Here is a 115,343-nt window from a genome sequence, read left to right on the forward strand (position 1 = left end):
GCCCTACTGGATATGCCTTTCCGCAAACCTCGGCTGTTCCTGGCTGACAAGGGATACGATGGCGATGCAGTGCGCCAAAGCCTGCTGCTGGCTGGCATCAGCCCTGTCATTCCGCCAAAGTCAAACCGCAGGGAACCGATACCTTGCGACTTCCGGGCCTACAAGGACAGGAACCGGATCGAGCGCATGTTCAACAAGGTCAAACAGTTCCGCAGGATCGCTACACGATACGATAAAACCAAAGCGTCCTTCGAAGCTTTCCTCAATCTCGCGGCTGCACGTCTCTGGCTACGAAACTTTGTCAACAGAGCCTAGGGTGATACTGTCGGGGAACTCGCCAAAGGCAACCAGTCCGGCCAATATGGCCCATACCAAACTGGAGTAGTTGAACGGAGAAATTTTTGACGCATCCCCAAACGAGAAGGCTTTGATAACCGCATAGTGACCGAGTCCTGACAAGGTGCCGATGAGCAAGATTAACAGCCAACCTCAAGGTTGGGCGCCTTCCAAAAGAACGGTACGATGAGCGATGAGAGCACGCCTCCGACGAGCGCGGTGCAGTACAGCACCGTGGAGGGCTCATCATAACGGTTGGCGTAGCGGGCAGCGATATGTCCGAGAGAGTAGATGACGGTTGTAGCTAGGGCAATAAGTGAGCCCAGCTGCAACACGCCAAAACCTGGTTTGACGATCAAAACAGCGCCTACACACGCTAAAGAAATTGCAGCCCATTGGGTTCTGTTCACACTCTCCCCTAGCAGGGGTACAGAAAAAGCCGTGACCAACATCGGGCCCAATAGGCCGATGGCGTGCATATTTGCCACAGGTATCAACTGCAGCGTTGCCACGCTACCGATGCTGGTTAGAAACACGATAATTGCACGCAGATACGTTGCTTTCGGGTTTTTCGGGCGCACGAATTTCGGTACCTTCGGGGGGAGCACCAAAGTCATGAGAACCAGATGAATAAACAGTCGTGCCCAGACAACTTGGAGCACCGGGTAAGTTTGAGTTAGGTGACGTGCAACAGTGTCAGTGCAGACAAACAAGAGCATGCCGCAGACCAACCAAACAATTCCATAGCGGACCCGATTTTCAGGGGCGCCTTCCGTAGCGACAGCACTCATAGTGAAGTTTCCCAAGAAGCAAGCAAGGGGCGACTGTTGCCCCTTGCCATTGGTTGAAATGACGAAATTCGCTCTAGTCGTCTTCATCCTCGATGGTCATACCTATGAGATCGAAATCCTCAAAGCTCACAACCACCTCATAGTCATCGATGATGTTTGGATACTTGATCTTCACAGCGGAGGTTGTCGCATCATAGATCCAGCCGGTGTCAGCGTCTGCCCACTTCTTACGATCCAAGAACTGTTGGATGCGGTTGCCATTGACGGTGACCCAGAAAGCACCCTTTTCTTCGTTGATTACTTCAAGGACAATTTCTTTGATGGCGCTCTGGTAGGTCCCTTCCTTTCGGAAATTGAGGATGGTCTGGTCCCCTGCTGTCAGTTCCACATGTGTCTTTAGGTAAGTGCCGGACTTAAACTCGTTGGTCTTTCCGTCATCTTCATAGAGCGTGGAGGTGTTGTCCCTGCGTGGCGCAATGATGAGATTGAGATGTTCTATCTCTTCCTTGGCGATGGAGAACAGCCCGGTAGTGGTAGGGACGATTGCATTGTCGCGCAGGAACATGGGAATGGAGTTCATATCGACGTCCAGCTCAATTTCTTGCCCGCCCTTGTAGCGCTTGCGCGTGGACCAGTCGTACCAGTCAGAGCCCTCTGGCAAATAAACCTTGTGTCGATTTACGCCCTTTTCGACCACGTTGGCCACCATGATGGATGGTCCAAACATGAATTGCACACCCTCATTGTCGATTGTGCCATCCTGTTGGAATTCATAGACAAGAGGACGCATGATTGGCGAGCCAACATCATGAGCTTCATACATGAGAGAGTACAGGTAAGGCACCAACTGATAGCGCAATTGAATGGCTTCCCTGATGGTGCCTGTATATTGCTCGTACATCCACGGCTCTGTCACCGTATTGTTGGTGTTGCAGGAGTGGATTGAAAAGCGCGGCATGAAGATGCCGTTTTGTACCCATCGCACGAGCAGTTCTGCTTCAGGGGATGGTCCCTGAAAGCCGCCAACGTCTGAGCCTTGGTTCGCAACACCGGATAGACCCATGCCAAGGATAGTGGCGATGTTGTATTTTAAAGTCTTCCATTGCGACGGGTTGTCGCCAGCCCATGTCTGCGCGTAACGCTGGATACCCGGACCACCTGACCGGCAAATAACATAGGGACGCTCATTTGGTGTTGTTTCGGCAACGGCGACGTGGCTCATCCTGGACATGAGGTTTGGCAGGATTGCCTTAACTTCACCAACTGGTCGGGGCTTTCCGTCCCCATCAACCTGCGCGAGATGATCGGACAGATCGTATTCGCAGTTGTCATTCCAGATCGACGAGGTGCCATAGCAGGTCAGATTTTTCACGATCATCTGTTTCCAGATTTCTCGACCTTTCTCATTGGTGAAATCTAAAAATGACCCTGGGCCACCCCACCACCGGTCTACATAGGTATCCGACCCATCCTGGGTTTTTATAAAGGCATCGCCGTTCTTGAACTCATCGTAATACGGATGGGTGCATAGTATTCCCGGTTTGATGTTGGGCGACACCATGACCCCTTTCTCCTTCATGCGTGCAAAGAAGCCTGCAGGGTCCGGAAAGCGTTTGGTGTTCCAAGTGAAAAAGTAGCGCAGGCCGTCTGCCCCGACAGTGTAGCCTGATGAGAGCTGGAACCCGTCAACTGGGATACCTTCTTCGAAATTCTTGTCGATGAAGCCGATGATTTCATCGTCGCAGTTCTCAGGCAGCTCGGAGTAATACATTGTCGAGCCAAGATATCCTAGTGAGTACTTCGGTGGCATGACTGTTTTGCCGGTCAAGTCGGTGTAACGTTTCACCACTGATGCCAGGTCCGGGCCATTAATGAAGAAGAGATCGATGTCTCCACCGTCAGCGGTCCAATAGCTATAGTGGTGCCAATAGTTGGAGTGCTCTCCGCCCATGTCGAACTCAGATTGCCACAGATTGTGGTAGAACAGGCCTACAGCCTGTCGGTTCGCACCTTTCAGCTTGATGTAAAACGGGATGTGTTTGTAGAGACAGTTTTGACTTTCCGCGTCGTATCCAAGTGCATCCTTTGGAGCCATGCGCACTCGTCGGCCATGCTTGTCGAGGCAGCCAGAAGTCTCGACAAAACCATAGTATCGGTCATCGATCTCCCGTTCCACGTAGTGGTAAACTCGTCCCAAGTGATCCTTGGCGAAGGACTTCTCCTTGAGGTCCTTATGTAGAAGGTTTCCCTCTTTATCGGTAATTTCAATGCCGAACGGATCTTTGGTGATCGACATATTCACTGTGCCCGTGGAGAAGATGTAACGCTTCTTTCTTTCCTCCACATTAGGCGTAATCGGCGTCACTCGTGTCCGCTCGTCTTTCAAAAAATCATCCAGATGATCGTCCCAGGCAGTCATTGTCAGGACATAAGATGCTTCTTCGAAGGTGCCATCAAACGAGGCCCGAATACGAATGATATCATCGGTCAAGAATACCAGTCGAACTGTTGGCCCATCCGTGATGAGGTCAACGTGTTCTGGCGCCCTTTTCACATCAAGAAGTTTTTTCGCCGTGATCATTTCAAATCTCCCGTTGCGTGCGGAGGAGCCGATAGCCGGCCCATGCCTTGTTTGTTTGCGTTAGAGTAGTCCCAAAAGCTTCGGTAGGCCGGTAGTGATTGCAGGCACATAAGTGACTAGCATCAGCGCTGCGATGAGGACTGCAAAGAATGGAAGCAGAGGCTTGAAAACTTGTTCGATTGTCACGCCGCCCACGCTACAGCCAACGAACAGTACCGCGCCAACGGGTGGTGTCATGTTTCCGATGCCGAGGTTGAAAATCATCATCAGGCCAAAATGCACGGGATCCATTCCAAGCTCAGTGGCAATTGGCAGGAAGATCGGAGTAAAAATCAACACGGCCGGTGTCAGGTCCATAAAGGTGCCAACGAGCAGTAGACAGACATTCATGATGAGAAAAATCACGATGGGGCTGTCGAATTGCATAAGGCTCTCTGCGATTACATCCGGAATACTTGTGATGGCCATGACATAGGACATAATGCCGGACGCTGCGATCAGAAACAGGATTGACGCGCTCATGACGACGGTAGATCGCAGAACCTCAACATATTCCTCCCAGGATGCCATGCGATAAACTAGCGACAGCAGGAAGGAATACACCGCAGCGACCGCTGCACCTTCAGTTGCGGTGAATACGCCTGCCACAATACCGCCTATCACGATGACGACCATCATCAAGCTGGGCAACGCATCTAGTGCGATTTTTACGCCCTCAGAGAAGCTTGACCGTGGCGCTAGTGGATACCCTGCCCTCTTGGCGATGACAAAGGCCACAATCATGATGGACAGACCCATCAAGATGCCGGGACCGTAGCCACCTATGAACAGCGCGGAGATGGAGGTGCCCCCTGACACAAGTGAGAACAGAATAAGCGGACCACTTGGTGGGATAAGAATGCCACAAGGGGCACTGGCAATATTGACCGCTGCAGAGAAAGATGGATCGTAACCTTCTTTTTCTTGCAAGGGGGCCATTGTACCGCCTACGGCTGCAGCTGCAGCAATTCCCGACCCAGAGATGGAACCAAACAGCATGTTTGCGATGACGTTGGTGTGCGCCAAAGACCCTGGAAGACGGCCGCTGACCAGCTTTGACAGATTGACCAGACGGATGGCGATGCCGCCCTTGTTCATGAGGTTGCCAGAGAGAATGAAGAAGGGAATTGCCAACAATGTAAAGCTGTCAATGCCTGCAAACATCTTCTGTGTTGCGACAAAGTAAGCCGTGTCAGCGGGCATGAAGAACAAGGCCGTGAGGATTGAGGAGACGGCGATGCCGACAGAGATTGGTACGCCGGTGATGAGGAAAGCGAAGAACAGTCCAAACAGAGACAGAGCTGCGAACAGTGCTTCGTCCATAAAGCTGAAGATAATGTCCATGATCGATGCTCGCTCAGCGCTCGCCTGCTTCGAATTCGCGGTCTTTGCCGGTGAACTCGAGAATGGCGTTTATTCCCTGAAGGATGAAAACCAGTACCGCGGTAATTGGAAGGATCAGATAGACCTGTCCCATGGCTAGCCGCATGATTGGCGAGAACTGCGTCATGGTTGAATCCACGGCTCGCATGCCGCCCAGAAAGAGGATGAAGTAGGCAAAAAACAGGACTACCAGATTGTTGAAGAGGACTATCGCCTTTCGGCGCCACCCTGTCAGGGCATCACGAAAATACGTTAGAGCAAGATGTTGTTTGATGCCGAAGGCGTAGGCCGAGCCGAGAAGAGCCATCCAAATCATGGAAAAGCGAAGAAGCTCTTCTGTGAAAAGCGCAGGTTGCTGGAGCACGTAGCGGGTGAAGACTTGCCAGACCGCCAAACCAACAAGGATGACCAGCATGACAGAGGTTATTACCGCGAGCGCCCTTTCGAGAGTTCTTTTTATCGTGAAAAGCATAGTCGACCTCCCTAGTCGGCCGAAGACAACTCATTGCTTGGACTTTTGCTCAAAGCGCTGAGATATCTTCCTAATGCTTATTGCTCTAGATGGAAAAAAGGGCGGCACCAGATAGCACCTGAAGCCGCCCATTTTGAATGATACGCCGGTTTATTGTGCCGCCAGGATTTCACCGACCAGAGTGTCGATCGCCGGGTCCTTACGGTATTCATCGTAAAGTGGCATGACCGCTTTGCGGAAGGCATCCTTTTCGGGATAGGAAATCTGAACGTTCAGCTTTTCTTCTGCCTCTACAACAGCCTTGGCGACAGCCGCCTGCCATACTTCCTTGTGAAACGCGGTGGCATTGCGGGCTGCTTCGCGAACAATTGCTTCCTGCTCGTCACTGAGCTTTTCCAGGCTCTTGTTGGAGATGACCAGAAAGTCAGGGATGCGCCCGTGTTCGTCAAAGGAGTAATATTTGACCACTTCACCGTGACGCCCAAGCGTCAACGCGGTTGGATTGTTTTCGGCGCCGTCAATAACGCCTTGCTGCAGTGCAGTGTAGATCTCGCCATAAGCCAGAGGCGTGGGTGTGCCGCCCATTAGCTCAACCATGCGAATTGAGGTATGGCTGTTCATGACGCGGATCTTTTGTCCCTTCAAATCATCCGGGTGATTGATGGGCTTTTCTTTGGTGTAGAAACTGCGTGCGCCCCCATCAAAGAACGTCAGGCCTACAAAGCCGCTATCTGCGGATGCTTGATAAATTTTATCGGCGACCGGTCCCTCCATGACCTGGTAGAATGCTTCTTCGCTTTCAAACAGGTACGGAAGCGTGAAGGCTTGGTAGACGGGATTGAAGTTTTCCAGCGAGGACGCCCCCACGCGTGTCATGTCAACCGCCCCATTCTGGAGCTGTTCCAATACCTCACGTTCCGAGCCAAGAACGCCGTTCAAAAACAGTTTGATTTTGACTTCGCCATCAGTCTTTTCCGCTACTTCTTCTGCGAAATGCTGCAGCGCCTGACTTGTGGGATGATCTGCGGCCAGATTATGCGCCAATTTCATGCGAATAGTTGCATTCGCATTGCCGGCGACCATCGCCATTGTGGCTGCTGCAGCCAAAGTGCAAAGCGTTCTTTTCATGATTTTTCTCCCAATGCGGCATCCCGGATAGGTTGTGTCTTTGCTTGATCTCCCCGAGGGGTTTTAAAGCTCACGCCGTCCACGGTTTACCGGTAGCTCCAAATGATTGCCAGTTCACGGTATCAAAACGTTTAGATTCTTCAAGTACGTAATGAGGCGTATAAGATCGCCGGTGTATATCACTAATAAGCGCAGATATCGGCTATTTATTGAGGCGTAAGTGTTTTTCTTTATTGCTTGTACGGCTTATTTCAAACTAAGTGTATTGAAACGTTTAGATTGAATTTCGTCGATTGAGTGGAATGTGGTAGGTCTGTGCCAATTCATTCAATCAAAGGAAGGTACGTACGATGGCCACCATGCGCGACGTTGCAAAAGCCGCTGGCGTTTCAATTGCAACAGTCTCTGCTGTCATTAACAAAACCACGAAGGTGAGCGCTGAGCTCACTCAGCGGGTTAATGATGCCATCAAAGAGGTCGGGTATCGGCCGAATGGCGTTGCGCGCAGTTTGAAGATGGGTGCGACTCCAACTATCGCCTGCATTCTGCCGGGTATTACAAACCCGGTTTTTGCAGAGATGGCACAGACAATAGAAAGCGAAGCCAACAAAAAAGGTTATGCCGTATTTGTTTGCAACGCTCTGGAAGATAACGCTCTTCAAGACAAGTATCTACAATTCGCAAGTTCAATGCGGCCAGTGGGCGGAATTATAATTCCGGCGGCCGGATCAGAAATCGATGTTGAGGCCATTCAACGAGAAATTGGTGTTCCCTTTGTGGTGCTTGACCGTGCTGCACCGGATACCAAAGCCGATAGCATTGTAGTCGACAACTATGACGCCGCATTCAATGCTGTTAACTATCTGATTTCATTAGGACACAAGCGAATTGGCGCGATAGCGTCGTTTCCGTACAGCTTTACCTCTCGAGACCGAATTCGTGGTTATCGAAGTGCCATGGAGCAATCAGGGCTCGATACCACCGGATTGGTAAGAGAAAACTGCTCAACAGTCGAACGGGCCCAATCTGCGGTCTTTGAGTTGATGTCGTCGCAGAACCCACCAACCGCGTTGTTCGCGACTTTCGATCACGCAGGTTTGGGAATTGTGAAAGCGCTCAATCGGCTTGATTTGCGCATGCCCGATGAAGTCTCCGTAATAACCTTCGACGGCGGCGCATGGGCAGAGGCAATCAATCCAAACGTTACATCAGTTCGTCAGCCGGCCACGCAAATGGGTTCAGAAGCGGTTCGCCTCCTTTTGGAGCGAATTGATGCAACTGAACCCATGTCACACCGCCGGCTGATGCTGCCAACCGAGTTTATTGTTCGAGGGTCCTGCGCACCTCTTTTCAGCTAAGCCGTTAGGATAGCTACAGCCTGCGCCGGTCCCCTGTCTTTGGGAGTTTAAAATGAGAAGAAAAGTCGCGATCTACTGGCCGGGTGAATATGTCAGTGCCCCAAACGAGCTGGCGCGGCCGCAGGTTGAAGAATCTACCCGGCAAATGGAAAAGGCCCTAAAAACACTGGGCATGAACCCATATCGTGTTGGCGATTTTATTGACCGCCCGCACAAGGGCATCGAAATGTTGGGTAACATTGATGACCCGATGATTGGCATTCATTGCCACTGGGTTTGGGGGTCTCATGTTGTTGACGGGGTTGTTGGCAAGGATAACCCCTTGCTGCTGGCCAGTAACTTTAATCGAAAGTGGCCAGGGCTCGTTGGTATGCTCAATACCTGCGCTTGTCTGGAAAGTGTTGATCGGCCCTACAGCCGTATCTGGACTGATGCAGCGGATTGGTCGGAAAATGATGAATTCATGGCGCGTCTGGAAGAATGGGCGACTACAGGGCGTATTCACTACCCTGAAGACGACTTGTCCTTTAGTGCGCCGATCAGTCCCGCCGCGCATGAGATCGCGCTCAAAACTGCCGAGGACATTCGTCGGCGTCGCATCATGATGATGATGCTGGGTGATACTTCGCAGGGTATGGTCAACTCCTATTTCGGCACTCGTCTCCTCACCAAATATGGCTTTACAGAAAACAAAGTGGATCAGGCCTGGGTGATCGAATGGGGCAAGAACGTCTCGGAAGCGCGTATCGATGCGGCCCTGCAGTTCGTCAAAGACAAGGGTGTGACATTCCACTGGGAAGAAGAAGAGCTTGACGGCGGTGACTTCAGGGAAGAGCACACCCGTGAGCAACTGCGCGACTATCTTGCTGTTTTGGATATGGCGAATGAGTTTAAGGCCGATTGCATGGGGTGGCAGTTCCAGATTGGCCTTCTTGGCCTGCGTCCGGCCTCTGATTTTGCTGAGGGACTTTTGAACTCTCAATGCCGACCAGAAGGCAATGGTGATACCATCGTGTGTGCCACTGAGGCAGACCAAGGCAATGCCATGCCTGCTGAACTATTAAAGCGTTTATTGAAGGGCAAAGGCCTAAACCAGTCTGTTTTCATGCACGACACCCGTTGGGCTGGCGAGCACGATGGTCGCACCGTATGGATGTTGTGCAACTCCGGCAACGGAGGCGCGTACGCCTATAATCATAATCCGGACAGTCTTGAAGGGGTGCACTCTTATCGTCAGGTCCGTCGCAAGTTTAAAATCCCTGGCGGTACCTTTGCAGGCTATGCGCTTCCAGGCGAAATTACCTGGGCGCGTACGTTCTTGAAGAATGGCGAGTTATGGATGGATATTGGCCGTGGTGAAGTTGTCGACATCCCGGAAGACAAGCGTCAGGAATGGTGGAATGGCGCAACCCCGCAATGGCCGCTCATTACCGCTTATTTAGGTGTCGAGCGTGATACCATCATGGCACATTACATGAGTAACCACATCGCCCTTTGTTACGGCGATGTCTTTGAGGAAATGGTAGCTTTGAGCCAGGAACTTGGCTTTAAAGTTCGCATTTTCGGTCAGAACGCTTAAGGCAGGAGAGACTGAAATGCGCAATCCAATCGGAACCCATATTCAGGTCTGGAGTGCAACGTGGTCGGCGGACGATGTCCGCCGTACTGCCGAGAAAGCATCCGACTGTGGCTATGATTATCTCGAGCTTCCTGTTCGCGATCCACATTCTCTGGAAATTGAGGGTATCGCAAAGGCTTTGCAGGACAATAATATGTTCTGCTGTACACCATTTCTGCACACCAAAGAAACAGACATCGGGAGTGAAGACAAGAGCATTGCGGCCAAGGGCGAGGCTTTGATGCTCGATGCACTAAGCGCGGCCCGAGACATGGGTTCAAAACACATCACCGGCCCCTCCCACACTTGTCTTGCCAAGCACGACGTCATGCGTAGCGATGCCGGTCGACGCAACGCTATTGAGGTGTTGCAACGGGTTGCTGAACGCGCAAGTGAGATGGGGCTCTCTCTGAACTTTGAGTGTCTGAACAGATATGAGAGTAACTTCTCTACGACTTGTGCAGAAGCATTGGAGATGATTGAAGCTATAGGCCGGGATAATTGCTTTGTGCATCTGGATACCTTTCATATGAATATCGAGGAGCCAGATCCCGTTGCAGCCATCAAGCGCGCCGGCGATCGCTTGGGCTACTTCCATTTGGCGGATAACTATCGCGGCTATCTGGGCACCGGGTCAATCGACTTCCAGTCCATCTTTCGTGCACTGCGTGATGTGAACTACGAGGGGCCGATTGCGCTGGAAGTATTCTCGTCTGCTATCACAAATCCGGTGCACTCCGCACGGCTGGCAATCTGGCGCGATACCTGGTCCGACAGCATCGACATGGCGCAACACGCCATGCAGTTCATTCGATGCCAGATGGATACCGCGGATCGCCGTATCGATGCGGCCCTTCAAACTGAAGTAGCGAGGTAAGGAGGTGCTGGTTGCGGAACACAGCCCCCTTTCATGCCCGTCATCTGTATTCATGGGGGATCAGATGACGGGCCTCCTGCTTCTAATCTCTTTTTGAAGACTAGTGTGATGTTGAAAACCGTCAGCCCAGTTCTGTCACCTGAAATCCTTTATGTATTCGCTCGCATGGGTCATGGTGACGAAGTTGTCATTTCTGATGCGAACTTTCCTGCTGCTTCGCGCGGAATTGAGTGCATCGAGGCTCCCGGTATTACGGTATCGGACCTCTTGCACGCATCATTACCCTTGTTTCCTCTGGATTACCGCTTCAAATGTCCTGCTTTCAGCATGTCGTCTAAAGAGGACACATTGGAGCTGTCTGAGGCAGCATGGGACTATAAGAAAATTATTCAGAAACATGAAGGAGATGGTGTCGGTGTCGCGCCCCTGCTCCGCCAAGATTTCTATGATCGCGCCTTGAACGCGTTCTGCGTGATCCGTACGGGAGATCGTCGCCGATTTGCCAACATTATCCTACGTAAAGGCGTGGTCTAGTGCCCTTCATGGCGGGCGAAGCGCGCGGCTTCGTCTATGTCGACCGCTTGTTTTTCAAAATGGCGGTTGACCTGCGACTGACATTTCTATAGTTCATGAAATAAAGAAATAATAACGCAGTTGGGTTGTGCCTAAACGCGTGAGCCCCATCAGTTCAACTTTGGCGTCGTGTCGAGGCGTTTTTTTGTTTTGTGCGCTACCCGTCGGCGAATTCGTTTTGAAAGATGTCCTTTTGTTCGTTTCAACGAAAAGACGCGGAGGCTTCCGACGAAGTGAAATAGTACCAATGGCGGAATGTTCACGGCTGCTTTCCCAACACACGACACAGAGGAGACCACGGTTGGCGGATCCCAGACCCGATTGTTTCAAAACAATTGATGAAAATGAGCTGTTCCCAAGTTCGCGCGCGCGTCATGCGCCGCGTATCCTTATTCTTTATGGTTCTTTGCGAAAGCGAAGCTATTCAAGATTTGCCGCGGAAGAGGCCGGACGCATCCTGACCTCCCTAGGCGCGGAGGTGAGGTTCTTTCACCCCAACGACCTGCCTTTGCCGGATTCTGTGAGTGATGAACATCCAAAGGTGCAGGAGTTACGGGAGTTGGTGATGTGGAGCGAGGGTATGGTGTGGTGCAGCCCTGAGCGACACGGAGCAATGACCGCGATCATGAAAGCTCAGATAGATTGGATTCCTCTATCCCTTGGCAGCGTAAGACCGACGCAGGGCAAAACACTGGCTGTTATGCAGGTATGTGGGGGAAGTCAGAGCTTCAATGCGGTCAATCAGCTTCGAATACTGGGACGCTGGATGCGCTTGCTCACCATTCCGAACCAGTCCTCTGTGCCCAGAGCATGGGATGAGTTTGATCAGGACGGTCGCATGAAGCCTTCTGCTTACTACAACCGGATTGTGGATGTGATGGAGGAACTGGTCAAGTTTACTCTCCTGACCCGGGACAGTCACGCGTACTTGGTGAACCGGTACTCAGAGCGCGTGGAAAGTCATGCCGAGTTGTCGGCACGGGTAAATCAGAGCTCCGCTACGTGACAGGCTAGCCCCAGCCACATGGTGCCGGGGCTTGGCGTTCAGCATGGACGGCGATCATTGAAACGAGGCTTTATTGGGCCGTTAGCCAACCTTCGAGCTTGGCGACCTCTGGCAAGCCTCCGGTATGAACAAGGTTGCCGTCAATCTCGATGCCCGGTGTGGACATGACACCGGCCATGGCGATTGATTTCGCGTCAGTAATCTTTTCGATTGTAACCTCGACACCAAGCTGACTTGCTGTGTCGTGGACCATCTGTTCAGCGGTCTCGCAACGTTTACAGCCGGGACCATAGACTTTGACATTCTTCATGCAATGTTCCTTCAGATTATTAAGTTGAACAGAAAACCAGTGGCAAGAATGCCTGCCGACACAACAGCTATGAAGATTGCGATCAGTCGGTAGGTAAGCACTTGCTTTAGAATTATCATCTCGGGTAGTGAAAGCGCGATCACGCTCATCATGAATGCGAGCGTAGTGCCGAGTGCAGCCCCTTTGCCGAGCAGTGCCTCAACGATCGGTATAACGCCTGCTGCGTTCGTGTACATTGGCACTCCCACCCCGACTGCAGCAGGGACAGACCACCACGTTTCCCCGCCCATGATCTGCAGCATCAGTGTTTCGGGGACATAGCCGTGGATTAAAGCGCCAATCAAGATACCAACAACGACCCATAACCAGACCTTGCCGACGATCTCTTGCACCTGAGTTGCCCCGATCTTAAGGCGGTCTGCGAAAGTGAGCCTAGCGTCAGGTACGTCTCCAACTGGAGCTGTGTTTAGCTCGCGTACCCAGTCTTGCAGGTAGCGCTCCAAGTTCATTTTGCCCAGAACAAAGCCAGCCACAGTGGCAATGGAAAAGCCGAACACGAGATAAATTGTGGCAATCTTCCAGCCCACCAGACCGTAAAGCAGCCCAAGTCCTACCGGTCCTACCATGGGGCCGGCGATAAGAAAGGAAAAGGTTACACCAAGCGGGATGCCCGCTGAGACGAAACCTATAAACAGAGGAACCGACGAGCACGAGCAAAATGGCGTCAGCACACCAAGCGCGGCGGCCAGTGGATACCCCCATACTTGACGCTTGCCAGCAAGGATAGCCCGCGTCTTCTCGGGACTGAACCAACTGCGGAGCACGCCAGTGACGAACACGATTGCGATGAGAAGCATAAGTACTTTGGGAACGTCATATACAAAGAATGCTATAGCTTCACCAGCGTGGCTGTCCCGTTCAACCGGGAAGAGCTTTGTCACCCATTCAGAAAAAATAACCAGCTGTCCATAAAGAATAAACCAGATCAATGCGCCGACGGGAAGGCTGGAATACCACGCCCATACTGGCATCCCTCGTGGAACTTGCTGTCCCCTTGTGTTGGTAGTCATGCAGTTTTCCTTTGGGTGGCCTTTTCTGCTGCCAAAACCGCGTCGATCACCGCTGCAAGTTCAGGTGCCAATTCCGGATTCCGTCGATAACGCACCCATTGTGCGTCCCGGCGGTCAATCACGAGACCGGCTTCACGTAATGCTTTCATGTGCCTGGACATACGGCTCTGGCTGGCTTCCAGCCGCGCCATCAGCTCACAGACACAATGCTCACCACCATCCCAAATGATGGCAAGGGCGTCACGGCGGATTGGTTCAGATATTGCGTTCAGTATCTCTTGCATGTTGATAGGAATATGCATCAAACCGCATATGCGCCTTGACGCATATCAAGTGCTGTAGAAATATCTGGCCGATTGTTTGTGGAGTTCATCGCCTGGAAACATGCAGATAGGCCTGTGGATTTACGAGGCCCAAAAAAACGCGTCGTACATCCAACGGCATGAAGTTGTGCCACCTTGCTTGTTTGCATGAAAAGTGACGGGAGCGAACGGTCGTTGGCAGTGATTTTTTGAAAGCACTCACAATGCGCATTCGCACATGCTGTTGAACCGCTGATTATCGCAACGCTTCAAAAGGCGGCGTCCACTCTACGTAAATGCGGAGCTGTACATTGCTGTCGCACCGCATCCAAAATGACGATTAATGGAAAACGTTAATGCTATTCTGCGGCCACATGGGCGGCAGGGGCGATTTCTTGTGCGGCATTGAGGAGGATTTGAAGGCCTTCGTGAATTTGGGTATCTGGTGTTGTCAGTGGGGCCAGCACTTTAACCACTTCATCGTGTGCGCCTGACGTCTCAATAATTAGCCCATCCTTGAAGGCTCGGCGACATATTGCTGAAGCTATATTTCCTGAACCAACGTCTAAGCCAAGCATCATGCCTTTGCCTTTTAGACGTGCGCCAGGGATGGTCTCAGCAATTCGCTTCAATCCGGTCGTCACGATTTGGGAACGTCGGTTGATGTCGTGTTGAAAGCTGTCGTTGCTCCAGAATTTCTCTATCGCGATGCGAGCTGTAACAAATGCGTGGGTGTTACCGCGAAACGTGCCATTGTGCTCTGCGGGCCCCAGAATGTCATGTTTTGGCCTCACCAACACGAGCCCCATGGGTAACCCAAATCCTGAGATCGATTTGGCAAGGGTAACAATGTCAGGAGATACGCCCATCTCCTCAAAAGAGAAGAAAGGGCCTGTGCGCCCACAGCCGGCTTGAACATCATCAATAACGAGAAGCGCTCCGTGCGTTCGAGCAAGTTCAGCGACCCCTCGCAACCAGTGATCGCTGGCTACATTCAACCCGCCTTCTCCCTGCACAGTCTCGAGCAGGATCGCTGCGGGTGCATCAAGCCCGGATGACGGGTCTTGGAGCAGTCGTTCAAGTAACTCCAGAGATGCAGCGCCGTTAACGTAACCGTCAAATGGTAACCGTGAAATGCCACTCAGGGTGGCTCCCGCACCCGCGCGATGGTAACTGTTTCCAGTCGCGGCCAGTGCACCCAGCGTCATGCCGTGAAAGCCGTTGGTAAAGGCAATCACATTGCTGCGCCCAGTAACCTTGCGGGCGATTTTTAAAGCTGCTTCTACAGCGTTTGAGCCTGTAGGCCCTGTAAACATGACCTTGTGATCGAGATTCCGAGATTTTAAGATACAATTTTCAAATGCTGTAATGAAGTCAGCCTTAGCCTGAGTATGCAGGTCAAGACCATGGGTGATCCCATTCCCGCTAATGTGCTCGATCAGAGCAGCCTTCATGTCCGGGTCATTGTGTCCATAGTTCAGAGCTGAACACCCAGCAAGAAAATCAATAAAACGCTGCCCTTTTGTGTCCCATAACTCTGAGCCTTGAGCAGTCGTGAAGATGGCATCAAATGTGCGACAGTAGCTTCGCACTTTAGATTCTCGACGCGAGAAAATGGTTTCAATTTCGGTCGTCTTGGACATAACTCAGTTCCTGTGTTGAATTAGATCGTGGGGCCACAGGATATGTCTTATATTTGGGGCGCCTGTTTCAGGACGTGCTTTGATCATCCATTTAGAAAATTAGATAATATTACAGGAGATCTTGAGCATCTGTACTCGTGTCTAATATGTTGACACCGTTTCTCACCCAATTATTGTCAAGACTATCAGTCTTTTTTTCTTGCAGTTTCATAGCTTCAGCACTCGAAACTACTGTGCTGCAACCTTCGCCGGTGGGTAAGCTCCGTCTTCGTCGTGGTCCTCTCGTCCGGTCACTGGTGGATTGAATACGCAAATGGCACGAAAGGTTGTGAGCGGACGAAGCGTGTGGCGATCGTGCTTGTCGAGTAGATACATATCTCCTGGGCGGATCATATGTACTTCGCCTGTGTCTCTGTTTGTGAGCTCACACTCACCTTCAACACACAATACAGCTTCAAAATGGTGCTTGTACCAAAGATCTGTCACCGTTCCCGGGTAAACTGTGGTCTCATGGAGCGAAAAACCTACCTTGTCGTCTTCAAGTATAAGGCGCTTACTACGCCAGGTGCCCAGTGCTCCCTTGATATCTCTATCTGTATCGGTGATCCCCTCTAAAGATCTTATGATCATTTTCTTCTCCCAGTTTTGTTGAGTTTTGCATATTCGTCTCAAGCAGCGTCTTTTACGGATACCAAGAAGCTCGAGTATCCACCCACTGTCTCGAAATCCTTGATGTCGAGTTCTTCCGGATCCACATGGAAGCCCAGCATGTCTTCCAATTCCATGAGGGTTTCAAGCATGCTCATGGAATCGAGATGAAACTCACTGAAGAGGTTCATTTCATCGGATAATGGTGGGATCTGCTCTTCAAGAACTGAAGCTAGAGCTTTTCGGAGTTGCTCTCTTGCCTCCTGCTGCGTCAAGGGCTTGTCAAGCATAGGTTTCTATCCCCTCTGTAGTGGTCTTTTTCGCCCTTTCAGCCTCCATCAGGCTGATTAGTGCTTTTCGGTCGTATTTGTTATTTGCAGTCCTCGGCATGTCGTCGATGAACCGCACTTTCTCGGGTAGCTTGTGGCGTTCGAGCCGGTTTGCGAGAAATGGCAGAAGGTCAAACTCTCCACTTGGAGCGCATACAAACAGCGTCGCGGCACGGTTTTTCGCGGGAGGCACCATGACAGCGTGATGGACTTCTGGTGCTTCAGTTGCAGCGGCTTCGATTTCTGAGCAGCTGACACGAAAGCCTCTTATTTTGAAGATATCATCCCGGCGACCTTGGCAATAAAGGTAACCTTCTTCGTCCATCCATCCGTAATCACCGCTGTGAAGGCGTGGTAGCGTTGCGTGTTGCTTTCGGTATGTTTGCTGAGTCAGGTCGTCGTCTTTCCAGTACCCGGCCATCATGTTGGCGCCATACACCACGAACTCACCTACCTCACCTGCTGGCAAAGGAGTGCCGGTGTCGTCTACAACTTCGACACGCGTGCCTCGCAGTGGCTTTCCGCAGGTTCCCGGCCTTTGCAAGTCACCGTCTACCGGCGTAATGCTGACGCGCTTGCATTCGGTAAGCCCGTACATGAGTTGGAAACCCAGGTTCGGAAGCGCAGTGCGTAGAGTCTTGATTGACTCTGGTGAGGGTGCCCCGCCGGTATTCGTTATGAGCCGCAATTTTGGTAGACCACTTGGCTTGCGTTTGGACATCACGGCCAACGCATCTATCATCGGAGGAACCGCAGGCAGGACGTGCGCTTCACTATTCTTAAGCGCTTTGAAAAGCCCGAGGCCACCGACTTCCGGATCATCCAGCCAAAGTGATGCGCCGCTCTCAATCGCGAGAAAGACCTGATAGAGGCCGTAGTCGAACGACAATGGCAATGCACAAAAAATCCGGTCTCCGACTCTGTAGTCAAGTGCTTCAGCGATCGCGCCGATGGAGAATGTCATTTGCCTATGCAGGCAGGTTACGCCTTTGGGACGACCGGTGGAACCTGAGGTGTAGATCATGCAGGCGAGATCTTCAGAAACGATATCAGGATCAAACTTTGTCAGCTGCGTCTGAACTACCTTAGACGGACGGTGCTCCAAGGGGTTCGGGAGATTTTGTCGTTTGTTGCCATCGCGGGCAATCCATTTCCCGGCGACGTGAGAGATTACCAAACGTGCCTCGGAATTTCCTTCGATATAGGCCAGTTGTTCTGGAGGTGTAGAAGGATGAACTGGTACAAAACACCCACCCACCGCGCTAATGGCATAGATGAGTACGACCGAAATGGGATCGTTTTTGGCTTGAATGATTATTCGGTCCCCGCGCTCAACACCTTGTTCGGATAACCAGATAGCCATTGCGTGGGCGCGCTCGGCCAACTCGGACAAGGATAGCGACACGCTATCGGTTTCGATGGCGATGCGTTCTGGCTCTGTAGTTGCGGCACGATCAAGACGTTCATGTAGTAAAGCCATAGTCACACCCCAACTTTCTTGCTGCGGTTCGGCATAGGCACGACGATCAGACCACGTGCGGTTGCTACCCGTTCCGGGGGATGAACGGCTTCAACAGATGATGACCCCGAGTTTGTGGACCTTACAGTGCGCAAAGCCTCTACTTCTACGAAACGACGTAGCCTTTTTTGTCGGGTCACGCGCGCTCGGACAGTGATGAAATCGCCTGGCCGTGTTGGCCGAAGAAACTCGACGCTTTCCCAGTTTTGCAAAAGGCTTTCATCTCCATCTTGCACGGCGGCCAAACCGGTTACTGCATCTCCAAATAGTTTCAGGATGTGAGCTCCATCCACAATGCCGCCACCATAATGCGCATCTGAGGCTGAAAGCCGGACTGAGATTGTGAACTCCTTGTTTTGCGGAGGAAGGGGTAAGTCCCCAGGAAGTCTGTAGGCGGCGATAATATCGTTTACCTCGTCACCAGCACGCACGAGGTGCAGATCTCCACCATCAAGAAGAACTTCATTTGGATAGCCATGGCTTAGAAATCCTGTCGGTGAGGCGCTGGGGCCATATGCTCCTGAGCAAATGATCGCCAGCACATCACCTTCTTTAACGTCGCCTATGCTGGTTTTCCGAGCAATGGTGTCGCTGGGTGTGCAAAGAGGGCCTGTCAAAGTTGTTTTTTGCGATGTTTCTGAAGCATCCCGACTAAGATTCACAATAGGGAATGAACGTTTTGCAAATCCACCTACGCCTACAGCAGCCATGTGGAGGTTCGTACCTCCGTCGGCTATAGCAAAGTGCTCCCCACGCGAAACCTTGGTGTATCGCACTGTTGTCAGAAGAGCACCGCACCCGGCCGACAAGTAACGCCCAAGTTCTATTATGATGCGCGTGGACGGATTGTTGCGTTTGAAACTTGCAACTGCAGAATTTATACCGTTGGCTAATTTTTGTATGTCGAGAGGGGATTCATTGTCGAAGTATGGCACACCAAATCCACCTCCAACATCTACAACCTCTATCGGAGTGCCGAGTGTCTTGGACAGGCGCTCCGACATATCCAATATCTTCTCTGTATTCTCGATGATTGGCTCGGCTTCCAGATATCGTGTGCCCATGTAAACATGGAAACCCATAACCCGGACGAGTGGAAGCGCGCTCAAGGTGTCCCGCAGATCAGGTACCTGTTCTATATCAATCCCGAACTGACGTGGTTTCCCGCTCATTGTCAGTCCTGATCCGCCGGTTTTAAAATCCGGATTGATCCGAAGCATGACATTAATAGGATGTCGTGCGCTCAGTTCCCCCGCTTGCTCATTGATGATTTCCAGCTCTCGGCTGGATTCTGCAACAATCGCAAATATACCAAACCTGATGCAGTCGGAGATTTCCTCGGTGCTTTTTGCCGGCCCTACAAAAATGATGTCATTTGGATTGATGCCAACACGAATTGCCGTATGAAGTTCGGCCAGCGATGAAACCTCTGCGCCAGCTCCGCAAGACCTAAGGCAGTCCACAATCGCTGCGTTAGGGTTCGCCTTCAACGAGTAAAGCAGGTCAACAGATGAATCTATTTTGCCACGCAGGTCATTGAAGTTTTGTCGAATGTAGTCAGCGCTGTATACGAAGGCTGGCGTGCCGTATTTCTCTACTATATCCTTGGCTACTTGCTCACCAGGTACCCAGCCGCCGTTTTGATCATGGAGGTTGAAGGTCATGCCATGGCCTCCTTGCGAGATGCAGCAATTGAAAGCCGCGGCGCACGTTCTATTCTTGCGTCCTGCGGCAGACAAATACGCATGAGCATTTCATCGTGATGTTGATCATCTTCAGTCGATAACAAACTGCCTGGATACAATAATTCTTCTTCAACCCGTCCGTTCAGGCGTTTTGCCAAGGATTTCATCAGAACGCGTATTGGTTTGTTGTCATTGTCAACCGAGGCTTCGATCTTGGTGGCACCGTTGTCGATTTCTCTCCGAACCGCAAAATCAATCATGTCGACGCCCAGCCCAGCTACACCATGTCGATGTTTGGTTGCTGTCTGCCAAAGAAAGTATGTATCAGGATGAGTTGGGGATCTGAATCCAGTTAGAAAGCCAATGACTTCTTCGTCACGGATCGCGACGACGGAATGGGGCGCAAAGTGTGAACACCATAACGCATAGGCATACTTGCTGTTTCGATCCAGCCGCGGAGTGCTGTCAACAAGACGAATGATGTCTTTAGCATGAGACAGACTAGGACTTTTGAACTGAATATTACTCAAGGAACTTCCCTTTCCTGAATTACATCTATCTAAGTTTTCTCCAGTTATTGGTGTTTAGCTTTGGGCCTGAACTTGGGTCTTTGGGGCGTAGGAACTGGTAAACACGACGACACAGGCCATCAGACACAGAACTCCGGAGACGTACCAAAGCGGATCGTAGTTCCCGAACACCAGCCAGATCATGCTGCCCGACATTGCCATCAGGCCGGCCCCCAACTGATGGAAAGCGTTGATCCAACCGAATATTGATGGGCCGTCATAGCCATAGACGCGATTACAGATGGCGATAATTGGAGGCACAGTTGCCACATCCATGACACCGAAGATGATGGCGAAGGTTACAATTCGGGTGTCGAATACCCCCACGAGAATGGAGGGCAACCAAAGAAGGGTTAGCGCGCGAACCAAAAAGGCGACGGTGAGTATCGTGCGCACATCGATGCGATCTGTCAGCCAACCTGAAAGCGTCGTGCCAAAGACATTGAAAATGCCGATCAACAGCAACACGGAGGAAGCTGCCGTGACGGTCAAACCGCATATGGTTGCCGCCATTGTGAAATGGCTCCACATGATGCCGTTTGTTGTCGCGCCACAAATCAAGAACAGAACAACCAAACTCCAGAATATGCGGGTACGCATTGCGGTGAGCAGGCTTTTGAAAACTTCTTGGTAGAGGTGCGTCTTTCCAGTGGGTGCTGCGCGGTCTGGCTGATCGACGTCTTCAGGTTCGCGCAGGAACAATGCATTGATCCCTATGGCACATGCCGCAATCAGCGCGGACCCGATGAGAGGAGCCCGCCAGCCATAGAGCTGCATGACTTCAGACCAAAATGGCAAGAGGGCGAACTGGCCGAAGACGCTAGAGGCCACAAGAAAACCGGCAATTGTTCCTTGTCGGTTCGGGAACCAGGTTTTTACGATGAGGCCGCCGTAGGCCATGGTCAGGCACCCGGTTCCAATCCCGATAATGAACCCCCACACCAAATTGAAAACAACCGGTTGTGGGAACAGGACGACAAGGGACCCAGTAACAAGCATAGCAAGTGCAATGTTTGCAACCCGGGCTATACCATAGCGCCGCATGACATATATCGAGAACGGTGCTGTCAGCCCGTAAAACAGCATATTGATTCCAATGCCGGGGCCGACTGTATCGACGCCCCAACCGATTTCCGCAACAAATTCGGTCGTTAGTAGCCCTGCAAGCGTGGTGTAAGAGCCGGCGGCGATGATACTCGTCATACAGGCGATGAGAGCACCGCGCTGAGGTGCCGAAAGTGAACCCGCACGGCTTATTTTTGCAGTTGGCATAGTGTCCCCGTTCAATCAAGCAACTCACGACTCAGTGGATTTACGCAGATGAAATGACCGAGTCCCTTGACACCACTGCGTAAAGGAACGTACTCGAACAGGACAAACTATGGTTTCTTTCGCGTGGAGTAGTTTTACTATTGAGTTGGCACAAAAGGTCGCCAGGAAGTATGCCACCACTCAACTGGATGCGAGCATTTGAGGCAGCCGCCCGCCATTCCAGCTTTAAACTTGCCGCAGATGAATTAAACGTCACACCGGCAGCAATCAGCCAACAGGTTCGCTCCCTCGAAGGCTTTTATGACGTTAAGCTGTTTGTTCGCCAGACCAGAGCCTTGGAGTTGACCCGGATTGGCAAGCTCGCTGCACCTTTGATGTCGGAAGCATTGGATAACTTCGCCGAAGCCTGCTTTGTCATAAAGAACGATATCCAGCGTGATTGGCTTACTCTCACTGCGCCGTTCACCTTCAGTATGAAGTGGCTCATGCCTCAACTGGAAAGGTTCAACGAAGAATATCCGCAAATCGAGATCCGGATAAATGCCACCGATGACCTCATCGATCTGGCGCATGGCGAGGCCGATATCGGCATCCGGTATGGCGATGGCAACTACCCTGATCTGGATGTGCAGAAGCTTATGGACGGGGCTTATCACGTAGTGGCAAGCCCGGACTTTCTTCAAAAGCATGGAGGCTTGAAGAGGCCGGCCGAGTTGTTGAACCACACCTTGTTGCATACGGACTGGCGCGGCAGCCCGGATTTTGTACCTAATTGGGAGATGTTGTTGAAGAGTGCGGGTGTGCCGGTTTCTGACTTGGCGGCGAGCAAGGCGCACAAATTCTCAAATGAAATGATGTCTATCGATGCGGCTGTTACAGGTTTGGGCATTGCCTTGGTCAGCCATGCAAATGTCAAAGACGAATTGAAGTCGGGGCGCTTGGTTAAGGTCTTTGAAGACTCGGCTCTCAACGCAAAGAAATTTGACTATTACATCGTTCGTGCAAAAGATGCGGCGGGATCCAAAAGCGCTGCTATTCTACATTCTTGGCTTTGCGAGCATGCGACGAATAGTTTGGAATAATCCATTTCTCAGCGTGTATTACGGTTGTGCTGGTTCATGTTTTTCTTACATCAGTGGGGCTTACTTTTGTTTCAGGCAAGTCATCTGTTGTCGCCGCAGCTCCCCGCGCGACTTCAGGATTGGTATCCGGGTCTGGCGCACCATCCCTGCCAAATCGTACGCTGAATGCCGGTGTCTTGTGCACCAGCCAGTATGAAATACTTGCTGTAAAGACCAGCGCAGCCAGCCCGAACAACTCAAGATACCCGGTTTTATCCATGTCGAGAATGATGACTTTTCGGGCGACAGCCATCAGCGCTGTTGCGATAACTATCTTCACATGGATCACATCCTCGCGAAGGTAGATTGTGATGTTGATGAAGATCTCAATCGCGATGAGAACGGCCATGAAGGCGCCGAATGTCGCCAAGATATCGGGGATTGTCAGTATGAATGCGGGTGGTTCCAATACCCGCTGATATAGTGTCCACGCAACATCGACGACCCCCATGAGAATAACGGCGACCATCATGATGGCGAGCAATCTCACTGCCCAGTGAATGACGCGTTGAAGCGCGATGATCAGAGGTTCTTTATCCGGGCCGTGATCATGCATTGGTGCTTTCCATGTGCTCCTTCAGGCGGGCGACTGCTTGGTGTGCCGCGTCATAGAATGGCAAAAGTATCAAGGTCGCCCCTTTCTCCCGCAGTATGTCTTGATCGTGGGCATGCTGTGTTGAGATCGCAATGCCTCCAGCATAATTCTGTTGCTTCAAGCCTTCTATAAGGGACAGGCGGGGATCTTCATGAGTTACGCCGATATCATGCTGCGGCATTGCTGACACGATCCACTTCACACCTTTCAGTGGCAGGCCAGCCACAAATGCCGGATCGCACGCATCACCGTAAATCGCTGCAGCGCCTTTATTGCGCCATTGCTTGACAACCTCCGGATTGAAATCAACGACAAGAAGCTTGAAGCCCTCCTCCTGAAGGTAATGCGCGATCGCCTTCCCATAACGCCCCAAGCCGAATACAAGAACGTCATACTGCCCTGCCGGTATGGCTTGTTTTTCCAGCTTCAACTCACGGAAGGGGTTGCGGCGCTCAAAGACACCGAGCAGAGGCTCGAGCTTCGCGTAAAGGCTGTGGGAGTAGGTAATCATGTAAACCGAAAGAGAGATTGTTATAAGCCCCACCAACGTGACCAGGCCGAGGGATTCAGCTGATACGTGGCGGAGTGTAAGCCCCATCGCCATAAAGATGAGCGAAAACTCGCTGATCTGAGCAACTGTTAGGCCGGCCAGAAAGCCGGTTCGTTTTCGATATCCCATCAAGCCCATTATGACCATTACGATGAGCGGATTCCCGATCAGGACAAAGAGAGAGAAAACGACTGCTGGGACAATTTGAGCGCCCAACAAGCTCAGATCCAACTGAGAGCCTAATGCAATGAAGAAAAACAGAAGCAAGAAATCTCTCAGGCTGGACAGGCGCGCAACAATTGCTTCCCTGAATGGTGTAGAGGCCAGAGATATGCCGGCCAACAAACCACCCAACTCCTTGCTGAAGCCCAATTGGCTGCCAATTGCCGCCAACAATGCTGCCCATGCGATAGCGAAGGTAATCAGCAACTCCTGTGAATGGGCAATGCGGCTCACCAGTGGCGTTGCAATGAAACGGATGAACAGCAAAACAAAGCCGAGCATCAAAAGACCATAAAGCATGACCGTGGCGATGTGCCCAAGTGCTGTGCCTTCAGCCCCCTCCTCCACCCCAACGCCCAAGGCGGACAGGGCCATCATGGCAAGTACCACGACCACATCCTGAACAATCAGGAATCCGATCGCGATGCGACCATGAAGGGAGTCCACTTCCCGTTTGTCTGACAAAAGTTTGACGATGATAATCGTGCTGGAGAAGGTAAGAGCTATGGCCACATAGACCGAAGTTATAACTGACAAGCCCAATGCCAGACCGATGATAAACCCTAAAACAGATGTGAAGGTTACCTGCCCCAAACCTGTAGCCAAAGCGACTGGTCCAAGGGTTCTGATCAGCTTCAGGTCCAGTTTCAAACCAACAAGGAACAACAGGACAGCGATACCCAACTCGGCCAGAAGTTGAATGTGTTCATGTGTTTGAACGATACCAAGCGCAGATGGCCCTGCCAGTACACCAACGGCAATGAAGCTGACGATCATGGGTTGCCGTAGCACCATGCCGACCAAGCCTACCGCTGCAGCCAAGGTAAGAAGTGCGGTCACTTCGTAAAACGGAGAGGTGTGGATCAGATTGCTGACGATGTTCATAGCGCCTCACTCCGTGATCGAACAAAGTACTTTTCGGTCTCCAGCACCAGAAGAACGGCTATGCCGAATGCAACAACCTGAAGGCCCTGTGGTATTGTCAGTGGGCTGGCAGAAAAGAAGATCTGCATGAACGGAGAATAAGTGAAGAGGAACTGAAGTGCTGTAACTATGGAGATGGCCCAAAGAACGGCTTTGGTACCCAGCACTCCGCGCAATGTTAGAGAGGTTCTGTGAATGTACCGTACGCTGAACAGATAAAAGATCTCCATCACGACGAGGGTGTTCACAGTCATGGTTCGCGCCGCCTCCAGACCTACTCCTTGCGCACGCGCGAGAAAGAACTGACCGAAAACACCTGCCGAAAAGATCAGCGAGACGAAGAGGATCCGCCAGACCAGAAACCCCGAGAGCATGGGTTTGTTTACGGGCCTCGGAGGTCGTTTCATAACCTGTGGCTCAGAAGGCTCGAATGCCAACGCCATGGCAAGCGCCACCGAACTGACCATATTGATCCAGAGAATTTGTACGGGTGTTATTGGCAGAGTCATTCCGGCCAAAATGGCAATGATGAGGCTCAAGGACTCGCCGCCGTTGACCGGAAGCAGAAACGAGATGACCTTGGTCAGGTTGTCATAGACAGTCCGCCCCTCTTTCACCGCGGCGGCAATTGATGCAAAATTGTCATCAGCCAGCACCAGTTCAGCTGCTTCCTTGGCAGCCTCACTTCCTTTTTGCCCCATTGCAATGCCAGCATCAGCACGTTTCAGCGCCGGTGCATCGTTCACGCCATCACCCGTCATGGCAACGGTCATGCCATGTGATTGCAAGGCCATGACGAGCCGGAGCTTGTGCTCAGGACTGGTTCGAGCAAAGACGTCAGTCTCCATTACAACCGATTTCAGTTGAGCATCATCAAGCGCATCTATCTCGACACCCGTGAGAACCCGCCGGGTCTTGTGGAGACCTATTTGCTTGCCGATCGCTAAGGCAGTTGCGGCGTGGTCGCCCGTGATCATTTTCACGGTGATGCCAGCCTGATGACACTCATTTACCGCGGTGATGGCCTCATGTCGTGGCGGGTCTATCATGCCGACCATGCCTACAAGTGTGAGACCCTGCTCCACATCTGCATATTCCAGGACAGTATGGGCTGGTTCGACCGGTTTGATCGCAAAGGCGAGAACCCGCTGCCCCTTGGCTGCAATGGTTTCTGCCTGATCTGTCCAGTAAGCGCTGTTGACAGCCTCGGTGTGGATACCATCACTCCACTGCCCCGAACACATCTCAAGTATTCGTTCAGGCGCTCCCTTGACGAAAATGAAGGCCTTTCCTTCGTGGTCGTGATTGAGCGTTGCCATAAACCGGTGTTTTGAATCGAACGGTATCCGATCAGTTTGCGTCCAGTGTTTCCTTGTGGTGTCGCTGGAACTTCCCAGTTTTTCGGCAAAAGCCAGCAGCGCGCCTTCCATTGGGTCGCCTTCGACCTGCCAAATTCCCTCACGCTCATGAAGAAACGCATCGTTGCACAGAACGGCCGCTTGAGCCAATCGCGCCAGCACCGGATGATCCGCCCCGCTGATGGGCTGATCATCAAGGTTGACAGGACCGTCAGGTTCGTAACCACTTCCGTCGACAGTGAACACATATTTTGGGGACAGGGCAGAGGCCACCATCATCTCGTTGCGTGTCAACGTACCTGTCTTGTCGGTACATATGACCGAAACCGACCCGAGCGTCTCGATTGCTGGCAGCCTTCGGACAATGGCGTTGCGTTTTGCCATCGCCTGAACCCCAATGGCAAGTGTTATGGTCAGTACTGCGGGCAAGCCTTCCGGAATTGCGGCAACGGAAAGACCAACAACGGCCATGAAGACGTCGTTGAAAGGGTGCCCTTGAACGAAATACCCCAGTGCTAAAATGACCGCTGACAACGATAGAACAAACGCTGTCAACCACTTGGCGAAAATGCCCATTTGGCGAACCAACGGCGTCGTGAGGTTTTCGACTTGAGACAGCATGCCGCTGATCCGGCCAATTTCAGTTTCGCCCGCTGTTGCCACAACAACGCCCATGCCCTGACCCGCTGTGACCAGCGTTCCGGAAAAAGCAAGGCCCAAACGGTCCCCCAAGGCGGCGTCTTCCGCAGTTACGGCTGTGGTCTTGTCGCTCGGCACAGATTCACCAGTCAGCAATGCCTCTTGGATTTGCAAGCCGTGGCTATCGAAGAGCCGCAAGTCAGCCGGAACTTTATCGCCAGCTTCCAGAAGTACCACGTCACCGGGAACAAGCTCCTCCCCCGCGATGCTAAGGCGGCGGCTGTCTCGCAGCACATGCGCGCGTGGCGCCAGCATGGTGCGTATGGCCTCCATGGCTCTTTCGGCCTTGCCTTCCTGCAAAAAACCAATCACGGCATTCACGATGACGACGGCGAGAATGACGGAACTGTCAATGAAATGTCCAAGCAGCAGAGTAATGGCCGCTGCGGAAAGCAGTACATAGATGAGAATATTGTGAAACTGCAGAAGGAAGCGCTTCGCGCCACTGCGTTTTGGCGGTTCTGGTAGGCGATTGGGCCCGATCTCTTGCAGCCGCCGGTGCGCCTCCTGTGCTGTTAGACCGTCAGCAGTTGTCTTCAGATGCTTCAGCGTACCTGGTGCAGACAGGCTATGCCATGGTTGCCGTTCCATTTATGCCCCACCCCGTCAGAACGCCTTGACCGGCGATACAAAACCTTGGGGCTTGAGTGCCATCAGCGAACAACTGAGTTGTTGGACAATGTTTTCTGCCGTGTTGCCAAACATGAAACCGGGAATGCCGGTTCGGGCCACCGTTCCCATGACGAGGATATTTACTTTGTGATCTCGGACAAACCTCGGAATTTGGTCAGAAGGATCACCTCGAAGATGATGAACGCGGTGGGGGCCGTGAATGCCCGACGTATTGATAAGATTCAGCAGCGCAGCGCGATGGTCCGTTTTTGCTTTCAGAACGGTTTCTTCAATTTTGGTATCTGGCGTTTTCACCCAGACATTCTTGCGAAGATACCCTTCGAATTCATAGTCCCAACAGGAAATGATGTGCAGATCACCGCTACAGCTATCTGCAAGAGAGCGTGAGAGCTCCAACATCCGTTTGGACAATTGTTCTGTAACGGGTTCCTGAGTTTCGGGGTCAATGGCCACCGCAACCTTGATGTGTTGGCGCGAGTGACTGATAGGCTTGCAAAGCCAGACCGGCACTGGACATTTACGCAGCAGCTCCATGTCGATTGCCTTGAAACCACCCCTTTTATCGCGAGGTTCAGCTTCTTTGATAACCAGATCATGTCCGTGTTGAATTACTTCTTGTATGACTTTTATTGCTGGCGTTCTGTCGGCAACCAAGGTCAATCTGATATCCACTGCATCATGCGGAAGCTCAAGCGCGGCTTTTGTCGTGTCAATAGATTGTTCAACTTGCTCTAACAGCAAGGTCTCATAGTTTTTCTGATAATTCGGGAATTCTCTAGGAAACTCCGGTCCCACAACCATGACCTTCAGCGGTGCTGCGTTGTTGCGGGCCAAGCTTAATGCTTGCTTCAAGCCTTCCGTATCATCTGCGGTGCCATGGCTAACGTAGAGCAAATTATGAAAATGACGCACTTAGAGGCCCCGCAACTAGTAATATTATGGGTTCTTATAAGTAATATATGTTTATTCCCCGCGGCTATTAGCATTACGGATGATGGCGCAGGATGCAATTTGCCACATTTCGGGGTCTGGCATTACTTTTGATGTATTGCGTTTAATGGTGAAATAATTATTTGATTTATATTTATGATATCCTGCAAAAACGTATATTATAACAAATTTATAATAGGATGAGTATTGCGATATCTTATTAAATCAAGATGTCGTAATAATTTTATTTGCTTCCGGCTCTGCTTTGGTCGTTTTTGGCCCTGTATGACTTGGGAAGTTAGTTATTATTCAGCCTTGGCGGGTCACTTTTTCGCGCTCACGCAACACCCCCTATGGCATACCATAGGGGGTGAATTGTTGCTCAAGCCTTGTCGGCAACGATTTGCACGATCCGCCGTGTCACATCATATGATTTCTGGAAAGCTGAAAGCGGCAGAAATTCAAAGCATGAGTGGAAGTTGTGGGCACCCGTGAAATAGTTTGGCACGACCAAGCCCATTTGTGACAAGGCCGAACCATCAGTGCCACCACGCATGGCAATTGTTTTGGCCTCCACACCTTCTGCCTTCATGGCCTCGTAGATCTGCCCGATTGAACGGTGGTCCTTGTCTACCGAGTTGGAGATGTTGCTGTAAACGTCTTCTATCGTGAATTCGATCTTCGCTTTTGGGTGAAGACTGCGGATTTTTTCGACAACTTCACCAACCTTTGCCTTGCGCGCTTCATACGAAGCCAGGTCATGGTCGCGGATCAGCATTGTCATATCACAGGTGTTCTGATTACCTTCAATGCCGCTGAACCACCAATATCCATCGCGACCTCTCGTGCACTCCGGCGTTTGAGTGCGGTCAAACTCGCCAATGATGTCCTGAGCCACGAGAATTGGATTGACCAGTACACCATAGGCCGACATCGGGTGGGCAGTCACGCCTTGGATTGAAAAGGAGACTGTTGCGGCGTTGAAAGTCTCGTAGACCACTTCTCCCAGTTCGCAGCTATCAATAGTGTATGCGTAATCGACAGGAAATCGGCTGAGATCAAGGCGCTTGGATCCAACAAGCCCGATTTCTTCATCAGGAACAAAGGCCACGTAGATATCGCCATGATCATCACCGCTTGCAACCAACTGCTCAACCAGTGTCATGATCACAGTGACCGACGCTTTATTGTCGGCGCCCAACACACTTGTGCCATCGCTGAAAATGATATCTTCACCCACGTAGCGCTGTATTTCCGGGTTGTTTTCAGCGCGTAGCCAGATGTCCTTTTCAGTGTTAAGGCACAAGTCCTCGCCTTCGTAGCGCAGGATTTGCGGCTTGATATCGGGGGACAGGCTGACATCGACCGTATCAAGGTGGGCGACGAAACCAATTTTGTCGACGCCTGAGACCGTACCTGGAAGATGGGCGGTTAGAATGCCATTGTCATCGATGTAGATGGACTTGAGTCCGAGTGCCTTCAGCTCATCAGCCAACAAGCGAGCCAGTTCAAGTTGCCCTTCGCTCGATGGAACCTGACCGGTGCCCGCCTTGCTCTGGCTGGAAATCGAGACATAACGGAAAAATTTTTCGGTCAATACCGATGTGATCGGGTTGCCCATGCTACAGAACCTCAAGTCTTTTTCTGAAATGAATGAGGGCGGCTGATGCCGCCCTGTTGTCTTTTAGTGGCTTCAAGCCGGGGTATAGACGTACCCGCTATCAAAGCCGAGGGGAATACCCAAAGCCCAGAACAGATAAAGCGTCACAGTCATCGCAATCAACAACCCGACGGTGTAGGGCAGCATCATGGAGACCAAGGTCCCCACCCCGGTTTTGGAGCAGTATCGCTGACAGTACATGATGATCAGCGGATAGAACGCAAACAGCGGTGTAGAAACGTTGATCGCACTATCAGAGATACGGAACGAGGCCTGCGTCAACTCTGGTGAGATGCCGACTGCCATCAGCATTGGCACGAATACTGGAGCCAAGATTGCCCATTTTGACGATGCAGAAGTGATCAGGATGTTGAGACAAGCCGTCAGGAACACGATGCCAAGTATGGTGATCTGCGAAGGCAGATTGATGGAGCGCAGGAAGTCTGCACCCGCCATGGCGATCAGGGCGCCGATCTGCGACTGGCCGAACACGTAAAGGAATTGGGCGCAGAAGAAGCAGAACACCATGAAGCCAATCAGAGTGAACGTAACCGACTCCATTGATTTGGTGATTTCGGAGGTATCCTTGAAGCTTCCTGCTACCTTGCCGAATACAATACCGGGCACGGCGAAAAAGATGAACAGCAGTGGCACGATGATCTGCATGATCGGTGCCTGCGGTGATGTCATGGAACCATTCGGCGCCCGCAGCATGGAATCTTCTGGGTACAACAGCACCAAAAGGCCCACCATCATTGCCAGCATGAAAAAATTCGCAATACGAAAAGCTCTGGCCTCGACCGGGGTCACGCTTTCATGAACTGCCTTGTCTTCTTCCTCCGGCTGCGTGTCCACGGGCATGTATTTTTGCAGTCTCGGCTCGACAATCTTTTCCGTTATGTACCAGCAGACGCCGATCACCCCAAAAGTGGACCCAAACGAGATGAAATAGTTGCAAAGCACATTGACTGAATAGGTTGGATCGATGATCCGAGCCGCGCTCTGCGTAAAGCCCTGCATGATTGGGTCGATCATGGAGGGTGTGAAACTTGCAGCAAAGCCCCCTGCAAGCCCCGCAAACGCTGCGGCAATGCCAGCCAGCGGATGTTTGCCAGAGGCATAGAACATGAAGGCCGCGATTGGCATCAAGAACACGTAGGCACTATCGGATGCAATGTGACTTACAACACCCACGAAAATTACCGAGGGGGTTACAAAGCGCTGCGGCGTGATGGAGAGCAATTGCTTCAACAACGTGCGCAGATAGCCGGACCCTTCTGCAATGCCAATACCCAAGGTCGCAACGATGACGATGCCGAGTGGTGGGAAGTTAATGAAATTTTTGACCAGATTCTGCGAAAGGCCCAAAAGTTCTGCGGGCGCCAGCATGTTTTTGATCTGGATGGCTTCGCCACTCACAGGATGGATGTAACCAAAGCTGATATAGGACAGAAGCCAAGATGCGATTGCGGCGATGCAAAGCGCATAGAAGAACAAGATGGTGATGTTGGGCAGGCTGTTGCCCAGTCGCTCAATAGCGCCGAGAACACCGGTTGATTGGCCAGCCTCCGGGTTTGCCGATTGTATGGACATAAGAATGTTTCCCCTCGGGCGCCGGTTGAGGAGGAACCGGCGCCGGATCCTTTTCGTAACTCTACGGTGCTAATAACTCTTGAGGCGAAACTATGGCAACGCAGGGTTAATACGGATTTTTGCTAAACCTACGCGGGTGTAACCCCTGAGAGGATTTCAGCGAAGGGCTTGCTGTCGATATTGGATCCGGTCAAAATGACACCCGCACGACCACCTGAAAGGCGGCTTTTTTCCTTCATTAATCCCGCTAAAGCGGCTCCGCCGGCCCCCTCCGCGATATTGTGTGTGTCCTTATAATAAATCCGAATGGCCTCTGAGATTTCCTCCTCAGTTAGTTGAATAATTCGCGCAGCACCGGCCCGGATGATATCCAGTGGCTCGGGTTGCGGATCCCTGCAAGCCATTCCGTCCGCGAAAGTTTTTGCGCTCGGGGTTCCAACTGGGCGCCCCGCTTCATAGGACAACGCGAATGCCGGAGCATTCTGGGCCACTACGCCCACGATCTCGGTTTTCAATCCCAGCAGATCACGCATTGTTATCAACCCGCATATCCCAGAACCCATGCCGATTGGTGCATAGACCACATCCAGATCGGCAACATCGGAGAACAGCTCATGGGCGTAGGTTGCAACACCCAAAACGAGCGCAGGATGGAACGGCGGCACGATATGGTAGGCCCGTTGCTCGGCAATACGTGCAGCAATGGCACGGCTTTCGTCAAAGTCGCGCCCGGCGCAAATCAACTCGGCACCCAGGCCTTCCATTGCAGCGTTCTTTTCCAATGAGTTGCCTTGCGGTACGACTATGACCGCCGGGATCCCGAAGTGCTGTGCGGCCATGGCAATAGACTGTCCGTGATTGCCGCGAGTTGCGGTTACTAATCCTTTTGGTAGGGCGCCAGCACGGTCCAAAGCATCAAGATAAACCAATCCGCCTCGAACCTTGAATGCACCAACTGGCGTATGGTTTTCGTGTTTCACGAAGACCTTTACTCCGCTCCGTTTTTCCAACAGTGGCCACGCATAGGTTGGTGTTGGTGGAACAAACGGGTGAATCAAATCCGATGCTCGAGATACTTCTTCAAGTGAAAATAACGTCATTTCTCCGACCTATTGGGTTGCAAGAGGCCGAAACATGCGGGCAGAGTAGCTGCGGGTCTTTCAAAAATCTGATGTAAAAGACTGGCCAGACCAAAGGGCCTTGGAAACTAGGTTGATGACTGTAGCGATGCCAATTCAACAGCGCCCCCGCTCGGCGCGGCGTATGGACGTGCCGGGAGCCAGCCTGCAACTGCTTCCGGGCGCTTCTTACGCTGTTCGCGTTACTCCTTCGCGGCCCAGGATCGGCTTCGCATTTGAAACCCAGCGCGGGTTGCACGCGTTCGGGTCCGACCGGTTGAAGGCGTTTCAGGCAAGTGCCAACAGCATGGCATATACTCCTTCCGGGTGTGATATCGTCTCTCACTCTGAAACCGGTGGTGAGTATTTGGTCGTTGAGTTTACCGACCCCTTGGCGCAATCGGGCTCAGAGCAATTTACTGGAAGAGTGATCCCGCAATCAATTGATATAGCGCGCCTACTTCGGTGCTGGTTGCTGCAAATGGATCCGGTTGATCCTCTGGAGACGGAGTACGCCTTGGAACGCTTGAAAGCGAGTGTTTTCGGGTGCGAAAATGCAACAGACGGCACAATCGAGCCAGGGCGTTGGATGACCACGCGTCGCTTGAAAATCATTGAAGATGAAGTGGAAGCGCGGCTGAACACGCAGGTATCTGTTGAGACGCTGGCGTGTGCTCTGGGTCTGTCCTCGGGCTTTTTCAGCAGAGCGTTCAAAGAGGCCACGGGCAAGCCCCCGCATGACTACATCATCGAGCGTCGTTTGGCTCGGGCTAGGCTTCTGATCTCGACGGGTGAGCAAAGCCTGGCAGAAATCGCGAGCGCTTGCGGGTACGCATCCCAAGCGCATTTGACCAGCCAGATGCGACAGCGTTTGGGTCTGACGCCAGGAGCACTGCGCGAACGTAGTTGAAGCGAGTGACATCTGGATTTCACTTGCCCCGCGTTCTCAAGCACGTTGCTTCCCCTTTCCACCATTAGGCAAGTACCGTGAGGGCCCCGGGGTGAACCTTGAAAGAAATCTCGGAGGTCAGCTCGCATTCTTCACCGTCTATCAAAGCTGTCAGGTTCTCATCGCCGTTGGACATGGCTACGTTGACTTGTTTCAATGCTTTCACAAGAACGCACTCATTGTCTTCAGCTCGACCAATCAGCGCATCAACCACCAAACGCAATGTTTGTGCGGTTGAGCCGGTCGTCGCGGCATATATTCCCAAGACCCCGCCTGCGGGATTGTCGGCAAATGGCGGCATGGCGGGGGTGAAGAGGTTGTTGGATATGGACAGGCTTTGAAATTCTCCGGAAATTTGCCAGTTTTCGGGGCCCGTCAATCTCGCATGTAGAATTGGCGGGGATGCGACGGTTTCGGCTATTCCTTGGGCTCCAGCCAGAATTTTACCGATGCGCGTTTCATAACCAAGCTCTTCACGGGTCTTAACGGCCTCATGATGTAAGCCGATGGAAAACTGATGGACGAACGGGCGGTTGCCAGCAGTAGCTATGTCGACGGATCGTGGAGAAGCCTGGGCCAATTTGTCGACGGCTTGGTCCAAATCAAGCGGCATGCGCAGTGCTCTCGCGAACAGATTCATTGTTCCGCCTGGCAGAACACCCAGTGCCTTGTCGTGTTGCCATGCAAGCCCTGCTGCAGCGGAGATTGTTCCATCGCCTCCGGCCACGATCAAGCCGTCTGCGCTCTCGTCTTGTGCGGCGCGTTCAAGCACATCTTGTAGCTCGTCAGAGTGGACGCCCATAACCTCAACGGTATGGCCATGATCAACGAAGCGTTTCTTCAACCCATCTTCGAAGTCGTCGCGGTCGATATTTCGAAGCGATCCGCTTTGAAAATTCAAAACAGCCGTGAGGCGCATTGGCCTGCCTTCCTTTAAATGGGTGCCTGCTAAATGGGTGCCTGCGCGGTTGCGATGCCTGTGATCTCGCTCTCCGGACCGAACTCTGCACCATTTCCAACCTGCATCAAGTCGCAGAGGCGACTTCTTGCCCGGTTGACGCGGCTCTTCAAGGTACCCAACGCACAGCCACAGATTTCCGCTGCTTCTTCGTAGGACATGCCCAATGCACCGACAAGCACGATGGCTTCGCGTTGGTCCTCAGGCAATTGCTTGAGAGCCGCTCGAAGGTCTTTCAGATCAAGTGAGGAGGGTTGCTCCGGCAGAACCGCAAGTCCGTCCGCATAAGATGGATCGCCGGAGGACTGCTCACGCCCCTGCTTTCTTGCTTGCGTCAGAAATTCATTTCGTAGGATGGTAAACAGCCATGCTCGCAGGTTGGTGCCGGGCTCAAACGAACTTTGTTTGGACCACGCCTTCATGAGTGTGTCTTGGACAAGGTCATCTGCCCTGTCCGCACTTCCGGAAAGGGAACGCGCAAATGCGCGCAAACTTGGCAGATGGCCGAGCAACTGAGATTTGAAAGATGGAGCTTCCTCATTCATGGTGATCTCAGTCCTTTGCCTGCTGTTTCGACTTTTGCTCCGCCTTCTCCAGTTGGTCGAGAAGGTCGATAAACCGTTCAGGAATGGGTTCTTGTTCCTCAGACTTGAACAAGTCCTTCAGCTTTTGCGAGATGGATGCGAGCGCAAGGTTCTGGTCAGGTGTTCCGTCATTTGAAACCTGTCCATTCGCGCCAGCAAGTTGCCCGTTTTCTGCGCTTTTGTCTGTCATGGATGATGCCGCCATAATCGCTAGTGTTCGGTATCGAAACGTGAGGGATGGCAAAAAGTTCCAATACGAGGGAACTTTTTCTTCTGTTCAGCGTTTGTGTCTATGTCGTCCAAAGAGGGACAGTTTGAGGTAAAAAGCATGACACTATCCGTTCGCGTCGCAACGCACCTTCCCTACTTGCGGCGCTACGCGCGCGCCGTAACTGGCACTCAAACGGCTGGTGACGCCTACGTCACAGCTATTCTTGAGGCGCTTATTGCCGATATCTCCGCCTTTCCTGACTGCCAAAATGACAAAGTAGCTCTCTTCAAACTCTTTTCCGATTTCTATCAGTCTTCAAGCGTCGATGCGCCTCAGCCAACGTCTCCATGGAAGTGGGAGCAGAAAATGGCTTCACGGTTGCAATACACTCACCCGCAGGCACGACAAGCATTGCTGTTACGCTTGATTGAAGAGTTCACAGTGCGGGAGATAGCTGAAATTCTCTCCGTCTCTGAAGAGAAGGCGCAAACGCTTCTGGAGATAGCAGAACAGGAAGTTGCCAAGGAAACCGAAGCGGATATCCTGATCATTGAAGATGAACCGCTCATCGCGATGGATATTGAGCGCCTCGTCTCAGATCTGGGCCACAAGGTGGTTGGCGTCGCACGCACAAAAGATGATGCCGTGGCTCTATGGTCAAAAGAGCGTCCATCCATGGTGCTCGCGGACATCCAGCTTGCAGATGGGTCCTCAGGCATTGATGCAGTAAATGACATCCTATCGGAAACGGACATACCGGTAATTTTCATAACCGCGTTTCCAAAGCGTCTGCTTACCGGTGAGCGGCCAGAGCCTGCCTTTCTCGTGACCAAGCCTTTTAGGGCAGATGCGGTCAAGGTGTTGATCAGCCAAGCTCTTATGTTTGGAACCGATATACCCTCCTAACAGTGTTGTTCTGTTTATTGAGCACGAAGCAGCGGCCCGTTGGTCGCTGCTTTTTTATCTGCGCCCGCGTGCTATCTGCGCAATGGTTGAGATGACGAACAACACGATCGCGACGAAGAAAACCAATTTAGCGATGGAAACGGCCGTACCGGCGATACCGCCAAATCCGAGGATCGCCGCGATTAGTGCGATGATCAGAAAGAAAATTGCCCAGGAAAACATATAGGCCTCCGTGTTTGCTCTATGTGTGACCAACTCATCGGATAAATTTTTGTTCCTTCATTCTGATTTCAGATCAATAAAAAAAATTTGGAACCAAATCCATATCCAGTGAGTTTAACAGTTGAAACCGACAGCGGAGGTTGAACTCATGGAATATGGAATAATAGGAATAATAATTCTTATTCTTGATATTTACGCGGTCGTCCAAGTCATCTCGAGCTCCGCTTCAGGAGGTTCAAAAATACTTTGGATTTTAGGAATCCTCATCTTCCCGGTTCTTGGCTTTATCGTTTGGGCCTTCGCCGGACCAAGAGGTGGCCGCGCCGCCATATAGGCAGAGCGCCGCTGGCCATTCTTACCTCGAAAACAAACGAAACACAGTAAGGAGGACGTAATGATCCGTACGATTTTGACATCCACCGCACTCGTAGCTCTTGTTGCATCGCCTGTCATGGCGGCTGATACGCCGAAACCGGCAGCAAAAACCGAAGCGCCGATGGAGCAAAGCGTCGGAAACACAAATCACAGCGAAGTCTATTTGCTGGAGGTTATGTCTCTCAAGAATGAACAGAAAATGGGCTTTCTTGCATCCAACTTGATGGGTGAAAATGTCTTCACGGCGGGCGCCAATGGCGATGAGAGCATTGGTGAAGTTAGTGACCTGATTTTGGACCAGAACGGCGAAGCAACCATGTCCATCATCGGAGTTGGCGGCTTTCTTGGCATTGCCGAGAAGGACGTGGCAGTTGACTTCGATCGGCTGCAGATGAAATCGACCGATAAAAATCAGTTCCGCATTACCACGGATTTGACCCGCTCGGAGCTAGAGAATGCCGAGGCGTTCCAACGCCCAGACTATCTGCCCCGGTGGATGTCTGAGGCCTACATTGCCGATAAGTTCACTGCTGCCAAGCAATCAACCTCAGAAAGTTTTGAGCAGGTTGGCGACACGATTGCCGACATGGGGTCGGAAACGATGAAGTCTGACTGGCTGACGGACAAGACGCTTGTTGCTTCCGATAGTCTTACCGCTGATCGAGTTCTAGGAGCCCCCGTGTTTGGGCGCACATTTGAAACGATGGGCGAAGTCGGTGACGTAGAGGTGTCGACAGATGGCAAGGTGGATGCAGTCGTCGTTAATGTCGGAGGCTTCTTGGGTCTGGGTGAGAAGCCGGTTGCACTGCCCTTCAAGGATCTGTCTCTTTACGAGGATGAGAGTGGCGCCCTGGTTGTGATGGTGCCCCACAGTCAGAAAGAACTGGAAAATGCACCAACGTATGAGCCGGCCAAATATAAGGCTGATCCATCCAGTGTGCTTGTTAAGTAATCACATTTCTTGAATACGGAACGGATGCCCCGCTTGTTACAAGCGGGGTATTTTCTGTTCGGTGTTATAGGTGCTTTTGGCATTTGCCAGAGAGTGTAATAGGGTCCCGAACCCGATCAATTTTCAGTCGCAAATGACTGCAGTTTTCCGAAAGCCAATGACAGAAATGCATTTTGACCTTAGTGAACCCTTTCCGTTCCTGCCGCCTGCATGGAAGCCCGCCTTTGGGGTTCTGCATGGCATGTCGGATGCATTGCTTGCTCTTGCATTTTTTCTCATTCCAATAGCGATTTTCCGCTTTATCCGGTTGCGGCCAGACTTGGGGCGGGGCACTCATCGCGTGGCAAATTTGCTGATCGCTTTTACGGTGGGTTGCGGGATTACGAAGGTTATAGCTTTGGCTTCGTTGTGGTGGCCACTTCAAATCATCGAAGGCGTTGCCTCAACATTGACTGCGCTTGTTGCCATTGCTGCGGCTATTTTGATCTGGCCAATGATGCCCAAGCTGTTGTCGCTTCCCTCGCACAGACAGTTGCAGGCTGTGAATGCGGAGTTGCACCTTCTCAATGAAGAGTTGAACACGATTGTTGCCATGAGAACCGCTGAAGTGGAGGACGCCAATAGGCGCCTTTCTCTTGCGTTGAAAGGTGCCAATGTCACTGCTTTCACTCAAAACAAGAACCTTGAATATACTTGGGTGCAAAACCCAAAGGTGAGAGCAACAGAAGCCGAGATATTGGGTTTGACAGATGATCAACTTATGCCGGAGGACGTGGCTGAGATTACGCGCCCGTTGAAAAAGGAAGTGTTGGCGACGGGAGAAAGCCGTTCCACCTTCTTGGCGCTTCCGACCGAGGAGTTCGGTACCGTTTATTTGCATTTGGTCGTACATGCGTTGAGAAATTCTGAAAACGAAATAACGGGCCTTCTTGGAACGGCGACAGACATCACCGAGAAGAACCTCTATGAGATCCGCCTCGCCGCGTTGACAAGCCAGTTGGCAACGGCAAACAAACGTTTTGAAACAGCCATTCGAGAGTCCCTGATTACTGTCTTCGAACAAGATGCTGAACTGACATACAACTACATTGCCAATCCTCCTGCGGAGAGCAGCCAGGAAGATTACATCGGTCGCACCGATGAAGAGGTTTGGTCACTGGAAGATCGCTTCAGTATCATTCCGCTCAAGAAACAGGTTCTGGAAACGGGCGAAGCCTGTTCTGCTGAGGTGGATGTTGTGATTGGCGGGCAACAAAAGAGCTATGATCTCAGTCTGGAGCCCATATTGGATGCAGACAAGAGGGTGACCGGCCTGATTGGCACAGCGGTTGATCTCACTCACAAACGAGAGCAAGAAAACCACATGAGGTTGATCATGCGGGAGTTGTCGCACCGCTCTAAAAACCTTCTGGCGGTCATTCAGGCGATGGCAAGTCAAACCGCCGCGAGCGCCCGCTCAAAAGATGAGTTTTTTGAAAGTTTCTCGGCCCGTTTGCAGGCCATGGCAGCCTCCCACGATCTGCTCGTTAATCATTCTTGGTATGGCGCTACTTTGGAAGAGTTGGTTCGCACACAGGTAAGCCAACAACTGGCACCAGGGGGAGATCAACTCGTTGTGTCGGGACCTCCGGTGGAACTGAACAACGAGGCAGTTCAGAACATGGGATTGGCGCTACATGAGCTGGTAACTAACGCTGCCAAATACGGCGCGCTCTCTGTTCCTGACGGGCGCGTTGAAGTGCGTTGGGAGGCAGTTGAAGATGGCGTGCGTTTCATCTGGCAAGAAAGGGACGGCCCCGTCGTTTCCCAACCGCAACACAAGGGGTTTGGTACGACCTTGCTGGAAAAGGTTGTTGGCCCGGCTTTGGGCGCTGAGACCACACTGTCCTACGACGCGGAAGGCCTCCGCTGTTCTTTCACAATAGCCCCTGCCATGTTGCGGCGGGGTGGTTCCAATGCGACGCCTTGACCAATTTCGGGGCGGTTCAGGATGAACTGCCCATATCGGACAGGGCTTGATCAATCTCTGCCATCAGATCTTCACCTTGCGTTCGCGAGATAATGCTAGACCGCGTTTGCCGTCTGAGCTGAGCCCTCCACGCTTTCAAAGCTGATTTCTTCTGGTCTGTGGTGAGTATATCATCACGAACGAGATCCAGAGGTCGGCCAAATCCTGCGAAATTTCGTCCAAATGTGTTGCTCAAGATGTCCTCAATTGAGGCTTGGGGTGTTCACTGTAAGATCTACCTCTTTGACAGGCGATGCATGTTCTCACAAAGACAACGCAGAACCTGAAGAATGGTTCCACGTTTTTGCCCCAACTTTGAACGAATTTGTCCAAAATTGCGATTTTTGGATGTATGTTACCTGCGCTGCTCGCGTTTCACACGAGGAGCATGAGCCTGTCCGGTGGGGACATCCCCGCCTTACAGGAGCAGAATTGTGGCAGTGGATGCTGCTGCTGAACCGATAAAGCCCAGTAAAACAATCAAGCCATCACGTGTTGCCAATCCCAAGGAGAGCAACATAATGGCGCCTCCTGGAAGAGCTGCTGCGAAAGGGATCAAACCTGCGGGGATCACTAGCAGGGCAAGCACTACGCAAATCAAGGCAATAATGCGGGGCATAGGGTCTTGGATGGCCCAGTTCATTCGATCACCCACAAACCGGTCAATACCGGAGGCATAAGGCGAGAGCTTGTCCAGGGCCTCGTGCAGCTTGTCAGGCGGTATGGGTCTTTTGGTAATCACGGTTGGAAGCCACAGGCTTTGTGTCCCCCAAATCATTTGCATGGAAAGTATGATGATCAATGCCGCCATCAACAAGGGCACACCTGGAATTGCGCCGATAGGCGATATCAGGATCAACGCGCTCACAAATAGCAACGGCCCAATGGCACGATAGCCGATGGCGGACAAGACTGTGCCAATGGTGATGTGTTCGGTCTCCGCCGCCTCCTTCAGGTGATCAAGGATTCCACTCAAGCTCGTGGTTGATGTAGAGCTCATTCTGTTGCCCCTTTACGATCAGGGAGGGGGGCCGTGCTGCCTATCAGGTGGACATCAAATGCGGCGGCCTTGGCCTCCTCAGTCGTGATGGCAGGCAGTTGTCTGTTCTTGAACAAAACGGTCTGGTTCGGGTGATGCTTGCCTGTGTGCACTGAATGGCCCCATTGTGTTTTCAACGCGTAGAACGTTCCGGGTTCCGCTTGTATGCGAATTTCACGCACATGAGCGAGTTCACCAAGTTCACGACTAGTTACTGCGGTACGAAATTGCTCCTCCGGCTTTAGGGTGCTCTGCGAAGCTCCGGAGGCAAAGGCCATTTCTTCAAAAGAAAAAATTACGATAGCTGTGCTGAGTATGCCAGCCTTCAAATAATCAACGAGCATGATCAATCTCCTATATTCAAAATAGAAACGTTCCAATGGTGATATAGTTCCAAGGACATAATATTGAGCGTGACGTATGCTGATAAAAAATTCACGTAGCGATGGAACCTAATTTGTGCTGTTGCATTATTCAGGTGTAACAAGCAGAAAAGGAGTTACGCCATGTCTAGTACATTGAATAGAAGCAGCGAACACAACTCCACACAACAAGACCTTCAGAAACAGATCGACACCATTAATGAGAGCTTGCAACAAATCTCGAACGCCATGTTGCAGGATCAAGGATCTCCTCAACCACAATGGTCGGAGCGCGCCAAGCAAGCGGCAAATCATGTAGCTGCCAAATCACACGAAGCTGCTGCGGTTATTGGGGAGCAGGCTCACACGCTGGATGACGCGGTTGTTAATCAACTGCGCAGCAAGCCGTATCTGTCGCTTGGCATTGCAGCGGGCGTCGGTTTTGTTCTCGCACAGCTATCACGGAAGTAATCATGTTCGGGTTACTCTCACCTTTCATCGACCTGGCAAGAGCTGAGGTGAGACGAGCGCAGAGGCAGCTTTTGAAAGCTTGCCTTTGCGCGCTCGGCTTGGGCCTGCTGGCTTTGACCAGCTATGGATTCATCATATCAGCGGCGTTCATGGCATTGAGCGAAGTTTACGGACCGGTTGCCTCATGTCTGATCCTTGGTGCACTTACCCTTATTGCGGCCCTCTCAGCTCTGTGTGTTGTCTTGATCCGCGGGAAATCTAATAGCGGTTACCCAGCAAGCAGATCGCCGGCCCGAAGCGCTCAGCCGTCCTCCAATGTGGTTGGAACTGGCCAAAGTCCATCACCTCTCGGCGCCCCCGCTCTCTTGGCCTTGACCGCTCTGAGTGCGTTTGTTCTGAGCCGGAAGTAAGCTGACAGTTCGTAGCATCAGCGACGACAGGGGATGACCCGCGACCTTTACTCAAGCGCGCTTGGTTTTTTGACAAGGTACTCCGGCAAGTAACAACTGAGGTAAGCGACGGCAGCCCTCTGTCCCTCTTCGGCCATTGTATCCGTGATGTTCCCGTGCTCTTGGTGTGAGATGGAATAGATCTTGTCCGCGATTTGTAATGCGATCGCAAATATGTTGCGATCTGCAGGTAGCGGAGGAAGAACAAACAAACGTTCGTGAAAACCGAAGATACGTTTTCCGAGAACATCGTCATGCAAATAATCTGCATGACTAATCGTACTGATCAGGTGTTGCCCAAGTATCAAGTCACGTGCGTATTTCTTCCGTCTGTAGTAATCAACAAAACGCTTTTCTACTTCGATCGTGATATCGCGCCAGTTGTTTATTTCAGCGTAGTTCAACGGCTCATCGAGGGTTTTATCGAAGTCCTCGAATATTTCCTCCGCAAGTTCAGAAAGAAGCGCATTTATTTTCGGAAAGAAATGATAGACTGACGATGGTGGAATACCTGCCAGATCCGCTACCTGATAAAGCGATAGGTCGCCAACCGGGGTCGTCTCGAGGAGCTCTGATGCTGCGTCGAGAATAATGCGTTTTCGTTCAACACTGCGAGCCTGAGTTCTCCGCTTTGGCCTTCCGGTTTTTTTTGAAGCACGAGTGTTGGTCATTTTTACCCTAACGTTCAAGCTGGATCTCACGACGTGCGAGACCCAGCCTCTCAATTGTAATGTGTTAAACGCATATGATCATGCGGAACACATAAGTGTCAGACAGCGGGCACCTGTTGTGTGATACAATGAATGTTTCCACCACCAAGCAGTATTTCCCGTGCCTCGACCCCGACGACCTTATGATCCGGGAAAATGCCCTCAAGTGTCTGTTTTGCCTTATCGTCCCATGCAGGGTCAAGCAACGGCATGACTATGCGTCCATTGGTGATAAGGAAGTTGACGTACGATCCCGCAAGTCGTTCGCCAGCCTCGCGCTCCATGCCATCACTCGGATCGATACCGGCCGCCTCTTCAGCCGTCATGTGAAGGGGGCCCGGAACGTGGAGTTTATGTATCTTGAGCTGGCGTCCTTTTGCATCCGTCGCAGATGAAAGCACCTCAAAAGCTTCTCTCGAAATCTCATATTGCGGATCTTTGGGGTCCTCACACCAGGAGAGAATGACTTCTCCGGGCTTGGCAAGGTGTATCAGATTATCAACGTGACCATTCGTTTCGTCGTTGTATAAGCCGCGTGGAATCCAGATGATCTTTTCCAGATTAAGATAGTCTTTTAATACACCCTCCAATTCCGACTTGCTCAGGCTTGGATTGCGACTTGGGTGGAGAAGGCACTCTTCGGTTACATAAAGCGTTCCTTCTCCGTCCACGTGAATGGATCCGCCTTCCAGAATGATTGGCGCCCTGTAGTGATCGTCCCCATGAAACTCGCAGATTTTCTGTGCTACCTGATCATCCAGATCCCAAGGGAAGTACAGCCCATCCACGAGGCCGCCCCAAGCATTGAAACCCCAGTCCACGCCGCGACGCTGCCCTTTGCCATCTACAACATAAGATGGTCCAAAGTCGCGCACCCAGGAGTCATTTGTAGATATTTCGACAACTCTGATGTGTGCTGGGAGGCGTGTGCGGGCATTTGCAAACTGCGCTGCGCTAACACCAACGAAAACGGGTGTTTCCTCGGCAATGGCCTTCGCAACTTCAACAAAAGCTCTTTGAGCCGGTTTCGCACCGTCGCGCCAATTGTCGGGGCGTTCAGGCCAAGTAATCCAAACAGCAGCCTGCGGTTCAAATTCACCTGGCATTCTGAAGCCATCTTCGCGTGGCGTTGAAGTATGTGTGACAGTCATTTTTCGCTCCATAGTGAGCCGGACAGTATGGCTCTCCGGCTTTGAACTTGATCATCAGTTCTTGACTTCCGCGCCTTTTTCGATCTTTTGCCGTTTGATCGCACCGTTCAAAATCCATTCCCCAATGCCGATGGTGATGATCACGCCAATGGAAACCGGTGCGCTGTAAGACCAGTCGATGCTACCGATGGGCAGGTCCGGGAAAACGAACAGGACGACCGCCTGCGCAATGAAGAAAAGACAGACCGCAACGATCACAACCTGAACGCCAAAACTTCCTGGCACTCGATATGGCCGCTCAACGTCGGGTTGGGATGCGCGCAGCTTCAAATGCGCTGGGAACATGAAAATGTACGGCAGCAGGAAGATGCAGGAAGAGAATGCGAAAATTGACCAGAACAACTCGTCGCTTTCGCCTGCAAACAGACCATAGATCAGAATGACAGCAGAGGAGACAAGACCGGTAATGACGTTCGCGCCGATCGGTGTGCGATGTACAGGGTGCTCTTTTGCGACGGGTGCTGGCAATTCCCCTGCCTGAGCGGCCTCCATGGCAGCGCGGGTCGCGCCCATGGTCCAAGTAACCATATTGGCCAGGAAAGTGCACAATGTCAGAATGCCGATTGCATAAACCATGAACTGGCCAAAAGACCCCTGCCCAAACAGCAGTTTCAATGTTTGGACAATCCCGGCAACCAGTCCAATTTCAGCAACTGGAAGCGCCATCAAAATGCCAATGGTACCAAAGACATAAAGGCCGGTAACCAAAGCTGCTGCGATCAGTATGGATTTCGGGACATCTTTGCGTGGATCGCGGATTTCCTTGCCCATTGTGGCGATCAGCTCAAACCCGAGAAGGTTAAAGACAATAACGGGTAGAAAACCCAGGCCTGAATCGACTGAGGGGGCCATGGTCTTCCAGGAAAACTCGTTGGCAATGCCATTTCTTGCAGCAAACCAGACGCCGCCTATTCCCAGAACCAGAATAACGAGAACCTTGAAGAGTGCGCCCAGGTTGACAACCCAAACACCCGTATCAACGGAGACATTGCAAATCCAAACGGTTAGCCAGGTCAACGCGAGACAAATAACGATCTGGAGCCACAGGTTCATTCCGGGGAAGAACAGTTCGGCAAACATGCCAGCAAACATTATGTAGACCGCGGGCATCCACAGTGCCACGTTGATCCAATAGTACCAGGTTGTTCGGACTGCCCATTTGTAGCCAAAGGCTCGTTTTACCCAATCGTAGATACCTCCTTCATCCGGGTAGGTTGTGCCCAGTTCCGACGAGATTAAACCGTAGGGTATTACGAACAAAATCAGCGTGATCAGCCACCAGGTAATGGACGACGGCCCAATCGACGCTGATGCCGTCAATCCATCAACTACCAAAACCGCACAGACACTGAATAGCGTTAAACTGGGTAAGCCCATTCTTTTCTCAGAGCCAGAAGTACTCATCTTTCGTCTCCTTATGACGAGTGTTCAAAAGGACGCCGGTGTCTGTGCATGCCCATGAGCTCATTACTAACCGGTAGACGATAGCGGCGGACACCTCATCCTCAAAAGGATGATATACGACCGATAAAAATCGCCTTTGAGAAATGTCAAATACCGACATAAATCTATCTATAATTCATCAATGCGCAGTCTAATTTGCATTATAGCGACGATAATTTGAAAAAATATAAAGAATATCTGCAATTCCAAGGCGCTAAAAAGATATTTATCGAGTTATTGATTATTATCAATGTCGATAAATATCGATTCGGTGTAGCTGTGATATAGCACGGTGTCGCCGAGATTGGGGCGCCCCATGCTTCTGATATTGATGGTCCGGTGAATGCCGGCACTACTAGGAGCAACAAAATGAAAGAGCCAAGTTCCAGCGCCACAAACCTGCAAAAAAGTAATCTCCGCCACTTTTTGACCACCCAGGATTTCACAAGAAAAGAACTGGAGGACATACTCGACTTGATGAGGCTGCTGAAGGATGCGCGCCGTGAAAACGCCGTGCCGCAGCTTTTCAAAGGCAAGTCTGTGGCGATGATTTTCGAACAGCCTTCGACCAGGACTCGCGTTTCTTTCGAAACTGCCGCAACTATTCTTGGCGGACATGGTCTTTTCCTGTCGCCAAAGGACATTCACCTAGGCTCCAAAGAGAGTTTGGCTGACACCGGACGCGTTTTGTCGCGGATGGTGGATGTCATAATGGCCAGAGTGGATGACCATAAAACAGTTGCAGATCTTGCTAAGTATTCGACAGTCCCAGTGATCAACGGACTTTGTGACTGGCTGCATCCGACCCAAATCATGGCAGATCTTTTCACGATGCAAGAACACTTGCCCAAAGGAAAGAATTTGAGCGATCTGACCGTTGCGTTTGTGGGTGACGCAACCAACGTTTGCTCATCACTGATGTTTGCCTGCACAAAATTTGGAATGCACTTCAAGCATATCGGTCCAGAGAAATACCAGGCACCAACCAAATGGCGCGAAATCGCACTGGAAAATATCAACGAATCCGGAGGTCAACTCACAATAACTGACGACGTCGCGGCGGTTGAGGGGTGCGATATTATTGTTGCTGACAGCTTCTACTGGTTCGGTCAGGAAGATGAAAAAGAAGAGCGTTTAGCAGCGTTTATGCCGAAATATGTCGTTACTGAAGATATGATGGCTGCTGCGGGACCGGATGCAATTTTCATGCATTGCCTCCCGGCCAACGATCAGCGGGAAGTTACGCGTGAGGTCATGGATGGACCTCGTTCGGTCATATTCGATGAGGCGGAAAACCGACTGTCCGCACAAATGGCGCTCTTGGTCTACTTCTCCCACAAGGACGTGAAGGAACCGACGCAGGAGCGTGTTCAGGAATTCGAAACTCGCATCAAGAGCTTTCTTGAAAAACTCTGAAACCTAGTGTGGTGGCGATCATCCGCATCGTCACCCTTTCAGGAAGGTTGACATGAGAATTGTTGTAGCACTGGGTGGCAACGCCATCCTTCAACGCGGCGAACCTCTCGAGTGCGATGTCCAGCGTCGCAATATCCAGGAGGCCGCTCGCTCAATCGCGCGACTGGCAGAGCATCATCAAGTGGTCCTTAATCATGGGAATGGCCCCCAAGTTGGGCTTCTAGCTTTGATGAGTGAGGCTTACAAGGATGTGAAGGCCTATCCTTTGGACGCGCTTGGTGCCCAAACCCAAGGATTGATTGGCTTCATGTTCGAGCAAGAGCTGCGTAATGCGATGCCCGGTCGTGAAGTCTGCACGTTATCCACGCAAACTGTTGTCGATCCCAATGACCCGGCCTTTGAAAATCCAAGTAAATATGTTGGCCCTATCTATCGTGAAGAAATGCGGGCGGCTGTCGAGGCGGAGCATCCTGATTGGGTATTGCGGCGAGATGGCAACTATTGGCGCCGTGTTGTGCCATCCCCCAAGCCTATCGAGATATTGGAGTTGGCTTCTCTACGGAATCTGATCGACAAGACTGATGCCACGGTGATTTGCGGTGGCGGTGGTGGGGTTCCGGTTACACGCGGTTCAGATGGGGTTTTGCATGGTGTAGAAGCGGTTATTGACAAGGATAGAGCTTCCCGGCTGCTGGCCGAAGGAATTTATGCAGACGCATTCCTTATCCTTAGCGATGTGAAAGCCGTTGCAACAGACTTCGGTCGTCCGGGCTCGCGGGATATTCATTTTGCTACACCGGACGCATTGGAGCGGTTCGACTTTCCGCCTGGATCTATGGGGCCAAAAGTTGAGGCGGTATGCCAGTTCGTCCGTCAAACCGGTAAAATAGCGGCAATTGGTGCTCTCAACCAAGCGGCGGAAATTCTCGAGGGCAAGGCCGGGACAATTGTCAAACCGGATGTGCCAAACGACCTGATTTACTACGAGGACGTCCTCCCCAGCGTTGCATAAAAACTCAATTCAACGCGTGGTCCTCCGACTGCCAGGCCTAATCCCTCAGGGCCTGGCTTTTTCCTGCCAAAATCAAAGCCGGCTTTTATTTCGCTGTTGGTCACTGCAGCATCTCCATAAGGAAGTCGCGATCGGGAAACTCGATGGCTTCAATGCCACAGTTATCCAAGAGGTTCTTGGCATTCCAGATGAGGCCCAGGAAGGGTGTTGCCATTACATTGCGGTAGCCGTTGAATAGTGCCTCACATTCATGGGCAACTGCTACTGGATCGCGGACACTCATACGGGTTGCCAGCCCGCTCAGGAGGGAAAAGCCGGTTACATGGGCGTCATTCTGGTCTTCTTGAGCCTGGAATATCCGTCGCAGATAATGCAGCATCGCCAGTTCGGGATGGCTTTGAAAGACTGCCTTGAGGCATTCTCCAGTGTGGTACTCTGCAAACCCCTCATTCAGCACCGGTGAGTGAATCCAGGCCAATGCGCCCTCTGCGCTATGTTGCATCGCGGGTGCGTTTACCAGATGATATAGGTCGTGCGTGGCTTCGTGGCAGAGAATTTCCGCAATTGCGAGAAGCGGAATACCAACGTCCAGCGTTATGGTGGGCTCTTTCCGAAAAAAGGGCAAGTCGGGAAGCATGTTCCACGAAACCAACCGGCAAGCCGGGTCTTGGTGGTTTCCAAGAACGCAATCCACGGTGCAATCTAAGTCTTGCAAAGCCGAAAGGTCAGGCCTTTGCAGCTCGGGTGTGGTGGCCGGCAGCGTTTGAAAAAGGCCCTGCCCCCAGTCGAACCAGGAGGGTTCATAGAAAGCATCGGGAAAGCCCAGAGGACGCTGTGTAATGGCAACGTCGCTGACAGGCGCTGGGGCACGCAAATAGCGGGCCCAATAGCGGGCAATGACATCGCTCAGGCTTTGCCCCTCATGCCACGGCCGGCCATAGAGGAACTTCGCCAGCCTTAGATGCTTGTCCTTGAATGTTTCTACTCGGTTTTTGAGTCTTCGGTGGAACTGAGGATCGCTGGAGGCCAGTGCCTCATCTATTTCTGGGGCCCCCTGATACAAGGCGTAAGCCAGTGTACCGGCGCGATCGGGCGCCGCAGTAAAACCGCTTTCCCGCTCAATTGCGGCAAAGCTTGGCAAAAATCCTGAACATATGGCCTGAAACTCCGCCTTGAGGGGAACGGGAAGGTCTTTGGCAATCTTCTCCAGAAACACACCAGTCAGGTCTTCCATAGCCTGTGGAGGGGCAAGGGAAAGTTGACGCAGTGCTGCATAACCCCTGCTCTCTTGGTGCGAGACGTTGATGCCGAGGTCACGAAGTGCTGGCGGTAGATCAAGAGACAGGTATCGGTCACGATCATGACGCGCCTCATACATGTTGGCTTCTGAGAGCGGTTTGAGAGCCCTTTCCGCAATAATGAATGGTTTCACGCCAATTCGAGAGGATGTCGCCGGGCTGCTTTTCAGGATTGGGTTCGTGATCCCTATGGTCATGGTGAACCTCGCGCGACTTGAGGCAGGAATGGCAGATCGGGTCAAGCGTCGAGGGGATCTGCCATCCTTGTGTTTTTCTGAAGGAGCCCCTTACTTCGGGGCGCCCGTTCAAGTAGCCATGGCCGCTCATTCGGCCTTTGCCGCTAGAGCTGTTTTCCGTGGCAATAGCTGCCTTTCGGCGCGCAGTCCTGCGCAACTTGGCAGTTGACCGCGCACAGATGCCTCCGGTGGCAATATCTGACCGTGCACATATCAATCTTGCTCTTGCAGCGGTCCGCACCACAGCTGGCTTGCGGAGCGCAGTTGCCTCTGATGGTTTCGCCGGGGTCCACTTCCGGATCTCTGACCCAGATGAAGTCATTCAGGCCTGCGTCGCGAAGCTTTTCATCGATTTCGTTTTCGAATGTATCGAGAAAATCACTGAGTTCCTTGGAGAGTTTTGCGTCTGTCATGTCCCGTCTCCTTTGCTTGCCCTGCACCTCACACGGAGGCACCTCCTTCGCTTTGGAGTCTGTGCCGGAGATCGCTGACATATTTCAACTTTACGATTTCCTCCAGATTCCAGCGAAACTCTGTACACTTATGGCTTGCGTCGCCATGGGCTATCTCCTCATAAGAACAGCCAGCGATGCATAGGGGCAGATAGGGGCAAGCCCGACATTCTTCGCTTTCAAAGCGATCAAATGCCTCCCATTGTGCAAGTTGAGGGCGATACGTTTCCCCCTGCTCACTGAGCTGCCCGACACAAGCATCTCGTTCGCCCACATCGTTCCAGCATTTGTACAGGTATCCATCAGGGTCGATCACAAATGCATTTGAGCAAATGGCCCCGCACCCGTTCCCAAGTCTGGGAAAGGTTTCAATATCCTGGCCCCTGGTCAGCGCCTCCATGCCTCTTTGCACTTCGTATTCTGCAAACTCCCGGCGCGTGTAACAGTTCTCGGCATAGGCTCGAGACGCGTCAGTTACGGCATCAACCTTTCCCGGATACACGTAGACTTTGTCTGACAAGCCATCGCTGGCCACCATGTCGCGGATGATATCGAGATCCTCAGGGTTGGTCTTGTCGATGTTGACCCGCAGGCTGATGCGCTCGAAGTATTGACTGGCGGTCTTCAGGTTTTCATAGATGCGATCAAACGTCCCTCGGCCATTCTTCAGTTTACGCCGCTTGTTGTGAGATGGAGCGGCCCCATCAAGTGTAATCTGAACAAAGGATACGCCTGTGTTGCTGAGTGTGCGTGCAAGTTCCTCTTCCAGCAAATATCCATTGGTAATCATGGAGCTGCCGAAGTTCACGTTGGCTTCCTTGCAGGCTTCAAAGAAGTAGCGTTGCAGGTCCAAAACCCGGTCTTTCACCAGGAGTGGTTCGCCGCCGTACCAAGACACGGAAAAGTCGCTCAGATAGCGAAGTTGCTTGCCCACAAAAGATTTGATGCGCTCCGTTACTTCCGCGTTCATGTGCCGAGATTTGTGGTCCTGATAGCAATAGGGGCAACGGAAGTTGCAGGCCAAGGTTGGGGCGATTGTGAGCGCAAGCCTGGCACTCCCAAAACGGGCGTTCTGGTCCATGGCCTTCAACAGTCGCCGTTCATCGAGGCTGGCATCAACAACAAAACCACCGGAATTAAGTGCTTCCACAAGATCGGCGTGCAGCCTTTTGGTGAGGGCCTCCATCGTAATTGGCGAAGCGTCCAGAGCATTGTCCAGCTGCGCCGCGAGCTGTTTTGAGATGCGAAGGACAGCATTTGTTCTGGAATTGTAAAGCAAACACGCGCCAGATACTTCTCCAAGACTAAATCTAAAGTTGTAGATGGATGCTTGCAGACCAGTAACAGGTGGCGCGTTTTTATCTTGATGAATCTGAAGTCTGGGCTTCGTCAACATGGGTAACCTCCCGATCAATAAGAATCGGATTCGTATTCCCCTAGGATAAGTCGACGATAATCATTTTTATTGACATGCGTCAATTTGAAAGACGCAATTATTTCATCGAAAATGGGTTATGAATATGCTTGTTTTATATTTGTTAAATAGTGTTTCAGATCGATTTATATTTTGAAAAAATCTGGAACAACCACAGGCGGAAACATGCCGAGCGCATTTCTTACGCTGTTGAGCATCCTGGGAATTCCCAGTAAAGCGCGGCGTGCTCTCTGTTCTACTCAGGTCTATGTTTTGTCTTCATTTATATACTTAGCTTGCTGAAAGAAAACGGGATCACAACAGTATGAGATCCAACTTTATGCTTATCCAGCGCTCATTGAATGCTACCAGAAGTTGGACTAGCCTCTCTCGCCGAGGGGGCCATTTATGCATTTTCCAGAAGCTGTTTCGTGCGTCGAAGGACGTGCACCCAATCATCGCCTTGTACCAATCGATTGTCATGAAATTCACGTCACCGAATGGGGTAAGCCCGGCAATCCGCCACTTATTATGTGGCATGGTCTTGCCCGCACAGGACGTGATTTCGATGAACTGGCCGCTGCTTTGTCGCAGGACTGGTTCGTCTTGTGTCCAGACACGATCGGACGGGGCCTTTCAACCTGGGCCCGTGAACCTGCGACCCAGTATACGATCACTCATTATGCCGATATTGCTGTTCAACTGATTAAATCCTACGGGTTCCAGCGTGTCGGTTGGTTGGGAACCTCCATGGGCGGGCTCATCGGCATGCGCATTGCGTCCATGAGTGGGCAGAATTGTCTTTCCTGGTTGATCATCAACGATATCGGCCCCGAGATTCCGACAGAGGCAATAGAGCGAATTCTCAGCTACTCCAAAACGCCACCGGCGTTCTCTTCGGTAAGTGAGTTGGAACAGGCGCTGCGGACGGTTTATGCGCCTTTCGGGCCGGCATCTGATGTGTTTTGGCGCCGTATGGCGTTTACCTCTGCCCGACGTTTGCCGGATGGCACGCTTACCACTCATTTTGATCCTGCCATTGTTCAAATGATGGAAGACAACGACGCGGAACTGGTGAGTTGGGACCGTTGGGAAACGCTGTCACTACCGGTGCATGTGCTGGGTGGGCGGACCTCTGACATCCTGCTTACGGCGATAGCAGAGCGCATGCGTACCACCGGGCCCCAGCCGAAGGTGACATGGTGGGAGGACTGCGGCCATGCCCCAACGCTTAGTCGGACGGAAGATATCCAGATTGTACGCGACATCATAAGTGCGCTGGAGGTGCAAAGGGAGGCGTTGGCGATAGCCGAGAACTGAGGTCAAGCAATTGGCCTGATGACAGAAACAACCGGAAAAATACGGGAGGGTTCCGGAAATGAAACGCATTATTACCGCACTGGCCTGCGCAGTGGCCTTGACTGGCTCAGCTGCTGCGGAAATCCGCATCGGTCATGTATACGGCAAGACTGGCCCGCTTGAGGCGTATGCGGCCCAAAGCCATACCGGTCTGAAGCTGGGACTTGAATACGCGACGGATGGCACCATGGAAATCAATGGTGAGCCCATCAAGTTGATGGAATACGACACCCAGCTGGATCCTGCACGCGGACGCTCATTGTTGGCCGAGGCTTATGGCGATGACGATGTGCACATTGCCGTTGGTCCGGTCAGTTCCGGTGTGGCTTTGGCAATGCTACCTGTCGCAGAGGAATATGAACGCTTGCTGCTGGTTGAGCCTGCTGTTGCCGACTCCATTACTGGTTCCAACTGGAACCGTTACATTTTCCGGACCGGGCGAAACTCGTCTCAAGATGCCATTGCAAACGCTGTCGCGCTTGGCGGGGAAGGCACCGTGGTGGCGACCCTTGCTCAAGACTACGCCTTTGGCCGGGATGGTGTTGCCGCGTTTCGTGAGGCTCTGTCCGAGACTGGTGCGAACGTTGCCCATGAAGAGTATGTACCTACCGACACGACAGACTTTACCGCAGCAGCAGAACGCATCTTCACAGCGATGAATGATGTTGAGGCAGAGCGTAAGTTGCTCTTCATCATCTGGGCAGGTGGGGGTAATCCCATGAGCCAGTTGAACGCGATGGACCCTTCCCGCTTCGGGATTGAAATCGCAACCGGAGGCAACATCCTGCCTGCGCTTACCGCCTACAAGGAACTGCCGGGGCTTGAAGGCGCGACCTATTACTACTACGAGATCCCCGAAAATCCCATCAACGATTGGCTTGTCAAAACCCACTACGAGCGCTTTGGAACACCGCCGGATTTCTTTACTGCAGGTGGAATGGCTGCTGGTCTGGCTCTGGTGGAAGCGATCCAGCAAGCCGGCGGGTCTGATGATACCGAAGCGCTTATCGAAGCCATGGAAGGCATGCGCTGGGAAACCCCAAAAGGGACGATGATGTTCCGGCCGGAAGATCATCAAGCACTTCAGTCCATGTATCACTTCCGCACGGAGGTGCAGGAAGACAAGGATTACGGTGTGCCCATCTTGGTGCGCGAAATCACCATGGATGAAATGTCCGTGCCTGTTCGCACCGAATAAACCTGAAAAGCCTGCCTCGTTAGTGGTTGCAGATGCTGTAGCCACTGACGGCGCAGGCAAAGGGACAAAGCCGACATGACACAAACCCTTTTGGAAACCGAGGGCCTTTCTGTGCGCTTTGGCGGGCATTTGGCTGTAAATGACGTGAGTTGCCAATTTCACGCAGGCGAACTTACAGCCATTGTAGGCCCGAATGGTGCCGGAAAAACCACATACTTCAATCTGATTTCGGGTCAAATCCGCCCTACCGCTGGCAGCGTTCGGTTGCTGGGTGAGGATGTGACACGCGTCAGCGTTGCAGATCGCTGTCAGCGCGGTTTGGGCCGTGCGTTTCAGCTGACCAATCTGTTCCCGCAGTTAACGGTCTTGGAGAATGTGGCGCTTGTAATGCAGGCGCGCCAGCGCAAGGGATTCAGTTTGTTCTCCATGGCCAGCGCTCATGTTGAAGTGACCCGTGCAGCCATGGCCGTTCTGGAGCGAGTACGCATGGATACCTTGCGAGATCAAAAGGTGAGCGAGTTAAGCCACGGAAACCAGCGCAAGTTGGAAGTTGCCATGCTTATTGCGTTGGATCCGCTTGTTTACATGTTTGATGAACCAACCGCGGGCATGAGCATGGATGAGGCGCCCGTGGTGCTGGATCTGATCAGCGAGCTCAAACATGACAGCGATCGGACCATCCTGCTGGTCGAACACAAGATGGATGTAATCCGCACTCTCGCGGATCGGATTATTGTCCTGCACAACGGGGAATTGGCCGCAGACGGCCCGCCAGCGGAAGTAATGGCCTCGGACATCGTGCAGGAAGCCTACATGGGCAAGGAGCTTGAACATGTCTGATGCCCTGTTGTCCCTTGAAAATATCAGGACGGACATAGCGCAATATCACATCTTGAAGGGCGTTAGCTTTTCGGTGCCCCGCGGTCAGGTCACCATGCTTTTAGGGCGCAACGGTGTTGGAAAAACCACGAGCCTGCGCACAATCATGGGACTTTGGCAGGCCAAGGAGGGCACGCTGACGTTCGATGGTGCAGATATCACAGGTGCCCCGATTTCTGCGCGCGCCCGCGCCGGAATAGGATTTGTACCGGAGGATATGGGCATTTTCGGCGATCTGAGTGTTGAAGAGAACATGGTGTTGGCCGCAACCAACGGCATGCCGGATCCTGCCCGCCTTGAATGGCTGTTCTCCGCGTTTCCCGCGCTGAGAACATTCTGGAAGTCTCAGGCGGGGGCGCTTTCCGGCGGGCAAAAACAAATGTTGTCCATCGCCCGTGCCATGATTGAGGACCGAAAACTTTACCTGATTGATGAGCCCACAAAAGGTCTGGCACCTGCCATTATTTCCACCATGGTTGGTGCGCTGCGTACATTGAAGCAGCAAGGCGCCACGGTATTGATGGTGGAGCAGAATTTTTCGGTGGCCAAAGCGCTGGGAGATCAGGCAGTGGTCATGGATGACGGTGTGGTGGTCTGGACCGGTGCCATGGCGGAACTGGCCGAAAGCAGCGCGCTTCAAGAGCGACTGATGGGCTTGAGCATGGAGGCGCACTGACGATGACCATTGCACCTGAACATAATCCCGTTTTTGCGCGTTTGGGGTGGCGTGATCGGTTGGGACAAAGTGCCCCCTATCTGCTGGTCCCCGTGTTGATTGCTGCAGGCTTTGCTGCCATTGGGGCGCCGTCCAGTTGGTTGACACTAACCGTCTCTGGCCTTGCCATGGGCATGATGATTTTCATAATGGCTTCAGGTCTTACGCTCGTGTTCGGTCTGATGGATGTCATCAACTTTGGCCATGGCGCGTTCATTTCCCTCGGGGCGTACATGGGGGTGAGTGTTCTGTTCTGGCTCAGCGGCTGGACGGAAGCGGCCTCGCTGGCGCTCAATGTAGGGGCCATTGGCCTGGCCATCCTGGCGGCAATGCTGTTTGCGGGGGCCGTGTCCTGGGCATTTGAACGCACGATTGTGCGTCCTGTTTACGGCTCACACCTCAAGCAAATTCTGATCACCGTTGGCGCGTTGATTGTCCTTGAGCAGTTGATCCATGTGATTTGGGGGGCTGAGGAGATTTTCCTGTTGCGGCCGGAGTCACTGCGCGGCGCTGTCACCTTCTTTGGCGCGGCTTTGGAAAAGTACCGAATTCTCGCGGTGGTGATTGGCCTTGGCATTTTCATCGCTATGCGTCTCGTGCTGCGGCACACGAAGATTGGCCTGATCGTTCGGGCCGGGGTGCAAAACGGAGAAATGGTGGAGGCCCTGGGCTACCGGTTGAGACTGGTTTTTGTCGGTGTCTTCATTGCCGGCTCGGCCTTGGCAGGTCTGGGCGGTGTCATGTGGGCGCTTTATGAGCAGGTCATCACGGCCGGAATGGGCGAAAACATGATGATCCTCATCTTCATCGTAGTCATCATTGGTGGTTTGGGATCAGTGGAAGGTGCCTTTATTGGCGCTTTGCTGGTCGGTCTGCTGCAAAACTATGTTGCGTTTCTGGAACCCAAGCTGGCTCTTGTTTCAAACATCGCTTTGATGACCGCCATTCTCATGTGGCGACCGCAGGGCATGATGCCAGTTGTGAAGGCGAAATGATATGTTGACGCGTTTGATCTCTGGCGACACGCCTCGTTCCCCGGTTTTGGCTGCGCTCCTTGGCGCTATACTGGTTGCGTTGATGTTCGCTCCGTTTCTTTTTCCGGGGGTGCGCGCTCTGGATACTGCGGCCACAATCTGCATTTTCATCTTGCTGGTAGCTTCCTATGACCTGCTTCTGGGGTATACGGGTATCGTGAGCTTTGCCCATACCATGTTCTTTGGCATGGGAGCGTATGGCGTTGCTCTTGCCTCCATTCATATGGGACGCAGCTATGAGGCCTTGATAACCGGCACGGTACTTGGCGCGGCTGCGGCGGCGTTGTTCGCTCTGGTTATTGCCCTGTTTTCCTTGCGTGTGCGGGCAATCTTTTTTGCCATGATCACCCTGGCTGTTGCGTCAGCCATGGCTGTTCTGGTCAGCCAGCTCTTTCAGATTACTGGCGGTGAAGACGGCTTGACCTATCGTATTCCACGGGAGCTGACACCTGCTTTCCGGCTGGGCGAAATCTTCGATACGCGTATTAATGGACGTATCCTCAATTACTATCTGGTGTTTTTCAGCTGCCTGATGTTGTTCCTGCTGCTGCTTCGGGTGGTGAACTCGCCGTTTGGCAGGGTGTTGCAGGCCATTCGTGAAAACGAATTTCGTGCGCAAGCAATTGGGTACAAGGTGGTTCTCTATCGCACCACTGCCACCTGCCTATCGGCAGCCATGGCTGCATTGGCAGGCAGTCTTTATGCCATTTGGTTGCGGTATGTGGGGCCGGATACCACGCTCAGTTTCGAGATCATGCTGGATGTGTTGTTGATGGTGGTGATCGGCGGCATGGGGACCCTTTACGGTGCCGTTTTGGGATCCGTAATTTTTGTACTGGCCCACAACTACCTCCAGAACCTGATGGGCGCCGGGGCCGAAATGTTCCAGAACATCCCGATCCTGCCAGACCTGATTAATCCTGATCGATGGTTGCTTTGGCTCGGCGTGCTGTTCGTTCTGTCGGTGTACTTCTTCCCGACCGGGATTGTGGGTCGGCTGCGCGCAAACCGATGATCTGATGAAACTTGCTGTCTCGAGCTGGCACCCCGCAGGTTCTGCGGGGTGCAATTGTTCCGAGCGCTGAAGTCCCAAGCATGCAATGCATTGCTGGATTGGATCTACGGCACGGCTTTCATTAGACCGATTGGCAGGCTCTGGGTGGCGTGGTGTTTGTTGTCCCCCCAAATTGCACTTATGCGCTGATCGCAATAAACATATTTTATGCCCTAATACGCATAAAATAGAAATATGCGATGAATACGATATTGCGACAATATGAAAATTGGCGCATAAAAGGGGCTAGGAGATTGACATGAGCGACCTAGCCCGAACCCCAAAGCAGCTTGGGACACTGATCCGCCGTGCCCGTAAGCAACAAGGGTTCAGCCAAGCACAATTGGGCGAAAAATCCGGCCTCAGGCAGGAAACCATATCCTTGATCGAAACCGGCAATCCGGCAACCCGTATCGAGACGATTCTGGTTGTGTTGGCTGCGCTAGATCTCGAGATCAAGGTCGGCCCCCGCGCCAAGGTCACCGCAGCCAACATTGAGGACATATTCTGATGGGGCGTCGTCGTACTCACGTGCCCTTAAGCGTATTGTTGAACAACCGCCGGATTGGCACCTTGATCAAGGAACCGAGCGGAGCCGTCGTTTTCCAATATGATGAGACGTGGCTTGCTTGGGATTACGCCCTGCCCGTCTCGCTGTCACTGCCACTGCGCGAGGAGGCCTATCGGGGGGCGCCGGTCGTGGCCGTCTTCGAGAATCTGTTGCCAGATGCGGATGCGTTGCGACGTCGGGTAGCGGAACGCGTCGGCGCGGCCGGAACCGATGCCTACAGCTTGTTGGCGGCCATCGGTCACGACTGTGTGGGGGCCTTGCAATTCGCCGCAGGAGACGCTCCGGTGGACGACGCCAGCGCGATCAACGGAGCTGTGGTTGATGAAGTGGCCATCGAAGCGATGCTGAAGGGCTTGGCTCAGGCGCCGCTCGGCCTGTCCCGAGAGGATCCGTTTCGGATTTCTGTGGCCGGGGCACAGGAAAAAACTGCGCTTCTCTACCATGAAGGGCAGTGGCTCAAACCTCATGGCACAACGCCCACAACACATATCTTCAAAACCCAGATTGGCCGCCTGCCCAACGGCATTGACCTGTCTGACAGCGTGGAGAATGAATACTACTGCCTGCGTTTTGCTGCTGCTTGTGGTCTTCCAGTTACTTCTGCTGCCATGCATACATTCGGAGAAACGAAGGCCCTGGTGATTGAGCGATTTGACCGCCGGTGGACCAGAGATGGCCGCCTGCTGCGCCTACCGCAAGAAGATTGTTGTCAGGCTCTGTCGGTACCACCAACCCGCAAATATCAAAACGAGGGTGGTCCCGGTCTTGTGGACCTGCTCCAGCTCATGAAAGGCAGTGATGATCCCGCTGCAGATCAGGCAACGCTTTTGAAAGCCCAAATGCTGTTCTGGTTGATTGGGGCGACGGATGGGCATGCCAAAAACTTCAGCGTGTTTCTTGGGCCGGGTGGCAGCTTCCAGCTGACGCCGCTCTATGACATTTTGACCGCCCAGCCAAGCCTGATGAGCCGCCAAATTGATAGGAAGCAGATGAAACTGGCGTTATCCGTCGGCCGCAACAATCATTACCGCCTCGACCAGATCCATGGTCGGCATTTCCTTCAGACCGCAGAGCAGGCCCGCCTGCCTAAAGGCCTCGTACACAACGCCCTTTCGGAAATTGCGGAGGCCGCACTCAAGGCTGTGGAGGTGATGGAACAAGAGCTTCCACCCAACTTCCCATCCATTATTCATGACAGTGTTGCCGCTGTTGTGAGGGAACGTGCTCGCCAGCTCGGAAGTTCAACAGTGTAAATCCGGTTGCGAATTCTCGGAATTTGAGGGTGCCTTGAGAAACATTTGCAAAGGCCCATTGAAATCCAAGACTTGAGGATTGGGTAGAACACTGTCACGTTCACCTTAGGTGAGAATGGAATTCTCGTTCCTGATTGCGATGCGAAGCGCTCATAGCGACAAGGGCTTTCTCAATGAATGGCAACCACGCGCATTCTCGGTTGGCGGGGGCCCGACCTCCACTCGGGTTTTCTACTCTCGGCGCGATGTTTATATCCGGTTTTTTCGCAACCATCGCTTTTGACTTCTGGGGGCAAATCGTTAGCCCGGGTCTTGGTTTCGCAAACCTGTCGCCCCATGGGTTGGCGCGTAGTTTGTTAAGCACACTAGCTCTTCCGAGCGGCGATTTCGCAGGGTACTTCGTGCATTTTTACCTTGTTGGTCTGATCGGTTATCCCGTTGGATGGATGTATATTTTCGCGCCTGTCTGGCGCATGATTTTTGGCGATACAAATTGGCTTCTGCCCTCAGTCATGTATGGCTTTGGACTGTGGCTATTCGCCATCGGTGGCATCACGTTCGTGGCTGGATTGCCATTTTTCCTTAATTTTACCGGTATTACTTGGGTCGCGCTCGTTGGTCACGTGCTTTACGGCGTCGTTATGGTTGCTGTCTTGGCCATCATGGACAGGAAGCGTGGCGGCCAGTGATATTGAGAGGCGGCTGAGAGACCGCCCGTAGCTCCTCAATCAAACGCTCGAGACTACCCACAGGAAGATCCTCTTTCCCTTTATTTATGAAGGTATAATCAAGACGAGGCACGGTTTACTCTCCAGTGAAAACAGGAGAGCCCGCGATGCTTCCGACGGACATACTCGTCATTGTCTTTCTTGTCTCTCAGGTCCTGTTTCTCATTGCGGCGTATGTCTTTGCCTTTTCCGGCATAGATGACCTGATTGTGGACGCCTTGTATTATGGCGGCATTGCATGGCGCTCCGGTCCCTGGGCGGGGCTGAGGCAACAGGATCTGGAACGGGCACATCCCGATGCCTCGTGTCGCCCCCTGGCGATCATGTTGCCAGCATGGGATGAGGCGGAGATCATTTATCCCGCTGTCAGCCGAATGATCCGCCAGCTGGATTATCCCGCCTACGACATTTTTATCGGTGTCTATCCAAATGATCCGAAAACCATAGCGAGCGCACGGCGTTTGGAGCAGGAGCATTCCAATGTGTTTGTTGCGGTCAACCCTCTGGACGGCCCTACCTGCAAGGCGGATTGCCTGAACACCATCCTTGCGGCGATAGCGCAAACGGCCGCCACCAAAGAGCTGACCTATGCAGGCGTGATCATGCAGGATGCAGAGGATGTCATGAACGCTCAGGCATTGAGGATCTTCAATCTTGCCCTGTTGGATCATGACGTTATCCAGCTTCCGGTGCTGTCGTTGCGGCGATCTGCAAGGCTCTTCACGGCTGGCCATTACATGGATGAGTTTGCCGAATTTCACTCAAAGGAAGTTCTGGTGCGGCAAACACTGACGGGGACCGTTCCTGGAGCCGGCGTCGGCACGTGCTATTCGAACCGCGCGTTGAAAATTGCTGCCGCAGAAGGCGATGTATTCAGTGTGCAGACGCTGACTGAAGACTATGATTTTTCCATGCGGCTGCACTCCAATAACCTCGGCCATCATATCTTGTGGGTCCGATCTCAAGTAGCAGGTGTAGAGACCCCTTTCGCGGTGACGCAGGAGTACTTTCCTTCACGATTTTGGGCCAGCGTTCGGCAGAAAACGCGTTGGACGGTTGGCATCTGTTTTCAGGGCTGGGCGCTGGTGGGTTGGAAGGGAACGTGGTTGGACCGCTATTTCATGTGGCGGGACAGAAAAATGATCTTCTTCAGTCACGGCATATTTGTCGGCTACATCGCAATCCTGCTCTATGCCGGACTATGGCTATATCAAGTCCTGTATCCATTTGCCTACCGTCTGCCACCGCTGGTGGAGTTGGATAGTCCGCTTTGGAGCGTCATCTGGTTCAACGTCTTGTTATTTGTGCACCGCGTTGTTCAGCGTCATATTTTCAGCGGATATCACTATGGCTGGCGGGCTCTTCCCCTGGTCATCCCGCGCTACTTCACTGCCATCTTGATCAACTATCTAGCGATGGTGCGTGCCATACGTCAATGGCGGCGACACAAGCGAACCGGCGAGCCGATTGGATGGGACAAGACGCAGCACGAGTTTCTTGATGATCCAAGAGCAGCAAAAGGAGGGGCCCCATGACAGGCAAAGGGCTTCGGCTCGTTGGTGTATTTTGTCTGTTGTTGCTCCACTCCCTCCCTCTTCCCGCTCAGCCTGCAAACGAGACTTCGCCTTCTTTCCAGGACCGAGATCGGTACTATCAAGACTTGTTGCAGCAGCTTGGGCCAGAGCAAGGATTTCTTGCCAGCAAGTGGCGGGAATATCGAAACTACCCTCTTTTGGATCGTGCCTATCGGCTTTTGGCGGCCGGACAGGCAAGCAGCGCACTGGCGGAATTGAACAAAATCCTTGCGGTTGAACCGGGTAACATGAGCGTCTTGTGGCAAAAGGCGAACATACTGATCACTCTGGGCAGGACAGCAGATGCCAAGAACATTCTAGCCCGGATTTTTACGGCGCGCCCCGGTTTTGGGCCGGCCTATCTCAGCCTTGCAGAAATTTTCAAGACAGAGGATCGGGATCGCACAGCGGCCAGTTTGTTTCTGGATGCACTGGACACCGGCATTTTGTTGCCAAATGACAGGCAAGAGGCCATTCGGGAAACCTTGAGCATAGCGCGCCGGTCCATGAGCCGTGAGTTTGTTGCCTATATCGTGAATCGCTTGAACGCCATTGAACAGCTAACCCCGCCCGAAGCCTTGCAGGTCGCCCGCCTTCTGAACCAATGGCGTTTAGATGATGAGGGTGATCGCCTGTATCGAGAGATCATGGAGGCTGGCCAAAGTGATCAGGTCAAGCGGTTGGCCATTCTGGAACACGCGGAGTTCATGCTGGGTCAAGGCCAACTTGAGCGGGCCATGAAGGACCTGGAACGCGGTGAAAACATGCAATTGTTTGCAACAGGCAAGCCAGTGGAGGACGGCGAGCGCGCAGCCTACCAGTATCTGTGGGCCAAGACCTTGATCGCACTTTCAGATCACGCAAACTTGCGAGAGCGCCTGTCAGACGATTTCTTCGTAAACCTTTCGCTCTTTCGCCGCGTTGAACTGTCCTACAAACTGGCGCAGCGCGACCAAAAAGCGCTCGCCCTTGCCATGCTCTCGAACCCGGATGGATCCTTTTTGGATACGGCCAGCGCAAGTCAGGAGACCGTCAACGAGTACTATCTGGCGGTGTATCAGTTGGCATCGGATCTCAACCGAATTTCGACAGAGCAATCGGCAAGACGCGCGCTTTTGATGTTGAACGTTTCGCCACAAACGGTCTTGCGCCTGAGCAATATTGCGTTGGACTCGGGTTGGTTGAGCGGTGCATTGCAAATTCTGGAGGATGTCAAAGCACGCACCTCTCCGGCACAGCTGCAACAACACCCCATGATATGGGCAGAGTATATGCGCAACCTCAGTCACCTCGCATTGGAGGCGGGCGATAGGGCGAGAGCGGTAACCGCGTTGAACGAAGCCATCAGGCTTGATCCGCGTTGGCAGTCTGTCGTGGCTCTGGGGCGCTTGTTGATTGAAAAAGACAGGATGCAAGAAGGTGCGACCTTGCTTGAAAACGGCGTCTCTCGTGCCGGACCGGTTCCGCCCGGCTCGCCAGATGCCGAGCTGCTAGCAGGTGCTTATGTTGATCTTGCTCGAGCAAAAATCGTAACAGCGCCAGCTGCGACCGTGTTTCCATTGATCCGCACCGCTTGGGATCTGGCTCCCTCAGAGAGCATTCTTACGGCTGTAGATCAGGAGATCATGACAACACGCGATGGTCTGACCCTGTTGCCTCGCTGGCTGGATCTGATTGGTGACGAGGGGCCAGACGATCAAACCAAGGCGGCAGCGCTGTTGGTGTTGGCCCGGACGCTTAAAGAGGAGAAAGATCTGGAAGCGTCACTCACTGTTTACCTGCGATCTATCGACCTGCATCCCGTCAAGGCAGCGGTGCTGGAAGCTGCGTATCTGGCGCTTGATCTTGATCAGCCCCGTCGTGCCCTCGCTTTGGCGGCGAAGTTGAACGATGGTGAAGATGCCCCGGCTATTACCGCAATAAAGTGTCAGGCAGCAAGCCAACTGGCTGATAAGGAACAGCAGCTTGTTTGCCTGATGCGTTCTGCTGAAGACCAACCACAAAGCGTTAATGCGCAACTCAACGCCGCTTATGCTGCCTTGGCCCTTCAAAGAACCGAACAGGCGCTCGCGCTTTTTAAATCCGCATATGCTCTCCAACCCAGTGCGGCGCTAGCACTGGAGATCGGCGTCATTGAAGATCAAGCGGGGCGCAGCTCCAAAGCCCTGCAATGGTATGAGACGGCGTTTCGCCAGTTTGATAGTGCGCTTGCCGGTCTTTATGTCGTCAACACCTTGCTCAAGCTGGGCCAGATCAAGCGAGCCTTTGCAGTCATTGAAACAATCGATCCGTACCTTCTCTCTTCAGAGGACGCTAGCCGGTATTTTGAAGCTCGTGCCCGTCTGCGGCTTCGTGTGCTTGCACAAAACGCAGAAACTTTGTCAGCTTCGCTGGCGGACATGCGCCGTGCCGGGGCGCTCAGGTCTACGTTTGATATTCGCTTTTCGATCGTGAACCTCTTGTTCCAATCTGGAGAAATTGAGGAAGCTGAAACTGCCTATACGGCTTTGCCCAGTTCTGACCGGGCCCAAGCTCAGGTGCTTGCGCTTGGTGGATACATTGCCCGAGCCAATGGCCAGCCTGAAACAGCAGCACAGCGCTTTGCTGCCTCGCTGGAGATCAATCCTGCACAGCCGTTGCTGAAAGAGGATCTCGCTTATACCTATCTTCAGATTTACGAAAATGCCCAGGCTGCCGAACTGTTTCGGGAACGGTTGGTGGACATGCAATCCGCGCAGCTCAGCTTGGCGGATCAAGAAAAGAAAGCCCGGTTTCAACGCCAACTTCGGATCCTCGAAATACCCCTCTCCTTCACGGCGTTCAGTGGTCTGAGCCCTTCGCCACAAACAACGGTATTTTCCGGCGGCGCGCTTGGCATTCCGAGCAGTAGTCCTTTTGGCTCTGTGGAAGTTGCCTGGTGTCCACCGATAATCGGCTATGCGAATGGGCGCAGTTTTGAAGTGGTAGGCAGAACGCAATGGGCCAACGAGCGTGGGAGCTTTCGGCCGGATGACGAGACAGTTCAAGCCGTGGTAGGCGTGCGTTTTAAGCCATTGCGCACACAGAACCTGAAATTCGGTCTGGAACGATTTTTCAAGATAGGCGATCAGACCGAGGACAACTGGTTGGCGCGTGTCCTGTGGTCGTATACGCAGGGCAATGACTTCCTCCCCTTTGTGGATCCTGAAACAGGCACGGCTCTCGATGGGATGCCTTACTACAGCGCATACCTGGAAATGGGGCGCTTTTTGCAAGGGGAAAAGACGACGTTGTTTTACGGAGACGGCCGAGTTGGTTACACTTTTCATGTTAATCGTAATCTAATCTTTTCGCCCTTTGTCTATGCCATTGGAAGCGGGAACTGGTCATCGACACTCGATGCCTTTGCCGCAGAAGCGGGCGCAGGCATAAGCTTGAAGCTCAAGACATGGGATACAAAACTGTACGGCGACTTAGTCACGCTGGAAGTTTTTGGCCGATTAGGTGGAGAGTTTTACACCAATGAAGGCTCGCGCAGCGATCGCATACTTCTGGGTTTGCAGGCTTCTTTCTAGGGCGCTGCCTTTGGCGCTTGCCTTTGTTTTGCTGTTGCCATCACAGATAGCCCCACAGGGGCACGCCGCTGATGCGGCAAGCAGCGAGTGCTACGAAATTCGCTATTCTTTCCTTCAGCCCTGGGGTGATCAATACTTCACCGATCCTGAGGAATGGGCTGCTGAATTCCGGCAGTTGCGCGGCCATGGCGTTGAACATGCCATCTTGCAGTGGACCTTGTGGGGCAAGGAAATCTCCTCCAACCCGACGTTGCCGGAGTGGTTGCCGGCTGCACTGGAAGCCGCCCACGATACCGGTACCCAGCTTTGGGTGGGGCTGCGCTATGACCCGGAGCTGCTGGAAAACATCAAAGGATATCGGGCTGAGGACTACATGGAATGGCGGTTGGCCGAAGCGGAGGATGCTGCAGCGCTCCTTGGTGCATATCTGCAAGACCATCCGACAGTGAGGCAAGCCGTTGCCGGCTGGTACATCGCCGACGAGGTGGACAATACCTTGCTTGCGCAAGGAGCGGCGAACGAACTGCTTACTCGGTTCCTGTCTGCCCAAAGGCAGGTCATGACCACGGCGGTTGACATGCCGGTTGCCGTAACCAGCTACGCTTCCGGTGATCTTCCGCGCAACAAGCTTGCGCAGCATCTCGCAGACTTCATGGATCATACGGGCGCCTCGATATTGTTCATGCAGGACAGTCTTGGTGTGGCCCTTCAATCCAGAAAACAGGCCAAAACCCAGTTCACCGCGCTTCGCGAACTGGCTCGGGAGCGGTCATGGAAGGTGGTGCCGGTTGTTGAGATCTTCGACATCAATCAAAAAAACAAGTCATTCTCCAGCCTGAGCGTTGAAGCCACCACGGCGCTCGAGCGGATGAAGTTGGCGAGCCAGACTGTACAAGAGCCACTGGCCTTGTTTTCCGTATCGATCCATGTGCTGCATGACACCAGCTCCAATGGGAAAGAACTTTCATCTCTTCTCAGGAAAAACAGGTTAGGATGTCCCTTAGAACAATAAGAAGAGGGACATATGAATTCCTCCAGTCTGCCGAAGGTGACGTGCCTTGTCGGTACGCGTCCGGAGGCCATCAAGATGGCGCCCGTAATTCTCGCAGTTCGCCAATGTGGAAAGGTCCACTGTGAGGTCCTGCTTTCTGGACAACATCAGGCCATGGCCGCCGAAGCATTGGGGTTGTTTGGCATCCATGACGTGGTTTGGTTGGAAACGGATCTGGCTTCTTTTTCCCTTGCGGATCAAGCGGCAGCCTATCTCGAGGGATTGGGGCGCTATCTTAGCCACACTTCCTGCGCTTACATGCTGGTTCATGGCGATACAACCACGGGACTGATTGGTGCTCTGGCCGCTTTTTATGCCCATGTACCTGTCGGCCATGTAGAGGCGGGCCTTCGCAGTGGCGATATGCAAAATCCGTTTCCGGAAGAGGCCAATCGTGTTCTCATCGACCGCTTGTGCGATCACTTGTTTGCACCCACCGAAGGGGCTGCGGCCAACCTGAGACAAGAAGGTTGTGCAACTGAGCGTATAGAGGTAACAGGCAACACCGTTGTGGATGCCGTCCGCCTGATTGCAGCCCGTGCGCCGCGGGCCTGCACCCTGTCAGACCTGTCTCGTTTGTCGATGACCGGTAGCACGGAACTTGTTCTGCTGACGGCGCACCGCCGCGAAAATTGGGGAACACCCCTGCGCGATATCTGCCGTGCTGCCCGCGATTTGGTCCGTGCACGGGAAAATCTTTGGGTTGTCATGCCAGTACATCCAAATCCAGCCGTCAAGTTGATCGTTTTTGAGGAACTGGGGGATGTTGAACAGGTCATCCTTACGGACCCGCTGGACTATGACAGCTTGATTGCGCTGGAGCGTGATGCCGATCTCATCCTCACCGATAGCGGTGGCATTCAAGAAGAAGCGCCAGAGTTTGGCACGCCGGTTCTTGTCCTGCGCGAGACGACCGAACGTCCGGAAGCTGTTCTTGCCGGTTTCGCATGGGTCATTGGTAGGAAGCCAGAGGATATTGTTTCTGCTGCAGTCAAGGCACTGGATGCCGGGCGGCTGACCGGCGGCACCAATCCGTTTGGTGACGGCAAAGCGGCCGAACGTATTTGTGCCCGCGTTTTGCAGGCCTTGAAGATAACCTGACAAGGTTGATCGCCTGAGAGCTGCACCTTTGAGGTTACCTAAACGAAAACCCGTATAATTTGTGCATATCCCGTCAAACTACGGCTTTCTCTTCATACTATTGTTGCCGGATCAACTGTAGGCTCAGTTGTTTCGTGGTCTTGTGCCCTTCGAATCCGTATTGATCCGTTTTCACATGCGGCTAACCTGTTCCGTGATAAGGTTTTGACCCAGAACAGCCAGTGTGATGTATTAAGCTGTTGTTACAGTGATGAGCGGTTCGCAGGTGTTACAAACCCGGCCTTTTGCCAAGAAAAGAGAAAAACAGGCCGTCAGAGGAAGTATAAATACGCCTTTAAGAAGTAATAAAACATAATGGCGGCGTGTTATGAAATTTCCCTTCAGATGTCATGAAAACGAAATATAGGTTTCGGTTTGTAACAAAACGTAACAACGCGTAACGATAGGCAGAATGCGTATTGTTGTGCGCGGTCCTGCGGATCAATCATCTCCCTAACTAGTCAAGAGACCCGCCCTGTTTTCGCGATCAAACACCGGGCCTCAATAATCTAGGCGACACCTAGAAACCGGGAGAATAACGGTGAGGGACCAAACCAATACTTTTTCCATTCTGCTGCCGCTGAAAGGCATTGTTCAGCCGATTACTGAACTGCCGGACCCGGTGTTTGCAGAAAAGATGATGGGCGATGGCGTTGCGATCGACCCGCTGGATACGGTGCTTTATGCGCCGTTCGCGGGCAAGATCACGCAGATCCACCCCTCCCATCACGCTGTTACCTTGCAAAATGGCGATGTTGAAGTGCTCATGCACATCGGCCTTGATACTGTTGCCCTCAAGGGACGTGGGTTTGAGATCAAGACTGAAGAAGGCGACATGGTAGAGGCCGGGCAGCCACTCTTGTCGTTTGACCCCGACATCATCGCCCGCGAGTGTGTCTCCGTTCAGTCCGCTATCGTGATCACCAGCGGCCAAGAGGCCAATGTGGCCGTGCCATTTGGTAGCGCACAGGACGATCTGGCCCAGACGCTTTTCACCGTTCCCAGCGGGAATGACCCTTCCGAGGCACCGGCTCCATCGACCACACAGCCCGCCTCAACCGACGCACCAGCAACACCAAGCGGACCACGGACGAGTGGCTCCGTGCAGATCCCGAATGCAACCGGGCTGCACGCTCGTCCGGCGGCTCGTCTTGCTGTTGTGGCGCGTCAGGCAGATGCCGAAGTGACCTTGACCGTGAACGGCAACAGCTGTCGCGGTTCAAGTGTCACCGGCATCATGTCGTTGAAAACAAAGCTGGGCGACACTATTGAAATCGAAGCCGTCGGTCCGGACGCGGAAAAAGTCGTCAAGGAGATTGAGGAGGCCGTACGTAGCGGTTTGGGCGAAGAAATCTCCGAGGTTTCTGAGGCCCCCAAAGCCGAGGTCGTCAAGGAGACGCCGCTTCTGCAGGTAACCTCCGGCGAAGAGGGCGTGTTCGTCGGGTTCACGGCGTCACCGGGTCGCGCAATTGGCAAATTGGTCAAGCACAGCAAGGTCTTGCCTGAAGTAACGCGCAATGGCATGGGGCCGGCTGAAGAGCGCGCGGCGTTCAAGGCGTCGGTCAAGTCCAGTGTGGCAGACCTCCACTCCGTTATCGAGCGGCTCAATGCTCAGGGTCAAGAGGAGCTGGCGGAGGTGTTCAACGCCCATGTCCAGCTTCTGGAAGACCCGGAACTCTCTGAAAAACCACTCGAGGATATAGCGAAGGGCGAAAGCGCTGCGTGGACGTGGAAGCGTGCCTATGAAGCCCAGGCGGAAACGCTGGCAAAGATGGACGACCCGTTACTCGCCGGACGTGCCGCAGATGTGCGTGACGTAGGTTTGCGCGTTCTGAAAAAGCTTCTGGGCGTGGACGATGGGACGGAAATTCTTGAAGAAGGAACCATCCTTTTACAGGAAGACGTTACGCCTTCGGAAATCGTGTCGCTTGATCTGACCAGAATTGTGGGTCTGTGCACGACCCATGGAGGTTCGGCATCGCATGCAGCGATCATCGCGCGCAGCAATAACCTGCCCTATCTGGTTAATGTTGAAGAAGCCATGATGGATCTGGACGACGGCACCGTGCTGCTTCTGGATGCCAAACGGGGCCGCGTCAAGGTGAGCCCAACCGACGAAGAACAGGCCGCCTTCAAGGAAAAGATCGACAACGCTGCCAAGCAGGCGGAAGAATATCGCCGCGACGCGGACAAGCCTGCCATTACCACTGATGGTGTCCAGATCGAGATCGCGGCCAACATAGGCAATCTGGAAGATGCCCAAAAGGCTGTCGAACTGGGTGCTGAGGCAGTCGGTTTGTTGCGCTCTGAATTCCTTTATCTGGAACGCCTGAACGAGCCCTCCGAGGAAGAACAGGCTGAGAAAGTAGGCAGCATTCTGGAAGTGATGGGCAAGGATCGCCCGGTCATCATCCGCACGCTGGACGTGGGAGGTGACAAACCCCTGCCCTATTTGCCAATGCCCACGGAGGAAAACCCGTTCCTTGGCGTGCGCGGCATCCGTATCGGCATTGAACGTCCAAGCATTTTGCGCCGCCAGGTACGCGCAATTCTGTCTCAGGCAGACAAGGGACATGCTCGCATCATGTACCCAATGATAAGTGCGCTGGATGAGTTGCGGGCAGTAAATGCGCTGGTGCGTGAAGAACAAGCCAATCTGGGCGTGGACAATGTGGAGGTCGGCATCATGATTGAAGTGCCTTCCGCAGCCCTGATGGCGGACAAACTGGCAGAAGAAGTAGACTTCTTCTCCATCGGTACCAATGACCTTACTCAGTATGTCTTGGCGATAGATCGGGGCCATCCGGGCCTCGCATCCCGTGCGGACGCACTTCATCCAGCAGTGCTGCGCATGATCGACATGACTGTCAAGGCCGCTGACAAGGCGGGCAAATGGGTTGGCGTATGTGGCGGACTGGCCAGCCAGACTGAGGCCGTTCCGGTCCTCATCGGTCTGGGCGTCAAGGAATTGTCGGTCAGTGTACCGTCGTTGCCAGAGGTCAAACACAAGGTTCGTTCTGTGTCCATGGAGGAATCCAAAAAGATTGCACAAGCAGCTTTGGATTGCGCGGACACAAGCGATGTAAAGGCGCTCCTCAAGTCATACCAGTAACTGAGGAGTACTACGTGGGAGCAAGTCTTCCTCTTGAGGAATACTTGTAAAACATCAGAGGGTTGGTGCTCTGCCGGCACCAACCGTCTCTGGGGGACAAAAAATGAGCATGTTCAATAACGCTTTCGGGACTTTGCAAAAAGTTGGCAAGTCCTTGATGCTACCGGTTTCGGTTCTGCCGGCCGCTGGTATCCTTCTCGGTGTTGGTGCCGCAGACTTGCCGTTTATTCCGGATCTTGTAAACCACCTGATGGAGCAGGCTGGTGGGTCGATCTTCGGAAACCTTCCAATCATCTTTGCCGTAGCTGTTGCGCTCGGCTTTGCCAATAACGATGGTGTTTCGGGTCTGGCAGCCGTGGTCGGCTATGGCGTCTTGCTGGCGACCATGGGTGTTATCGCCGAAGCCATCGGCGTTGAAACCAAGTCAATTCTGGGAATTCAATCCATCGATACCGGCGTGTTCGGCGGTATTCTCATCGGCGGTGTGGCCGCCTACATGTTCAACCGCTTCTATCGAATAAAACTGCCTGATTATCTCGGGTTCTTTGCCGGGAAGCGGTTCGTGCCCATTATCACAGCCTTTGCATCCATTGCGCTGGGTGTGATCATGGCGTTTGTCTGGCCCCCAATCGGTGGTGCCATCAATGCGTTCTCGCATTGGGCGGCAGATGAAAATCCTCAGCTTGCCTTCTTCATCTACGGTGTTGTTGAACGCTCGCTGATCCCGTTCGGCCTGCACCACATCTGGAACGTTCCGTTCTTCTTTGAAGCCGGCTCCTATGTAGATCCGGCAACCGGCGAAATGGTTCGTGGTGAAATTCAGCGGTACCTTGCTGGTGATCCGACTGCGGGCAACATGGCAGGTGGCTACCTGTTCAAGATGTGGGGTCTGCCAGCTGCTGCGCTTGCAATCTGGCACTGCGCCAAGCCTGAAAACCGCACCATGATCGGCGGTATCATGCTCTCCGCAGCGTTGACCTCGTTCCTGACCGGTATTACCGAGCCGATCGAGTTCTCCTTCTTGTTCGTTGCACCGCTACTGTATGTTGTTCACGCCCTGATGGCTGGTATCGGCTATTCGCTGATGATCATGCTCGGCATCAAGCACGGCATGACCTTCTCGCACGGCTTCATCGACTACGCCCTGCTGTATCCGCTGTCCACAAACGGCTGGATGCTCATCGTGTTCGGTCTGGGCTATGCAGCGCTATATTACGTCGTGTTCCGTGTCCTGATCACAGCCTTCAATCTGAAGACTCCTGGTCGTGAAGACTCTACTGCAGGCGACCCTGCCGCAGTGGGTGCAGGTGATGAAGATGCCATGTCGGCTCAACTCGTCGAGGCATTCGGCGGCGCTGACAACATCACTGCTCTGGATGCGTGTATCACTCGCTTGCGCGTCAGCACGGCGGATGTGTCCAAGGTAAATGATGAAGCGCTCAAGAAGCTTGGCGCACGGGGCGTTGTTCGTGTCGGTAACGGCGCGCAGGCCATCTTCGGAACGGCATCGGAAAACCTCAAGACCGATATGGAGATCTATCTGCGCAACCGTGGCAATGCGCCAGCCAAGGCACCAGCTCCGGCCGCTGCCGCACCGGCTGCCGCGCCTGCCGCAACCAGTGCAGATGCAAGTGACTTCGATCCGGAAAGCATCTTCAAGCAATTGGGCGGCAAGGACAATCTTGTTGCAGCAGAAGCGGTGGCCAACACCCGCGTTCGCGTTGAAGTGAAGGATCTGAACAAGGTCTCCATGGCTGATCTGGCAAATGCTGGCGTACAGGTCATGAAGGCTGGCGACAAGGCTCTGCACCTTGTCGTTGGCGGAGCCTACACGACACTTGCAGATGAACTGGCGGCCCGGATTTAATTTCGGACCACCAATTCAGGCGTCACTCACAGATCCGAACTCTCCCCTTGTGACGTGACGCCTTTCAACAAACCTCCCGGTTGGCATCGGCGCTCAGGCGCCGGTGCCGATTTTATTTTGGGGGATTTGAAATGGAAACAGGCACTATTACCCGTACAGGCGCATACCGGTTTCAGCGTCAAACACACACGCGCGAGACATGTCGAGGGCGAACTCCATGCTGTCACCGGGTTCACAGGCAAAAGCCGGCGAAACACGCGCCTTGGCGCCCCGCCCCGCCAACCGGATTACGCAGAGCGTATCGGCCCCTGTCGGTTCCACGACGTCTACATCACAGGTGATCACCGGGTCTTCTGGCGCTGCTGTGGTGGCCTGAGAAATCATTTCAGGGCGAAGGCCAAGAACCACGGGCTGCCCGATATGGCTGTGATACTGTCCCCCCGCAGGCAGGGGCAGGAAATAGGGCGTATCCACGCCTTTCAGCTTGGCAGGAAGCATGACGCCGATTTGGTCTCCGTCCCGCTCCAGAGTTACCTCGAAAAAATTCATGGCCGGAGAACCGACAAAGCCCGCCACATACACATTGGCAGGCGTGTTGTAAATTTCCGAGGGCGTGCCGATTTGTTGGATGCGTCCGTCCTTGAGGACCGCTATACGATCGGCCAGTGTCATGGCTTCGATCTGATCGTGAGTCACATACACCATGGTCGCCTTCAGCGTTTGGTGCAGCCGCTTGATTTCCGTTCGCATTTCCACACGCAGTTGAGCGTCCAGATTGGAGAGTGGTTCATCAAACAGGAAAATTTTCGGACGACGCACCAAAGCCCGGCCCATGGCGACCCGTTGGCGTTGTCCGCCAGACAATTGAGCGGGTTTGCGATCCAAAAGGTGTTCAATCTGCAACAGGCGCGCCACTTCTTCGACGGCGGCCTTGCGCTCGGCCCGACCAACGCCGCGCATTTCCAAGCCAAACGCGATGTTCTTTTCAACGCTCATGTTTGGGTATAGCGCATAGCTTTGGAACACCATCGCCATGTCACGATCCTTGGGGTGGACATCGTTCACCACCTCACCGTCGACGCGGATCGTGCCGTGGCTCACCTTCTCAAGGCCCGCAATCATGTTGAGCAACGTTGACTTGCCGCATCCGGACGCGCCAAGCAATACAAGAAACTCGCCATCGTCCATGGACAGTGAGATATCCTTAAGAACGTCGGTGTCGCCGAATGATTTTCCTGCGTTTTCAATGCTCAACGTCGCCATGCGTGTGTTTTATCCCTACCCCTTGATGGCCCCGGCGGTCAGACCGCGCACAAAATAACGTCCGGCAACAACATAGACCAGAAGCGTGGGGGCGGCTGCAATAAGGGCCGCGGCCATGTCCACATTGTACTGCTTCACGCTGGTGGTGGTATTTATGAGGTTGTTCAGAGCCACCGTAACGGGCTGGGCCCCGCCGGTGGTGAAGCTGGCGCCCAAGAGGAACTCGTTCCAGATCTGGGTAAACTGCCAGATGATCGAAACCACGATGATGGGTTGTGACAACGGGATCATGATACGCCAGAAGATCTGGAAGAACCCGGCCCCGTCCATGGTGGCCGCTTTCACCAGATCATTGGGAATGGTCACGTAATAGTTGCGGAAGAACAACGTGGTAAAGCTGATACCGTAAATCGTGTGTACGAGGATGAGACCGCTGATGGAGTTGGCAATTCCCAAAAAGCCCAGTGTCTGCGCCATGGGAAGGATCACGATCTGCAGCGGGATGAAACAGCCAAACAGCATGAGCGAGAAGACTGTATTTGCACCTTTGAACCTGAACTTGGAGAGGGCAAAACCGCTGAGCGCCCCCAGCGCGGTGGACAGGATTACAGCGGGAACAGACATCAGGATCGAGTTCAGGAAATAGGGTTTCAACCCCTCACAGCGGACCCCGATACAGGCGTTGGACCATGCGGCTTGCCACGCACTGAAGTTCAGCTCGTGGGGCAGGTCCAAAAGTGCGCCTGCCCTGATTTCCGCCAGATCTTTCAATGAAGTGGCGATGACCACATAAAGCGGGGTGAGGTAAACGAATGCTGCAAACAGCAACAGCGACCAGATGAAGATCCGGCCAGCCATACGGCGCTTGCCATTGGCCCCTGCCAGTCGTGAGCTGTTAGGCATGGCGTTTTCCTCGCAGCTCCGAATAAAGATAGGGCACCATGATCGCGGCCACGGTCAGCAGCATCATCACAGCAGAAGCCGCCCCAAGCCCGATCTGATTACGCCGAAACGTCATCTCGTACATGAAGTTTGCGGGCAACGTGGACGCATACCCCGGTCCGCCGCCGGTCAGGGCGACAACGAGATCGAAGCTCTTGATGGACAGATGCGCCAGAATGACGAAGGCGGACAGGAACACGGGCCGCAGTGATGGCAGGATGATGCCAAGGTAAATCCTCGTGGTGCTCGCCCCATCCAGATATGCGGCCTTCACGATTTCCTGATCCACGGATCGCAAGGCGGACAAGAACAGGGCCATCACAAAGCCGGAGGCCTGCCAGACGGCGGCGATGACCACCACATATATTGCCATGTCCTTGTCAACGATCCAGTCGAACCGGAAGCTTTCCCACCCCAGACCGCGAATGTAGCTCTCGATTCCGAGTGAGGGATTGAGCATCCATTTCCACGCCGTCCCGGTAACAATGAAACTGATCGCCATGGGGTAGAGATAGATGGTGCGCAGCGCTCCTTCCGCGCGGATGCGTTGGTCGAGAAGAACCGCGAGCAGACACCCGATTGCCAGTGACAAGGTGATGTAGAAGGCGCCGAACACAAGCAGGTTGTCAAAGGCCACATCCCAGCGATCCATCGCGAACAGGCGAAAGTACTGCCGAAAGCCCTGCACCTCATAGGCGGGCAGCATGCGTGAATCGGTGAAGGAAATATAGCCGGTCCAGATAATGAACCCGTAGACGAAAAACAGAATGAGAAGAAACGACGGCGCAACAACCAATTGCGGCAAGAAACGGGAGAGCTTGTCCAGAACAGTCCGATGTGAAGACCCGCCCTTGGGCTGCGGCATTTGGGTTCCTCTCTTGCCTGAAGTCCTGCACCCCAGATAGCCCGTCGCCTGCCTGCGTGCGGCGATCCGTATCAGCGTGCGAGCGCTACAGTCTCTGCTAGCAAGTTGACGGCCTCTTGAGAAGACATGTCCGTGTTAAAATGCTGGGTAATCACATCCAGAAAGGCACCGCGTACGGCTCCATCCTGCACAATTTCGTGGGCCAGCGAACTCACCAGTGAGCCGTCCGCTTCGCTTGCTTCCAGATCCTCCATTGACCGCAAGGCGCATGGATCGAACCCTGATTGGTCAACACCTTTTCGCGCCGGGATAGACCCTTTTTTCAGGTTGAACTTCCGTTGCAATTCTTCATCCAGAACCAGCGATGCCATCAAGTCCTGACCTTGTCCCGCCTCATCTTCCGGTACCTTGAACATGGCGAAACTGTCCGAGTTGAGGATATAGCCGTTCTGGGCTGGTGTTGGTACACAGATGAAGTCTTCTTCGGGCGTCAAACCGGCTGATAAAAACTCTGCCTTGACCCAATCTCCCATGATTTGCATAGCGGCTTCGCCGCGCATTACCATGGCGGTTGCAAGGTTCCACTCGCGGCCGGGAAAGCCCGGATCCACGAAGGTGGAAAGCTTGCGCATCTGGTCAAAGACCTTGATCATGGTCTCAGATGTCAAAGCCTCGGCATCCAGATCCTGCAAGGCCTTCTTGTAGAATTGTGGTCCGCCAATACCCAGAACCACCACCTCAAACAAGGTGGCGTCTTGCCATGGCTGGCCCCCATGGGCCAAAGGAATGACGCCCTCGGCTTTCAGTTTCTCGGCTGTGGCATTGAACTCCTCCCAGGTTGTGGGGGGCTTGGCGTCTACCCGTGCCAGAACTTCCGGATTGGCCCAAAGCCAGTTGACCCGATGAATGTTCAGCGGCACGGCCACATAGTCACCGTTATACTTGACCACGTCCTTCAGCACATCCGGCACAAGCGCATCCCAGTTTTGCCGTTCCGCCAGATCGGTCAGAGGGCGAAGCGCACCAGCTGCAGCCCATTGGTGAATGTTCTGTCCCTTGATCTGAACGGTAGAGGGTGGATCGCCGGACAACACGCGGGCGCGTAACACTGCGGCCTGGGCATCGCCTCCGCCACCGGCAACCGGTGCATCTACCCACTTCCCGCCTGCGTCTTCAAACGCATTCTTGAGAACCTGAACGGCTTCCGCCTCGCCGCCGGACGTCCAGTAGTGCAGCACTTCCGCCGTCGGCTGCGCTGCGGCATGTGTTGTCAATGCCAGCAGAACGGCCGAAGCGTGTCTGAAGAGCGACTGGACCATGGAGTTCCTCCCACCTTTCACCTACAGGATTCGGCGCGTTTTGATAATCTAGTAACAATCACGTACAGGTCAGGTGTTTCGTGAGAATCCGGTGCAGGGTAACGTTCTCGGCAGTCTGCAGTCTCGCGCTCACTGGAAAATTTGGTATATACATCAAGAGTTGGGCTCTCTGCCACGCATGAATGACAGGCACACCCGAGTATGATGACTTCCAATAAGACTTTGCTCATTGTTGATGATGATGAAGAGATTGCAAGCCTGACTGCCAGCTTTTTGCGGGATCGTGGCTACACGGTGTTGACTGCCAACTCCGCAGAAGACGCTGAACAGGTTTTGAAGGCCAACACGGTCGACCTTATGGTGCTGGACATCATGCTGCCGGGAGAAAGTGGTCTGAGCTTGTGCCAAAAAGTGCGCCAGACCTCCAAGCTTCCGATCATCATCATCTCCGCAATTACCGGAGATACGGAACGCATTGTCGGCCTCGAATTGGGCGCGGACGATTATCTGGAGAAGCCCTTCAATCCCAGAGAGCTGCAGGCACGCATCTTTGCCATTTTCCGGCGCACAGAAGAGCCTGGTGCGACTGGCGCGCGGCTCAAGGCCCGCCGTTACGAGTTCGGCGGCTGGCTTTTGGATGAAGCCACCCGTCATCTGAAGGCGCCGGATGGGGTGTTGGTTCATCTCAGTTCTTCGGAGTTCGACGCGCTGCTTACGCTGGTAAAGTCACCACAAAAACCGGTGTCTCGCGACACGTTGGGGCGGGTGCTGCGGGGCACGGGCGTGAACTCGCATGATCGTAGTATCGACATCCTCATCAGCCGCCTGCGCAAGAAACTCGCTCAGACCGACCCGGCAAAGGATTTCATCAGTACGGTTCGCCATCAGGGCTATGTGTTTTCTTATCCGGTACAACAGGTCTGAAACACGAAGGCTAGAAAGAACGCGGATTGTTAGGACAGCTCTACACGTTTCTGCCCAAGACCTTGGAACAGCGCGTTACAGCGTTGCTGTTGGCCACTGCTGTCCTCGTCGGTCTGGTTGTCGGAATGGCGGTCAACACCTTCAATCAGCGTGAACAGGCACTGGCCATGGCCTATGAGGTCGGGCATGAGCTCGCGTTGTATTTTGAAGCATCACCTTCACAAGGCCCCTTTCCGGCTCCTTACGCAGGCCAGTTCATTCAAGTCGTGCCAACCCCTGAAGCTTTGAAGCCCCAAGAATATTTCGATTTGCCGCTGCTCCTGCAATTTGGCGAGAAGGCGGTGAGAGCAACGCTTTTGTTTGATGGTCGTCCAAGTCGCGCTGATTTGATAGAGGCAGGCTATGATCTCAGCGAACAGTCGGCGACCCGCCTAGGTGCTTTGGCAAAGGCCCTTGCACGGCAAGACCTGACGGCTCGCCTTCTAATTCCCGATGAAACAGCGTCAGGACTCGGCGGCGTGGTGGTCTCAGCGCCGCGAGTTTGGTCGGAACGCCTGACGGAACCCATGGTGGTCATTTTTGCGGCCTGCGCCCTTCTGGTGATTGTCGTTGGGGGCCGAATGCTTGCTCATTTTTGTGCCCAGCCATTTCGCTCTCTGGCTGAACACGACCGTGCGAACCTTCAGCCATGGGACACGGAAGAAGCGGTGGTCTTGCAGGACAAGATTCTGGAGCAACAGGATGCGCGCGCCACCATGCTTTCAGAACAAACGCGAATGCTGGCCTCTATCAGTCATGACCTGCGAACACCGGCAACTCGTTTACGCCTGCGACTGGAGCAAATCGAGTCGGCTGCCATCCGTAACCGCATGCTGCAGGATGTGGAGGAGATGACCCAGCTCATCACGGCGTCGTTGGATTTTCTGCGTTTCGATGTTCGGATGGAAGAACCACAACAGCTTTCCCTAGGGGCGCTCCTGCAATCGCTTTGTGATGATTACGTCGATACGGGTCATAACGTCACCTTTATCGCCGAGCGCCATGCCCGCGCAGATCAGGCACACAGCATTTTTGGTGGTGGCGGGGAAGTTGAATTGGCTGTTGAAGGACGAGCGGTCATGAATGGGCGGCCGACGGCCTTGCGGCGGGCCTTCACCAATCTCATTGACAATGCGCTGAAATACGGCGGCGCGGCCACTGTGCAATTGCAAAGCCATTTGCACGACCGTCTCAAGATCAGAGTAAGTGATCCCGGACCAGGCATTCCGGCACATCTTCACGAGCGTGTCTTCGAACCCTTCTTTCGCAATGACAGCAATGAGCGCACCCGCTCCTCCAGCGTGGGATTGGGCTTGTCCATCGTGCAGCAGATTGTCAAGGCGCACGGCGGGGTGATCACGCTTGGAGAGACGGCAGACGGTCAGTTCTGTATCATCGTAGAATTGCCACGCGAACTATAAACCCTTGAGAGCACAGCATGTACTTCTTCACTGCAGACACTCACTTTGGCCATGAGCGAATTATTGGTTTGTGTGATCGACCGTTCAAGGATAGCGCGGATCAAACCGCCGGTCTTATCGAACGCTGGAATGCAGTTGTCGGACCCAACGATCACGTTTTTGTCGTCGGCGACTTTGCTCACGGCGCCACACAGGATGAAATGAAGGCCATTTTTGCAGCGCTTAACGGGACCAAAAGTCTGATTTGCGGGAACCACGATGGTGCCGCTACGAAGAACCTGCCGTGGCAATCACATGACCAGCGATTTCCGGAGTGGGCTGTCACGGATACCTTGCGGCTACGCCATGAAAAACAGACCTACTTCATGTGCCATTATGCATGGCGCACGTGGCCGGAAGATCATCACGGCGCTATTCATCTGTTTGGGCATTCGCATGGCCGATTGCCGGATTTGGGGCGATCCTGTGATGTTGGCGTGGATCTGTGGGACTATGCCCCGGTCAGCACGGAACAGTTGCTTGAAAAATTTCAGGCTGTCATGCCTCATGCCTGACCTTGAAGGACTCACAAGCCACTTCAGGTAGTCAGGGCTCGCGATTCCGAAAGCGCGGTATCAATTGCCATTCGGCGCTTTTTTCGCCGCTTATTTTTTAAAAAACAAGCGTTGTACATAGCGTGTGTGCTCTTTGATTTTACTGCGTTTTCAAGGTGGCTGTTGCTTTGTTACCAAAGAAACTCACTGTCATGATGAAAATATCTCTCGTTCCCCTCTTGCGCAGTTTTCAAGTTCAGGTTAAAGAGCTGACTTCAGCAGCAAAATTTAGTCGGACCGCAAAAAGGTCCAGTTGTGTGTTTAGTGTAGTTACTGACAGTAGTCAGTGCTGCGCTTTTTCGTGCACATAGATCTTTAATACGTGCGTATTACTTGCGGCGACTATTTATCTACTGCCCATTGAAAATCTATACTGCTGAGGAACGGATCTATGGCGCAAACCGAAGTTCTGGACGAGACTTCGTATGGCAAGTCACGCCTGCTCGAACAAGCAATTCTCCCCGTCTGGCTCAATCAACGCGCCATCTCGAATACAGGGTATATCGGTCTTTGGATTTCCATGGCCGTGATCATCGCCACCTTTCAGTTAGGCGCTGGCGGTGTTGCGGGCCTGCCTCTGACCACCGTTCTGTTGACGATCTTCATCGCAAACGTTCTGCTCGGTTTTGTCATGATGCTGACGGCCGATATTGGCACTGAACATGGGATTTCCTTTGCGGTTTACCTGCGGGCGCCGTTTGGAACGCTTGGAACGCACATTCCCTCCATCTCGCGCGGCATTGTAGCGGCGATCTGGTTTGGTATTCAGACCTACCTCGGTGCTCTGGCACTGAACGGGATTTTCGCCCATCTGACGGGGTTTGATAATTGGGTGCCCTGGTACATCGGTTTTGCGGTGCTGCAGGTTGCCAATACCGCGATGGGCATTCGTGCTGTTGAGCTTCTTGCCAAGGTTGCTGCACCCGCCATTCTCGCCATCTCGGTTTGGATGTATTTCACACTGGACAATCTGGCAACGGCCAGTGGCAAGGACATCTGGACCTTCGTTGGCGATGCAGAAATGTCCGTGGTTGCGCTATTGGTGGCCAACATGGCCTTCTGGTCCTCGCTGGCCGTGGACATTCCCAACATCACGCGCTTCATCAAGGTGGAAAGCGGCACCAAGAATTTCTTCAAGCGCAACAAGAACACCTTTGCTGCCCAGTTCATCGCTTTGCCGGTGGTGCAAGTATGGATTGCCTTCATTGGCGCGATTTCCTTCATCGCTGCTGGAGATTGGAACCCGATCACGGTAATCCAGAGCGAAGGTGCGGGTATTACCCTCATCGTCCTCTTGGTCATGGTTGTGCTGGCGCAATGGTCCACCAACACCAGCGCCAATCTCATCCCGGCTGCCCTCACCTTCATCAATGCAGGGGCGCCATGGATCAACTATGCGATGGGACTGGTTCTGGCAGCGCTGGTTGGAACCATTGCAATGCCTTGGCTGATTTTGGAGCACCTCTTCACCTATCTCAGTCTCTACGGTGGCATGTTGGCTGCGCTCGGCGGGATCATGATCTGCGACTACTTCGTGATCCGCAAACGGCGGTTGAACGTGCCGGATCTTTACGAGGAAGAAGGCCAGTTCCACTATCTGGGCGGATGCAACCCGGCAGGACTGATTGCCTGGGCGATTGGCGGAGTGCTGGCAGTGGTCTTTATCGAGTACTCATATCTCGTGGGCTTTCCCGTTGGCTTCGGTATCTACTACTTGCTGATGAAGGGGTGGGTTCTGCCGCGCTTCAAGCAGGATGAAGTGGAACATCCGGATATGGACAAGTATCTGGCCACCAGCGTGGACCGAAACTGGGTCTATGTTCAGGGCAATGGCATGGTGCAGATGGAAACCTCAGCAATTCCTGCACATGCGCTGGCTCGCGAAGACCTCTAGGCTCTGCCGCAAATGAAACAGATTGAAGACCCGGCGGGAGAAGCGTCCTGCCGGGTTTTTTGTAGGTGTGTGACTAAGAGATCATTCACCAAGTGGCCATCAACGCTGATGAGTGTGCTCACTGCCTTGTCCGGTTGGCGTCCTATCTCCTGCAACGTTCCAGTTGCCACAAATGACACTGATCATACAACAGGAGAAGAAAATGCCAGCAATTGTTCTTGATCAGAACTGGACTAACCTGCCGGGCGGAAAATGGCAGCCACAGTTCAACGACAATGGAGTTTGGGTTGACGCAAATGGGCAAACACCAATCAGCTTTCTGCCACTTGTCCGATCAAATCCTGCCGGCGATGAGAAAGCTCTGAGCGGAGCATTTACCGTGCCGGGCGGGAGTCAGTATCAGGCTCATACCATACCGCAATCCGCCAATCAGGTGCGGCTGAATCCAGTCTGATTCAGGGCGGTCATAATTTGAGCAGGAAAAACGCCACTTGCAACGGCGGGAGAAGGCTCCCCCGCCGGAATTTCATCACAAGCCGGAACGCTGACGAACCGCACCAGAAAAAGCGAGTGAGATGCCCAAAAGAGGCAAGACGGCGGCCAGGCCGAGCTGAATGCCGAATGGTTCGGCGATGAAGCCGATCAACAAGGGGCCAACGATAAATCCGGCAATGCCAATCTGAGTAACAAGCGCGACATTACTGGTCGGGTTGGCGCCGTCCTGTTCGGCTGCAGCCGTGATGGCGAGGGGAAAGCCGGTGGAGACACCAAGGCCGGCGAGTCCAAATCCGATCAGCGCTATTTCTGCGTGAGGGGCAATCAGCAACAGGATGCCGCCACCAACTGCCACGCTCACGCACAAACGGGCGGTCCGGCCCGCACCTAGACGTGAGCGCATGGTGTCGCCCAAAAAACGGCCCATTGCCATGAACAACGCGAACAGCACATAGCCAAAACCTGACGGGCCGGGTCCCAGTGCAAACACATCGCGCAGGTAAATTGCTGACCAGTCGGCCATCGCGCCTTCTGTCATTGCCATTCCGAATAGGAAGCAACAGATGGCGAGCAATGATCCCGTCAACCTGAGCCTTCCGGGTGTTGCGGAGTTATCCCCGTCCGGCTCCGCCACGTTGGGCAGTGACCATGTTGCCCACAGACAGGGCAGCGCGACCGCGATTGCCAGAGAGAAAAGGCTTTGAGCCGGACTGGCGCCAATCCAGGCAAAGCTGGAGCCGATAAGGCTGCCGACCAGTACACCAGAACTCCAAAAGCCATGGCAGGAAGACATGATCAGGCGACCGCAGCGCCGTTCAATTGCATCTGCGGTGACGTTCATCCCCAACTCGACGGCACCCAGCGAGGCACCGACAAGAACCAGTGCCGCAAAGAGCCAGCCGATCGTTGGTGCGAGGCTGGCGAGCGGCATGGATGACAGAAAAGCGCAAAAACTTGCAAGAAAAACGCATTTGAGCCCATAGCGCGCAACAAGGCGACTGGCAAAGACAAGGGAGCCAACGATGCCGATCGACATGCCGGTCAGAGCAATGGCAAATGCGGCCTCACCAGCACCAATGGCCTGTTGAACCTCGGCCAGACGAGGAAACCATGCGCCCAGAATAAGAGGTTGAACGAAAAAGACAAACCGGATCAGCGCGATATCTCGGCGGCCGTAAACCGAGGTGGCTCCCATGTGAGCGTCCTTTATGAAGTGAGCAAGATTCTGCCAGATACGTGGAGGGTGAAAGTGTTTCTGCTTCGCCCGTGGCTGGCAAGAGGCATTTGCAACCGGAACGGCTCGCTATCAACTTTTTGCTTGCCCGCTTCACCCGGATTGAATAAATATGAGTAAATAACTCATATTAAAGCGATCTGACATTACCTCCCCACACGCCCCTGAATTATAAGGAAAACCGTATGGCTGAAACGTCGAAGCCCCTGCAAAATGCCGCGCCCAGCAAGCCGTCCGCCCGTTTGTTGTTCGTCAAGTCTGCCCGGTATCTCACGCCCAATATGATACGGATCACCCTCACAGGTGACGAGTTGGAAGGGTTTCCAGAGAACCACGAAGGTGCGAATTGCAAGCTCGTGTTCCCTGAGTGCCAAAGGGATCCGGTGGCTTTCCGGGGATATTTCGCTGATGGCATGCCCAAGAAAGGAACCTTCCCGGTCCGGACTTATACCGTGCGGCATTATCGGCCAGAAACTCAGGAGCTGGATATCGATTTTGTTGCTCACGGAGATGAAGGGCCGGCGACCCGATGGGCGCAACAGGCCAAGCCCGGGGATTTCCTTATGTTTCGAGGTCCGGGGCCGGTCAAGGTGCCAAAATTTTACGCCCGCTACTATATCGTGGTGGCGGATATGTCTGCCCTGCCCGTTGCCGCTGCAACCTTGGAGGCCATGCCACGTGAAGCTAAGGGCATTGCTGTTTTCGAGATCATGAGTGAAGAGGATAAGCAACACATCGACTTGCCTGATGGCATCGACGTGCACTGGATTGTGCACTCAGACCCGCACGTACCATCCCATGCGGCACTGGAATTCATCCAGTCCCGCGACTGGCCTGAAGGCCCGATCCAGACCTGTATCGCGGGTGAGCACGGAATGGTACGCGATTTCAAACAGTTCCTCCTGAAAGAAAAACAGGTTCCGGTACGCGATACCTATATCTCCGGCTATTGGAAAATCGGTTTGGTCGAGGATCAGCACCAGATCATGAAGCGGCAGGAGGCTGCGACTTCCTAACAAAAGATATGAACATATGCTCTAAATCATGGAGCATGCCAGTGATTGATCTTACAAAGGGCCAGACCAAACGGGCTGGCCTTTATTGCGTCGGACCGGGTTGCATAAAACTTCAGAACTACAAGAGAACCCCATGACCTTTCTTCCTTATGAAATGGAACCAAACTCAAACCACCAGCACTGCGTTGTCTGTAGTCCCACTGCGCCAGGGTCATTGGCTTTGGTTTTTACTGCTCATCCAGATGGTTCTGTAACAACAGACTTTTTCCCGGACGAAGCCGTACAGGGGTATACCGGACAGGTTCATGGCGGGATCATTGCTTCGCTGTTGGATGCAGCAATGACCCATGTGCTTTTTCAGCGGGGTGTGGAAGCGGTGACCGCGGAACTGAAGGTCCGGTATGTGAAGCCCGTACAGCTTAAAAACTCCCTCCGGGTAGCCGCTTGGGAGCCTGAAACAAGCCGGCGCATTTTCGAGCTTTATGGTGAGATCCGACAAGCTGGCAAGGTTGTGGCATGGGCGGAAGGCAAGTTTATGAAACGGCCGGCTGCTCGTCCGTAATGAACCTATGTTCATTTTGACTTGCATACAGCTCTGTTGTGCGCTAATAATGAACATATGCTCATTATATGGAGGCTATAACAATGCCACGTCCTAGAAAAACACGCCGTATTCAGGAAGGCAGCCGCGTCCAGTTCTACAAGCCGCAGGGTGTTCCCATGCGGGAACTGAAAGCGGTCGTGTTGCCCGAAGATGGTCTTGAAGCATTACGCCTCGCCGATGCCGAAGGGCTGGAGCAAGCCGCAGCAGCAGAGCTGATGGGGATTTCGCGCCCAACCTTTTCTCGCCTGGTTTCTCACGCTCGTACGACAGTTGCGACAGCCTTGACTGAAGGCATGGCGCTCAAAATTGAGGGCGGAGATGTCGAAATTGGCGAAGATACTGGCTTGATCGAAGACGAGGATAATGGCCGGTGCCGTCGGATGCGCCGCCGCCGCGGGTTTTGTGGCCGGGCTACGGTCGTCACCGAGGATATTGAAGATCGTCCACGCCGCACCACGGTAGAAACAATCTGACCGACTGTTTCTTGAAACAGTCGGGAAAGTTCAGAAAACGGGTCAAGTCGACATGACAGACTGCTGTGTCGCGCGGTAGTCCTCCCCAGATCCGTTTTCTCTAAAGGCAACGTTGGCGCTCACAGGTCCGTCAGGGCCATATCCACGCTGCAGTGAGCGTCAGCGTTGTCGTTGCATTTAACTGCCGCGGAAGAATTCCGAGGTGAACGGCAAGGCCGCCGCCCCCACTGCCGAGGCATCGCGCTCAATCTCAGAAATGATCGGTTTGGCCACAACCCGCGCTATTCCATAGCGGGGCCGATTGAACCACTCTGTTCGCGCAATGAACATTTCAGCAAGCTTTCGGGGAATCTCGCCCCCAAAAACAATGGCTTGGGGATCTATGATGGCGCAAATCGCGTTCATCATACGATTGTAGTTCGGGACAACTTCATCCATCCAATCCGCGACACCCGGCCAATCCGGCTGAAATTCCCGTTTCAGCCGATCAACAGAGGTAATAGAAAGGCCGTTTTCATTCAGGCGTCGGATCAGCAGTTCAAGTGCCGGGCGTTTGTAGTTGTTCTCATTGTCGAACATGCCGCTGAATTCACCGGCGTTTCCGTGCGCCCCACGTAAAAGCTTGCCATTCATCACGACGCCGCCGCCAAACCCGTAGTTGAACGACAAGTATGCGAAATGAGACAGATGGCGTCCGACGCCCATCAGATTCTCGCAGATCGCGGCCGCGTTGGCCCCATTTTCGAGCCAGACCGGCGCTTTGAACCGACCGGAAAGCAAGGGGCCCAACTCGATGAGGGACCAATCCTGCAAAGGCAGCGGCGCATTATACTGTGTTCCGGTAACGTGATAACCCGCAATGGCAAAACCAACACCAAAGAGTTTGTCTTCCGAGCGACCCGAGGACGTGGTCAGCTTGGCAACGGCTTCCTCTATTCGGTCCAGTGCAGGTTCTCTGTTCAGGCCTTCGATATCAATGGTTAGGGTGTCATGCCCCCCGGCAAAGTCCATCAGGCAGACTCCGGCCTTGTCGGTATTTATGGAAATGCCGAGGGTGTAGGCGTAGTCCGGATTGAGGAACACGGCGGGGCTCGGCTGCCCTCGCCCCTTTGGTGGAACCGGATCGCCAATCCTCAATAGGCCACGCTCTGCCAACGTTTCGACCAAGCGATGCACCGATTGCTGGGTCAGGTCCAGATGACTGATCAGCTCCGCGCGCGCCAGCCCCGGCTTGCGGTGAATTTCCGAAAGCAGATGGCGCTCATTCCGAGAGGCGACGTCGGCATTGCGGCCCCCTCTTAGAAATGGGGCTCGAATCAAATGACGTGGAGTGTAGGACAGATGTACCATTATCACAGCATAGGTGTGGAAATGACGTCATGAAAGATTTATCTTTCTGGATTGTCGCCTGTTTCCCATGAGTTTTCTTAAGTTGGCTCTTATTATCACACTTTATGTGTCATTATGTTGTCACACCAAAACTGTGATAACTGCCGCGCCAATTCACTTCTGGTCCAAACAATTTGGGGGCGCAAATGAAACTCTTGAAGATCGCAGCATCCGCGTTGATGCTTTCCACTGCAGCCACAGCGGTTAACGCTGCGCAGTTCGAATTCTGGTACGGCAACACCGGTTCTGTAGAAACTGCAATTCAGGCCGCTTGCGATGCGTTCAACGCGTCTCAGGAAGAACACACCGCAAACTGCATCGGTCAGGGTGGTTATGAAGCCGGCATGCAGAAGGCGATCGCGGCCTACCGTTCTGGCAAGCATCCGGTTCTCATTCAGTTCTTTGATGCGGGCACGCTGGATCTGATGCTTTCAGATGCTGTGGTGCCCGTTCAAGAGATCATGCCAGAGGTCAATTGGGGCGATTATCTGACCGGTGCGCGCTCTTACTATGAAACATCCAAGGGCGAACTCTTCTCTCAGCCTTACAATGGTTCCACGCTCATTTTCTACGCCAACATGGAACAACTCGGCGAAGTGGGCGTGAAGGACGTACCTGCCACCTATGAAGAAATGGTGGAAGTTGCTCGCAAGCTAAAGGAAGCCGGTCACGAATGTCCCGTCACTACGGACGCTCACCCATGGCGTGTTCTTGAACAGTTTTCTGCCCGTCACGGTGCGCCAATTGCCTCCAACAACAACGGTTACGGCGGTCTGGATGCCGAATACATCTTTAACGAAGGCCCGGTTGCTGACCATCTGAACAACCTTGCCCAGTGGCGTGAAGAAGGCCTCCTTAAGCTCAATCAGGACACCAAGGCAGGCAAGTACAACGTTGCCTTCAATCAAGGCGAATGCGCCATGATGGAAGCCTCTACCGGTTCATATCGTTCTGCCTTTGAAGCTCTGGGCGACAAGGTGGAGATCGCGATGGCGCCCATGTATGAAGGCGTTGAGCGCCGCAACACCCTGATCGGTGGCGCGTCCTTGTGGGTTATGAAGGGCCACGAAGGCGAAAAGCTGGAAGCTGCAAAAGCGTTCCTGAACTACCTGCGCCAGGATGACGTGCAGATCGAGTTCACCCGCATGACCGGTTACATGCCTGTCACCCAGTCAGCGCTGACCAAACTGAAGGACAGCGGCAAGGCGGAAATGAAAGAGTTTGCAACCGCTGAAATGGGCGTGAACTCCTTGAACCAGCCGGGTGACGCGAACAGCCGTGGCCTGCGACTGGGCTTCTACGTGCAGTTCCGCGACATCTTCATGGAAGGAACCCAAAAGGCATTCAACGGCGGCCAGACCATGCAGGCGGCCCTCGATGCAGCCAAGGCCCGCGGTGATGCCCTGCTGCGTCGCTTCGAACAAACCTACCGCGGCGTTGAACTGCCTTAACTCCCCAATCACGCGAACCATGGCGGGCCGGTGCATCCGGCCCCCTTTTCCCGTTAAAGGCCGACTTCCATGTCAAACCGCTTTTATAGAAACAAATGGCTTCCGCTCTGGCTGGCTAGTCCGCAGCTTGTGGTGTTGTTTTTCTTCTTCTATCTGCCGGTGTTTCTGGCGTTCTTCTGGTCGTTTCATCTGGAGCGCCCCTTTGGCGGCGGCTCCCAGTTCGTGGGCTGGCAGAACTTTGAGCGTGTCCTGAGCGATCCGGAATTTTGGACGTCGCTTTGGCGCACGCTGACCTACATGGTTGTGGCGTCCTCCACCTCCATCATTTGTGCTCTGGTCCTTGCACTTGCTGCCGATCGCGGCATTCGCATGTCGCCGTTGGCGCGCAACGTCCTGATCTGGCCGAAGGCCGTTGCTGCTGCCTCCATCGGTGTCATCTTCCTGTTCATCTTCAACCCGTTCATGGGCATTCTTGCGCCGCTGAACGAGATGTTTCCAGGGTTTTGGAACCCGCGCATCAACCCGGTGCATACGTGGATCATGATCTACATCGCCAACATCTGGAGCGCGATCCCGTTCACCTTCATCATCCTGCTTACCGGGCTGCAGTCCATTCCAGACACGCTTCATAAGGCGGCAGCCATTGATGGGGCGGGCCCATGGCGGCGGTTGTTTGACATTCAGCTGCCATTGCTAACGCCGCAGCTCTTCATCGTGGTGGTGCTGGAAATTGCCGACAGTCTGTCTGGCTCGTTCGCACTGATCGACACCATGAGCCAAGGCGGCCCTGGCGGCGCCACCAATCTGCTTGTCTATAAGATCTACGTAGATGGTTTTAAAGCTTACGATCTGTCCGGTGCAGCCACACAAACAGCGATGCTGATGATCGTCGTCGCTGCCGTCACCGCGTTCCAGTATCTGGTCGTTGAAAAACGGGTGAAATACGAAAGATGATTGAAGATACCCGCTCCATCAACACCACGGCGACACTGCTCCTTATGGCTGGCTGTGCCTTTGTTCTGGCACCTCTTGTCTTCGTGGTCATCACGGCAACGCAAAGCTATGGCGACTTCCTGCGCAATAATTTCTCGCTGACGCCTGGAAGTCATCTCGTAGAAAACTTCAGGCAGGTTTGGGAAATGACCCTTCTGCCACGCCAGACATTCAATAGCTTCGTCATCGCGTTTGCCTCTGCTTTTGGGCGCTGCTTTCTGGCATTCACTACGGCCTACGCAGTGGTGTTCTTTGCGCCGCGCTACAGCATCTTCATTTATGCGGCGGTGCTTGCCTCCATCATGCTGCCGCTCGATCTCATGGTGATCCCGGCCTATCAGGTCGCGGCCAACGTTGCCATGCCCATCAATGCGGTGGCCAATCTGGGGGGGGGCTGGGAAACTCTTTTCGGAGCACCATTGGACTTGCAGCTCAACCTGCTCAATACCTACGCCGGTGCTGCGATCCCACTGATGGCGCAAGGTACTGGCACACTGATTATGGTGCAGTACTTCAAGACCCTTCCGGTGGATCTGGCAAAGGCGGCCACGCTGGATGGGGCGAGCCCTCTGCGCTTCATGGTGGACATTCTTTTGCCGCTCAGCAAGGGACCGCTGCTCAGCCTGTTCATCTATCTCTTCATTGGTGGGTGGGTTGCCTACATGTGGCCACTGGTATCCATCTCCTCTCCCGACATGCAGACCGCTGTAGTCGGCCTTACTGCATTGGATACAGGCATGGGAGAAGATGAGATTCCCAACTTCCCGTTGCAAATGGCCGGCGCCATCATGGTAACCGTCATTCCCCTTGTACTGATCGCCCTGACCCAGCGCCTCATTGTGCGCGGGCTGATCCTCTCGGAGAAATAATCATGTCTGCTCAATCACATGCCGCTGGCATTCATTTGACTGATCTGCAGAAGACCTACAATAAAACGCCTGTTATTCCGGGACTGACGGCCGAATTGGCCGCTGGTGAGTTCACCGTTATTCTGGGTCCTTCCGGCTGTGGCAAGTCCACCTTGCTCAACATGATCGCCGGTCTTGAGAAAGTCTCCGGTGGCAAGATCATGATCGGGTCGCGCGAGGTGCAGAATATTGCGCCAAAAGACCGCGGCCTTGCCATGGTTTTTCAAAACTATGCCCTCTACCCACACATGAGCGTAGCAGACAACATTGGCTACGCGCTGAAGGTTGCTGGAGTGCCAAAGGATGAGCGCACCAGCCGGATTCAGACGGCTGCAAACGTTGTGAATCTGGGTGACTACCTTGATCGCCGACCTTCAGAGCTTTCCGGCGGACAGCGCCAGCGTGTTGCGATTGCCCGCGCGATCGTGCGTGAACCGCAGGTGCTTCTGTTCGATGAACCGCTGTCAAATCTGGATGCCAAGTTGCGTCACGACATGCGCATGGAACTGTCGTCCCTGCACCGCCGCATTGGCGCAACCAGCGTTTTCGTAACCCATGATCAGGTTGAGGCCATGACGCTGGCTGACCGCATTTTGATCCTCAATCACGGCCGCATTCAGCAGTTTGACACCCCGCATAACATCTACCACAAGCCCGCAAATACCTTTGTCGCCGGGTTCATAGGTTCCCCTCCCATGAACCTTATTGAGGCTCAAGCCTCGAACGGTGCGGTGAGTGTGGGTGGTGTGCGCCTTGCGGCAACTGAAATCAGCGGGGATGTGACAGTCGGCATTCGACCGGAACACATCAAGGTTACGGAAAGCGGCATTCCCGTGCACGTGGCCTACAGGGAAGATCTTGGCTCCCACAGCACCATGGTGGTGGAGATGGAGAACGGTCAGACCCTGCGCCTTGCAACCCAATTGGGCGAACCCATTCGCGGTGGTGAATGGGTTCATATCACCATCCCAGAAGACAAGCTGCACTTTTTCAACGCCGCCACGGGCGACGCGCTGCGTAGTAATTAACAAAAGAACACAAGGACTTTTCCATGATACCGTATCGCGACTTTATCCGCGGATCCCGTTTGGCACCTACTATTGTGGCCCATCGCGGCGCATGGCATGAAGCCCCGGAAAACTCTGTTCAGGCCATTTTGAATGCTGTTGAGGCGGGTTATGAGATCGTAGAGATCGATGTGCGGCGTTCACGTGATGATGTGTTGTTCATTTGCCATGATGAGACGCTCGACCGCATGGCAGGCCAGAACGTTGTTGCAGAAGAACTGACCTTGGCCGAACTGAAGGCTTTGCGACTGAAAAACAGAGACGGTGGTGAAAACCAACCCTTCACGGAGCACCTGATCCCAACACTCGCTGAAGCCTTGGAAGCCGCCAAGGGCCGCGTTTATCTGGACATTGATGTAAAGATCGGGCGCGATCTGACGGATGCGTCTCATCTGGTGTCGGAACATCGCATGAATGACCAGGTTGACCTGAAGATCAAGGTACAAACTCCTGAGCAAGCCAGCGACCTTCTGGAACTTCAAAGCGCCAATGGCATCATGGTCATGCCCATGACACGGTTTGAAGAACATAATGTGGATGCCCTGATTGATTTGCTTGCCGAAACGGGTGCTTCCATCGTTGAAACCAAGTTTGATGACCTGAACACCATTGCCTCACGGGCGGACCGCTTTCGTGTGGCGGGACTGGCTGTCTGGGTTAACACGCTGGATGGTGTCGCCTGTTGCGGCCTGACGGACACATTGGGTGCGCAAGAACCTGCGGCTGTCTGGGGCCGTCTCATGGACGCAGGTGTGAGTGTTATTCAAACCGACGAGCCGGAAGCCCTTCAGGCTTACCGCTCCCAACTGGCGAAAGTAGGTTGATGAAGCTGACACCAGCCTTTTATGAAGCGCTGATCAACGAAGTGCGGCAGATCGCTCGTGAGGAGATCATGCCGCGCTTTCGGAACTTGGAAACCACGCAGATCGACAGCAAGACTGCGCCTGATGATCTGGTGACCATCGCTGACAAACGCTCTGAAGAGCGTCTCACCGAAGCTGTGGGCCGCCTGTTGCCGAGTGCCGCTGTGGTGGGCGAGGAAGCGGTCTCCGATGATCCGTCCCGACTATCCCTGATTGACCGTGAAGACATTTGCGTGATTGTCGATCCCGTTGACGGGACCTGGAATTACGCCAATGGCCTTGCCACCTTCGGCGTTATCATCGCCGTTACATACAAGGGCGAGACGGTGTTCGGTCTGCTCTATGACCCAGTTCTGGATGACTGGATCTGTGCGGAAAAAGGTGCTGGCAGCCGGTTTCAAACAGCAGCGGGTCATACCAGAAAGATCTCCAGCCTTGAGGGGCCGGGGCTTCTTACTGGCATGGTGCCTTTGTACCTGCTGTCGCCTGACCAGCGTCTGGCCGTCGGAGCCCGTTTGTCGGAGTTCAACCGCCTTAACTCTCTGCGGTGTTCCTGTCACGAGTATCGATTGGTATCGCAAGGCCGAATTGGCTTCTGCCTGGCTGCCAATCTGAAGCCATGGGACCACGCAGCGGGGGCGCTGATTGTTGAAGAAGCGGGAGGTGCGGCGCAGTTGATTACTGGTGAGCGGTATCGTCCAACCATGTCTGAGGGCATGCTGCTAACTGCCGCAAGTCCGCAAATGATGGAGGACGCGCTCTCGCGTCTGCGGCCTGCCTTGCAGGTTTAGGCAATCTGACAAGCCCGGTCCGTTAGACCTCCTCTGGACCGGGTATTCCTTGAAAGCACACAGTCTTTGTGCTCTGCTTTTCCTCCTCCTCCGCTTGGGAACCGGTTTTTCGTCAATGATGTGGTGGGAGCACCGAGCCTCAGCGGCACCGTCTGTATTGTCTAGTTTTCAGGATTGTGGCGACAGGCACCCCATCACCATGGCAACCACGAGCCGTTCGACGGTTCTGTTTTCACGATGACGATGAGATCAAACTTTAGCTCGTAAGCTTTGTTTCCCGGTGCCCGGTTATCAAAGCTTCATTAGCATGCTCGCTCGCCTGCGTTCTGGATCTCCAGAGCGGATGATGAAGTGTCGGGCCTATGATCCGCTTTGGTATTCAGATTGCGGTTACCCTGCAAGCAGGGCGCCTACCCCAATGGGTCTGAGCGGCGTGGCTGGCAACGCTATCTCTGCCATTTCGGCCGTGTTGCTGATCAAGAATCAGAGGTTTGATTCCCCCGACTGCTAGGGATTTACGCCACCCCTACCATTTTAGCAGGAGGTTTGGTTGCGTTGATTAAGTACTCACAGCCTAAAATTCATGCCGCGAATGAGTGCCTTGAGAGCGCCGTGCATGGTTCCTAGACAACTGGCGTGTGTGGTTACACGTCTATTCAAGTGCTTAAGTGTCTAACGCATGCAGGATTTGCGTAGCACGAGGGGCGTTCATATCCTTAGTTCTACGATAATTCAGGGGTGCTCGTAGCAGATGAAAACGCATATTACGCATTTTCAATAGGTTAGCATCTCTTCTTGCTACAACCATTTGTACATGCTGCTGTCTTTCGGTCGTTCACGCACCAACTTTGCCATCGAAAATTCATAAAATGCTTGCACATGCATATTGACAGATGCGGATGAATATACTTGTATGCGCAAGCAATCAGCGAGGTTGCCCACTCAGACAGAGGTTAAAACGCGTTATGGTCTATGAGACTTTAAGCCAAGGCTTCTTGGAGCAGTTTGAGAAAACCAAAGACAAGATTGCACTTTTTACCGATCATGGCGATGTGCGTTACCTTGACCTTTTGGAGATCTATCGTGGTTTCTGCCACCAGGTAGAAGATCTGCCGCTGCCTTCTGGTTCCCGCGTAGCATTGTATGCAGAAAAGAACGCGCAAACGATCGCCCTGATCCTGGCGCTCTGGCACCACGGTCATCCTGTGATGGTTGTTCCTACCGCCCTCGGTGATAAGGCATGTGACAAGGTATTTGAAGATGCAGCTATATTTGCGCAGTTGGGCCTTAACACCAACGGAACCATAGAAATCCTGAAGGAAGTGCGTGGTAAAGGCTTCACGAAATGTACCAGTAGTTGCGCTTTGATCTTAACCACATCCGGAAGCACCGGGGTTCCGAAAGGTGTGATGCTTCCTGTAAGGGCGTTGACCAATTTCTTCAACTGGGCACGACAGCAGTTTTCAGTAACAGCTGACACAACGGTCTTCAGCTATGCGCCCTTGAACTTCGATTTGGCTCTTCTCGAAATCTGGACGCCTCTTTCCGTCGGGGCGCGCTCGGTCCTTGCGGACCCTGTAAAAGGTGCGGACGGTGCTTATCTGCGCTCGTTGGTATCCACGTATCAGCCAGACCTCATTGAAGGTGTTCCCCTGCTTTATCGACTGCTTGCAGAGGCTGATGGCAGCTCAGCCTTCAAGGCCCCCTTTGTGAAAAATGTTATCATGACCGGCGAGAAGTTCTCGAAAGAGCAGCGCCATCAGCTGGCCCATATGTTCCCTGAAGCGATCTTTCGGAATGTTTATGGGGCCACGGAGACCAACAACAGTCTGGTCTTCTCCTGCAATGCCGAAGAGTTGACAGACCTTGAGGTCATGCCGGTTGGTATGCCGCTACCTAATGTAAAGGTTCTGGTCGAGCCGACAGATGAACCGGAGGCAGACGATGTCGCCCGCGGCGAATTGCTCGTTTCTACGCCGTTTCAGGCAACAGGTTATACAGATCCAGTAAAAACAGAGGATGCGTTCATAACTCGGACTGTGGAAGGCGTAGCATCAACATTCTATAAGACCGGAGATCTTGTGAACATGAAACAAAATGGCCTGATTTATCTTGAAGGCCGAAGCGATTTTATTGTGAAAGTTCGTGGTGTCCGCACCAACATTGTCGATGTTGAGATCGCCCTTGCCTCCCATCCAGATGTGGAAGCGGCTGCCGTAATACCCCTTCCTGACACGGCTGCAGGCACGAAGCTGGCTGCAGTTGTGCAGGTTTCGCCTGGCGCAAAGCTGAATAGCCTGAGCCTGCGCAGCTTTTGCGCCGATCACATCCCCCGCTCCGCAATTCCCTCTTTCTACAAAATTTCAAGTGATCCAATCGCAAGAACCTCTACAGGCAAGCCCGACCGGAAGTCTCTTGCTGGGTTCTTCCTAGAAACCGGAGAAGCAACTTCATGACCTATTCGCAAGCAATTCGCAGTTTCATTTGTGACGAACTGACCACCGATGTTTCTGCAGATGAAATCCCAGAGGACTATGACCTGTTGGCCTCTGGTGTTTTGGACAGTCTGGCGCTGGTGCGTCTGATTGCGTGGCTCGGAGAAACTTTTTCTCTGCCAATCAACGAGATGGACCTTGCACCGGAAGACTTTCTGAGTGTGAAGGCCATAGACGACTTCATTCTGAAGCATGAACAGAAAGCAGTCGCCTAGTACTAACCAGATTTTCTATTAGGAGGATAGAGTAATGTTCTACCGCAAGAAAGATGAACTTGAAGGCGTAAATTGGGGAAATGGGTCCAGCCACCGTCTAATCACGAAGAAAGACAACATGGGGTTCACTGTGGCCCATACTGTTGTGAATGCAGGTTCAGAGTCTCGCTTGCAGTATGAGCGTCATCTGGAAGCCTGCTACTGCATTTCCGGTAGCGGCAAGGTCTACAACAAAGATCGCAGCATCGTTTTTAACATTGAACCAGGCGACATCTACGCTCTCAATGAACACGACCCGCATATACTCGTCGCCAACGAAGGTGAAGACATGCATCTCGTGAGTGTCTTCAACCCGCCGCTGAATGGCGATGAACGACATAAACTAGACCCAGAAGGGTTCTCCCGCTACTAAGCTAAAAGGAGTGCGAGCGTCATGCTCACGACCAATCCTTCTGCGCGCTTCGAAGAGCTGATTTCGGCTCTTCGTAAGCTCGATCCCTCCATCAATGAGGGAACCCCTTCTGAGAGGGTGTTTCCTCGTACCAAATGGCAGGCCATCTCCGAGACGGGTTTCTTTCACGCGGCTGTAGACGAAGCCTTCACCTTAAACGATCGCCTCAAAGGCATGCTCAGCCTTTGCGAAACATTGGGTGAAGTCTCCCAGGATGCAGGCCTCAACTTCTCTGTGGCAACACATCTAGCCAGCACCATTTCCGCTTTGGAGCAGTTCGGCAGCGATGATCTGAAAGACCGTTACCTGTCTTATTTGGCAGCGGGGCGTTTGATTGGTGCCCACGCCATCAGTGAGCCTGGTGCCGGGTCTGATGCTGTTTCCATGCAGGCAACGGCTGCCAAGCATGGAGATGAGTACGTCCTGAATGGCCACAAGGCATTCGTAACAAACGGCCCGATCGCCGATGTGATCGTGGTTTACGCCAAGACCAGTGACAGCAAGGCAGGCGGCATTTCCGCGTTTCTTGTGCCAACAACCACTAAGGGCGTGAAGATTGGGCCAACCATGAAGAAGGTTGGTTTGATTTCTTCTCCCCTCAGCGAGCTGACACTGGATGACTGCCGCATTCCGGCAGCCAATCTCATTGGCCGCGAAGGCGCAGGTTTCCTGATCCTGAGCTATGTCATGAAGCGTGAGATCCTCTATTCCTTCATGATGAATGTCGGCGAAATGAAGCGCCGAATTGACCGGTGTGTTCGGTATGCCAACACCCGCGAGCAATTTGGCACGTCCATCGGGGCCTTCCAGTCTGTGGCCAACAAGATCGTAGAGATGAAAATGCGCTTCGAAATGAGCCGCAACTGGATCCTGCACGTAGCGGAAAAGGTCAGCCAGAACAAAGACGTGACGACCGATGTTGCGATTGCAAAGGTCTATGTGAGCGAAAGCGCCCTGTCCACGGCCATTGACGCGGTCCATGTGTTCGGTGGCTACGGCTTTCTGGCGGAAAACGGACTTGGCGCTGAGGTGTGCAATGCACTGGCCGGTCCGATTTACTCCGGAACAAACGACATTCAGCGCTCCCGAATTGCAGCCATGATGGGGATCAGAGCATGAGCACGTCGCACATCCACTCCAATCAAGACCCGTCCGTTGCTCTGAACCATTTTGGTTTGGACACTGACTTTAGTTTTCTCGGTGTCGAGTGCCAGCCCGGCGAGGTTCTGGATTATCTCGACCCTGGGGTTCAGAACTACGTAAAGCATGCACTTGGTCGGAAAGATCATTCCGACCGGTCCGTGGCAGTCACGCTGTACTACAAGATCCGCGATGGCATCTTCTACGAGGTGTTTGGAACGGACATCAGCAAAGACGGCTTGAAGGCCTCCGGCATCATCAATGCCGGGCGTGGCTTCTGTCTGCACAAGGCCATTTTGTATGCTGCATGTTGCCGTGCCGCCAGTGTGCCGTGCCGTGTTGTGGCCTCTAAGGTTCAGAACCACATCACCACACCAAGCCTGGAAAAATTGGTTGGCGGCAAGGTGTTTCTGCATTGGTACAATGAGGTGAAAGTAGACGGTCAATGGCTGAAGACTGCACCTGTTTTCAATAGCTTGCTTTGCAAGCTCTACAAGATTGAACCGCTCGAATTCGACGGTTTCAGCGATGCGGTCCATCAGCCGCATACCAAGGGTCGGTCCATGGAATACCTTGGAGAGCCGACACGTTTCTCTAACCCCAAGCACTCGGAACTTGTGTGTCTGGTTCAGTCCCAGCACCCCTTGATGGTGACAGGCAAGGGATCAGTGCCGAAGGAGCGTGAGTTCCGGGCTGCCTGATTACAATTTTTTTTGAGGATATACTTGCATGTACAACAAAAACACTGGTGGCCCATCAAACAGCATTGTCGTCTACACCGACTATGTGTGCCCGTATTGCCTCTTGGCTGAGACGGTCATTCGACGTGTCATCGACGGTCACGATGTGCCTATCGAGTGGCGGCCTTATGAACTGCGTCCTGATCCTGTGCCCACGCTCCGGGTCGAGGATCCATATCTGCCTTCAGTCTGGGAACGTTCCGTTTATCCCATGGCAGAAAAGCTGGGAGTAGCAATCAAGCTGCCTGAGATTTCGCCGCAACCTCGCACTCAGAAAGCCTTTGAAGGCTTCCAACTTGCTCAGGAAAAGGGACTTGGTGAAGCATATTCCAATCGCTTTTTGCGCGCATTCTTTCAGGAAGAGCAGGACATTGGAGACATTGAGGTGATTGTTCGCCTTGGCGAGGAAGTTGGCCTTGATGGAGCGGAACTGCGAGAAGTGCTCGATAAAGGCACCTATTCATTCTCTCACTGCAAGGCGCTGGAACAGGCCAAAGAAGAAGCCAACATCTCTGCTGTTCCAACCATTTTCATTGGAGACAGGCGTCTTCAAGGCGTTCCTTCGGAGGGCGAGTTGCGCGCTGCCCTTCAAGAAGCCGGGTTGTTGAATACAGCAACCTAAATTTCAACCACTCCCCTCATTCAACTGAAACATAGAAAGGTATGTCATGAGCTGGTTCTATCTTGGTATCGCTGTAATATTTGAAATTGCAGTTGCAATTTCGGCAGGTAATGCAAAAGGTTTCACTAACTTCAGGTGGACGGTCGCAACTCTAGTTAGTGGTGTAATCGCCACATTTTTCCTAAGCCTCGCGCTTCTAACCTTTGATGTCGGTGTCGGTTACGCGATCTGGACCTCGGTATCAGGTGTTGGAATTGTTGTTTTGGGCGCACTCTTCTTCAATCAGCGCCTTAATTGGCAGAAAGCTCTAGGCATCGCGATGGTCGTGGGCGGGGTCGTCGGTCTGCGTCTGACTGGGGCAGCATAAACAGTCTACTCGGCATCCTTCACATGAAGCTAAAACAAGGAACTTGAAAAATGTCAGCGACAACTGAACAAAATGAAACGACTGAAGGTCACGGAAAAGCATGGATCATGCTCCTTCTCGCAGGCCTGTTTGAAATCGGCTATGCCTTGAGCGTTGGTGGGAGCCAAGCGTTCACAGTACTCACCTGGTCCATCTCTGCGGTCATCTTCTTCTTGCTCACGTTATATTTCCTGAGTGTGGCGTTGAAGCAGATCGATGTTGGTATTGGCTACGCCGTTTGGGCAGGTATCGGCGCAATTGGAGCTGCGGTCTTTGGAAGTATCCTTCTGGACCAACCCGTGACCTTGTATCAGGGCGTATGGCTAGCCGTAATCATTGCGGGTGTTGTTTGGCTGAAACTGGCCGATAGCAAGCAGCTAAACGGCTGAGGTAATCAACATCAAAGGCAGACCTTTTGATGCTGTAACCCGTCTCAAGATCCCGCTCCTCGCGGTAAGGCATACAACACCGTTAGTTTGAAAACCATGCAGGTGTTTGCCGCGAGGAGCGATATCTCTTGCGACTTAATTTGCCCCTAAATTCTCAAACCAATGACAGGGAGCGCGGCATACATGCCCTCAAATACAGAACACGACGTAATTAACGGTCTGGTTCAACAGGCGGTGGACATGTCTATTGAGCATGTTGAGAAGGGCGGCATTCCCTTCACAGCGTTGATTGCCGATCAAAACGGCAAAGTCTATGGAAGCGGGGTCAACCGCGTTTCAGAAGATCACGATCCCACAGCCCACGCAGAGGTTGTAGCAATCCGAAATGCATGCAAGCACCGTCAGCACCCTAGCCTGAGCGGTTTGACCCTGATCGCCTCCGGTGAGCCATGCGCGCTGTGTTACATGGCAGCGCTTTATTCCGGCGTCTCACGCATAGTCTACGCGGTGGACAGAGACGGAGCCGCGCAAGGTGGCTTTAACTACTCGCGTTCCTACGAAATCTTCGCTGTGCCAACAGAAAATTGGGCCATGCGCCCACAACTTCACGAAGTAGATAATGGTTTCGAGCCCTTCCGTATGTGGTTGGCGAAATCAAGTTTCATGCGGTTTTGAAGGAGGACGCTCAGATGGAGGGTAAACTTGATGGCAAATGGAAGGCTGATGGATGGAGTGCTCCCACTCGCATCGGCGTGATTGTACCTCACGCGGATGTGGGGCCTGAAGCCGAGTTCGGCGCAATGGCGGGCGGCGAGGTGTCCATTCATGGTGGGCGGGTTCATTTTTCGGCCATGCGCGCGGGTGGCGTTATGGACGAGAAGATCGCTCATCAGCCAGTTGAAACGTTTACCGCGCCGCCGCATCTGGATGAAGCGGTAGAATCTCTGGCCACATCTCCGTTGGATGCGATCGGGCTTGCATTTACAAGTTCAGCTTACAAGCATGGCCCGGATGGTGAGGCTGCGTTGATAGAGCGACTAAAGCCTGTGCTGCGCGGTATTCCAGCCACCACAACTTGTCTTGCTGCCGCGAAGGCTTTCAAGCAACTTGGGACCAAACGATTGGCCTTGATCAATCCGCCCTGGTTTGACGATGCGCTGTCCAAAGAGGGGGCGGGCTACTTTGAAAAGGCCGGAATATCCGTCGCGCATCATGGCCCGTGTGGTTTGCCGAGCGGGCAACCGCATATTACCCCAGCCGGGCTTTATGATTGGGTTGCCAAGGTGGTCAAGGAAAATGACGTTGATACCGTTTTCGTCGCCGGCAACGGCCAGCGTGCCGTTGGCATCATTGATGCGGTGGAAAAGGATTTCAATGTAGCGATGACGTCCGCCAACCAAGTGTTGTTCTGGGATACCCTCTCCAAGTGTCGTGAGAAACCCGTGGTAACGGGATATGGGCGTCTTTTCGGCTGAACGTTTTTAAAGCAACCAGACGCCCGGCAGAAACACCATAGCTGCTGGGCGCTCATTTATTTGAATTGTTTCTTCATATTTCTATCTGGCCTTGTGCGGTGATGAAATTGATGAGCGTCGTCAATTCTTCACAACGTACTCTACCTCTTTTATTATTAATTTGTATGTGCATATATAAAATAGACTAAGACAATCTATGCGCAGGAAGCGAGCAATACCATGTCCCTCCAAAGTGCCGCATGGGAGCGGTTGATTTACCTTATTGACTTCGTGGAGAACTTCATAGCCAAGGAAATGCAGCGAAAGCACAACATCGGGCTTTCAGAGTTCCGCGCGTTGAAGTTTCTGGAGGTCGCAAAGGACTCCGAGCTCCGCATGCAGGAACTGGCCGGGCTGTTAGGCTTGAATCAAAGCTCCGTAACCCGTTTGGTCGGGCGTTTGGAGAATAACGGCTACACTGTCAGGGATCTGTGTCCAGACGACAAACGTGGCATTTATACTGTTCTGACGAACCGCGGACGAAAGCGGCTTTCCGAGGCAAGAAATGACTACGACAGCGCGCTGCAGTCTGCTTTGGACCAAGCCAAGGATAAGTTCAACGCGGCGGACGTGCTTGCTTTAACGAATGCGCTTTCCGCCAATGACAAGGTTGAGGCCGGATGAGTGGCCTGTTTCCCCGTTCCTTCAGGGTCGGGGAAACAGGATTCCCTCTGCAAGGACGTCCTTACCCGTCAAACGTGTCGACTTCCGGCATCCATTCAGGTTGTTCCATGTCAAAGCCCTGGGCGCGCAGTGTTGTCGCGACCTTGGGAAAGTAAACTGATTTGTAGAAGGCTGCTGTCGAGACGGTGTAGCTTGGCATTTCGGTCATGCCTTGTTCATCCCACCATTCACGCAAGGTCGCGTCGTATACCTTGACACCATCAGCAACGGTTTTGGCGTTGTATTTTTCGTGCATGGCAAACGTTTCCAAAGGCACGCGCGGTTTAACCGCCGGTAGCTTTTTCTCGTCTGGTACACCGAGTGTCAATCCGTTGATAGGATAGGTCCGCGGTGGAAGGCCGAGCAATTTGATCATTTCTTCTGGAGCGCGGCGGATTCCGCCAATCGCCGTAGAGCCATATCCAAGGCTTTCAGCAGCAGTCTGAAGCGCATTGGTCATTATGCCGGCATCAACAGCTCCGACCAGCAAGCCTTCCGCCGATTTTTCAATAACAATTTCCTCGCCGGCCAAAAATGTTGCGAAGCCCGGACGCACGTAGTCGATGACAACCGTGATGAAGACATCGGCATTGGCCACTTGCGGCTGCCCGCCAGCTATCTCGGCGATTTTCTTGATGCTGTCTTTATCGCGGGTGACGACAAGCGAAATCTGTTGGCCATTGATGGAAGTTGGTGCCTGCTGTCCGGCTTTCAGGATCAGTTCCAGATGCTCATCTTTCACGGCCTCGCCAGTAAAGGCGCGCACAGAACGGCGGTTCATCATCTGCTCAAGCACAGTGTTCGTCATATGATTTACCCTTCAGCCCCTTTGAAAAATGGGGATGTTTCAAAACAAAATGAGACCCGCCGGGGCGGGTCTCTGGAATTTGGTTTCGAGACCTGCAAGCCTCTTGTTGCCTCAGCATGGCATTTTGCCTATCGCCGGAAAAGCAACAAGCAAGAGTTCATCGCAGTATCTGCGCCCTGCCCCGTGTTATCGGAGCGCGATCCTACAGAGCTTAGGCGATGCGCTCAACCTTCTTTACATGCAGTTCGGCCAGGAACGGTTTGGATGCCTCCACGAACCCAGTAAAATGTTCGGATACGGCGTGCTTTTCAAAAGCTGCCTCGCTCTCGAACTGTTCAATCATGACGAGAGTATTGTCGTTGTCCTTGTCTCGATACAACTCATAGGAAATGTTGCCGGGCTCTTCTCGGCTGGGTTCAATGAGCTTGAGAAGTTCTGCCTTAAGGTTCTCGTACTCGCCCGCTTTCGCAGTAATGGTGGCAACAATCACAATTTTATCAGACATGGTTCAATCTTTCGCTTTGGTATTGGCAACCAATCTCGTTTTTGTCCAATACCGTAGAGTTATCGCAGAGGTATAAGCCTCCCGCTCCCGGGCCTCCCAACCAACAAAGACCTCAAGGTCACGGTATACAACTGTGCCCCATGATCCGTGATCAGCAATATACGTGAGATTGCGTGGGCAGCCCGCATAAGTTGTCGCTCTGTAAAACGATTGCGATCAATCAGTCAATCAATCCCCCTTCCTGATCAAAAAACGGATGTGGGCCGGGAAAATCGCCAAGAAAGCTTTGATGAGAAACCAGTGCATTGTTCTGCCACAAGAACAGTCGGATAGCAGGTGGATCCATCGTGAAAGAAGGGCGTGACGTTGGATCGAGGTCAAGAGTGACCTGGTGCGCCACGCACGAGCCGATGCTCACGGGAATACCATGTTTCATGGTTTCAATGGTGCGATGAACGTGTCCGCAAGCGATATGCAGGACCTGATCATGCCCTTCCAGCAGAGGCCAGAAGTCGACTTCCGCATTTTGGAGCATTATCTCGTCCATGTGGTGGATCCCGGTTTCAAAAGGCGGATGGTGCATGAAAATCAGCGTAGGCTCATTTTTATGCGTGGTAAGTTCGTGCTTCAGCCAGGCTTGTTTTTCAGTATCCATGTGACCTTCGGGACGACCCGGGACCGATGTATCCAAACCGATAATGCGCAGTCCCTCCCGGAAAATCGAAAACGTCAGGGGCCCTTCGGTCGCCAAATAGGTGTGATCTGAAAATGCCTTTCGCATCACCCGGTAGTCGTCGTGGTTTCCCGGAATGACATGGTAAGGCATGTGAAGGCGGTTCAGTTCCTGGCGAAGTAAGTTGTACTCGGCCTGCGTACCAAAGTCGCCCAGATCACCGCTGACCACGACCATATCAATGGCTGGCCTGAAGTCATTCAAATGAGTAACCGCGCGCTGCAACGCGCCGTAGGTATCGACTGTTTGGTAGGCAAACTTCCCCTCTTCCTTGATATGCAGGTCTGTTAATTGTGCGATGATCATGCTTCGTTACTCCACACGGGTAGAACACCGTTTTCTTGAATCTTGAATAAAACCGGATCGCCAGGATGTGGGGGATGACACCAAGCGCTTTCCAGTGTCACGGTTTGGTTGCCAGGAAGCTCGACAATTACTCGATGACAAGAACCGACGAAGGCAATTGTGCGGGCAATCCCTTTGAGAGCGCCGGATGCCTGGTCCCCGTCTTCTATGAGGTCGACATCTTCTGGACGAAAGCACATCAGATTACCTCCCTGAGCGGCCATTCGGAGAGCCGCTACCGGCACCTCCATACCCCGAGGCACGAAGCCTTTGTGCCCCCAGTGTCCTGATAGTGCATTGGTTGCCCCAATGAAGGTGGCCACAAACATGTTGTTGGGCTGATGATAGATTTCCTCCGGGGTGCCAATTTGCTCAATCGTCCCTTCGCTCATGACAACAATTCGATCGCCCAAAGCCATGGCCTCTGACTGATCATGGGTAACGTAGATGGCGGTTATCCCGAGATCCCTGAGGAGGGCATTGATCTCCATGCGCAAGTCGTCGCGTAGTGTGGCATCGAGGGCAGTCAGCGGCTCATCCAGCAACAAGACCTTTGGGCGTGGAGCAATGGCTCGTGCCAATGCTACGCGCTGCCGTTGACCTCCAGACAACTGGTCAATGGAACGATCGGCCAGATCCTGAATGCGCATCATCTTCAACATAGTTTCAATGCGCGTATCCCGATCAGCCTTTGTCAGGCGCTCATCCCCCTGCCCGGTTGTCAAACCATACCCAACGTTTTGTCGCACGGTCATGTTTGGGAACAAGGCATAAGACTGAAACACCATGCCAACTTGACGTTTTTCAATGGGACGGGAGGTGACGTCTTCATCATTGAAGAGAATGGCGCTTCCATGGTCTGGTGCCTCGAGGCCGGAAATGATGCGCAGCAAAGTTGTTTTTCCGCACCCCGATGGACCGAGAAGCACGACGGTCTCCCCTGCTTGTATATCCAGCGTTACCGGCTTCAGCACCTGAGTGTTGCCAAAGGTTTTGGCGCAGCGGCGCAAGTTAATCCTGGTGTTTTGTGAACTGGTCGAGTTCATGACAGTCTTTCCTTGAAATTGGTCAGTGCTGCGTTGGCTTGCGTGCGGTTCCTGTCTGGCCAAACTTCTGCATTGCGATAAGTAGCGGCACGATCATGATGAAGAAAACGAGCGTGTATGCACTTGCCACCTCAAGTCGCATCGAGGCGTAGGAGTCTGCCAATCCGACTGGCAAAGTCTTGGTCAGCGGGGTGTGAAGCATCCATGACAAGTTGAACTCACCAATTGAAAGCGTAACGACCATGAGGCTGCCTGCCATGATGCCCGGCATGGCGTTGGGGACCACTATGTCGAAAAAGCGGCGCCGCTTGTTGGCGCCCAGACTTGCAGCGGCCTCCTCATACTCATTCAGGGGAATGGATGAGAGAACAGCGAGAACGGACCTCACCATAAATGGCAGAGTGTACAGAACATGGCCAACCAGTATGAACGCCCAGCTCATGCGAAACTCGCGAAAGCCACCGTAGGTCTGGATCAGCGCAAGGGCGATGGCAAGGCCTGGAACCGCTACGGGCAGAATGAGCGTTTCTTCGAAGATCCGTGCCCACCTGCTTTTCGAGAGGGCAAGTCCGTAAGCTGCGGGCACGCCAGCGATCAAGGTAATAGCCAAACAAGCCAAGGCAATGCCCATGGAGCGCCAGATTGTGTCCTGATACAGCTCCCACACCCGGAATACCCATTCCAATGTCAAACCGCTTTTCAATCCGACAAAGAAGTTTTTCGTCAAACCAGCCATGACCGACATGACTACGGGGACAACAAGAAAGCCGACTGTAACCAGAGTCAGCATCAAGGCCGCATAAAAGTAAGTTCTGCGTTGCATTGGTGTTATCCTGCTGCAGCCACGTTGCTGCCGGATAGAGACCGGGCAATGGACAAGGCGGCCCAAGTGATCAGCCCCAGAACCACGGAAAGACTTGCAGCGCTGGCAAGGTTCGCGCCCAGGGTGAACTCTGTGTAGATCGTCATGGCCAATACATCGATGTTGGTAGCCAGGGTGAAGGCCGTGCCAAACGCCCCAACGGACGTGGCAAAACAGATTGCACCGGATGCGATCAAACCCGGCTTCAGTGCTGGTAACAGTACATCAGTAATGACCCGCCATTGGCTCGCACCCAAAGAACGAGCGGCCTCTTCCAGTGACACATCAAGCTTTTCTGCTGCAGCCATGACGGTGAGAATGACACGTGGAATGGAAAAGTAGAGATACCCAAGAAACAGTCCTGTCATGGAATACGCAAACACCAGTTTGCTCCCAGTCAGGGTTTGGCTCACCATTCCTATGAGGCCTTGCCGACCTGCCAGCATTATGATCAAAAAGCCGATGACGACACCCGGAAAGGCGAGCGGAAAGGTCAAAAGAGACACGAGAATTTGTGAGCCGGGGAAACGATTTCGTACCAGAAAGACACCAACAATGGTCGAAATAATGAGAGCCACGAGGGTGACCAAGGCCGATAGCAAGAGCGTTGCAATCAAGGCTTCGCGGTGGCGTTCTACGGTCAGGATGCTCCAATAGGCAGCCAGCCCCTCTTCTCCGCTTGCACCGGTCACTATCAGCTTGACCATAGGAAGAGCGAAAAAGGCCAGCACAAGAACGCCCGCCGGGAGCAGAAGCAGCCCCATGAAGTGGGAGGTGTGTTTCATCACGATATCCAGTGAGATCAGTCTGTTCGGCGAAATGGATGTGCCGATGATCCTTCAGGGCAACTCTTGCTGCCCTGAAGGCAAAGGCAGTTTAACGAACGTCGTTCAGGTACGCGTCCTTGAACGCCTCCTGAGCTTCTGCCATTTTGGCGTAATCTACCGGCGTAGCACGCTCATATTCACTCTCCGGCAAAAACTTGGCGGCAGCTGCCTCAGACATTGCAGAGGCGCGGATGGGGCGCAAATACGCATTCGCCCAAACGGCTTGACCCTTGTCGGACATGATGAAGTCAAGAATTTCCTTGCCTTTTTCAGGGTTTGGAGAGTTTTTGACCAAGCTCATCACATAGGGAACCACAACGGTGCCTTCCGCTGGAATGACGAACTCAACATTGGCTTCGTCAGTATACTTGGCGCGATAGGCGTTGAAGTCGTAGTCAAGCAGGATCGGGATTTCACCGGACAGGACGCGGGCATAGGAGGTTTGCTTTGGAACGATTGGGTCGTTTTCCGCCAGTTCTTTGAACCAGTCAATGCCCGGCTGCCAGTCATCGAAGTTGCCGCCCATGGCGCGGTTCACGGCCACTGCACCTGCGTAGCCAACAAAAGCAGATGTCGGGTCCAGATAACCCACCATGCCGCGGTATTCATTTTTGAGGAGATCGGCCCATGAAGATGGGACTGATGCCCCGCCCAGAGCGTCCTTGTTCACGAAGAAGCCCAGAGTGCCAGAGTGAATGGTGAACCAACGGCCTTCCGGATCCTTCAGGCCTTCCGGGATTTCGTCGAAGTGGGTCGGCTTGTAGGCTGTTACAACATCCTTTTGTGCAGCTTGAATGCCAAACGAAACCCCATAGTAGGCCACATCCGCAACTGGATTGTCTTTTTCAGCCAACAGCTGAGACAAGGTCTGACCGGAGTTCTTGTTGTCATGCGGCAGAACATATCCGAGTTCTTGCTCGATGTTCTTCAACTGGCCTGCCCAGTCTGCCCATTGAGGAGGACAATTGTAGCAAATCGCATCTGCCGCTTGCGCTGAAGCGAAAGGCGCACTAACCATTAGGGTTGCGCCTAGCGCAACGGACTTCAGTACCTTCGAAAACATAACAGTACTCCTGTTCATGCTTTTGGTTGCATGGGTTTTGAAGCCGAGGGTGGGGATATGGTTGCAGCCGGCCCCACCGACTCGCCCTCTTGATAGTCATGGGGAAGTAGTCGTGTTGCAGCACACTCCTCCCCTTTCAACTGGCTGAGCACCAAAGCCGCAGCCTGTTCTCCCATCTCACGCGATGGCTGTACCACTGAGGCGAGAGATGGGGTTATGAGAGAGCCGATGGCGATACCATCCACTCCGATTACCGAGACATCATCGGGTACCCGCACACGGCGGCGCCGTAGATCCTTGATGACTGCAATTGCCAGAAAATCATTGGAGCAGAACAAGCCCGTGGGCCCCTCTGGTGTGCCTACCCTCAAACTGTTCAGTGCGCTATGAACGTCTGCCGAAACAAAATCGACCTCACAAATCCTTGGTGGGGCCAGCCCTGCTTCTGCCAGCGCACGTGCAAAGCCTTGCCGCCGTGCACGGCTGCGATCGGAAGCAGTAAAGTGGCCCGCTACCATGGCCATGGATGTGTGTCCTAAGCTGATCAGCTTTCGGGCTACGTCATATCCAACCTGCTCATTGTCTACTGTCACCAGTGGTAGCGCGTCGCGTGTGGCATCATTTTCCTGATTGAACACCAGTACAGTTGGTATCTTCGCTGTTTTGAGCAGAGCCAGACCTTCACATTGTGCGGGATTCGTCACGGTTAAAATGGCTGCATCTACCTGATGGTTGAGAAAGCTCTGAATGCTGTCCAGTTCCAGTTCTCGATCATATTCCGACACGGTAGCCAACAGCGTGTACCCCTGCGCTCGCGCGATGTCGTTGATGCCTGCGAAAATTTCCGCGAACACCGGATTGGAGAGTGAGGGAATGAGTACGCCAATATTGCGGGTGCGCCGTGTTTTCAGCGAGCGGCCTGCCGCAGACGGGCGGTACCCGAGAACCTCAACCGCCTTGAAGACCTTGGTGGCGACTTCTTCGCTTACCCGTCCCTCGGCCTTTCCGTTCAGGAGGCGCGAAACCGTGGCCACCGAGACACCGGCACGATTTGCTACATCCTTGATTGTGGGGGTGCCAGCCATTTTCAAACCGCGTTGGTTAGTTGAGTATGGTCATGAAGGTAAACGTTTACCTTTGCTGATCAAGTGAAGTTTTGATGACGCATTCGATCAGAAGCTTTCCTTGAGAAGCCCAGGTTGTGCACAGTTACATTACCTAGGGGTTTTCTCTGCATAGCTCTGAATTGGAAGATTTTCGGAACCTACTCAACGGTATGTGTATCGTATAGATACACGTAAAAGAGGATTATCCTGAGACTAAAACGATTAAGTGCGGGCAACGACGTATACCAATTTATTTTTCTATTTATGATTGAAATGAAAATATAAATAAATGTGATAATGGTGTCGTATAATCAACTCATAATAGTTATAAACCAACAAAGAGCTTTATACTTCTATTAATAGTTTTTCTCTAGCTGCTAGTAAGATATTAGAGGCCTATTAGTCCCAAGAAGTCGGGTAGAATACATGTCACGTGCTCCGAACCAATCCCAAACTTCCGTCAGCTTTTTCAATAGTATACTGACCAAGGCATTGCTTGTCGCCCTTGCTTCAGTGTTTTTTGTTTTTGCTGCCTTCGCCTACTACAATGACGCGCTGCAGCGTTCATCAATTCAGAACGAGGTTTCCGCCTTTCTGGACAGTGTTACGGAAACAACTGCTGACAGCATGGGAAACTGGCTCGAAGGCCGCATAATGCTGCTCAACTCCGTTTCGGAGACCATTGCAAAGCTCGAGCCAGGTCAAGACCCAGTCGATACGCTGAGCAAAGACTTCATGGTCAACAATTTTGATTTCAGCTACATGGGCACGTCTGCTGGCGAATTCTTAATGTGGCCAAAAGGCCCGGTTCCTGAAGGATTTGATCCGCGTGAGCGACCTTGGTACAAGGATGCGGCAAGTCACAACAATGCTGTTTTGACGGAACCTTACACGGCGACTGCAAATGGTGAACTGACCATATCAGTGGCTGCGCCAGTAAAAGATACGGCGCCCGTTAGAGATACACGTGGACTGCTTGGCGTTGTTGGTGCCGATTTCACGATTACCACCATTGTTGACACTCTGAAAGAAGCAAACTTGCAAGGCGCAGGTCATGCATTTCTTGTTTCCGAGAACGGCAAAATCCTCGTTCATAACGACACGGAACTGATGGATAAGTCCTTGGCAGAGGTCTATCCGGAGAAAACGCCAGTTATCTCCGATGAGGTCTCGGAAGTTCCAGAGGGTGATCACATGGCTCTGGTGACCTTTCGCCATATCGATGGGCTTCCGGTTGACTGGTATGTCGCCCTGTCAATCAACAAGGAAATCGCATACGCCAATCTCACCCATTTCCGGATGTCCGCTGCTATTGCAACGGTTCTTGCTGCTATTTTGATGGTCGTGGTGCTTGGGTTTGCTCTGACCAAACTTGTTGCAAAACCGGTTCGCAGCATCACTGAAGCTATGACTGTTTTGGCTCAAGGAAATCATGACGTTGATATTGCCGGTGCTGGTCGGAAAGATGAAATCGGTCTGATGGCAAATGCTGTCCAGGTCTTCAAGGAAAACGCGATTGAGCGGGAACGGCTGCGGGCACACCAGGAAGAAGAAGAGGCGGCGAAACTTCGGCGCGTAGAGAATGTTAATCAGTTGATCGGTGATTTTGATCAGTCCGTCACTGAGGTCTTGGAGACTATCGGTCGCTCCTCACATGATTTGGAAAAGACAGCTTCCCACCTGAACGCAACTGCAGAAGCTGGCAGTCAGAATGCAGCAACTGTTGCAGCAGCGTCTGAAGAGGCTTCAACCAACGTTCGTTCTGTTGCAGCGGCTTCAGAAGAACTGGCGGCTTCTATCTCCGAGATTGCCCGCCAGGTTTCCAAATCTCGCGAAATTGCAGATCGAGCATCCGGCGCTGCGGAGCAGACCGACGAGACGGTGCAAAGCCTTGTTGCGACGACGGATCGAATTAGCCAAATCGTCAGCCTGATTAGTGATATTGCTGAACAAACCAACCTTTTGGCTCTCAATGCAACCATAGAAGCGGCGCGGGCCGGCGAAATGGGTAAGGGCTTTGCCGTTGTCGCGTCTGAGGTAAAGTCTCTCGCCGATCAGACATCAAAAGCGACGGATGAGATTGCTACTCAGATTAACGCCATGCAGACGGTGTCCAATGAGGCGGCAACTGCAATTCGCGATATTGGTGGCGTGATCGGCGAGATAAATGCGATCTCCACAGAAATATCAGCGGCTGTTGATCAGCAAGGCGGGGCGACCCAGGAGATTGCCCACAACGTGAGCGAAGCGGCAAAGGGTACTCAAGAAGTTTCCGAAAGCACTGTTCTGGTCAAACAAGGTGCGGCCGATACCGAGCAGAGTGCCGCGCAGGTTCTCTCCGCTGCAAATGACCTTTCCTCCAAATCTGTTACACTGCGCCAAACCGTTCAGCAGTTTGTTCAGGCAATCCGCACAGCGTAACGCTCTGATTGGATTAGGAAAATTAAATGTTTTAAAGCCTCCGCTTTGGCGGGGGCTTTTTTTTGTGCGGCTGCCCTTCCACCCATAAATAAACTGTACTTACCAATATAGTTCTACTGGATAGTGATGTAAGTTTACCTTATCGTTATTCTCTACTATTGCGATAGTAATCGACCCTTTTCGATGCGGATTTTCAGGATTGATCCTTCGTTGGACATCGCAATACTTATCTATAAACAATTTAGTTAGAAATTTTCAGGGATACTTGGCTCAGGTTGATCACTTTTCAAATTGGGGCCCATTCGATGACGACGATGACAAGCGAAGCCAAGGCTTCCACGAGTTTCCTGAATAGTATTCTGGCGAAGATCCTTTTGGTTGCCATCACGGCGGTGTTTTTCGTTTTTGCTGTATTCGCGTTTTACAATGATGGCCTTCAAAGGAACTCGATTAGCAACGAGGTATCCAACCTTCTTGACAATGTCGGTCAAACAACGGCCAACAGCATTAACAACTGGCTACAAGGCCGGATCATTCTGGCAGAAGCAATAGCCGAAAACGCGTCAAAACAAGCCGCTGGCGATCCGCCAGTTGCCGTCCTTCAACATAACTATGTTACAGATAATTTCCAGTACGCTTATGTTGGTTCAGAAGACGGCTCCTTTGACATCTGGCCCGCTTCCGAAATGCCCGAGGGGTATGATCCCCGTCAGCGTGTTTGGTATAAGGACGCCGCTCGGACTGGTGAAGCCATATTGACGGAGCCATACGTTGATGCATCGACGGGCGACTTCGTTATCTCCGCAGCCGCGCCGATACTACAAGGTGCATCCTTGAAAGGCGTGTTGGGCGCGGACTTTAATATTGGCACCTTGGTCAACATGTTGAACAAAACGGACCTCAATGGCGCGGGCGAGGCGTTCCTCGTGTCTGCCGAAGGAAAGATCCTGGTCCACAAAGATCAAGCACTGGTTGATAAGACGCTTTCGGATGCTTATCCATCCGGCGCACCTGCAATTTCCGCTCAAATGGCTGAAGTTGAGGCCGCAGATGGCAATGCAGAGCTGATTACGTTCCGCGAAATCGAAGGGCTTCCTGTTAAATGGTTCGTTGCCGTGTCCATGAACAAAGACAAGGCGTTTGCAAACCTCACACACTTCCGGACTTCAGCAGCCATCGCAGTCTTTCTTGCAGCGTTGCTGATGGTTGCTGTCCTGAGCTTCTTCTTGACCAGAATTGTCGCCAAGCCCATTCGTGCAATTACCTCTGCTATGGCTGGGTTGGCAGAGGGTGACAACAACGTGGAAATTGCCGGCGTCGGGCGTAAAGATGAAATTGGCGCTATGGCAGAGGCCGTGCTCGTTTTCAAGGAAAACGCAATTGAACGTGAGCGTCTGCGCGCACAGCAGGAAGAAGAGGAAGCAGCCAAACTCCGCCGTGTTGAACAGGTAAATTCCCTCATTGGTGAGTTTGACACAGTTGTAAGTGATGTTTTGGAAACCATCACGCAGTCGTCTTCCGATCTGGAAGCGACCGCCTCTCACCTGAATGCTACCGCGGAGTCCGGCAGCCAGAATGCGGCGACCGTTGCTGCAGCTTCTGAAGAAGCGTCAACAAATGTTCGTTCTGTTGCCGCAGCCTCGGAGGAACTCGCCGCTTCTATCTCGGAGATCGCTCGTCAGGTCAACAAGTCACGCGAAATTGCTGAACGTGCTTCCGGCGCTGCTGCTCAGACAGACGATACTGTGCAGAGTCTCGTATCCACGACGGATCGGATAAGCCAGATCGTCAGCTTGATCAGTGATATCGCGGCCCAGACAAATCTACTCGCATTGAATGCAACCATAGAAGCTGCACGGGCCGGAGAAATGGGCAAGGGATTTGCGGTTGTTGCCTCCGAGGTCAAATCACTTGCTGATCAGACTTCCAAGGCGACAGATGAAATTGCTACGCAGATCAACGCCATGCAAACTGTTTCAAATGAAGCCGCCACGGCAATTCGTGACATTGGAGATGTGATCAGCGAGATCAACAGCATCTCCTACGAAATCTCTGCGGCTGTCGATCAACAGGGCAGTGCGACCCAAGAGATTGCCCACAATGTCAGCGAAGCAGCAAAGGGCACTCAGGAAGTGTCTGAAAGCACCGTTCTTGTCAAACAAGGTGCTGCCGACACAGAGCAGAGCGCATCAAGAGTGTTTGGTGCGGCCAATGACTTGTCGAGCAAGTCCAATACTCTGCGGGAAACGGTACAAAACTTTGTACAGGCTATCCGCGTAGCTTAACCCTCCCCTCCCGAGCAACCTTCACGGCCTCCAACCTACGTTGGGGGCCTTTTCTATTGCCCCGCCCGTTCAGTCCACCAGAGCAGAGTTATAAGCCACCGACGCAACTGCCATGTCAAATGCAATAAGCTTGTAAATTGCAGCATGTGCGGCAAGGGCAGTTCCCCTGTCGACTTCCGAATGGTTATCCAGTGCTCTGCGGAACATATCGCCAAGAACCAGATAGCTATTGATGTACCAATCAAAGGGAAGGTCGATTTCCCGGTGTTTGAGTGCAGTATTGATGGTGGAGTTGATGTAGTCGGTATCAAGTTGGCCGGTTAAAAGCAGCTTCCAGTGGCGCGATTGTTTGCTGATCAACGGTCCGCGGCGGCCTCTTGTTTTGTTTCCAAGGTGCTCGACCGCGTCGGTCCGATCATAAAATGCCTGTAAGATGCTGCTAAGTTCCGGCTCCAGAACTGGCCAAATGCGCCTGGCATCTCTTATGGTTTCGGCGTCGATCTCGAGAAAGTCGCGATATTGAGGTATCACGGTTCTTAAAGGGCTATGTAAGTCCATTAGCTATGAAAACTCAGGAATCATTTGAGATATATTAGAATTTTAGCAGCGGTTTAAATGAAATCCAACGCAATAGTAGGACAGTATGTCTTAAGGTGCTGAAAAATATAGCACTTCCTTTTCTCATGAAATCATGAAGAACGGTAAGGCTTTCCAATCATGTTTGATAGGCGGTGAAGAAGCTTGGGCGGATGCGTTGGTTTTAAACGTTGAAGGGTTTGTGACCAGACCGAGATTTCAGTCCAACAAAGCTGCTGTGTAAGCCGTGGAGGCAATTGAAATGTCAACTGCGACGAGCTTTAAAACTGCATTGTTTAAACTGAGTACGTCGCTTTCAGACAAATTCGGATGAGACTTTAGTCTCTGTCCAATGATCTCTGCAATAGCCATAGAACTGGCAATGTACCATCCCAATGGCAGCTGACGTTCGCGAAACGAGAGCGCAAACCGCATTGCTGTTTGAACATATTGCTCCCCTAACCGGTCAGTTAAAAGAAGGCATGTTTTTTCCTTCTGAAGCTTCATGAGCTTTCGCAGTTCTTCTTCTGATCGCGACTGCAGACCGGGGACTTCAGCAGCTCGAGAATGGAACTGCCGCAGAATGCCTTCCATTTCAGGTTCAAGACAGCGCCAAGCTCTTTCCGCCACTGCCATTGTGTCGGCATTGATCTGAAGAAACGTTTCAACGTTGGCCAAAACGCTATCAAGGGACTTGTAGTGCTGCATGATGCATTCAATTTGCAAACTCAACTAAAAATTGAGATAGCAACTCATGTTTCAAATGACAAGGGCTCAAGATATGCAGCATACGTACAGAGGATTTGAGAACCGCTGAGGTGTATCGGGGTTCAGCGCATCTCATTGTATTTAATCGAAACGCGGCCGTGTGGTCGGGATGACCGCCCCTTTTGAAGACTGTGGATACC

Annotated in this window: 109 protein-coding genes; 58 read left to right on the forward strand and 51 right to left on the reverse strand. The window is 53.0% G+C overall.

What is annotated here, in order from left to right; genetic code table 11:
* A partial coding sequence (locus G512_RS0109720; protein WP_051269190.1) for an IS5/IS1182 family transposase occupies positions 1-315 on the forward strand: 315 nt, incomplete at its 5' end.
* Here the strand turns inward: G512_RS0109720 and G512_RS23160 are convergent.
* From G512_RS23160 to G512_RS20635, 6 genes are all read right to left on the reverse strand, one after another.
* The gene (locus G512_RS23160; protein WP_456095380.1) at positions 289-474 is read right to left on the reverse strand and encodes a hypothetical protein; all 186 of its coding nucleotides are present in this window, start codon (positions 472-474) and stop codon (positions 289-291) included. The two genes, G512_RS0109720 and G512_RS23160, sit on opposite strands and share 27 nt — an antisense overlap.
* Positions 475-476: 2 nt before the next feature.
* On the reverse strand, positions 477-1,127 hold the full coding sequence (locus G512_RS20630) for a DMT family transporter (protein ID WP_162143371.1): 651 nt from the start codon (positions 1,125-1,127) through the stop codon (positions 477-479).
* A 73-nt stretch (positions 1,128-1,200) separates the two neighbouring features.
* Positions 1,201-3,708: a glycoside hydrolase family 31 protein gene (locus G512_RS0109730; protein ID WP_036489377.1), complete on the reverse strand. Its 2,508-nt coding sequence runs from the start codon at positions 3,706-3,708 to the stop codon at positions 1,201-1,203.
* 60 nt (positions 3,709-3,768) lie between these two features.
* Positions 3,769-5,091: a TRAP transporter large permease gene (locus G512_RS0109735; RefSeq protein WP_208974989.1), complete on the reverse strand. Its 1,323-nt coding sequence runs from the start codon at positions 5,089-5,091 to the stop codon at positions 3,769-3,771.
* A 13-nt stretch (positions 5,092-5,104) separates the two neighbouring features.
* A complete protein-coding gene (locus G512_RS0109740; protein ID WP_036489380.1) occupies positions 5,105-5,602 on the reverse strand; it encodes a TRAP transporter small permease in 498 nt (165 codons plus the stop codon).
* 150 nt (positions 5,603-5,752) lie between these two features.
* Positions 5,753-6,730: a TRAP transporter substrate-binding protein gene (locus tag G512_RS20635; RefSeq protein ID WP_036489384.1), complete on the reverse strand. Its 978-nt coding sequence runs from the start codon at positions 6,728-6,730 to the stop codon at positions 5,753-5,755.
* A gap of 350 nt (positions 6,731-7,080) precedes the next feature.
* Here G512_RS20635 and G512_RS0109750 point away from each other — a divergent pair, with 350 nt between their 5' ends.
* From G512_RS0109750 to arsH, 5 genes are all read left to right on the forward strand, one after another.
* Positions 7,081-8,088 carry a LacI family DNA-binding transcriptional regulator gene (locus tag G512_RS0109750; protein ID WP_028481555.1) on the forward strand — a complete coding sequence of 336 codons (1,008 nt, stop codon included), beginning with the start codon at positions 7,081-7,083 and terminating at the stop codon, positions 8,086-8,088.
* Between the two features lie 52 nt (positions 8,089-8,140).
* Positions 8,141-9,667: a fucose isomerase gene (locus G512_RS0109755; RefSeq protein WP_028481556.1), complete on the forward strand. Its 1,527-nt coding sequence runs from the start codon at positions 8,141-8,143 to the stop codon at positions 9,665-9,667.
* 16 nt (positions 9,668-9,683) lie between these two features.
* Positions 9,684-10,583: a sugar phosphate isomerase/epimerase family protein gene (locus G512_RS0109760; protein ID WP_028481557.1), complete on the forward strand. Its 900-nt coding sequence runs from the start codon at positions 9,684-9,686 to the stop codon at positions 10,581-10,583.
* 108 nt (positions 10,584-10,691) lie between these two features.
* Positions 10,692-11,117 carry an RbsD/FucU family protein gene (locus G512_RS0109765; RefSeq protein WP_028481558.1) on the forward strand — a complete coding sequence of 142 codons (426 nt, stop codon included), beginning with the start codon at positions 10,692-10,694 and terminating at the stop codon, positions 11,115-11,117.
* 286 nt (positions 11,118-11,403) lie between these two features.
* Positions 11,404-12,162: an arsenical resistance protein ArsH gene (arsH, locus tag G512_RS0109775; protein WP_081657439.1), complete on the forward strand. Its 759-nt coding sequence runs from the start codon at positions 11,404-11,406 to the stop codon at positions 12,160-12,162.
* A gap of 70 nt (positions 12,163-12,232) precedes the next feature.
* On the opposite strand, the gene G512_RS0109780 is transcribed toward arsH, so the two are convergent.
* The 10 genes from G512_RS0109780 to G512_RS20655 form a co-directional block, all read right to left on the reverse strand.
* Positions 12,233-12,472, reverse strand: a complete 240-nt coding sequence (locus G512_RS0109780) for a thioredoxin family protein (protein WP_028481560.1) — start codon at positions 12,470-12,472, stop codon at positions 12,233-12,235.
* A gap of 11 nt (positions 12,473-12,483) precedes the next feature.
* Entirely contained in the window at positions 12,484-13,542 is a 1,059-nt protein-coding gene (locus tag G512_RS0109785) for a permease (RefSeq protein ID WP_028481561.1), read from the reverse strand.
* The gene (locus tag G512_RS0109790; RefSeq protein ID WP_228130496.1) at positions 13,539-13,844 is read right to left on the reverse strand and encodes an ArsR/SmtB family transcription factor; all 306 of its coding nucleotides are present in this window, start codon (positions 13,842-13,844) and stop codon (positions 13,539-13,541) included. The genes G512_RS0109785 and G512_RS0109790 overlap by 4 nt, the downstream gene beginning before the upstream one ends.
* A gap of 359 nt (positions 13,845-14,203) precedes the next feature.
* On the reverse strand, positions 14,204-15,487 hold the full coding sequence (gene ectB, locus G512_RS0109795) for a diaminobutyrate--2-oxoglutarate transaminase (protein WP_028481563.1): 1,284 nt from the start codon (positions 15,485-15,487) through the stop codon (positions 14,204-14,206).
* A gap of 228 nt (positions 15,488-15,715) precedes the next feature.
* Entirely contained in the window at positions 15,716-16,117 is a 402-nt protein-coding gene (locus G512_RS0109800; protein ID WP_028481564.1) for an ectoine synthase, read from the reverse strand.
* 38 nt (positions 16,118-16,155) lie between these two features.
* Positions 16,156-16,425, reverse strand: a complete 270-nt coding sequence (locus tag G512_RS20640; RefSeq protein WP_073833029.1) for an acyl carrier protein — start codon at positions 16,423-16,425, stop codon at positions 16,156-16,158.
* On the reverse strand, positions 16,418-17,944 hold the full coding sequence (locus G512_RS0109810) for a class I adenylate-forming enzyme family protein (RefSeq protein ID WP_028481565.1): 1,527 nt from the start codon (positions 17,942-17,944) through the stop codon (positions 16,418-16,420). Before G512_RS0109810 ends, G512_RS20640 begins: the two co-directional genes overlap by 8 nt.
* A gap of 2 nt (positions 17,945-17,946) precedes the next feature.
* Positions 17,947-19,647 (reverse strand): hotdog domain-containing protein, encoded by a 1,701-nt coding sequence (locus G512_RS20645; protein ID WP_073833027.1) that lies wholly within the window; start codon positions 19,645-19,647, stop codon positions 17,947-17,949.
* Complete coding sequence (locus G512_RS20650) at positions 19,644-20,198, reverse strand: GNAT family N-acetyltransferase (protein WP_051269193.1); 555 nt, start codon at positions 20,196-20,198, stop codon at positions 19,644-19,646. Before G512_RS20650 ends, G512_RS20645 begins: the two co-directional genes overlap by 4 nt.
* A gap of 54 nt (positions 20,199-20,252) precedes the next feature.
* Complete coding sequence (locus tag G512_RS20655) at positions 20,253-21,509, reverse strand: MFS transporter (protein ID WP_051269194.1); 1,257 nt, start codon at positions 21,507-21,509, stop codon at positions 20,253-20,255.
* A gap of 140 nt (positions 21,510-21,649) precedes the next feature.
* Between G512_RS20655 and G512_RS20660 the strand changes: the two genes are divergently transcribed.
* Positions 21,650-22,591: a LysR substrate-binding domain-containing protein gene (locus G512_RS20660; RefSeq protein WP_143181337.1), complete on the forward strand. Its 942-nt coding sequence runs from the start codon at positions 21,650-21,652 to the stop codon at positions 22,589-22,591.
* Between the two features lie 34 nt (positions 22,592-22,625).
* Here G512_RS20660 and G512_RS20665 read toward each other — a convergent pair whose 3' ends face one another.
* The 7 genes from G512_RS20665 to G512_RS0109865 all read right to left on the reverse strand — a co-directional run bounded on the left by G512_RS20665 (position 22,626) and on the right by G512_RS0109865 (position 32,894).
* Positions 22,626-23,186 (reverse strand): phosphate-starvation-inducible PsiE family protein, encoded by a 561-nt coding sequence (locus G512_RS20665; RefSeq protein ID WP_073833023.1) that lies wholly within the window; start codon positions 23,184-23,186, stop codon positions 22,626-22,628.
* Positions 23,179-24,882 (reverse strand): cation:proton antiporter, encoded by a 1,704-nt coding sequence (locus G512_RS0109840; RefSeq protein WP_028481566.1) that lies wholly within the window; start codon positions 24,880-24,882, stop codon positions 23,179-23,181. The genes G512_RS20665 and G512_RS0109840 overlap by 8 nt, the downstream gene beginning before the upstream one ends.
* The gene (locus G512_RS0109845; RefSeq protein ID WP_028481567.1) at positions 24,879-27,569 is read right to left on the reverse strand and encodes a cation-transporting P-type ATPase; all 2,691 of its coding nucleotides are present in this window, start codon (positions 27,567-27,569) and stop codon (positions 24,879-24,881) included. The genes G512_RS0109840 and G512_RS0109845 overlap by 4 nt, the downstream gene beginning before the upstream one ends.
* 15 nt (positions 27,570-27,584) lie before the next feature.
* Complete coding sequence (locus tag G512_RS0109850; RefSeq protein WP_028481568.1) at positions 27,585-28,523, reverse strand: universal stress protein; 939 nt, start codon at positions 28,521-28,523, stop codon at positions 27,585-27,587.
* Positions 28,524-28,923: 400 nt separating this feature from the next.
* Complete coding sequence (pepT, locus tag G512_RS0109855; protein WP_028481569.1) at positions 28,924-30,162, reverse strand: peptidase T; 1,239 nt, start codon at positions 30,160-30,162, stop codon at positions 28,924-28,926.
* 72 nt (positions 30,163-30,234) lie between these two features.
* The gene (locus G512_RS0109860) at positions 30,235-31,794 is read right to left on the reverse strand and encodes an AbgT family transporter (RefSeq protein ID WP_028481570.1); all 1,560 of its coding nucleotides are present in this window, start codon (positions 31,792-31,794) and stop codon (positions 30,235-30,237) included.
* Positions 31,795-31,922: 128 nt separating this feature from the next.
* Positions 31,923-32,894, reverse strand: a complete 972-nt coding sequence (locus G512_RS0109865) for a threonine dehydratase (protein ID WP_028481571.1) — start codon at positions 32,892-32,894, stop codon at positions 31,923-31,925.
* A gap of 115 nt (positions 32,895-33,009) precedes the next feature.
* On the opposite strand from G512_RS0109865, the gene G512_RS0109870 reads away from it, so the two are divergent.
* Entirely contained in the window at positions 33,010-33,822 is an 813-nt protein-coding gene (locus G512_RS0109870) for a helix-turn-helix domain-containing protein (RefSeq protein WP_051269196.1), read from the forward strand.
* Positions 33,823-33,886: 64 nt separating this feature from the next.
* Here the strand turns inward: G512_RS0109870 and G512_RS0109875 are convergent, their stop codons facing one another.
* Genes G512_RS0109875 through G512_RS20670 form a run of 3 tightly spaced genes read right to left on the reverse strand, consistent with a single transcriptional unit; the run spans position 33,887 to position 35,593 of the window.
* Positions 33,887-34,780, reverse strand: a complete 894-nt coding sequence (locus G512_RS0109875; protein ID WP_028481573.1) for a diacylglycerol/lipid kinase family protein — start codon at positions 34,778-34,780, stop codon at positions 33,887-33,889.
* 29 nt (positions 34,781-34,809) lie between these two features.
* A complete protein-coding gene (locus G512_RS0109880) occupies positions 34,810-35,364 on the reverse strand; it encodes a sigma-70 family RNA polymerase sigma factor (RefSeq protein ID WP_028481574.1) in 555 nt (184 codons plus the stop codon).
* A 7-nt stretch (positions 35,365-35,371) separates the two neighbouring features.
* Positions 35,372-35,593: a NepR family anti-sigma factor gene (locus tag G512_RS20670; RefSeq protein WP_143181336.1), complete on the reverse strand. Its 222-nt coding sequence runs from the start codon at positions 35,591-35,593 to the stop codon at positions 35,372-35,374.
* Positions 35,594-35,731: 138 nt separating this feature from the next.
* Here G512_RS20670 and G512_RS0109890 point away from each other — a divergent pair, with 138 nt between their 5' ends.
* Positions 35,732-36,520, forward strand: coding sequence for a response regulator (locus G512_RS0109890; RefSeq protein ID WP_028481575.1), 789 nt, complete (start codon positions 35,732-35,734; stop codon positions 36,518-36,520).
* Between the two features lie 54 nt (positions 36,521-36,574).
* Here the strand turns inward: G512_RS0109890 and G512_RS22390 are convergent, their stop codons facing one another.
* Complete coding sequence (locus G512_RS22390; RefSeq protein ID WP_028481576.1) at positions 36,575-36,742, reverse strand: DUF1328 domain-containing protein; 168 nt, start codon at positions 36,740-36,742, stop codon at positions 36,575-36,577.
* 148 nt (positions 36,743-36,890) lie between these two features.
* Here G512_RS22390 and G512_RS0109900 point away from each other — a divergent pair, with 148 nt between their 5' ends.
* From G512_RS0109900 to G512_RS22115, 3 genes are all read left to right on the forward strand, one after another.
* Entirely contained in the window at positions 36,891-37,076 is a 186-nt protein-coding gene (locus tag G512_RS0109900) for a PLD nuclease N-terminal domain-containing protein (RefSeq protein ID WP_028481577.1), read from the forward strand.
* Between the two features lie 60 nt (positions 37,077-37,136).
* Complete coding sequence (locus G512_RS0109905) at positions 37,137-38,069, forward strand: PRC-barrel domain-containing protein (protein ID WP_028481578.1); 933 nt, start codon at positions 37,137-37,139, stop codon at positions 38,067-38,069.
* Between the two features lie 157 nt (positions 38,070-38,226).
* Positions 38,227-40,038, forward strand: a complete 1,812-nt coding sequence (locus tag G512_RS22115) for a sensor histidine kinase (RefSeq protein ID WP_051269197.1) — start codon at positions 38,227-38,229, stop codon at positions 40,036-40,038.
* Positions 40,039-40,495: 457 nt separating this feature from the next.
* Here the strand turns inward: G512_RS22115 and G512_RS0109915 are convergent, their stop codons facing one another.
* On the reverse strand, positions 40,496-41,077 hold the full coding sequence (locus G512_RS0109915) for an exopolysaccharide biosynthesis protein (protein ID WP_028481579.1): 582 nt from the start codon (positions 41,075-41,077) through the stop codon (positions 40,496-40,498).
* Positions 41,074-41,496: a hypothetical protein gene (locus tag G512_RS0109920; RefSeq protein ID WP_143181335.1), complete on the reverse strand. Its 423-nt coding sequence runs from the start codon at positions 41,494-41,496 to the stop codon at positions 41,074-41,076. Before G512_RS0109920 ends, G512_RS0109915 begins: the two co-directional genes overlap by 4 nt.
* Before the next feature lie 126 nt (positions 41,497-41,622).
* On the opposite strand from G512_RS0109920, the gene G512_RS0109925 reads away from it, so the two are divergent.
* Positions 41,623-41,949, forward strand: coding sequence for a hypothetical protein (locus G512_RS0109925; protein ID WP_028481581.1), 327 nt, complete (start codon positions 41,623-41,625; stop codon positions 41,947-41,949).
* A gap of 2 nt (positions 41,950-41,951) precedes the next feature.
* Positions 41,952-42,359, forward strand: a complete 408-nt coding sequence (locus G512_RS23130) for a phage holin family protein (RefSeq protein WP_028481582.1) — start codon at positions 41,952-41,954, stop codon at positions 42,357-42,359.
* Between the two features lie 47 nt (positions 42,360-42,406).
* On the opposite strand, the gene G512_RS0109935 is transcribed toward G512_RS23130, so the two are convergent.
* The 3 genes from G512_RS0109935 to G512_RS0109945 form a co-directional block, all read right to left on the reverse strand.
* The gene (locus G512_RS0109935; protein ID WP_028481583.1) at positions 42,407-43,069 is read right to left on the reverse strand and encodes a TetR/AcrR family transcriptional regulator; all 663 of its coding nucleotides are present in this window, start codon (positions 43,067-43,069) and stop codon (positions 42,407-42,409) included.
* A gap of 98 nt (positions 43,070-43,167) precedes the next feature.
* The gene (gene aguA / locus G512_RS0109940) at positions 43,168-44,259 is read right to left on the reverse strand and encodes an agmatine deiminase (RefSeq protein WP_028481584.1); all 1,092 of its coding nucleotides are present in this window, start codon (positions 44,257-44,259) and stop codon (positions 43,168-43,170) included.
* 54 nt (positions 44,260-44,313) lie between these two features.
* The gene (locus G512_RS0109945; RefSeq protein WP_028481585.1) at positions 44,314-45,723 is read right to left on the reverse strand and encodes an APC family permease; all 1,410 of its coding nucleotides are present in this window, start codon (positions 45,721-45,723) and stop codon (positions 44,314-44,316) included.
* A gap of 408 nt (positions 45,724-46,131) precedes the next feature.
* Between G512_RS0109945 and ptcA the strand changes: the two genes are divergently transcribed.
* The gene (gene ptcA, locus G512_RS0109950) at positions 46,132-47,178 is read left to right on the forward strand and encodes a putrescine carbamoyltransferase (protein WP_028481586.1); all 1,047 of its coding nucleotides are present in this window, start codon (positions 46,132-46,134) and stop codon (positions 47,176-47,178) included.
* Positions 47,179-47,230: 52 nt separating this feature from the next.
* Positions 47,231-48,190, forward strand: a complete 960-nt coding sequence (gene arcC, locus G512_RS0109955) for a carbamate kinase (protein ID WP_028481587.1) — start codon at positions 47,231-47,233, stop codon at positions 48,188-48,190.
* Positions 48,191-48,290: 100 nt separating this feature from the next.
* Here arcC and G512_RS0109960 read toward each other — a convergent pair whose 3' ends face one another.
* The 3 genes from G512_RS0109960 to G512_RS0109970 form a co-directional block, all read right to left on the reverse strand.
* Positions 48,291-49,685, reverse strand: coding sequence for a hypothetical protein (locus tag G512_RS0109960; protein WP_028481588.1), 1,395 nt, complete (start codon positions 49,683-49,685; stop codon positions 48,291-48,293).
* 143 nt (positions 49,686-49,828) lie between these two features.
* Complete coding sequence (locus tag G512_RS0109965) at positions 49,829-50,137, reverse strand: hypothetical protein (protein ID WP_028481589.1); 309 nt, start codon at positions 50,135-50,137, stop codon at positions 49,829-49,831.
* 28 nt (positions 50,138-50,165) lie between these two features.
* Positions 50,166-51,572 (reverse strand): radical SAM/SPASM domain-containing protein, encoded by a 1,407-nt coding sequence (locus G512_RS0109970; protein ID WP_028481590.1) that lies wholly within the window; start codon positions 51,570-51,572, stop codon positions 50,166-50,168.
* Positions 51,573-51,998: 426 nt separating this feature from the next.
* On the opposite strand from G512_RS0109970, the gene G512_RS20680 reads away from it, so the two are divergent.
* From G512_RS20680 to ptsG, 15 genes are all read left to right on the forward strand, one after another.
* Positions 51,999-52,910: an alpha/beta fold hydrolase gene (locus G512_RS20680; RefSeq protein WP_051269198.1), complete on the forward strand. Its 912-nt coding sequence runs from the start codon at positions 51,999-52,001 to the stop codon at positions 52,908-52,910.
* A gap of 58 nt (positions 52,911-52,968) precedes the next feature.
* The gene (locus tag G512_RS0109980) at positions 52,969-54,147 is read left to right on the forward strand and encodes a substrate-binding domain-containing protein (RefSeq protein WP_028481591.1); all 1,179 of its coding nucleotides are present in this window, start codon (positions 52,969-52,971) and stop codon (positions 54,145-54,147) included.
* 75 nt (positions 54,148-54,222) lie between these two features.
* Positions 54,223-54,987: an ABC transporter ATP-binding protein gene (locus tag G512_RS0109985; RefSeq protein WP_028481592.1), complete on the forward strand. Its 765-nt coding sequence runs from the start codon at positions 54,223-54,225 to the stop codon at positions 54,985-54,987.
* On the forward strand, positions 54,980-55,702 hold the full coding sequence (locus G512_RS0109990) for an ABC transporter ATP-binding protein (RefSeq protein WP_028481593.1): 723 nt from the start codon (positions 54,980-54,982) through the stop codon (positions 55,700-55,702). The genes G512_RS0109985 and G512_RS0109990 overlap by 8 nt, the downstream gene beginning before the upstream one ends.
* Positions 55,703-55,704: 2 nt before the next feature.
* Positions 55,705-56,736, forward strand: coding sequence for a branched-chain amino acid ABC transporter permease (locus G512_RS0109995; protein ID WP_028481594.1), 1,032 nt, complete (start codon positions 55,705-55,707; stop codon positions 56,734-56,736).
* Between the two features lies 1 nt (position 56,737).
* Positions 56,738-57,790 (forward strand): branched-chain amino acid ABC transporter permease, encoded by a 1,053-nt coding sequence (locus G512_RS0110000; protein ID WP_028481595.1) that lies wholly within the window; start codon positions 56,738-56,740, stop codon positions 57,788-57,790.
* Positions 57,791-58,088: 298 nt separating this feature from the next.
* Complete coding sequence (locus tag G512_RS0110005; RefSeq protein WP_028481596.1) at positions 58,089-58,340, forward strand: helix-turn-helix domain-containing protein; 252 nt, start codon at positions 58,089-58,091, stop codon at positions 58,338-58,340.
* The gene (locus tag G512_RS0110010) at positions 58,340-59,653 is read left to right on the forward strand and encodes a type II toxin-antitoxin system HipA family toxin (protein WP_028481597.1); all 1,314 of its coding nucleotides are present in this window, start codon (positions 58,340-58,342) and stop codon (positions 59,651-59,653) included. The genes G512_RS0110005 and G512_RS0110010 overlap by 1 nt, the downstream gene beginning before the upstream one ends.
* Positions 59,654-60,054: 401 nt before the next feature.
* The gene (locus G512_RS22780; protein WP_208974990.1) at positions 60,055-60,342 is read left to right on the forward strand and encodes a hypothetical protein; all 288 of its coding nucleotides are present in this window, start codon (positions 60,055-60,057) and stop codon (positions 60,340-60,342) included.
* Between the two features lie 146 nt (positions 60,343-60,488).
* A complete protein-coding gene (locus G512_RS0110020) occupies positions 60,489-61,916 on the forward strand; it encodes a glycosyltransferase (RefSeq protein ID WP_028481599.1) in 1,428 nt (475 codons plus the stop codon).
* Positions 61,913-65,509, forward strand: a complete 3,597-nt coding sequence (locus G512_RS0110025) for a tetratricopeptide repeat protein (RefSeq protein WP_028481600.1) — start codon at positions 61,913-61,915, stop codon at positions 65,507-65,509. The genes G512_RS0110020 and G512_RS0110025 overlap by 4 nt, the downstream gene beginning before the upstream one ends.
* Entirely contained in the window at positions 65,457-66,521 is a 1,065-nt protein-coding gene (locus tag G512_RS0110030; protein ID WP_028481601.1) for a DUF4434 domain-containing protein, read from the forward strand. The genes G512_RS0110025 and G512_RS0110030 overlap by 53 nt, the downstream gene beginning before the upstream one ends.
* Positions 66,522-66,533: 12 nt before the next feature.
* Positions 66,534-67,661, forward strand: coding sequence for a non-hydrolyzing UDP-N-acetylglucosamine 2-epimerase (gene wecB / locus G512_RS0110035; RefSeq protein WP_028481602.1), 1,128 nt, complete (start codon positions 66,534-66,536; stop codon positions 67,659-67,661).
* Between the two features lie 580 nt (positions 67,662-68,241).
* On the forward strand, positions 68,242-70,812 hold the full coding sequence (gene ptsP / locus G512_RS0110040; protein ID WP_028481603.1) for a phosphoenolpyruvate--protein phosphotransferase: 2,571 nt from the start codon (positions 68,242-68,244) through the stop codon (positions 70,810-70,812).
* 103 nt (positions 70,813-70,915) lie between these two features.
* Positions 70,916-72,679 (forward strand): PTS glucose transporter subunit IIBC, encoded by a 1,764-nt coding sequence (gene ptsG, locus G512_RS0110045; protein ID WP_036489397.1) that lies wholly within the window; start codon positions 70,916-70,918, stop codon positions 72,677-72,679.
* Positions 72,680-72,826: 147 nt separating this feature from the next.
* On the opposite strand, the gene G512_RS0110050 is transcribed toward ptsG, so the two are convergent.
* The 4 genes from G512_RS0110050 to G512_RS0110065 all read right to left on the reverse strand — a co-directional run bounded on the left by G512_RS0110050 (position 72,827) and on the right by G512_RS0110065 (position 77,068).
* Positions 72,827-73,942 carry an ABC transporter ATP-binding protein gene (locus G512_RS0110050; protein ID WP_028481605.1) on the reverse strand — a complete coding sequence of 372 codons (1,116 nt, stop codon included), beginning with the start codon at positions 73,940-73,942 and terminating at the stop codon, positions 72,827-72,829.
* 15 nt (positions 73,943-73,957) lie between these two features.
* Positions 73,958-74,845: a carbohydrate ABC transporter permease gene (locus G512_RS0110055; protein ID WP_028481606.1), complete on the reverse strand. Its 888-nt coding sequence runs from the start codon at positions 74,843-74,845 to the stop codon at positions 73,958-73,960.
* Positions 74,838-75,749, reverse strand: coding sequence for a carbohydrate ABC transporter permease (locus tag G512_RS0110060; RefSeq protein ID WP_028481607.1), 912 nt, complete (start codon positions 75,747-75,749; stop codon positions 74,838-74,840). Before G512_RS0110060 ends, G512_RS0110055 begins: the two co-directional genes overlap by 8 nt.
* Positions 75,750-75,820: 71 nt before the next feature.
* Positions 75,821-77,068, reverse strand: coding sequence for an ABC transporter substrate-binding protein (locus G512_RS0110065; RefSeq protein WP_028481608.1), 1,248 nt, complete (start codon positions 77,066-77,068; stop codon positions 75,821-75,823).
* Positions 77,069-77,269: 201 nt separating this feature from the next.
* Between G512_RS0110065 and G512_RS0110070 the strand changes: the two genes are divergently transcribed.
* From G512_RS0110070 to G512_RS0110090, 5 genes are all read left to right on the forward strand, one after another.
* Positions 77,270-77,992: a response regulator gene (locus tag G512_RS0110070; protein WP_028481609.1), complete on the forward strand. Its 723-nt coding sequence runs from the start codon at positions 77,270-77,272 to the stop codon at positions 77,990-77,992.
* 26 nt (positions 77,993-78,018) lie between these two features.
* Positions 78,019-79,452 carry a sensor histidine kinase gene (locus G512_RS0110075; protein ID WP_028481610.1) on the forward strand — a complete coding sequence of 478 codons (1,434 nt, stop codon included), beginning with the start codon at positions 78,019-78,021 and terminating at the stop codon, positions 79,450-79,452.
* Between the two features lie 17 nt (positions 79,453-79,469).
* The gene (locus G512_RS20685) at positions 79,470-80,006 is read left to right on the forward strand and encodes a metallophosphoesterase (protein WP_036489401.1); all 537 of its coding nucleotides are present in this window, start codon (positions 79,470-79,472) and stop codon (positions 80,004-80,006) included.
* Between the two features lie 430 nt (positions 80,007-80,436).
* Complete coding sequence (locus tag G512_RS0110085) at positions 80,437-81,939, forward strand: NCS1 family transporter (RefSeq protein ID WP_028481611.1); 1,503 nt, start codon at positions 80,437-80,439, stop codon at positions 81,937-81,939.
* Positions 81,940-82,141: 202 nt separating this feature from the next.
* The gene (locus tag G512_RS0110090) at positions 82,142-82,393 is read left to right on the forward strand and encodes a hypothetical protein (protein ID WP_036489404.1); all 252 of its coding nucleotides are present in this window, start codon (positions 82,142-82,144) and stop codon (positions 82,391-82,393) included.
* 75 nt (positions 82,394-82,468) lie between these two features.
* Here the strand turns inward: G512_RS0110090 and G512_RS0110095 are convergent, their stop codons facing one another.
* Entirely contained in the window at positions 82,469-83,629 is a 1,161-nt protein-coding gene (locus tag G512_RS0110095) for an MFS transporter (protein ID WP_036489407.1), read from the reverse strand.
* A 224-nt stretch (positions 83,630-83,853) separates the two neighbouring features.
* On the opposite strand from G512_RS0110095, the gene G512_RS0110100 reads away from it, so the two are divergent.
* The 3 genes from G512_RS0110100 to G512_RS20690 all read left to right on the forward strand — a co-directional run bounded on the left by G512_RS0110100 (position 83,854) and on the right by G512_RS20690 (position 85,761).
* Complete coding sequence (locus tag G512_RS0110100) at positions 83,854-84,684, forward strand: siderophore-interacting protein (RefSeq protein ID WP_051269199.1); 831 nt, start codon at positions 83,854-83,856, stop codon at positions 84,682-84,684.
* A gap of 133 nt (positions 84,685-84,817) precedes the next feature.
* Positions 84,818-85,246, forward strand: a complete 429-nt coding sequence (locus G512_RS0110105) for a PaaI family thioesterase (protein ID WP_051269200.1) — start codon at positions 84,818-84,820, stop codon at positions 85,244-85,246.
* Between the two features lie 83 nt (positions 85,247-85,329).
* Positions 85,330-85,761, forward strand: coding sequence for a DUF134 domain-containing protein (locus G512_RS20690; RefSeq protein WP_051269201.1), 432 nt, complete (start codon positions 85,330-85,332; stop codon positions 85,759-85,761).
* Positions 85,762-85,938: 177 nt separating this feature from the next.
* Here G512_RS20690 and G512_RS0110115 read toward each other — a convergent pair whose 3' ends face one another.
* On the reverse strand, positions 85,939-87,111 hold the full coding sequence (locus G512_RS0110115; RefSeq protein WP_228130497.1) for an ROK family transcriptional regulator: 1,173 nt from the start codon (positions 87,109-87,111) through the stop codon (positions 85,939-85,941).
* 185 nt (positions 87,112-87,296) lie between these two features.
* On the opposite strand from G512_RS0110115, the gene G512_RS0110120 reads away from it, so the two are divergent.
* The 17 genes from G512_RS0110120 (at position 87,297) to G512_RS20710 (ending at position 101,819) form a co-directional block, all read left to right on the forward strand.
* Positions 87,297-88,601, forward strand: coding sequence for an extracellular solute-binding protein (locus G512_RS0110120; protein ID WP_028481617.1), 1,305 nt, complete (start codon positions 87,297-87,299; stop codon positions 88,599-88,601).
* Positions 88,602-88,670: 69 nt separating this feature from the next.
* Positions 88,671-89,555, forward strand: a complete 885-nt coding sequence (locus tag G512_RS0110125; protein WP_028481618.1) for a carbohydrate ABC transporter permease — start codon at positions 88,671-88,673, stop codon at positions 89,553-89,555.
* A complete protein-coding gene (locus G512_RS0110130) occupies positions 89,552-90,463 on the forward strand; it encodes a carbohydrate ABC transporter permease (RefSeq protein ID WP_028481619.1) in 912 nt (303 codons plus the stop codon). The genes G512_RS0110125 and G512_RS0110130 overlap by 4 nt, the downstream gene beginning before the upstream one ends.
* Before the next feature lie 2 nt (positions 90,464-90,465).
* Positions 90,466-91,530, forward strand: a complete 1,065-nt coding sequence (locus tag G512_RS0110135) for an ABC transporter ATP-binding protein (RefSeq protein WP_028481620.1) — start codon at positions 90,466-90,468, stop codon at positions 91,528-91,530.
* 23 nt (positions 91,531-91,553) lie between these two features.
* The gene (locus tag G512_RS0110140; protein WP_051269202.1) at positions 91,554-92,393 is read left to right on the forward strand and encodes a glycerophosphodiester phosphodiesterase family protein; all 840 of its coding nucleotides are present in this window, start codon (positions 91,554-91,556) and stop codon (positions 92,391-92,393) included.
* Positions 92,393-93,223: an inositol monophosphatase family protein gene (locus G512_RS0110145; protein ID WP_028481622.1), complete on the forward strand. Its 831-nt coding sequence runs from the start codon at positions 92,393-92,395 to the stop codon at positions 93,221-93,223. The genes G512_RS0110140 and G512_RS0110145 overlap by 1 nt, the downstream gene beginning before the upstream one ends.
* A gap of 965 nt (positions 93,224-94,188) precedes the next feature.
* Entirely contained in the window at positions 94,189-95,679 is a 1,491-nt protein-coding gene (locus G512_RS20695) for an AMP-binding protein (protein ID WP_051269203.1), read from the forward strand.
* Positions 95,676-95,933: an acyl carrier protein gene (locus tag G512_RS0110160; protein ID WP_028481623.1), complete on the forward strand. Its 258-nt coding sequence runs from the start codon at positions 95,676-95,678 to the stop codon at positions 95,931-95,933. Before G512_RS20695 ends, G512_RS0110160 begins: the two co-directional genes overlap by 4 nt.
* Before the next feature lie 34 nt (positions 95,934-95,967).
* Positions 95,968-96,345, forward strand: a complete 378-nt coding sequence (locus tag G512_RS0110165; RefSeq protein ID WP_028481624.1) for an ectoine synthase — start codon at positions 95,968-95,970, stop codon at positions 96,343-96,345.
* A 21-nt stretch (positions 96,346-96,366) separates the two neighbouring features.
* Positions 96,367-97,503: an acyl-CoA dehydrogenase family protein gene (locus tag G512_RS22785; protein ID WP_028481625.1), complete on the forward strand. Its 1,137-nt coding sequence runs from the start codon at positions 96,367-96,369 to the stop codon at positions 97,501-97,503.
* Complete coding sequence (locus G512_RS22790) at positions 97,500-98,225, forward strand: transglutaminase-like domain-containing protein (RefSeq protein ID WP_208974991.1); 726 nt, start codon at positions 97,500-97,502, stop codon at positions 98,223-98,225. The genes G512_RS22785 and G512_RS22790 overlap by 4 nt, the downstream gene beginning before the upstream one ends.
* A 28-nt stretch (positions 98,226-98,253) precedes the next feature.
* Positions 98,254-98,886, forward strand: coding sequence for a DsbA family oxidoreductase (locus G512_RS0110180; protein WP_036489411.1), 633 nt, complete (start codon positions 98,254-98,256; stop codon positions 98,884-98,886).
* Between the two features lie 46 nt (positions 98,887-98,932).
* Positions 98,933-99,253 carry a DMT family transporter gene (locus G512_RS0110185; RefSeq protein WP_028481627.1) on the forward strand — a complete coding sequence of 107 codons (321 nt, stop codon included), beginning with the start codon at positions 98,933-98,935 and terminating at the stop codon, positions 99,251-99,253.
* Positions 99,254-99,303: 50 nt separating this feature from the next.
* Entirely contained in the window at positions 99,304-99,681 is a 378-nt protein-coding gene (locus tag G512_RS0110190) for a DMT family transporter (RefSeq protein ID WP_028481628.1), read from the forward strand.
* Positions 99,682-99,864: 183 nt separating this feature from the next.
* On the forward strand, positions 99,865-100,356 hold the full coding sequence (locus tag G512_RS0110195) for a nucleoside deaminase (protein ID WP_028481629.1): 492 nt from the start codon (positions 99,865-99,867) through the stop codon (positions 100,354-100,356).
* 14 nt (positions 100,357-100,370) lie between these two features.
* Positions 100,371-101,156 (forward strand): maleate cis-trans isomerase family protein, encoded by a 786-nt coding sequence (locus G512_RS20705; RefSeq protein ID WP_036489485.1) that lies wholly within the window; start codon positions 100,371-100,373, stop codon positions 101,154-101,156.
* A 219-nt stretch (positions 101,157-101,375) separates the two neighbouring features.
* Positions 101,376-101,819, forward strand: a complete 444-nt coding sequence (locus tag G512_RS20710) for a MarR family winged helix-turn-helix transcriptional regulator (protein ID WP_036489414.1) — start codon at positions 101,376-101,378, stop codon at positions 101,817-101,819.
* 61 nt (positions 101,820-101,880) lie between these two features.
* On the opposite strand, the gene G512_RS0110210 is transcribed toward G512_RS20710, so the two are convergent.
* The 8 genes from G512_RS0110210 to G512_RS0110245 form a co-directional block, all read right to left on the reverse strand.
* A complete protein-coding gene (locus G512_RS0110210) occupies positions 101,881-102,666 on the reverse strand; it encodes a nitroreductase family protein (RefSeq protein WP_028481630.1) in 786 nt (261 codons plus the stop codon).
* A 211-nt stretch (positions 102,667-102,877) separates the two neighbouring features.
* Entirely contained in the window at positions 102,878-103,171 is a 294-nt protein-coding gene (locus G512_RS0110215; RefSeq protein WP_028481631.1) for a putative quinol monooxygenase, read from the reverse strand.
* Positions 103,172-103,391: 220 nt separating this feature from the next.
* On the reverse strand, positions 103,392-104,210 hold the full coding sequence (locus G512_RS0110220) for a phosphodiesterase (protein ID WP_028481632.1): 819 nt from the start codon (positions 104,208-104,210) through the stop codon (positions 103,392-103,394).
* Positions 104,207-105,295: an ABC transporter ATP-binding protein gene (locus tag G512_RS0110225; protein ID WP_028481633.1), complete on the reverse strand. Its 1,089-nt coding sequence runs from the start codon at positions 105,293-105,295 to the stop codon at positions 104,207-104,209. The genes G512_RS0110220 and G512_RS0110225 overlap by 4 nt, the downstream gene beginning before the upstream one ends.
* A 22-nt stretch (positions 105,296-105,317) precedes the next feature.
* A complete protein-coding gene (locus G512_RS0110230; protein WP_028481634.1) occupies positions 105,318-106,118 on the reverse strand; it encodes an ABC transporter permease in 801 nt (266 codons plus the stop codon).
* Between the two features lie 5 nt (positions 106,119-106,123).
* Positions 106,124-106,942, reverse strand: a complete 819-nt coding sequence (locus tag G512_RS0110235) for an ABC transporter permease (protein WP_028481635.1) — start codon at positions 106,940-106,942, stop codon at positions 106,124-106,126.
* A 91-nt stretch (positions 106,943-107,033) separates the two neighbouring features.
* On the reverse strand, positions 107,034-108,047 hold the full coding sequence (locus tag G512_RS0110240; RefSeq protein ID WP_028481636.1) for an ABC transporter substrate-binding protein: 1,014 nt from the start codon (positions 108,045-108,047) through the stop codon (positions 107,034-107,036).
* A gap of 14 nt (positions 108,048-108,061) precedes the next feature.
* The gene (locus tag G512_RS0110245; RefSeq protein ID WP_028481637.1) at positions 108,062-109,132 is read right to left on the reverse strand and encodes a LacI family DNA-binding transcriptional regulator; all 1,071 of its coding nucleotides are present in this window, start codon (positions 109,130-109,132) and stop codon (positions 108,062-108,064) included.
* 447 nt (positions 109,133-109,579) lie between these two features.
* On the opposite strand from G512_RS0110245, the gene G512_RS0110250 reads away from it, so the two are divergent.
* Together G512_RS0110250 and G512_RS22125 are read left to right on the forward strand one after the other, a co-directional pair.
* The gene (locus tag G512_RS0110250) at positions 109,580-111,574 is read left to right on the forward strand and encodes a methyl-accepting chemotaxis protein (protein ID WP_036489416.1); all 1,995 of its coding nucleotides are present in this window, start codon (positions 109,580-109,582) and stop codon (positions 111,572-111,574) included.
* 305 nt (positions 111,575-111,879) lie between these two features.
* Positions 111,880-113,859: a methyl-accepting chemotaxis protein gene (locus tag G512_RS22125; protein ID WP_051269204.1), complete on the forward strand. Its 1,980-nt coding sequence runs from the start codon at positions 111,880-111,882 to the stop codon at positions 113,857-113,859.
* Between the two features lie 69 nt (positions 113,860-113,928).
* Here G512_RS22125 and G512_RS0110260 read toward each other — a convergent pair whose 3' ends face one another.
* Both G512_RS0110260 and G512_RS0110265 read right to left on the reverse strand, forming a co-directional pair.
* The gene (locus tag G512_RS0110260; protein ID WP_081657443.1) at positions 113,929-114,417 is read right to left on the reverse strand and encodes a protoglobin domain-containing protein; all 489 of its coding nucleotides are present in this window, start codon (positions 114,415-114,417) and stop codon (positions 113,929-113,931) included.
* Between the two features lie 237 nt (positions 114,418-114,654).
* The gene (locus tag G512_RS0110265) at positions 114,655-115,113 is read right to left on the reverse strand and encodes a protoglobin domain-containing protein (RefSeq protein ID WP_162143373.1); all 459 of its coding nucleotides are present in this window, start codon (positions 115,111-115,113) and stop codon (positions 114,655-114,657) included.
* Between the last annotated feature and the right edge of the window lie 230 nt (positions 115,114-115,343).

The organism is Pseudovibrio exalbescens DSM 16456, assembly GCF_000422785.1.
Lineage (GTDB): Bacteria > Pseudomonadota > Alphaproteobacteria > Rhizobiales > Stappiaceae > Pseudovibrio > Pseudovibrio exalbescens.

Coding starts and splice junctions, on each gene's coding strand:
- G512_RS20630 (WP_162143371.1), bottom strand. CDS start 1,127: ATGAGTGCTGTCGCTACGGAAGGCGCCCCTGAAAATCGGGTCCGCTAT.
- G512_RS0109730 (WP_036489377.1), bottom strand. CDS start 3,708: ATGATCACGGCGAAAAAACTTCTTGATGTGAAAAGGGCGCCAGAACAC.
- G512_RS0109735 (WP_208974989.1), bottom strand. CDS start 5,091: ATGGACATTATCTTCAGCTTTATGGACGAAGCACTGTTCGCAGCTCTG.
- G512_RS0109740 (WP_036489380.1), bottom strand. CDS start 5,602: ATGCTTTTCACGATAAAAAGAACTCTCGAAAGGGCGCTCGCGGTAATA.
- G512_RS20635 (WP_036489384.1), bottom strand. CDS start 6,730: ATGAAAAGAACGCTTTGCACTTTGGCTGCAGCAGCCACAATGGCGATG.
- G512_RS0109750 (WP_028481555.1), top strand. CDS start 7,081: ATGGCCACCATGCGCGACGTTGCAAAAGCCGCTGGCGTTTCAATTGCA.
- G512_RS0109755 (WP_028481556.1), top strand. CDS start 8,141: ATGAGAAGAAAAGTCGCGATCTACTGGCCGGGTGAATATGTCAGTGCC.
- G512_RS0109760 (WP_028481557.1), top strand. CDS start 9,684: ATGCGCAATCCAATCGGAACCCATATTCAGGTCTGGAGTGCAACGTGG.
- G512_RS0109765 (WP_028481558.1), top strand. CDS start 10,692: ATGTTGAAAACCGTCAGCCCAGTTCTGTCACCTGAAATCCTTTATGTA.
- arsH (WP_081657439.1), top strand. CDS start 11,404: ATGGCGGAATGTTCACGGCTGCTTTCCCAACACACGACACAGAGGAGA.
- G512_RS0109780 (WP_028481560.1), bottom strand. CDS start 12,472: ATGAAGAATGTCAAAGTCTATGGTCCCGGCTGTAAACGTTGCGAGACC.
- G512_RS0109785 (WP_028481561.1), bottom strand. CDS start 13,542: ATGACTACCAACACAAGGGGACAGCAAGTTCCACGAGGGATGCCAGTA.
- G512_RS0109790 (WP_228130496.1), bottom strand. CDS start 13,844: ATGCATATTCCTATCAACATGCAAGAGATACTGAACGCAATATCTGAA.
- ectB (WP_028481563.1), bottom strand. CDS start 15,487: ATGTCCAAGACGACCGAAATTGAAACCATTTTCTCGCGTCGAGAATCT.
- G512_RS0109800 (WP_028481564.1), bottom strand. CDS start 16,117: ATGATCATAAGATCTTTAGAGGGGATCACCGATACAGATAGAGATATC.
- G512_RS20640 (WP_073833029.1), bottom strand. CDS start 16,425: ATGCTTGACAAGCCCTTGACGCAGCAGGAGGCAAGAGAGCAACTCCGA.
- G512_RS0109810 (WP_028481565.1), bottom strand. CDS start 17,944: ATGGCTTTACTACATGAACGTCTTGATCGTGCCGCAACTACAGAGCCA.
- G512_RS20645 (WP_073833027.1), bottom strand. CDS start 19,647: ATGACCTTCAACCTCCATGATCAAAACGGCGGCTGGGTACCTGGTGAG.
- G512_RS20655 (WP_051269194.1), bottom strand. CDS start 21,509: ATGCCAACTGCAAAAATAAGCCGTGCGGGTTCACTTTCGGCACCTCAG.
- G512_RS20665 (WP_073833023.1), bottom strand. CDS start 23,186: ATGCATGATCACGGCCCGGATAAAGAACCTCTGATCATCGCGCTTCAA.
- G512_RS0109840 (WP_028481566.1), bottom strand. CDS start 24,882: ATGAACATCGTCAGCAATCTGATCCACACCTCTCCGTTTTACGAAGTG.
- G512_RS0109845 (WP_028481567.1), bottom strand. CDS start 27,569: ATGGAACGGCAACCATGGCATAGCCTGTCTGCACCAGGTACGCTGAAG.
- pepT (WP_028481569.1), bottom strand. CDS start 30,162: ATGGGCAACCCGATCACATCGGTATTGACCGAAAAATTTTTCCGTTAT.
- G512_RS0109860 (WP_028481570.1), bottom strand. CDS start 31,794: ATGTCCATACAATCGGCAAACCCGGAGGCTGGCCAATCAACCGGTGTT.
- G512_RS0109865 (WP_028481571.1), bottom strand. CDS start 32,894: ATGACGTTATTTTCACTTGAAGAAGTATCTCGAGCATCGGATTTGATT.
- G512_RS0109870 (WP_051269196.1), top strand. CDS start 33,010: ATGACTGTAGCGATGCCAATTCAACAGCGCCCCCGCTCGGCGCGGCGT.
- G512_RS0109875 (WP_028481573.1), bottom strand. CDS start 34,780: ATGCGCCTCACGGCTGTTTTGAATTTTCAAAGCGGATCGCTTCGAAAT.
- G512_RS0109880 (WP_028481574.1), bottom strand. CDS start 35,364: ATGAATGAGGAAGCTCCATCTTTCAAATCTCAGTTGCTCGGCCATCTG.
- G512_RS20670 (WP_143181336.1), bottom strand. CDS start 35,593: ATGACAGACAAAAGCGCAGAAAACGGGCAACTTGCTGGCGCGAATGGA.
- G512_RS0109890 (WP_028481575.1), top strand. CDS start 35,732: ATGACACTATCCGTTCGCGTCGCAACGCACCTTCCCTACTTGCGGCGC.
- G512_RS22390 (WP_028481576.1), bottom strand. CDS start 36,742: ATGTTTTCCTGGGCAATTTTCTTTCTGATCATCGCACTAATCGCGGCG.
- G512_RS0109900 (WP_028481577.1), top strand. CDS start 36,891: ATGGAATATGGAATAATAGGAATAATAATTCTTATTCTTGATATTTAC.
- G512_RS0109905 (WP_028481578.1), top strand. CDS start 37,137: ATGATCCGTACGATTTTGACATCCACCGCACTCGTAGCTCTTGTTGCA.
- G512_RS22115 (WP_051269197.1), top strand. CDS start 38,227: ATGACAGAAATGCATTTTGACCTTAGTGAACCCTTTCCGTTCCTGCCG.
- G512_RS0109915 (WP_028481579.1), bottom strand. CDS start 41,077: ATGAGCTCTACATCAACCACGAGCTTGAGTGGAATCCTTGATCACCTG.
- G512_RS0109925 (WP_028481581.1), top strand. CDS start 41,623: ATGTCTAGTACATTGAATAGAAGCAGCGAACACAACTCCACACAACAA.
- G512_RS23130 (WP_028481582.1), top strand. CDS start 41,952: ATGTTCGGGTTACTCTCACCTTTCATCGACCTGGCAAGAGCTGAGGTG.
- G512_RS0109935 (WP_028481583.1), bottom strand. CDS start 43,069: ATGACCAACACTCGTGCTTCAAAAAAAACCGGAAGGCCAAAGCGGAGA.
- aguA (WP_028481584.1), bottom strand. CDS start 44,259: ATGACTGTCACACATACTTCAACGCCACGCGAAGATGGCTTCAGAATG.
- G512_RS0109945 (WP_028481585.1), bottom strand. CDS start 45,723: ATGAGTACTTCTGGCTCTGAGAAAAGAATGGGCTTACCCAGTTTAACG.
- ptcA (WP_028481586.1), top strand. CDS start 46,132: ATGAAAGAGCCAAGTTCCAGCGCCACAAACCTGCAAAAAAGTAATCTC.
- arcC (WP_028481587.1), top strand. CDS start 47,231: ATGAGAATTGTTGTAGCACTGGGTGGCAACGCCATCCTTCAACGCGGC.
- G512_RS0109960 (WP_028481588.1), bottom strand. CDS start 49,685: ATGACCATAGGGATCACGAACCCAATCCTGAAAAGCAGCCCGGCGACA.
- G512_RS0109965 (WP_028481589.1), bottom strand. CDS start 50,137: ATGACAGACGCAAAACTCTCCAAGGAACTCAGTGATTTTCTCGATACA.
- G512_RS0109970 (WP_028481590.1), bottom strand. CDS start 51,572: ATGTTGACGAAGCCCAGACTTCAGATTCATCAAGATAAAAACGCGCCA.
- G512_RS20680 (WP_051269198.1), top strand. CDS start 51,999: ATGCATTTTCCAGAAGCTGTTTCGTGCGTCGAAGGACGTGCACCCAAT.
- G512_RS0109980 (WP_028481591.1), top strand. CDS start 52,969: ATGAAACGCATTATTACCGCACTGGCCTGCGCAGTGGCCTTGACTGGC.
- G512_RS0109985 (WP_028481592.1), top strand. CDS start 54,223: ATGACACAAACCCTTTTGGAAACCGAGGGCCTTTCTGTGCGCTTTGGC.
- G512_RS0109990 (WP_028481593.1), top strand. CDS start 54,980: ATGTCTGATGCCCTGTTGTCCCTTGAAAATATCAGGACGGACATAGCG.
- G512_RS0109995 (WP_028481594.1), top strand. CDS start 55,705: ATGACCATTGCACCTGAACATAATCCCGTTTTTGCGCGTTTGGGGTGG.
- G512_RS0110000 (WP_028481595.1), top strand. CDS start 56,738: ATGTTGACGCGTTTGATCTCTGGCGACACGCCTCGTTCCCCGGTTTTG.
- G512_RS0110005 (WP_028481596.1), top strand. CDS start 58,089: ATGAGCGACCTAGCCCGAACCCCAAAGCAGCTTGGGACACTGATCCGC.
- G512_RS0110010 (WP_028481597.1), top strand. CDS start 58,340: ATGGGGCGTCGTCGTACTCACGTGCCCTTAAGCGTATTGTTGAACAAC.
- G512_RS0110020 (WP_028481599.1), top strand. CDS start 60,489: ATGCTTCCGACGGACATACTCGTCATTGTCTTTCTTGTCTCTCAGGTC.
- G512_RS0110025 (WP_028481600.1), top strand. CDS start 61,913: ATGACAGGCAAAGGGCTTCGGCTCGTTGGTGTATTTTGTCTGTTGTTG.
- G512_RS0110030 (WP_028481601.1), top strand. CDS start 65,457: ATGAAGGCTCGCGCAGCGATCGCATACTTCTGGGTTTGCAGGCTTCTT.
- wecB (WP_028481602.1), top strand. CDS start 66,534: ATGAATTCCTCCAGTCTGCCGAAGGTGACGTGCCTTGTCGGTACGCGT.
- ptsG (WP_036489397.1), top strand. CDS start 70,916: ATGAGCATGTTCAATAACGCTTTCGGGACTTTGCAAAAAGTTGGCAAG.
- G512_RS0110050 (WP_028481605.1), bottom strand. CDS start 73,942: ATGGCGACGTTGAGCATTGAAAACGCAGGAAAATCATTCGGCGACACC.
- G512_RS0110055 (WP_028481606.1), bottom strand. CDS start 74,845: ATGCCTAACAGCTCACGACTGGCAGGGGCCAATGGCAAGCGCCGTATG.
- G512_RS0110060 (WP_028481607.1), bottom strand. CDS start 75,749: ATGCCGCAGCCCAAGGGCGGGTCTTCACATCGGACTGTTCTGGACAAG.
- G512_RS0110065 (WP_028481608.1), bottom strand. CDS start 77,068: ATGGTCCAGTCGCTCTTCAGACACGCTTCGGCCGTTCTGCTGGCATTG.
- G512_RS0110070 (WP_028481609.1), top strand. CDS start 77,270: ATGATGACTTCCAATAAGACTTTGCTCATTGTTGATGATGATGAAGAG.
- G512_RS20685 (WP_036489401.1), top strand. CDS start 79,470: ATGTACTTCTTCACTGCAGACACTCACTTTGGCCATGAGCGAATTATT.
- G512_RS0110085 (WP_028481611.1), top strand. CDS start 80,437: ATGGCGCAAACCGAAGTTCTGGACGAGACTTCGTATGGCAAGTCACGC.
- G512_RS0110090 (WP_036489404.1), top strand. CDS start 82,142: ATGCCAGCAATTGTTCTTGATCAGAACTGGACTAACCTGCCGGGCGGA.
- G512_RS0110095 (WP_036489407.1), bottom strand. CDS start 83,629: ATGGGAGCCACCTCGGTTTACGGCCGCCGAGATATCGCGCTGATCCGG.
- G512_RS0110100 (WP_051269199.1), top strand. CDS start 83,854: ATGGCTGAAACGTCGAAGCCCCTGCAAAATGCCGCGCCCAGCAAGCCG.
- G512_RS0110105 (WP_051269200.1), top strand. CDS start 84,818: ATGACCTTTCTTCCTTATGAAATGGAACCAAACTCAAACCACCAGCAC.
- G512_RS20690 (WP_051269201.1), top strand. CDS start 85,330: ATGCCACGTCCTAGAAAAACACGCCGTATTCAGGAAGGCAGCCGCGTC.
- G512_RS0110115 (WP_228130497.1), bottom strand. CDS start 87,111: ATGGTACATCTGTCCTACACTCCACGTCATTTGATTCGAGCCCCATTT.
- G512_RS0110120 (WP_028481617.1), top strand. CDS start 87,297: ATGAAACTCTTGAAGATCGCAGCATCCGCGTTGATGCTTTCCACTGCA.
- G512_RS0110125 (WP_028481618.1), top strand. CDS start 88,671: ATGTCAAACCGCTTTTATAGAAACAAATGGCTTCCGCTCTGGCTGGCT.
- G512_RS0110130 (WP_028481619.1), top strand. CDS start 89,552: ATGATTGAAGATACCCGCTCCATCAACACCACGGCGACACTGCTCCTT.
- G512_RS0110135 (WP_028481620.1), top strand. CDS start 90,466: ATGTCTGCTCAATCACATGCCGCTGGCATTCATTTGACTGATCTGCAG.
- G512_RS0110140 (WP_051269202.1), top strand. CDS start 91,554: ATGATACCGTATCGCGACTTTATCCGCGGATCCCGTTTGGCACCTACT.
- G512_RS0110145 (WP_028481622.1), top strand. CDS start 92,393: ATGAAGCTGACACCAGCCTTTTATGAAGCGCTGATCAACGAAGTGCGG.
- G512_RS20695 (WP_051269203.1), top strand. CDS start 94,189: ATGGTCTATGAGACTTTAAGCCAAGGCTTCTTGGAGCAGTTTGAGAAA.
- G512_RS0110160 (WP_028481623.1), top strand. CDS start 95,676: ATGACCTATTCGCAAGCAATTCGCAGTTTCATTTGTGACGAACTGACC.
- G512_RS0110165 (WP_028481624.1), top strand. CDS start 95,968: ATGTTCTACCGCAAGAAAGATGAACTTGAAGGCGTAAATTGGGGAAAT.
- G512_RS22785 (WP_028481625.1), top strand. CDS start 96,367: ATGCTCACGACCAATCCTTCTGCGCGCTTCGAAGAGCTGATTTCGGCT.
- G512_RS22790 (WP_208974991.1), top strand. CDS start 97,500: ATGAGCACGTCGCACATCCACTCCAATCAAGACCCGTCCGTTGCTCTG.
- G512_RS0110180 (WP_036489411.1), top strand. CDS start 98,254: ATGTACAACAAAAACACTGGTGGCCCATCAAACAGCATTGTCGTCTAC.
- G512_RS0110185 (WP_028481627.1), top strand. CDS start 98,933: ATGAGCTGGTTCTATCTTGGTATCGCTGTAATATTTGAAATTGCAGTT.
- G512_RS0110190 (WP_028481628.1), top strand. CDS start 99,304: ATGTCAGCGACAACTGAACAAAATGAAACGACTGAAGGTCACGGAAAA.
- G512_RS0110195 (WP_028481629.1), top strand. CDS start 99,865: ATGCCCTCAAATACAGAACACGACGTAATTAACGGTCTGGTTCAACAG.
- G512_RS20705 (WP_036489485.1), top strand. CDS start 100,371: ATGGAGGGTAAACTTGATGGCAAATGGAAGGCTGATGGATGGAGTGCT.
- G512_RS20710 (WP_036489414.1), top strand. CDS start 101,376: ATGTCCCTCCAAAGTGCCGCATGGGAGCGGTTGATTTACCTTATTGAC.
- G512_RS0110210 (WP_028481630.1), bottom strand. CDS start 102,666: ATGACGAACACTGTGCTTGAGCAGATGATGAACCGCCGTTCTGTGCGC.
- G512_RS0110215 (WP_028481631.1), bottom strand. CDS start 103,171: ATGTCTGATAAAATTGTGATTGTTGCCACCATTACTGCGAAAGCGGGC.
- G512_RS0110220 (WP_028481632.1), bottom strand. CDS start 104,210: ATGATCATCGCACAATTAACAGACCTGCATATCAAGGAAGAGGGGAAG.
- G512_RS0110225 (WP_028481633.1), bottom strand. CDS start 105,295: ATGAACTCGACCAGTTCACAAAACACCAGGATTAACTTGCGCCGCTGC.
- G512_RS0110230 (WP_028481634.1), bottom strand. CDS start 106,118: ATGCAACGCAGAACTTACTTTTATGCGGCCTTGATGCTGACTCTGGTT.
- G512_RS0110235 (WP_028481635.1), bottom strand. CDS start 106,942: ATGAAACACACCTCCCACTTCATGGGGCTGCTTCTGCTCCCGGCGGGC.
- G512_RS0110240 (WP_028481636.1), bottom strand. CDS start 108,047: ATGTTTTCGAAGGTACTGAAGTCCGTTGCGCTAGGCGCAACCCTAATG.
- G512_RS0110245 (WP_028481637.1), bottom strand. CDS start 109,132: ATGGCTGGCACCCCCACAATCAAGGATGTAGCAAATCGTGCCGGTGTC.
- G512_RS0110250 (WP_036489416.1), top strand. CDS start 109,580: ATGTCACGTGCTCCGAACCAATCCCAAACTTCCGTCAGCTTTTTCAAT.
- G512_RS22125 (WP_051269204.1), top strand. CDS start 111,880: ATGACGACGATGACAAGCGAAGCCAAGGCTTCCACGAGTTTCCTGAAT.
- G512_RS0110260 (WP_081657443.1), bottom strand. CDS start 114,417: ATGGACTTACATAGCCCTTTAAGAACCGTGATACCTCAATATCGCGAC.